We start from the raw sequence: 115,343 nt of genomic DNA, 5'->3' as shown, positions 1-115,343 counted from the left end.
GGATACCTGCGCGTGTTCTCCGACGCGGACTACCGCCAGGCGCCCGGCCGAGAGCGGGACATGGAGCGCTTCGCGCAGGAGCACGGACTGCGACTTGTCGCCGTCCAGCACGAGTTCGCCTACGGCAAGCTCGACGCCTTCACCGCGTTGGTCGACACCCTGCGGCGCACCGGCGCCCGCGACGTACTCGTGCCGTCCCTCGACCACCTCGGACAGAGCGGTGCCCTGCAACGCGTAATGCTCTCCCGGCTGGAATCCGGCCTCCACGCGACCGTGCACACCCTCGACGCCTCATAGCGCCGTGCCACTCCCGCGCGCCTGGGACCGACTGACCCTCGTCGCCCTGCCCACCGCCGTGAGCTGCGCCCGCGCGTTCGTCGGCCGCACCCTGCGCTGGTGGGGCGCCACCCACGTCATGGACGACGCGCTGCTCGTCGTCTCCGAACTGGTCGCCAACGCCGTCACAGCCACCGGCCCACGAACTCCCCATCCCACGTGGACAGATGTGACGGCTCAACACCTCATCGGCGTACAGCTCCGCCTCAACGGCATGTACCTGTACGTCGAGGTCTGGGACAGCGGTCGCGAAACCCCCACCGCCAAGAACCCCACCCCCGACGACGAAGGCGGACGCGGACTCCTCCTCGTACAGACACTCGCCACACGGTGGGGCACCTATTGGCCCCCGGCGGGCGGCAAAATCGTCTGGGCCGAGCTGCCCCTGCCTCACCCTCCCCACCTCACCACGGACGTCCCGCCCCTCCCCCACCGCATTCCGGAAGGCGTCCGCGTGGCCCCGGGCAAGGCAAAGCAACAGGTCGAGACCGCCCTCATGCAACGCGTGCTGGACGGACTGCGCGGGCTGCGTTGAGCACCCCGGACAGTGCGCGATGTTCGTTGCGAACATCGCGCACCAACCGGCGCGGGGCGGCGAGATCGACCATGGCTACGGCCTGTCAGGCAGTTGGCAGGCCCAAAGCCCGCAGAGTGCCAGGCGGCACTTCAAGACTTTCGAGTTCGCGGGCGAGGCGCAGCACCTGGTCCGCGACGGCGAGTTCGCGGGGTGTCTCGGGGACGGTGTCGCCGATACTCCGCAGAAACTCCGCGATCTTGCGCCAGGAGTAGGAAACCGTCGCTCCCGGCGGACCGGGCAGCGGCTCCGGAAATCCTGGCAGCGCCGCAAGTGACTCCTCGTTACGGTCGCAGCGCTGCGCCGCCTCCCCCAGCGTCACCGTGTCGTCGTGGCGGACACTGACGGCGTGCAGCCCTGGGACGAGCCGGATATCGCGGGCCACTTGGGCGACCGCGTCAAGAAACGACGGCGCCTCGATGTCGCAGGACAGCTCGCTCAGTTCGGCGGGGTCCGTGTGAACCGCAAACTGACTCGGGTGCTCAGGGCCGAGGACGTACGACACAGATCCGTCAGCGAAGGCGTCGCAGTGGTCGAAGGCGTTGGCCTGCTCAGCGGTCAGAGGCTGGTTGAGACGAAGGACGAAACTCCACTCGGACACAGAAAGCACTCCTCTCAGTGCTGATGGTCACGGACGAACCGGTCGATTCGCTTCGCCTCATTGCCGGGGTTCTTGGGCGTGCCGGGCACGGTGTGAGTATCTCCGCAGGTGCAGCACACCACCCATCCCCACCGATGACCATTCCTATCGGGCGTGATTTTGCAACCAGCCCTCTTCGCGCGTTCGAGGGGCAGCCGCGACGTCCCCGGCTTGGTGTCGCCCTTTTGCAATCGTGCGCAGATAATACCCAGAGCTACGAGCAGGGTACGTTCAGCGACAAAATGGCGGCCTGGCCACCCGCCACCCGCAGCTCCGTCACCGCCGCGTTCCGCAGGCTCGGGAACACCCGGCGGTAGTCGCTCAGCGGGATCGACAGCAGGTCGCAGAGCACCAGCCGCAGCAGGGTGTTGTGGGCGACGACCAGCACCCGGCCGCCCTCGTGGGACGACGCGATGCGGTGCAGGGCCGCCGTACCCCGGGCGGCGGCGGCACGCGGGTCCTCCGCGTCCGGGAAGGGGTTCAGCACCGGGTCGGCGCGGAAGGCCGCCGCGGCTGTCGGGTCCACCGTCTCGAACTCGGCCAGTGTGCGGCCCTCCATCACCCCGAAGTCGCATTCGCGCAGGTCGTGTTCGCGTTTCGGTACGAGGTCGAGTGCCCGGCAGGCCGGCTCCGCCGTGGCGATCGCGCGGGGCACCGTCGACGTCCACACGGCGTCGATCCCAACGCCCAACGCCGCCTGCTGTCCGGCCCACTCCCCCAGCCGCGCCGCCTGGGCCCGGCCCTCGTCGGTGAGGCCGATGTCGCTGACGCCCGCGTAGCGGTTCTCGGCGTGCCAGAGCGTCTGGCCGTGGCGGGCCAGCAGCAGGGTCGTACTCACGAGGTCTCCAAAGCGTCGGCGCGGGTGTGGGCGTGGGTGGCGACGGGTGACGGGAGCCAGCCGCGCCGTTCCAGTTCGTCGACCATGTTCAGGTACGGCTCAAGGAAGCGCGCGGTGCGCGCCGGGTCGGGGTGCAGGATGTGGCTGAGGCCGACCATGCGCTCGGCCGCGTCCGCGAGGGTGGGGGCGGCGCCGGCGCCGTACGCGGCGAGGACCGCCATCCCGAGCGCCGGTTCGCTCTGCCGGGGGATGTGTACGGTCCGGCCGAGGATGTCGGCGCGCAGCTGGTTCCAGTACGCGCTGCGCGAGCCGCCGCCGGTGAAGGTGAGCGGGCCGTGCTGCGGGGCGCCGAGGTGGTCGAGGTAGTCCAGGCAGAGCCGTTCGGTGTGGCCGACGCCCTGGAGGAGCGCCGCCCAGTGGTCGGCGTCGGAGCGGGGTTCGCCGAGCAGGAAGGGCGTGGCGTCGGGGGCGAGGAAGGGGAACCGTTCGCCGCGCGAGACCAGGGGGTAGGCGAGGGCGGTGGACGGTTCGTGCGCGGGGGCGAGGGTGTCGAGGTGTGCCGGGTCCGCGTCGGGGAAGGCCCTGCCCAGGGCGCCGGCTCCGACGCCGGAGGCGCCGCCGGGCAGCCAACTTCCGTCTGCGGAGCGGTGGTTGTAGACCACGCCGGCGCTGTCGTGGACGGGGTCGGCGGTGACGCCCTTGAGGACGAGCGTGGTGCCGAGCACCGAGTTCCAGGACCCGACGCTCAGCGCGCCCGAGGCGATCTGGGCCGCGCAGCCGTCGGTCATTCCGGCGATCACGGGCGTGCCGGCGGGGATGCCGGTGGCCGCCTCGCCCTCGGCGCCGACCTCGCCGAGCCGCGCGCCGGGGCGTACGACCTCCGGGAAGAGGTCGTCCCCCAGCCCCAGCTCGCGCAACGCGTCGCGCGGCCAGGTGTCCGTCGTCAGGTCGTAGCCCGTCTTCAGCGCGTGGCTGGAATCCGTCGCGGTACGGCGGCCGACCAGGCGGGAGACGACGAAGTCGCTCTGGTGGGTGAGGCGTACGCCCGCGCTCGACGGTTGTTGCTTCAGCAGCCACATCGCCTTCGGCAGCGCCCACGTCGGCTGGACGCCCAGTCCTCGCTCGCGCGCCAGCGCCGCCTCCGCCGTGGCGCGCCCGTCGTCGTACATCAGGGCGGGGGTGAGCGGGCGGCCCGCCGCGTCGGTGAGCAGGACCGTGCCGGACGTGCCGCACACGGCGAGCGCGCGGACCGGGCCGGGTGGCCTCTCCCGCAGGGCTTCGCCGGTCGCCGTGCGCACCGCCGCCCACCAGTCGTCCGGCGACTGCTCGTGCCGTACCCCGTCGCGGCTGCCGGCGAGTGGGGCCGCGCCGCTGCCGAGCATGGCCCCGTCGTCCCCGACGAGCACGGCACGGACACTCTGCGTGCCGAGATCAAGACCCATCCACATATCGGCTCCTTCTGTGAAGTTCTCACTCTGCACCGAGATTTTCCAATGCGCGAGGGATTGACGCACAACTTGCCGTGTTCCAAGCTCTGTTAACCACTCGCGGGAACACGTTATCTACGGGTGGGAACGTGGGAACATCGACTCCTGCCGGACCGTGGAGGTCACGGATGGACATGTACAGGCAGCTCGGTCACGACCGGCGGCGGTTCCTCGCGCTCACGGCGGCGGCGTCATCCGTCCCGCTGCTGAGTGCCTGCGGGGCCGGCTTCGGTGGTGGTGAGGACAGCAAGGGCGACGGGTCGGCGGCCGATGACGTCACCGGCTCGTTCGACTGGCAGCGGCACAAGGGCACGACCGTCAAGGCACTGCTCAACAAGCACCCCTACACGGACGCGCTGATAGCCAACCTCAAGGCGTTCACGGAGAAGACCGGTATCAAGGTCGAGTACGACGTGTTCCCCGAGGACAACTACTTCGACAAGCTGACCGTGGACCTCTCCAGCGGCCGGGCGTCGTACGACATCTTCATGCTCGGCGCGTACATGGTGTGGCAGTACGGCCCGCCCGGCTGGCTGGAAGACCTCGGGCCGTGGATGCGCAACGAGTCGGCCACCGGCGCCGAATGGGACCAGGACGACTTCCTGCCGAACCTCCTCGAAGGCACCCAGTGGTCCCTGAAGCCCGGCACGCCGCTCGGGCAGGGCGGGCAGTACGCGCTGCCGTGGGGCTGGGAGGCCAACGTCGTCGCGTACAACACGGAGGTCTTCGACAAGCTGGGGCTGCGGCCCGCCGAGTCCTTCGACGAGCTGCGGGAACTCGCCGGCACGATCAAGCGCAAGGCGCCGGGGGCCGGTTACGACGGGATGTACGGGATCGCGGTGCGCGGCTCGCGGAGCTGGGCGACGATCCATCCCGGTTTCATGACGATGTTCTCCCGCTACAAGCTCAAGGACTTCACAGTCGACGGGGAGAAGCTGAAGCCCGCCATGAACTCCCCCGAGGCCATCACGTTCACCCGGGACTGGGCGGACATGGTCAAGAAGGGCGGGCCGCCCTCGTGGACCTCGTACACCTGGTACCAGTGTTCGAGCGACCTGGGCGCGGAGAAGGCGGGCATGCTCTTCGACGCGGACACCGCCGCGTACTTCCAGGCGGTGAAGGGCGCCTCGCCCGCCGCCGGGAAGATCGCCTTCCATCCGGGGCCGAAGGGTCCCGACGGGTCGCTCGCGACCAACATGTGGATCTGGTCGCTCGGGATGAACGCCAAGAGCAAGAAGAAGAGCGCCGCCTGGCTGTTCCTCCAGTGGGCCACCGGCAAGGAGCACCTGCGCAAGGGCGCGATCGAGCACAACCACATCGATCCGGTGCGCAAGTCGGTGAGCGACGACCCCGCGTACCGGAACAAGATGAAGGAACTCCCCGGCTTCATCGAGACGTTCGAGGCCGTGCAGGACCAGACGCGGATCCAGTTCACGCCGCAGGAGCAGTTCTTCGACGCGACCACGAGCTGGGCGTCCGCGCTCCAGGAGATCTACGGAGGCAAGAGCGCGGGGCCGGTGCTGAACGGCCTGGCGGACGATCTGGCCTCGAAGGTCGGGTGACGCCTCATGTCCTCGTCGACTGAGGCCGGTCACGGGGCGGTCTCGTCCGACGACGCGGCCGTGGCCGGCGCCCCTGAGAAGGCGTCGGCCGCGGGACGGGGTTCGGGCGCCGCCCCACCCGCGGGCTCCGCGCGGCAGGACGGACCCGGCGCGGAACGGAGCATCCCGCGCTGGCGGCGCTCCCTGCGGCCGTATCTGCTCATCGTGCCCGCCCTGCTGCTCACCGGCGGCATCCTCTATCCCTTCGGACTCGGCCTGTACTACACGGTGTTCGACTTCGCGGCGAGCAAGCCGCAGCCGGACTTCGTGGGCCTGGAGAACTACCGGCGGATCTTCACCGACTCCTCCTTCTGGGACTCGGCGTGGGTGACGGTGCTCTACGCGGTCGGCGCCGCCGCAGTCGAGACGGTGCTCGGCGTCGCCGTGGCCCTGCTGCTGCACCGCTCGACCCTGGTCGGCCGGGTGCTGGAGAAGGTCCTGATCCTGCCGCTGATGATCGCGCCGGTGATCGCCGCGATCATCTGGAAGCTGATGCTCCAGCCGTCGGTGGGGGTGGTGAACCATCTGCTGCAACCGTTCGGTCTGGGCGGGGTGCAGTGGACGGACACCCCGACGGGCGCGCTGCTGTCGTCGATCGCCGTGGATGTGTGGGTCTACACCCCGTTCGTCGCGATCCTGGCGCTGGCCGGGCTGCGCTCGCTGCCCACGTCTCCCTTCGAGGCGGCGGCGGTTGACGGCGCGGGCTGGTGGTTCACCTTCCGCAAGCTGACGATGCCGATGCTGTGGCCGTACGTCCTGGTGGCCGTGATCTTCCGGTTCATGGACTCGCTGAAGGTCTTCGACATCATCTACGCCCTGACGGAGGGCGGCCCCGGCGACTCCACGGTGGTGCTCCAGATCCGCGCCTATCTGGAGGCGATCCGCTTCCAGCGCTACTCGTTCGGGCTGAGCTACATGATCGTGCTGTGGGCGGTGGTCTATCTGGCGGCGATGGTGCTGGTGCGCTATCTGGCCCGGGTTCAGAACCGGGCCGCGGAGGTGCCCAAATGACGAAGCGACAGACCGTTTCCAAGCCGAACGGCACAGTGAAGCGGCGGTTGCTGGGGTTCGCCGCCGACGGCGCGCTGATCCTCTACTTCCTCTTCGCGCTCTTCCCCATCGTGTGGATGGTGATCCTCTCCCTGAAGCCGACGAACGAACTGTTCAGCACCTACTTCTCCTTCACCCCGACGCTGGACTCCTACCGCACGGTGCTCGGCGCCGGCGAGGACGAGGGTGTGCCGTTCGTACGGTTCTTCGTCAACAGCCTGGTGGTGTCGATGGGGGCGGTCGGGCTCTCCCTGGTGATCGGGCTGCCCGCCGCGTACGCCGCCGCGCGCTGGAAGTTCCGCGGCTCGGAGAATCTGATGTTCACGCTGCTGTCGTTCCGGTTCGCACCCGAACTGACCGTGATCATCCCGCTGTTCGTGCTCTACCAGAAGCTCGGACTCTTCGACACGTACGTCGGCATGATCTGGGTCCTGCAACTGGTCACGCTGCCACTGATCGTGTGGATCATGCGGTCGTACTTCGCCGATCTGTCACCGGAGCTGGAGCAGGCGGCGCTGCTCGACGGCTACACCCGCAAGCAGGCGTTCCTGCGGATCGCGCTCCCGCTGGTGAAGCCGGGCATCGCCGCCGTGTCCCTGCTGGCCTTCATCTTCGCGTGGAACAACTTCGTCTTCCCGCTCATCCTCACCTCGTCGGAGGCACAGACCGTGACCGTGGGCGCGCTGTCGTTCCTCGGCGGCGACCGTCCCAAGTACAACCTGACGGCCGCCGCCGCGCTGGTGTCGGCGATCCCGCCGCTGCTGCTGGCTCTCACGATCCAGCGGTATCTGGTGCGGGGACTGTCGTTCGGGGCGGTGAAGTCATGACAGCGACCGCATCCGGCACCACGTCCGTCTCACTGCGCGGCGTCCATAAGTCGTACGGGCGCGCCACCGCGCTCGACGGGCTCGAACTGGACGTCGCCGAGGGCGAGTTCTTCTGTCTGCTCGGCCCGTCCGGCGCGGGTAAGACGACCACGCTCAAGACCGTCGCGGGGCTGGAGGAGCCGGACTCCGGCACCGTCGAGCTGGGCGGCCGGGACATGACCGGTGTCGAGCCGTACGACCGGGGCGTGGCGATGTGCTTCGAGTCGTACGCGCTGTATCCGCACCGCTCCGCCTACGACAACCTCGCCTCGCCGCTGCGCTCCCCCAAGTACCGGCTGCCGGCCGCCGAGGCCCGGGTCCGGATCCATGAGATCGCCGAACTCCTCGGTATCGAGAAGCTGTTGGAGCGCCCCGTCGGGGCACTGTCGAACGGGCAGCGGCAGCGGGTGGCGCTCGGCCGGGTACTCGTACGGCCCGCCCGCGCGTTCCTCCTGGACGAACCGCTCTCCCACCTCGACGCCAAACTCCGCCAGGCGATGCGCGCCGAACTGAAGGCCATCGGCGATGTCCGGCACACCACCACGCTGTACGTCACGCACGACTCGGTGGAGGCGCTGGCGCTCGGCGACCGGATCGGGGTGATCAGGGACGGGCGGATCGTCCAGACCGGGACCCGGGAGGACATCTGGCACCGGCCGCAGGACACGTTCGTCGCCCGCGCCTTCGGGCGCCCGCTGATCAATCTGCTGCCGGGGACGGTCACCGCGGACGGGCACTTCGGGTCGGCGGAGGGCGGCTTCGAACTGCCGGTGGACGTACCGGCGCCGCCGGGCACCGCCGTACAGCTGGGTGTACGGCCGAGGGACGTCACCCTCGGCGGCGAGACGCCCGGCGCGCTGGAGCTGACCGGCACCGTCTACGTCACCGAAGTCCTCGGCCGCGCCACCGAGGTCACCGTCCGGCTCGGCACCCAGCAGCTGTCGCTCGTCGCCCCGCGCGCCGCCGCGGCCGGCCTGCGCACGGACGATCCGGTGCGGCTGCACGTCCAGCCTGAGAGCCTGCTCCTGTTCGAGGCCGACCGGCCGGAACGTCCAGGACGAAGGATCAGCCCATGAGCAGCACCCAGCAGCAGCGCGGCCCCGCCCCGCGCCAGGCGGCGATAGCCGAGTACGTCCTCGCCCAGGGCGAGGGCACCGCCGCCGAGCTGGCCGAACGGTTCGACGTCAGCCTGATGACCATCCACCGGGACCTGGACGAGCTCGAACGCAAGGGAATCGTCAGGAAGTTCAGGGGTGGGGTGACCGCCCAGCCGTCCGGTGTCTTCGAGTCGAACGTCGCCTTCCGGCTCAAGGCGATGCGCGAGGAGAAGGCGGCGGTCGGCCGGCACGCGCTGAGCCTCATCGAGCCGGGCATGGCGGTGATGCTGGACGACTCGACCTCCGCCCTGGAGATCGCGCGCCGCCTCGGCGCCATCACCCCGCTCACCGTCGTCACCAACTTCCTGGAGGTGATCAACCTGCTGTCCGGTGAGCGCGGCATCCATCTGATGGGGCTCGGCGGCGACTACGACCCGCTGCACTCCTCGTTCCTCGGTGTCAGCTGTGTCGAGGCCGTGCAGTCCCTCCAGGTCGACATCTGCTTCACCTCCACCTCCGCCGTCTCCGGTGGGTTCGCCTACCACCAGGAACAGCACATCGTGTCCGTGAAGCGGGCGATGCTCGACTCGGCGGCCAGGAACGTACTGCTGCTCGACCACTCCAAACTCGGCCGGGTCGCCCTGCACCGGCTGGCCCCGCTCTCCGTCTTCGATCTGGTGCTCGTCGACTCCGGCGCCTCCACCGAGGCACTGCGCGACCTCGACGAGCACAAGGTCCCCTATCAAGTCTGTGAGGTGGGCGATGACTCAACTCGCCCTGCGTGAGCTGCGTAAGACGTATGTGTCACGCGGCCGTCCCCCCGTCGACGCGGTACGCGGCATCGACCTCGACCTGCGCTCCGGCGAACTGCTCGGTCTGCTCGGCCCGTCCGGCTGCGGCAAGTCCACCACGCTGCGGATGATCGCCGGCCTGGAGGAGGTCACCGGCGGCGACATACTGGTCGGCGGGGACTCCGTCGTCGGCCGGCCGGCGCGGGAGCGCAACATCGGGGTCGCCTTCGAGAACTACGCGCTCTACCCGCCGCTGACCGTCGCGGAGAATCTCGGCTTCGGGCTCGCGGCGCGCGGTCTGCACGGGCGCGCGGAACGGGCCCGGCGGGTCGCCGACATGGCGGAGCGGATCGGCGTCACCGAGCTGCTCGCCGCCCGGCCCGCCGGTCTGTCCAGCGGCCAGAAGCAGCGCGTGGCGCTGGCCAGGGCACTGATCCGGGAGCCGGACGTACTGCTGCTTGACGAGCCGCTGTCCCATCTGGACGCCGCGCAGCGGGACACGACCCGCCGCGAACTCAAGCGTATCCAGCGGGACTTGGGCCATACGACGATCCTCGTCACGCACGACCAGGAAGAGGCGCTGTCGCTCGCGGACCGGATCGCCGTGATGAAGGACGGCGTGATCCAGCAGCTCGGCACGCCGTACGAGATCTACGACGCCCCGGCGAATGTGTTCGTCGCCGACTTCGTGGGGGAGCCGGCGATCAATCTGCTGCCGGGCGTCGTGGAGGCCGGCGGGTGGGTACGGCTGGCGCCCGGGGTGGGGTTCGGGTGCCCGGCCGGTCCGTCCGCCGGCCGCGCGGTGGTGCTGGGCATCCGTCCGGAGGATCTGCGGCTGACCCGGGAGGGTGAGCCGGGACCCGGGACGGGGGACACCGGGCCGGGCGGGGCGGCGGACGACGCCGTACGGGCTACGGTCAGCGCCCATGAGCCGCTCCTGGAGTCCGGAATCGCCACGCTCACGCTCGACGGCGTCGCCGAACCCCTCGTCGTGGAGACCGGTCCGGAGATACGCCTCGACCGTGGCGACACCGTGCGCGTCACCGCCGACCCGCGCCACACGCATGTCTTCGACGCCGAGACGGGAGCAGCCCTGACATGAGTGACATGAAGATCCTCGCCGCCGGTGACCACTTCGTCCTCAACTCACTGATCACCGAGGCCCTGCGGAGCGTGGTCGCCGCACCGGCCGAGATCACGGAACTCGCCCTCCCCTGGCCGCTGACGCCCTTCGGCAAGGTCGCCGAGGTGGACGAGGCCAACGACTGTGAGGACGCGCTGATCGAGGCCCTGGACGGGGTCGAGGTCTGCGTGACCCAGATGGGTCCCTTCACCGAACGGGTACTGGCCGCCTCCCCCGCGCTGCGGATGATCGCCGTGTGCCGGGGCGGCCCGGTCAACGTCAACGTCGAGGCCGCCCGGGCGCGCGGCGTCAAGGTCTGCTTCGCGCCGGGGCGCAACGCCGCGGCCACCGCCGAGTTCACCGTCGGGATGCTGCTGGCGGCCCTGCGGCGGATCCCCGAGGCGCACAACTCCCTGGTCCTGGACGGGGAGTGGGACGCCACGCACTACACGTACGAGCGCAGCGGCCCGGAGCTGGAGGACGCCGCGGTGGGGCTGATCGGCTACGGCGCGGTCGGCAGCAGGGTCGCCAGGGTGCTGACGGCGTTCGGCGCCGAGGTGGAGGTGTACGACCCGTACGTACGCGGCGACGTGTACGGCATGCGCTCCCCGTCGCTCGAAGCGCTGCTGTCCCGGTCGAATGTCGTCACCCTGCACGCCCGGCTCACCCCGGAGACCCGTGGGCTGATCGGCGCGCCCGAACTCGCCCTGATGCCAAGGGGATCGGCCCTGGTGAACGTGGCGCGCGGCGGGCTGCTCGACACGGAAGCGCTGTGCGACGCGCTCGACAGCGGGCAGCTCGCGGCGGCGGCGCTCGACACGTACGAGCAGGAGCCGCTGCCGCCCGGCTCGCGGCTGCGCACCACCCCGAACGTGGTGCTGACCCCGCATCTGGGCGGGGCCAGCAAGGCCGTGGCGCACAAGGCGGCGCGGATCGCGGCGGCGGAGGTGGGGCGCTATGCCAAGGGCGAGCCGCTGGCGCACTGCCTGACGTAGTGGTTGACGTAGTGGTTGACGTAGTGGTTGACGTAGTGGTTGACGTAGTGGTTGACGTAGTGACGTAGTGACGCGGTGGTGAACCGACCGACCTGAGGAGAGCGTGATGTACGTCGGTATCGATGTCGGCACGTCCATGGTGAAGGCGGCGGCGTTCGACGAGGCGGGCCGCGCGCTGGCCGTCGAGTCCCGCCCGGTGCGCCTCGACATCCACGGCGGCCATGTCGAGCAGGACATGGAGGAGGTGTACGGCGCGGTCCTCGACGCCCTCGGTACGCTCACCGCCGCCCTGCCGGGACCGGTCGAGCTGGCCGGGCTCACCGGCCAGGGCGACGGGGTCTGGCTGGTCGACGCCGAGGGGCGCCCGGTGCGGCCGGCGATCTCCTGGATGGACGGCAGGGCGCACGAGTTCGTGGACGCGTGGCTGGCGTCCGGCGTCTTCGAGTCGGTGTTCCGCCGCAGCGGCAGCGCGATGTTCCCCGGCTGTCCGGGGCCGGTGCTGGCCTGGCTCGACCGCCACGAGCCGGCCGTGCTGGATGCCGCGACGACAGCCCTGTACTGCAAGGACATGGTCTTCCAGCGGCTGACCGGGGTGCGGGCGACGGATGTCTCGGACGCGTCGATGCCGTTCCTGGACCCGAGGACGCGGGCGTATTCGGGCGACGTACTCGCCGAGTTGGGTCTCGCGCACCGGGCGCGGCTGCTGGCCCCGGTGAGCGATCCGGTCGCGACCGGCGAGCTGCCCTCGGGCGTACGGATCGCGAACGGTCCTTACGACCTGCCGGCCAGCGCGCTGGGCGCGGGGGTCACCGAGCCGGGCGACGGGCTGCTGATCATCGGCACCTGTCTGGCCTCGCTGGTCGCGACGGACACGCTCGACCTGGACGGTGAGCCGGGCGGGCTGCACATCTCGACGGACCGGCCGGGGCACTGGCTGCGCGCCATGCCCGCGATGGTGGGCACCGCCGCGCTCGACTGGGTGCTGACGATGACCGGCACGGACCTCGCGGAGGTGGACGGGCTGCTGGACGCGGTGGAGCCGGGCGCGGGAGGGGTTCGGGTGCTGCCCTATTTCGCGCCGTCCGGCGAGCGAGCGCCGTTCGTCGACCCGGCGCTGCGGGCCGAACTGACCGGTGTCTCCCTGGAGTCGACGGCGGCCGATCTGATCCGGGCCACCTGCGAGGGCATCGCCTACGCCGCCCGCCACTGCCTTGAGGCGGCGGGCCTGACGGGCAGCCTGGCGGTGTGCGGCGGCGGCACCCGGAGCCCCGCGTGGATGCGGCTGTTCGCCGATGTGCTCGGCAGGCCGCTGCGGATCGTGGAGGGCGAGGTGGGCGCGCGTGGCGCGGTCATCGCGTCGGCCGCCCGGCACGGGGTGGCGCTGGACGTCGCCGCGTGGACTGCCCCGACGGCGGTGGTGGACCCGGATCCGGTGCGGGCGGCGTACTACGCGAAGGGGTACGAGGACCATCTGGCGCGGCTGGGGGCGGCGCGGGCGCGGCACGGTTCGTAACGGGCCGGTCCGGCCGGTACCCCGGCACGTGGTCCGCCTATACACCTATACACCGGTTCGTCACCGTATGTCACGCCCTCGGGCACCCGTGGTGAACCCCGCATGGCCGGCCGCCGCACAGCCGGTGAATCCCTCGCGCGTCGCGCCAACTCGCGCTGTCCGCCTGCCTATCGTGCTGGCGCCGCCCCCGGAATATGCCAACTGCCCACCGTTCACGAGCCTGACGAGGGAGACCCGTATGTCCGCACAGCCCAGACGCCGCTCGATACTGCTCGCGGCCGGCGCCGCCACCGCGGCGAGCGCACTGCCCGGCCCCGCGGCGGCGGCCGCGGCGACCCGGCGCCCCGGCGCCGGCCGTCCGGTGGTCATCGGCCACCGGGGCGCCGCCGGGTGGCGGCCCGAGCACACGGCGGCGGCCTACACCTACGCCGTACAGACCGGCGCCGACTGGATCGAGCCCGATCTGGTGCCCACCAAGGACCATGTCCTGGTCGTGCGGCACGAGAACGAGATCTCGGGGACGACGGACGTCGCGAAGCGCCCGGAGTTCGCGGACCGGCGTACGACGAAGACGATCGACGGAAAGCCGGTGACCGGCTGGTTCACCGAGGACTTCACGCTGGCCGAGCTGAAGACGCTGCGGGCGGTCGAACGGCTGCCGTCGATCCGTAACCGCAACACCGTCTTCGACGGCCGTGAGCCGGTGATGACCTTCGAGGAGGTCGTGAAGCTGGCCCGCGAGCTGTCCCGGCGCCACCGCCGCCGGGTCGCCGTCTTCCCGGAGACCAAGCACCCCACGTACTTCCGCTCCATCGGGCTGCCCCTGGAGCCGGCGCTGGCGCGGATCGTGCGCCGCTACCGGCTGGACGCCGACGAATGCGTGGTCCAGTCCTTCGAGCCCAGCAGTCTGGCCGCGTTCGCCGATGAGCGGCTGCGGCTGCCGCTCTGGCAGGCGCTGGGCACGACGGGCGCGCCGTACGACCACGTCGCGGCGGGTGACCCCACGACGTACAAGGACATGATGACGCCGGAGGGGCTGCGGAAGATCGCGCGGTACGCGGACTGGATCGGCCCGGACAAGTCGTCCGTGGTGGAGCCGTTCACTCTGCTGGCCGACGCGCACCGGGCCGGTCTGAAGGTGGGCGCGTACACCTTCCGCGCGGAGAACCAGTACCTGCCGGCGGCGTTCCGGCGGGGCACGGATCCCAACGCGTTCGGTGACGCCTTCGCCGAGTACGCCCTGCACTTCGGCCGTGGTGTGGACGCCGTCGTGACGGACTATCCGGACATCGCGGCGATGGCGCGGGACGCGGCGGACACCTAAGTCCTGCCCGAACCCTAGGGTCTGTCGCCCAACGCCTGATCAACACCGAGCCCTCTTGCTGTTAGCGTGCTGTTGCATAGGATGCGCAATAAGCAGCGAGAGGGCTCGGCCATGGCCATCTACACACTCCCCGAACTTCCCTACGACTACGCGGCGCTCGAACCGGTCATCAACCCGCAGATCGTCGAACTGCACCACGACAAGCACCACGCCGCGTACGTGAAGGGTGCGAACGACACCCTGGAGCAGCTGGACGAGGCGCGCGACAAGGAGTCCTGGGGCGCGATCAACGGCCTCCAGAAGAGCCTCGCCTTTCATCTCTCCGGCCACATCCTCCACTCGATCTACTGGCACAACATGACGGGTGACAACGGTGGCGGCGAGCCGCTGGCGGCCGACGGTGTCGGTGACCTCGCCGACGCGATCACCGAGTCGTTCGGCTCGTTCGCCGGCTTCAAGTCCCAGCTGACGAAGGCCGCGGCGACGACGCAGGGATCCGGCTGGGGCGTCCTGGCGTACGAGCCGGTCAGCGGCAAGCTGATCGTGGAGCAGGTCTACGACCACCAGGGCAACGTCGGGCAGGGATCGGTGCCGGTCCTGGTCTTCGACGCCTGGGAGCACGCCTTCTACCTCCAGTACAAGAACCAGAAGGTGGACTTCATCGAGGCGATGTGGCGCGTCGTCAACTGGCAGGACGTGGCGAAGCGTTACGCGGCGGCGAAGGAGCGGGACAACGTCCTGCTGCTGACCCCCTGACGCGGCACCGCCCGCCCGTACCGCCACCGCCGTACCGCCACCCCCACAGACGTCCTGCTCGTGATCGTCTTCTCAGCCTTCACTTGCGGACGGAATGACGAAGGACCCTCGCGAGGACATGACTCGCGGGGGTCCTTCCATCTGCCGCTACTCGCCCGGCGCCGCGAGCGTGGCCCGGCGCAGCGCCGGGAACGCGGCGGCCACCGCGAGCGTCGCCACGACGCACACCACTCCCCCGGTCACGACGGCGGCCGACGCGCTCGTGAGTTCGGCGAGAAACCCGACCGCCGCGTTGCCGAGCGTCGGCGAGACCGTCGCCTGGACCATCCACAGGCTGCTGACGCGCCCCCGCAGACCGTCCGGTGTGCCGTGCTGGAGGAGCGCCGAGCGCAGCGTCTCGGAGATGAGGTCGCCGAGCCCGGCGAGGGCGAGCAGGACCAGGGCGAGCGGCAGCAGCGAGGTGAGGCCGAAGCCGGTGAGGGAGACACCCCACAGCAGTACGGCTCCGATCAGCGCGTGACCGCCGGCGCGGGCGGTCCAGCCGCTGGTCGCGGCGCCGACGAGGGCGCCGAGCGCGGGCGCGGCGTACAGCAGGCCGACCAGGCCGGGGCCGCCGCCGAACTGCTCGTCGGCGAGCACCGGGTAGAGGGCCTGCGGCATCGTGAAGACCATCGCCGCCGCGTCGATGAGCAGCAGTCCGACGACGAGGCGGTGCCCCCGGATGTAGCGCAGGCCGTCGGCGACGGACGTGAACGCCTGCCGTACGCCCTTGTTCGGCGCGGCGTCCGGTGCCGTGTCCGGCGCGGCGGGCGGCAGCGGCCGTACGAACAGCAGCGCCGCCGAGAAGACCAGGAACCCCACCGCGTCGACGGCGTAGCAGACGGCGAGGCCGGGTCCCGCGATGAGCAGACCGCCGACAGCCGGTCCCAGCAGGGCCGCGAACTGGGTGGAGGCGGCCGTCAACGCGCCTGCCGCGGCGAGGCGCCGGCCGACCCACCGCAAGCGCGCCACCCTCACCCGTGAGTCGGTGGGGCGGGCGGCGCTGGACTTTCTCGGGGAGCACGGGGCCTCCGAGCTGACGATGCGGTCGCTGGCCGCCGAACTCGGGGTGTCACCAAAGGCGTTGTACAACTACATCGAGGACCGCCGCGATCTGATCACCGTCGCGGCCGAGATCTTCGAGGCCGAGTGGCGACCGCCGGAGCTGGACCCGGCGCCTGGCAGGTGGCGTACGTCGCTGCGCGCGTTCTGCCGGGATCTGCGGGCGCACCACCGGAGCCGTCCGGGCATGACCACACTGGCGTTGAGCGAGAACATCACCGCGGCCCGCCATCCGGTGATGCTGCGGAACGTGGACGCGCTGATCGGGTTCTTCGCGGCGACCGGGCTCACGCCCCGGGACGCCTACCGCGCGTGCATGGAGTCGATCAGACTCGTCGTGGGCTTCGTGGAGTTCACGGATTCGCCGCACGACCGGCCGCCCGCCCATCTCGACCCGGCGGATCTGGCACAGTCGCCGCCGCCGTGGCTGCGCGCGGAGCCGGGGAGTGCGGCGGCCGGGTTGGAGCTGCCCCACCTCGACGGGGCCGGCGGGTCGGCACCCGACCCGCCGGACACCCTCTTCGAGTTCTCCCTGGACGTGTTCGTCGAGGGGATCGCGGCCCGCGCCCAGCGGCGTGGGCCGTGAAGCCGCAGGACTGTGAGGCCGTAAAGCCGTGAGGCTGCGGCTCAGTCGAAGATCGGATCCTGCGTACGGGTGCGCTTGATCTCGTAGAAGCCGGGAATCGAGGCGACCATCAGCGTGCCGTCCCACAGCTTCGCGGCCTCCTCACCCTTGGGCGCGGGGGTGACGACCGGGCCGAAGAACGCGATCTGCTCGCCGTCCGAGCCGGGAACCGCGATCACCGGGGTGCCGACCTCCTGGCCGACCTTGTCGATGCCCTCCTTGTGGGAGGCGCGCAGCTCGGTGTCGTAGGTGTCCTTGTCCGCGTAGTCGATGAGGTCCGCGGGCAGGCCGACGTCCGCCAGCGCCGCGGCGATGGTGTCGACGCCGTTGCCCTCGCCGGCGTTGTGGAAGCGGGTGCCGAGCGCGGTGTAGAGCTTGCCGACGACCTCGTCGCCGTGCAGCTGCTGGGCGGCGATCACGACGCGGACCGGGGCCCACGCGGCCTTCATGCCCTCCCGGTACCGCTCGGGAAGCTCGTCGAGCTTGTCCTCGTTCAGCACGGCCAGGCTCATCACATGCCAGTTGACCTCGACGTTCCTGACCTTCTCGACCTCCAGCATCCAGCGGGAGGTCATCCAGGCCCACGGACAGAGCGGGTCGAACCAGAAGTCGACCGGTGTCTTCGCACTCGTTTCACTCATGGGCGTGTCTCTCCTAGAGAAATAGAGGGCCGCGGTCCAACGATGGGCACCGTACGGGGCAACGCCACCGGCCGCCGGAGTCATTCCCGGGAGCCGCCGGCCAGGTGCCCCGTGGGAGAATTCGAACCGTTGTAGGTGGAAACACGCACGAAGGAGTGCCCGTGCCCGGTGAGAACCTGTCCCGCGACGAGGCCCGTGAGCGGGCCGAGCTGCTGTCCGTCGAGCGGTACGAGGTCGCGCTCGACCTGCGTTCGGCGGTCGGTGAGCCGTCGGACGGCGCGGGTACGGCGGGTACGGCGCGTACCTTCCGTTCCGTCACGACGATCCACTTCCGGTCGGCGCGGCCGGGTGCGGACACCTTCGCCGATCTGGTGGCGCCGAGCGTGACGTCACTGACCCTGAACGGCCGCGCGCTGGACCCGTCCACCGTGTTCGACGGCGCGCGGATCGCGCTGCGCGGGCTGGCCGAGGAGAACGTGCTGGTCGTGGACGCGCGGTGCGCCTACAGCCGTACGGGCGAGGGCATGCACCGCTTCGTCGACCCGGAGGACGGCGAGGTCTATCTCTACACGCAGTACGAGCCGGCCGACGCGCGCCGCGTCTTCGCCAACTTCGAACAGCCCGATCTGAAGGCGCCGTTCAGCTTCGAGGTGACCGCGCCGCGGGGCTGGACGGTCTGGAGCAACGGCGCGGCCACCGGGTCCGGCGCCGAGACCGGTGTGTGGACGTTCGCCGAGACCGAGCCGATCTCGACGTACATCACGGCCGTCGTGGCGGGGCCGTACCACCACGTCACCGATGTGTACCGGCGCGCGCTGCCCGACGGCTCCACGCTTGAGATCCCGCTCGGCGCGCTCTGCCGCAAGGGCCTCGCCCGGCACTTCGACGCCGACGACATCTTCCTGGTGACCAAGCAGGGGCTGGACTTCTTCCACGACAACTTCGACTACCCGTACCCCTTCGGGAAGTACGACCAGGCGTTCGTGCCGGAGTACAACATCGGCGCGATGGAGAATCCCGGCTGTGTGACCTTCCGCGAGGACTACGTCTTCCGGGGCAAGGTCACCCGGGCCTCGTACGAGCGCCGCGCGAACGTCATCCTGCACGAGATGGCGCACATGTGGTTCGGCGACCTCGTGACGATGAGCTGGTGGGACGACCTGTGGCTGAAGGAGTCGTTCGCCGACTTCATGGGCACGCTGTCGCTGGCGGAGGCGACGCGCTTCACCAACGCGTGGGTCACCTTCGCCAACAACCGCAAGGCGTGGGCGTACCGCGCCGACCAGCTGCCGTCCACGCATCCGGTCACGGCCGACATCCGCGACCTGGAGGACGCCAAGCTGAACTTCGACGGCATCACGTACGCCAAGGGCGCGTCGGTGCTGAAGCAACTCGTCGCGTACGTCGGACGCGAGGCGTTCCTGGAAGGCGCGCGGCGCTACTTCAAGCGGCACGCGTACGGGAACACCCGGCTCGGTGATCTGCTGGCCGTCCTGGAGGAGACGTCGGGGCGCGACATGGTGTCGTGGTCGCGCTCCTGGCTGGAGACGGCGGGCGTCAACTCCCTCACCCCGGTGGTCACTTACGACGCCTCCGGGCATGTGACGGAGCTGGCCGTGCTCCAGGAGGCCGCCGCGTCGCACCCCGAACTGCGCCCGCACCGGGTGGCCGTGGGGCTCTACCGGCGCGCGAGCGTGGACGCCGAGCTGGTCAGGTACGCCCGCGCCGAGGTCGACGTCGACGGGCCGCGCACGGTCGTCGCGGAGCTGGCCGGGGCCGAGCGGCCGGACCTGATCCTGGTCAACGACGACGATCTGACGTACTGCAAGATCCGGTTCGACGAGAGCTCGCTTCAGACGCTGCGCGAACACCTCGGCGAACTCACCGACCCGCTGGCGCGGGCACTGTGCTGGTCGGCGCTGTGGAATCTGACCCGGGACGGGCTGATGCCCGCGCGGGACTTCATCGCTCTGGTGCTGAGGTTCGCCGGGCGCGAGTCGGACATCGGCGTACTCCAGCGGCTGCACGCCTGGGCGCAGGGCGCGTTGGTCCACTACGCGGCGCCGGGGTGGCGCGAGGAGGGCGCGCGGGCGCTGGCCGAGGGCGCGCTCCGCGAGCTGCGGCTGGCCGAGCCGGGCAGCCAGCACCAGTTGACGTGGGCGCGGTTCTTCGCGTCGACGGCCGCCTCGGACGCCGATTTCCAGCTGCTGAAGGGCCTGTTGGGGAACACGGCGAAGATCGACGGCCTCGATGTCGACCAGGAACTGCGCTGGAGCTTCCTGCGTCCGCTGGCCGAGCACGGCCTGGCCGACGAGTCCGTGATCGAGGCGGAACTGGCCCGCGACGACACGGCGTCCGGCAAGCGGCACCAGGTCCGCTGTCTGGCCGCGCGCCCCTCGGAGGAGGTCAAGGCGACCGCGTGGGCGGACCTCGTGGACTCCGACGCCCTGTCGAACGCGCTGGTGGAGGCGACGATCGCGGGCTTCGCGCAGCCGGGGCAGCGGGAGTTGACCGCGCCGTACACGGAGAAGTACTTCGAGGTGATCGAACGGGTGTGGGCCGAGCGGTCGATCCAGATCGGCATGGATCTGGTGGAGGGCCTGTATCCGAGCCTCCAGGACCGGGAAGAGACGGTACGCGACACGGACACCTGGCTCGCCGCGCGTCCGGACGCGCCACCGGCCCTGCGCCGCTTGGTACTTGAGGCGCGGGACGATCTGGCGCGGGCGCTGGCGGCGCAGGCGTGCGACGCGGCGTCGGCTCCGGCGTCCGTGACATCGGATTGAGCGGTGCGGGCGGTCGCGGGCGGGGCGGGTCCGAAAGCGCCCCGCCTGATCGGCAATCGAACGTCCGTACTTTAGGACGAGCTTGTCCGGATTTGTCGACGGGCTCGTAACAGCGGTTAGCGGGTGGGCCGTTCGCGGGGAAGCCCCGGACATGAACAACTCCTCCACCTCCTGCGGCGGCGAAACCCCCTCCCCGCTCTCCCCCCGCCCGCTCAGCCACCTCGTCGGCGCGCGGCGGCGCGTACTGTCCGCCGCGCAGTTGCGCGAGCACGGTGTCAGCGCGGCCCGCGCCGCCGCGCGCTGCGGTCCCGGGGGTCCCTGGCAGCAGTTGCTGCCAGGGGTGTTCCTGCTCCACCAGGGACCGCCCACCAGCGAAGAGCGCCTGCACGGCGCCCTGTTGTACGCGGGCCGCCGCCCGGCCGGCGCCGCCCGCGGGGACGTCCCCGCGCAGCCCACCGGCACCGGCGCCCCCCGCGACACCGCCATGATCACCGGCCTGGCCGCCCTCACCCTGCACGGTCTGTCGTCGTCCCCCTCGCTGACCGCACTGCCCCATATCGACGTACTGGTCCCCCGCACCCGCCGGCTGCGCTCCACGGGCTGCGTCCGCATCGTGCGCGCCCACGCGCTGCCCGGCGCGGAGCGGGTCACCGGCCTCCCCGTCGCCCCGGTGGCACGCGCCCTCGCCGACGCGGTCGCCGGACTCACCGACCCGGCTGCCGTACGCCGGCTGCTCACCGAGGCCGTGCGCCACGGGCACTGCGAACCGGCCGCCGTCGTCAGGGAGTTGAGCCAGGCCCGGCTGCTGTCCCGGCCGCATGTGGTGGACGCCGTCGACTCGCTGCTCGCCGCCGGACGGGCCATCGCCGAGGGCCGGCTCTACGAGATGGTGCGGACGTACGGGCTCCCCGAGCCGGTCTGGAACGTCGACCTGCGCCTGCCGGGCGGCCCGCACCTCGGCGGGCTCGACGCCTACTGGCCGGACCACGCGGTCGCGGTGGAACTGGACACCCGCGCGCCGCGCCACGGCAAGACACCGCAGGACGAGGTCGTGTGGTCCGCCGGCGCCCGCAAGCGCGAACACCTGGAGCGCCTGGGCATCACGGTCGTCCATCTGACGCCCGGGAAGCTGCGGGACTCGCTGGAGTTGCAGGCGACGGTCGTGCGTACGGCCCTGCTCGCGGCGGCCGACCGGGAGCCCCCGGCCCGGGTGGTCGTGCTGCCGAGTTGACGGCCGCCCAGCGACTCGACCCGGACGGGTCGGTCCGAGGCGGCGGTCTCGGCGGTCACGACCGCGATATGTCGCCGCCCACCGACGGCGCCGGTCCGAAGAAGGCCCGGATATCGGGTGGTTGGTCCTCGATGGCGGGTGCCGCGTGGTGGCGGATGTACGCCAGCGCCACTTCCCTGTACCGACAGCTCTCCACAAACCCTGGTCATTTACGCAAAGCTGAGCGGTCATCCGGTACCGAATTCCGGACTGTCTCTTTCACAACCAGGGATGCTGATGACCTCCGAATCCGAGCGCTCCATATCCGGGCCGAGACGCGTGGCTCGGGTCGCCGCCGCCACGGGCCTGGCCGCCGCGCTGATAGCCTCCGGCGCACTGCCTGCCTTCGCTGCTCCGGCAGCCGACGACCCGGCCGCCTCCGCACCTGTGAAACCCGCCAAGTCGGCCTCCGAGAAGCTCGGTTCGGCCGATGTCGACCTGCTCGACAAGGCCGTCGCCGAGGGCGACAAGAACGTCACCGTCATGGTGGCCACCGCTCCGGGACAGACCGAGCAGGTCTCCGACCAGTTCGACGCCGTGTCCGGCGCGGTGGTCGGCAAGACGTACGACAAGCTCGGTTACGTACGGGCCACCCTGCCCACCGGCAAGGCCGAGGCCGTGCTCAAGGCGGCTCAGAAGCTGTCCTCCGTCCATGGCATCGACCTCAAGCACGAGATCGAACTGGACGACCCGACGCCCGCCGCCGACACGGTCAAGGGCGCCGCGAAGGCCAAGGGTGCGGTGGCCGCGACGGCCCCCGGAAAGAACACCCCGGCGAAGAACCCGTACAACCCGTCCTTCGAGACCGGCGCGGTGGACTTCGTCAAGCAGAACCCGAAGGCGGACGGCCGCGGGGTCACCATCGGCATCCTCGACTCGGGCATCGACCTGGGCCACCCGTCGCTCCAGAAGACCAGCACCGGCGAGCGAAAGATCGTCGACTGGGTCACGGCGACCGACCCGGTCAACGACGGTGACGGCACCTGGCGTCCGATGCAACTCGACGTCAAGGGGCCGTCGTTCACGGTCAACAACCGGACCTACTCGGCCCCGGCCGGGAACTACAAGTTCAACCTGTTCGCCGAATCCGCCACGCGCGGCGGCGACATGGCCGGTGACCTGAACCGGGACGGCGACACCACCGACGTCTGGGCGATGCTGTACGACCCGGGCACCCGCACCGTCCGTGTCGACCTCAACAACGACGCCAAGTTCGGCAACGACACGATCATGAAACCGTACCGCAACGGCTTCCAGATCGGCTACTTCGGCGAGGACAACCCGAAGACCGAGATCGTCGAGCGCATCCCGTTCGTCGTCGAGGTCCGCGAGGACGTCGTCAACAACGCGGGCGTCAAGTCCGACTACGTCAACATCGGTGTCATCGAGGGCTCGCACGGCACCCACGTCGCCGGCATCACCGCGGCCAACAGCCTCTTCGGCGGCAAGATGAACGGCGCGGCGCCCGGCGCCCAGCTGGTCTCCTCGCGCGCCTGCACCTGGAGCGGCGGCTGCACCAACATCGCCCTCACCGAGGGCATGGCCGACCTCGTCATCGAGCGCGGTGTGGACATCGTCAACATGTCCATCGGCGGACTGCCCGGCCTCAACGACGGCAACAACGCGCGGGCCGAGCTGTACAACCGGCTCATCGACACCTACGGCGTCCAGCTCGTGATCTCCGCGGGCAACGACGGCCCCGGCACCAACACCATCAGCGACCCCGCCGTCGCGGACAAGGTCATCTCGGTCGGCGCCTCCATCTCCAAGGACACCTGGGCGGCGAACTACGGCTCGGTCGTCACGACCGACTACGACATGATGCCGTTCTCCGCCCGCGGTCCGCGTGAGGACGGTGGCTTCGCGCCGATCATCTCGGCCCCCGGCGCCGCCATCAACACCACGCAGACCTGGTACCCCGGCGGCCCCGTCGCCGAGGCCGGCTACCAGCTGCCGCCCGGCTACTCGATGCTCCAGGGCACCTCGATGGCCTCGCCGCAGGCGACCGGCGCGAGCGCGCTGCTGCTCTCGGCGGCCAAGCGGAAGGGGATCGAACTGACCCCCGCGAAGCTGCGCACCGCCCTCACCTCCACCGCCACCAAGATCGCCGGCAAGAAGGCGCACGAGCAGGGCGCGGGCCTCATCGACGTCGTCGGCGCGTGGGACGCGATCACGGACGGCGCGAAGGCCAACGAGTACGCCGTCAAGGCCCCGGTCGACACCTCGATCGACTTCGCGCTGAAGACCCCGGGCTTCGGCACCGGTGTCTACGACCGCGAGGGCGGCCTCCAGGCCGGCAAGAGCCGGACGTACGACGTCACCATCACCCGCACCACCGGCCCCAGCCGCCTGGTGGAGCACCAGCTCAACTGGAAGTACAACGACGGCACCTTCAAGCTGCTGAGCGGCAAGAAGGTCAAGCTGCCGAAGAACAAGGCGGTCACCGTCACCGTGCAGGCCAAGCCCGACCAGGCCGGCACGCACAGCGCCATCCTCGAACTGGACGACCGCTCCAGCACGGGCGTGGACAAGCAGATCCTCACCACGGTGGTCGTCGCCAAGAAGCTGGCGAAGCCGTCGTTCACGTACTCGTCGCTGGGCTCGGTCGAGCGCAACGGCACCGAGTCGTACTTCGTCACCGTCCCCGAGGGCGCCAAGACCCTTGAGGTCGCGCTCGGCGGACTCGCGGACGGCAGCCAGACCCGCTTCATCAGCCTGCACCCGCAGGGTGTGCAGATGGAGGACAGCTCGACGATCTTCTGCTACCCGAACTACCCGAATCCGGCCAACACCTGCCGTCCGGACCTGCGTTCGTACGCGGACCCGACACCGGGCGTCTGGGAGATCGAGGTCGAGTCGCGCCGTACGTCGCCGCTGCTGAACAACCCGTACAAGCTGGACGTCACCGTGCTCGGCGCGTCCTTCGACCCGGCGGTGACCACGCTCCCCGAGGCCAAGATCGGTACGCCGACCCCGGTCGAGTGGACCGTCACCAACAAGTTCGCCGCCATCGACGGCAAGCTCGCGGGCGGCTCGCTCGGCTCGGCGAAGGTCGACCGGCCTTCGATCGCGCAGGGCGAGAACAAGGAGACGACCGTCACCCTCGGTGCGGGCGTCGAGCGGCTCGACGTGGCCATCGGCGGAGTCTCCGACCAGTCGGCGGACCTGGACCTCGCGGTCTACCGGGACGGCGTGCTCGTCGGACAGGCCGCCGACGGCGACTCCGAGGAGGCCGTCAGCCTGATCAAGCCGGCGGCCGGTGAGTACACCTTCGTGGTGGCCGGCTACTCGGTCCCGGCCGGGACCACCGCGTACGACTACCGCGACGTCTTCTACTCGGCGACGCTCGGCGAGGTCACGGTCGGCGACGCTCCGGTGAAGCTCGCCAACGGCGCGTCGGCGGAGGTCTCCGCCGAGGTGACGGTGGCCGGCGCGGCTCCGGAGGGCCGGCAGTTCTTCGGCGAGGTCCAGCTGCTGAACGCACGCGGTACGGCCGCGGGCACCGGCAGTGTGGTGATCGAGAAGGTCCTGCCGTAACGGTCCGTACTACCTCCGTACGTAGGGCGTAGGGACACGTGACACGAGGGGCGGGCGTCCGCACGGGCGCCCGCCCCTTACGCGCGTCCGCTGCCTGTGACCGACGCCGCACCGTCCCGACCAGCGGAACGGATTGGACAAGGCAGGCGCGGAAAGACGCATCATGGACGCGGCACCCGGGCCGCATGTACGTACGCAAGGAGTCCCCGTGAAGGTCGGAATCGTCGGAGCCACCGGTCAGGTCGGCACAGTCATGCGCACCATCCTGGCCGAGCGGCACTTCCCCGCCGACGAGCTGCGGCTGTTCGCCTCCGCCCGCTCCGCGGGCTCCACCATCGAGTGGCGGGGCGAGCCGATCACCGTCGAGGACGCGTCCACCGCCGACTACAGCGGCCTGGACATCGTGCTCTTCTCCGCGGGCGGCGCCACGTCCCGGGCGCTCGCCGAGAAGGTGGCGTCCCAGGGCCCCGTCGTGATCGACAACTCGTCCGCCTGGCGCGGCCACCCCGAGGTTCCGCTGGTGGTCTCCGAGGTCAACCCGCACGCGATCGCCGACCGGCCCAAGGGCATCATCGCCAACCCGAACTGCACCACGATGGCCGCGATGCCCGTGCTGCGCCCCCTGCACGACGAGGCGGGTCTCGTGGCGCTCGTCGCCACCACCTACCAGGCCGTGTCCGGCTCCGGTCTCGCGGGCGTCGCCGAACTGCACGACCAGGCCCGCAAGGTCGTGGAGAACGCCGACCGGCTGACCTTCGACGGGGACGCCGTCGAGTTCCCCGAGCCGGCCGTCTACAAGCGTCCGATCGCCTTCAACGTGCTGCCGCTCGCGGGCTCGATCGTGGACGACGGGTCCTTCGAGACGGACGAGGAGCAGAAGCTCCGCAACGAGTCCCGCAAGATCCTTGAGATCCCGGAGCTGAAGGTCTCCGGGACCTGTGTGCGGGTGCCGGTCTTCTCCGGGCACTCCCTCCAGGTCAATGCCCGCTTCGAGCGCCCGATCAGCGTGGAGCGGGCGTACGAGCTGCTGAAGGACGCCCCCGGCGTCGAGCTGTCCGAGATCCCGACGCCGCTCCAGGCCGCGGGCAAGGACGCCTCCTATGTAGGACGCGTCCGCGCCGACGAGACGGTGGACAACGGCCTGGCGCTGTTCGTCTCGAACGACAACCTGCGCAAGGGCGCGGCGCTGAACGCGGTGCAGATCGCGGAACTGGTCGCGGCGGAGCCGCGCGGCGACAACTGACACCACTGGTGCCGCCACCAGCCCGTCGGGGTGGGTGGCGCAGTCGGCGGGGAACTGTTCCCCCAGCTTCGTCAGGGCCCGGCGCAGTGCGATCCGCACGGCGAAGTACACGCTTTCGGGAGGGGATTGCGACACCGCATCGTGCCCGCCGCCGGTGATATCTTCGAGGGCATGGCGGTCCGTGGCGGTTCCCGCCGGGGACCGGGGGTGCCACCATGACGCCATATCTGCCGCGCTCGGCCACCGGGACGGGGATGCCGCTCTTCTGCCTGCCCTGCGCGGGCGGCGGCGCATCCGCCTACCGTGGGTGGCAGCAGGCATTGGACAAGCTCGGCTCCGGGCTGCAAGTGCTTCCGGTGCAGTTGCCGGGCCGCGAGGAGCGGGCTCACGAGCGCCGGTTCACCGAGGTCGCGGCCCTGGTCGAGGAGATGGACGAGCACCTCGACGCCGCCCTCGCCCGGCCTCACCTCCTGTACGGGCACAGCATGGGCGCATTCGTCGCCCACGCCCTGGTCCTGCGGCGGCAGCGGCGCGGTGCGCTCCTGCCGCGGGCACTCGTGCTCAGCTCCCACCGCGCCCCGCACGTGCCTCCCAACCGCGTCCTGGATCCCGGCGCCGACGACCGGATGCTGGCCACGCGGCTCGCCCAACTGGGCGGCATCCCGCCCGAGTTGGCCGACCGACGCGGATTCCGGTCCCGGCTTCTGCCGCTGATCCGGGACGATCTGCGGCTGTGCTCCACAACCCTGCCCATGACGGAGACGGAGCCTCTGCGCGTGCCGCTGCACCTGTTGGTCGGCGCCCACGATCAGCTGGTGCCGGTGGCCGCGATGGAGGCATGGTCCGCGCACTGCGGCCTGGACAGCGAGCTGCGCACGATGCCCGGCGGACACTTCTTCGTCCGCACCCACGAGAACGCCCTGCTGCGCCACCTGGCCGCGGTGGCGGACCGGTACCGCGCTGTTCCTGCCCGGCGACCCCGTCACTCGGCAGGACACCGGACGCGCAAGACACCTGGTTCAGGGCAGGAGACCGAATCGTGCGCGGGGTGATCGCCCTGCGGGGAACGACGGTACGGCGCGAGGTGGCCATCATGGTCGGCGAGGGAACGACGAACCGCCGGATCAGCTCCGAGCTGGGCATCTCGCGGTGGACTGTGACCAACCACCCGCGTGCCGTCATGCGGAAGCCGGGTTGTGGTGACCGGGTGCACGTGGTGGGTCCCCTCGGGCAGGCCCGGCGGTGAGCGTGCGGACACACGGAGGCGTGCGCCTGTGGACGGGCCGCGCACCGGACACCGCCGCGGCCGAGGACGTGGCCCTGCTGGACGAGCTGGAAAGACGCCGCTTCGAGAAGTACCGGGACCCGGTCACGGCCGCCCACTACGCGGGCGCCCGGGCCGCGATCCGGCGTACGGTCGCGCGCCGGCACGGCGTCCGGCCGGCCGAGGTGGTGTGGGGCACCGGACCATGCCCGGGCTGCGGCAGCGACCGGCACGGCCCGCCGCTCATCCGCGCGCCCCGCACCGACTGGCGGGTGAGCATGTCACGCTCCGGCGCGTGGTGGATGCTCGCCCTCTCCCACTCGGTACCTGTCGGTGTGGACATCGAGTACCGCCGCCCGCTCGCGGTGCCCGCTGTGGTGCGCCGCTGCCTCGGCGCCCAGGAACGCGCCTACGTCGCCGCGGCGCCGGAGGGCTCGGCGCGGGACGAGGCGCTGATGCGCTGCTGGGTACGGAAAGAGGCCGTGGTCAAGGGCTGGGGCATCGGGCTGGGTACCGACCTGACCCGCCTGGCGGTCCGTCCGGACCGGCCCGACGCGGTTCTGGAGCGTACGCGGGCGCAGGGCGCAGCCGCGAGGGAGCTGTGGGCGGTCCAGGACGTGCCGGCCGGAGCGGACTGCTTGGCCGCGCTCGCCCGCCCCGCCGGGGAGTCCGCGCCGCTGGTGGTACAGCCGCCGGAGTCCGGGGTGTGGCGCGGGGGTGACACCGCGGGCTCACCGCGGCCCGGGGCAGGCTGAAAGGGCACGGAAAGGAGCCGCCGGCTCCGGGGGGCGCTCCGGGGCCGGCGGCACGAAGAGACCAGTCCTCAGAAGACCAGCGGTCCAGGCGTCTGCTTGGAGACGGCCTTGCACGTGTTCGGCACGCCGAGAATGCTGAGGCTGAGCGACACGTCGCTGGAACCGGCGGCGGGGATGTAGGAATCGAGGCTGTCACCGGCGACGATCGCCCCGGGCAGCGGGCCGATGGTCAGCGGCTGGCCGGCGGGCGCTGCCTCGTTGGCGGTACCGGTGAAGTCCACCGTTCCACCGGAGGCCCTCTCCAGGCGCAGGGTGGCGGTGACGGAGTCAGCCGGAATGTCGGCCGGAGCGAGACCGCCGCTGGTGGACACCTTGACGGAGCCGACGCTGCCCGAGGCCGAAGCCTCGATCTTCAGGTCGGTGACCCCGAAGGCGCCGCAGTCGTACGTCGCTGTCACGGTCTGCGCCGCGCCGGGGACCGCGGAGGCCGGGGAGGCAAGGGCCATCCCGCCGAGCAGCGCGGCAGCGGCGGCAATGGTACGTGCCTGGACGATCCGACTCATGTCTTTTCCTCTTCTCACTCGTGACAGGGGGTGCTGAGGCCTGGTGGGATCGGCCACCCATGCGTGCGATCGCAAGGCGGCCAAATGCCCTCGTAGCGGGACTGCTCGGGGGTGGACACGGTGCGCTCGGGCCGGTGGACGTGGCGGAGCCCGTCCGGGCCGACCGCTCGGTCACTCGCGCACACCCCCCGCCCGCCAGTGCACGGCCGCCGCTCCGGCGAAGTCCCCGGCATGGGCGAAGCCGGCCAGCATCAGCAGGCTGCCGTCCGCGACCCGCCCCTCGCGGATACCGTGGTCAAGCGTGATGGGGACGCCCGCGCCGAAAAGATTCCCAAATCGGTCGAAGGTGTCCAGATGACGCTCCGAAGGGATGGAGAGCCGCTCCTGCCACTGCTTCAAGAACATCCGGTTGGGCTGGTTGGTGATCAGCAGGTCGATGTCGCTGGTCTTGAGGTCGAGTTCCTCGCACACCCGGCCCACCACCTCGGGGACGAGCCGGTTGCCTCGCTCGACGATGTCCGACACCTTGTCGGGGGTGAATCCGACGTGCATCTGGCTCTCCCCCGCCTCCCAATACTTGCGGCCGTCGTGGAGTGTGAGGCCGCAGTCACGGGTGTAGTCGCCGCGGTTGGTCACCGCGACACCGAGCACCGGCGACTCGTCAGAGGCAGCCAGGTAAGCGGCAGCGCAGCCGTCCCCCGGGATGACGGCCTCCGGGAGCTTGCGCACCTCGGACTGGGTCATCACCGGACCCGCGCTGTTCTGGACGTTGAACAGCAGCGCGGAGGTCGCCTGGCCCGAGCCGATCAGGGCTCTGGCGAGCCGGAGCATATGCACGAAGGAAGCGCAGCCGCCGTTGTGGGCGTCCAGCACCCAGTCGGCCCTGACTCCGAGCCGGTGGGCGACCTCGGCGCCCGGCCCGGTGAACGGCACCTCCGGCAGCAGCGTGTTGGTGATCACCACATCGGCACCCCGGAGCGCGTCCTTGCCGATCCGTTCCGCGAGGAGCGCGCCGGCCTTCTCCATCATGTCCGCGGGAGTCTCGTCGCGGGACACCTGGTGCCGGTGGCTCGGCGCCTTGAACATGGTGTTACCGGTCAGCTCACCGTCGTTGACCTGGTACGGGAGGAAGTAGTCCGTACTCACCGGATCCCCCGGCAGGTAGGAGGCGAGTTCGAGCAGACTCACCGTCCTCATGCTGCGGTTCCGTGGCGGAGTTCAAGGATCTTCTTGAGGTTGTCGATCTCTATCTTGTGCCCGGCGTAGAAGAGGCCCCAGGTGTCACCGACCCAGGGGCGATCGGGGCTGGAGGCCAGCTCGGGGTGCGGGTTCTTGTCGTAGTTCGGGTGGTGGCAGTTGGTCCAGATGACCACTGAGCCGCGCTTGCCCAGCACGGTCTCGGCCGAGATGATCCGGTGGATGTAGATCATCCACAGTTCCTCGCCCTGGTCCCAGGCGCACTTCATGTCCACGGTGAGCGCGTCCGGGTTGCCGTCGATGCGCAGGAAGATCTTGGTCTCGTCGTCGAGCAGGGTGTCGCGGCCCTGGTAGAGGCCGGGGGCGCTGGTAGGCGCGAAGTCACGGGTGCTGTAGGTGTATTCGTTGAGGTTGCGCTCGTCGGTCAGGTAGTCGTAGACGGCCTGCGGCGGTGCGTCGATGTACTGGTGGACGGTCACGAACTCGCCGTACACCTCGTCGTAGGTGAAGGCGTCCTTGGTCAGCTTCGCCGCGTTCGCGAACGCCTCCTCCCGGGGCGTGGTCTCCCAGCGCAGCAGCCCGGGAACATCCTTGAGGTCGTCGGGGACCGCGGGCGGCGGGGTGTAGCCGACGGTGGGGTCGTTGTGCGTCGGGGCGGTGGTCATCCTGGTACAACTCCTAGGTTGGCGGGCCGGTTGGAGCCGGCGGCGATGGCCTGCTGAAAGGGGCGGAAGGGGGGCACCTCGGCCGGATCGACATCGACGCAGATCAGTGCGGGCGCGCGGGTGGCATGGACCCGTTCGAGCGCCGCGCGCAATTCGTGGGCGCTACGGGGCGTCACCGCGTCCAGACCGGGGAACATGGCCGCCATGCCGTCGCCGATCCGGGCCGGGCGGAAGAGGTTGTACGAGTAGTCGCCCGCGTAGAACAGCCGCTCACGGGTGTAGCACATGCCGTGGGACTGGTTGTTGAAGATGATGAAGGTGACAGGTAGTTGGTGCTCGATCGCGGTGTGCACCTCCATGCCGTGCATGAAGAACGCCCCGTCGCCGGCCACCACGCAGGTGCGCCGCCCGGTGGCGAACGCGGCACCGACCGCGGCACCGAAACTGTGACCCATGCCGCCCATGCCCAGGGCGGTGATGAACCGGCCGCCCGGGGGCAGGCCCACATAGTTGAGCGCGACCGCGCCGGTGTTGCCCGCGTCGCTGACCACGATGGAGCGCTCGGGGAGGACCGCGCCGATCACCCGGGCCGCTGTCGCCATGTCCAGCACCGCCGTCGAGGTGTCCGGCACCGCCGCGGCCCTGTCCAGCACCGCCGTCGAGGTGTCCGGCACCGCCGCGGCCCTGTCCCCCGCCGCCGTCACGTCCATCGGTGCGAGCTCAGGCCGACGCGGGTTGTCCACCAGAGCCCGTGCGGCGCCGCCGCGCTCCTGGAGCCCCGCTCTGGGCGCGAGCAGTTCCCCGGTCAGCATCGTCATCTCCTCGGCCAGGTCCCCGGTGAGCCGCACCAGGTCCTCGTGCGGCTCCAGGAACGGGGCCCTGGGGTCGAGGCAGACGACTGGTACGCCCTTGAGGTGATCGTGCAGCCCGGCCCCCGCCATCTGCGGCAGCCGGGTGCCGACCAGCAGGACGGCGGAAGACTGCTCCACCGCGGCCTGCACCTGTGCGCTGCCGATCACTCCGGCGATGCCGAGGTGACGGGGGTCCCGGTCGTCGAAGACGTCCTTGGCGTCCGGTGCCACCGCGACGCGCGCCTCCAACGCCTCGGCCAGAGCGGCCAGTTGCGGCCGGGCATCCGCTCTCGCCACGCCCTCGCCCGCGATCACCGCGACGCCCTGCCGTGCCACGGCCGAGCGCAGCAGGGCCACCGCCCGCCCGCGCTCCGCGTCCGCGGAGCGCGGGCGGGCGGTGCGGGTCAGCGCCCCGGGTGTGCCCCACGGTTCGAGTACGGACTGCTGGACGTCCTTGGGCAGCAGCAGGACGGCGGGGCCGGGCGCGGCCAGCGCGGCGGCGAAGGCCCGTAGCAGCTCCTGCGTGATCGCCTCCGGGTCGGTCACCCGTACGCAGTGCACGGCGATCTCCGCGAACAGCCGGGTCGCGTCGATCGAGCCCGCGAGGCCGCTGGTCTCCTGGAAGGAACCGCGACCGTCCAGTGACAGGGGCGGCTGGCCGATGAGCGCGACGGCGGGTACGTAGGAGGCCCGCAGTTCAGCCAGTCCGGGAACCAGATTCATGGCACCGGCACCGGAGGTGGAAGCGATCACGGGCATCCGCTGGGAGGCACGGTGGTAGCCGTCCGCCATCGTGGCGGCCGAGAACTCGTGTTTCGCGAGCACGCCGAGCGGGCCGTCCGCCGAGAGGTGGAGTGCGTCGTAGAGGTCCTCGATATTGGCGCCGCCGACTCCGAAGACATGCCGAACTCCCTGGCACCTCAAGAAATCGACGATGAAGTCGACCACACGGGATTCGCTTCTCATATACCGTTCTTTTCTCAGGCGGTGGTCCAATTATTGAATTCCAGCGGCACAGCATCGGCAAGTGACACCTCTCTGTCACCCGTCAAAGAAATGCACATAGCAGGGATCTGTCATGCGTCGCGCTGTGGACCGGGTTAGCTTCCTTCAATCGCGATCAATCGAGAGGAAATATCCGTGATCACCGTCGAAACCGTGTGCACCCTCATAGCGAAGAAGCTCGGCAACAAGGCCGGCCAACTTACTCTCGACGCTGACACCGCCTTCGACTCGGTTGGCCTCTCCAGCCTCCAGATCGCCGACATCGTCTACACGATCGAAGACGACGCCGAGGTCGAACTGGACCCGAGCCAGGCAGCCGGCGTCAAGACGGTCGGCGATCTGGTCGACCTGATCGAGACGACCCGGGCCGCCGGTGCGACAACATGAACCCGGCCGCCTACCGAGGTGCCACCGCCGAGGCCATCCGGCACCACTACGACGTCTCCAACGACTTCTACGCGCTGTGGCTGGACCGGTCCCTCACCTACACCTGCGCCCTGTGGGCCGAGCCCGCACCCGGCACGGAGGCTGTGCCGGACGACCTGGAAACGGCGCAGGCACGCAAGCTGGACTACCTCATCGAAGGGGCGCGCGCCGGTGGCACGCGGCGCGTCCTCGACGTGGGATGCGGATGGGGCAGCGCGCTGAGCCGGCTGACGCAGGTGCACGGCGTCCAGCACGCGGTGGGCCTCACGCTCAGCGAGAGTCAGGCCGCTCTTGCCGAGTCGGCCCGCATCCCCGGGGCCGAGATCCGGGTGGAGAACTGGCGTGACCATCAGCCGGCCGAGCCTTACGACGCCATAATCTCGATCGGCGCCTTCGAGCACTTCGCCCGTACCGGGCTCTCGCGCGCCGAACGCGTGGCGGCCTACCGGGAGTTCTTCGAGCGCTGCTTCGAGTGGCTGCCGCCGCGCGGTCGCCTTGCCCTCCAGACGAATGTCAAGGGCAACAACACGGTGATGGACAAGGCAACCGTGCGCGAGTTGATGTTCATCATCGAGACCATCTTTCCGGAATCCGAAATTCCGGCACTCTCGGAGGTTGTCGAGGGAGGAGAGGGGCTCTTCGACGTCGTCTCCCTGCGCAACGACCCGGACCACTACAGTCGGACCTGTGTGGAATGGCTGCGTCAGCTGAGGAAGAACCGAGAGGCGGCCGTCCGGTTCTCCAGCGAGGAGAACGTTGCCAACTACGAGAATTATCTGGAGGCGAGTGTCAGGCATTTCCAGAATCGCCATCTGGGACTGTCGAGAATTATTTTCCAGAAGGGGCGCTGAGTGATTAGCGGAAAGCATGTCGTCTACTGGCACGAGACGGAGCCGGTCGTCCCCGAGCCGCCGCTGCGCGAGAACGCGGACTGCGACATCGCCATCGTCGGCGGCGGTTACACCGGGCTGTGGGCCGCGCACTTCCTCAAGGAAGCCGAGCCCGCGCTCGACATCCGCGTCGTCGAGGCCGAGTACGCCGGGTACGGGGCGTCCGGCCGGGCGGACGGCTTTGTCACGCCGACCATCGGCAAGGACATCCAGGGCCTGGTCAGAACATTCGGGACGCGCCGCAGCCTGGAAGCATCGCAGGCGGTAGGGCGCTCCGTGCTGGAGATCGGCCGCTTCGCCCGCCGCAACAAGATCGACGTCGAGTACGAGGCCAACGACTACCTGATGGTGGCCACCACCCAGGCGCAGTTGCACCGCCTGCGCGCGGACCGCGAGCTCGCCGGCGCGATCGCCGGCCGGGATCAGCCGCCCCTCCTCTCGGCGGCCCAGGCGCGGGAGGTGATCGGCTCCCCGGCCGTGCTGGGAGCCGCCCGCACCGGCGGCGCACTGGTCAATCCGTTCAAACTGGCCCGCGGACTGGCCCGCGTGGTCAAGAAACGGGGGGTGGTGATCCACGAGAACACCCCGGTCCTGGAAGTGCGGCCCGGGGTACGGCCGCAGGTGGTCACTCCCGGGGGCACGATCACCGCCGACAAGGTGATCGTCGCCGCCAACGCGCTCCAGTTCACCTTCCGGCAGTTCCGCAACAAGACGGTGCCGCTGTGGAGTTACGCGATGGTGAGCGAACCGCTCACCGAGGAGCAGCTCGGCCGCGTCGCCTGGGCGGGCCGCGAGGGCATGGTCGAGGCCAAGACGTTCCTGACCTGCGCCCGCTTCACCGCCGACAATCGCCTGCTGTGGGCGGGCGGCCCCGCCTTCTACTTCTGGGGCCGGGACACCCGTCGCCGCCGCATGAACGACCAGCGCGCCTACCGCGCTCTCTTCGAGGAGTTCGGCCGGTTCTTCCCCATGTGGCGGGACCTGCGATTCACCTACACCTACGGCGGCGTCATGGACATCACCCGCGACTACGCGCCGCACTTCGGCTCGCTGCCGGGCGGCAACATCTTCTACGGCTACGGATTCAACGGCAACGGCATCGCCGCCACCCACACCGGCGGCAAGGTGTTGCGGGACCTGGTACTGGGCAAGGACTCGGAATTCTCCCGTTTGCTCTACGTGGACGACGCACAGCGCTCGGCACGCGCCTTCCCACCGGAGCCCCTGCTGTACATCGGGGCCCGCGCCACCGCACGCCTGATGGAGTGGAAGGAGTCCCGGGCATGAGCACGAGCCGCACCGTACTGCTGACGGGGGCCGCCGGCGTCGTCGGCCGGGCGATCCTGCGAGAGGCCCCGGGCCGCAACCTCCGGCTGGTCTCGATGGTCCGGTCCGGGGGCAGCGCACTGCCCGCCGACGCGGACGAACAGCTCACCGCCGACCTGGCCGAACCGCGCTTCGGGCTGGACGAGGACAGCTATCGGGCGCTGGTCCGCGACGTGGACACCGTCATCCACTCGGCCGGGCTGACCGAGTGGGGTCTGCCGGACGAGCGCTACCGGCCGGTCAACGTGGAGGGCACCCGCCGGGTGATGGAGTTCGCCGAAACGGCCGGCGCGACGGTGCACTTCATGAGCACCGCGTTCGTCGCCGCGCTGTCGGCGGGCGCGCCGCACCGGCTCAGTGAGACCAACGTCACCACCAACTACGTTCGCTCCAAGCTCCGTTCCGAACAGCTGCTGCGCGACAGCGGTCTGCCGCACACCGTCTTCCGGCCGACCAACCTGATCGGCGACTCCCTGACCGGCTGGACATCCCGGGGGCAGATCGTCCAGCTCATGTCGGACTGGATCTGTCGCGGGCGGGCGCCGTTCCTCCCGGTGCACCGCGGCAACCGGATCGATGTCGTACCCCAGGACCTGCTCGCCAAGGCGGTACTCCGCTGCGTCGAACTGGACGAGAACAGCGGGGAGTTCTGGGTGACCTACGGCCAGGAGGCGATGGACATGGAGACCGCCGTCGAGGTGTGCGCCAAGCACGCCTCCTCACTCGGGCGCCCCCTCACCCCGCCGCCGATCACCGACCCCGACACCCTCGACCCCGAGGAGCTGCGCCGGCTGCCCCCGCTCGCCCGCTCCTACCTCTCGGTGTTGCGAGACGTCAGCGAGGTCACCCGGTGCGGCGGCGGCGTACTGCCCACCTCCATGTCCGAGTTGCGCGAGCGCTACGGCCTGCCGCACATCGCGGACACGGAGGCCTATGCGCGGACCCTCGCCTACGCTTCCGCCCACCTCAGCTAGCGAGCCGGAAAGGACACGCTGTGGACCAGGACATGCACGAGGAGTGGCAGCCGCCCCGACTGGAGAAGACCGTCGCCGTGGTCACCGGAGCCAGCCGGGGGGTAGGACGCGGCATCGCCCTCGCTCTGGGCAGCGCCGGGGCGACGGTGTACGTGACCGGGCGCAGCACGCGCACCGCCGGGCGCACCGAGGACCTGCCGGGAACGGTGGACGACACGGCCGAGGAGGTCACCGCCCGCGGCGGCACCGGCATCGCGGTGCGCTGCGACCACCGCTCCACCGACGACAACCAGGCGCTGGCCGACCGCGTCGCGGCCGAGCACGGCTCCCTCAACCTGCTGGTGAACAACGCCTGGGCCGGCTACGAGCGCTCCGCCGACGTCCGCTTCGACGCCCCTTACTGGAAGCAGCCGATGTGGCGGTACGAGCTGTGCGAGGGCTCGCTGCGCGCCCAGTACGACGTGACCAGGCTGCTCACCCCCCTGATGACGGGGCAGCCCGGCGGGCTGATCGTCGGCATCGGCTTCACCGACGGTGACACCTACCTGGGCCAAGCCGCCTACGACGTGTTCAAGTCGGCGAGTGACCGGATGAGCAAGGCGTTCGCCGCGGACCTGCGCAAGCAGCGGGTCGCGGCCCTGTCGGTGCACCCCGGCTTCGTACGCACCGAGCGGGTGGAGGCAGCCTGGGAGGCGCTCGGCGACGGGCCCGCCGCAGTCGTCCACTCCCCCGAGTACGTGGGCCGCGCGATCGCCCACCTGGCCGCCGACCCACAGGTGTTGGACCGCTCCGGCCAGGTGCTCTCGACCGGTGACCTGGCCGAGGAGTACGGGTTCGACGACATCGACGGCCGGCGACTGCCCGCCTTTCGCCTGGAGGGCCGGATGAGCCTCGCCACCCGCATGGACCGGCTGAACCGGGTCATCAGCCGTACCGGTGCCTCCTGACCTCCTCGGCACCATCCCGCTGTCCCGCGGCACGGCACAACGCACCCGACGTGAAGGAATCTCAATGAGCAGGGGAACAGACCGGTCCACCAAGGGCTCCTCGATCGGCGCGGTACCCAGAGCGGCCGGACTCGCGCTCGCGGTCACCTGCGGCGCGCAGTTCATGGTCATCATCGACGACACCGTCGTCGCCATGGCGCTGCCGACCATCCGCGAAGAGCTCGGCTTCGAGCGGGCCTCGCTGGCCTGGGTCGTCGATGCCTACATGCTGCTGTTCGGCGGCTTCCTGGTGCTTGGTGGCCGCTGCGCCGACCTGTTCGGCCCCCGTCGGGTGTTCCTCACCGGGCTGGGGATCTTCACCCTCGCCTCGCTCGGGTGCGGGCTGGCCGACTCACCTGAAACGCTGATCGTGGGCCGCGGGGCCCAGGGGTTCGGGGCGGCGCTGCTGAGTCCGGCCGCCCTGACCATCCTCATCACCGTCTTCACAGAGGCCAAAGAGCGGCGCAGGGCGCTGGGTATCTGGGGCGGGCTCACCGGCATCTCCGGTGTCTCCGGGGTGCTGCTGGGCGGCGTCATCACCGATCTGATCGACTGGCGATGGGTGTTCTTCGTCAACATCCCCATCGGCGTCCTGCTGTTCGCCCTCACGCTGCGGCCCGCGCTCGCCGACCGCGCCGAGCGGCCCGCCAAGCGGCCCTCCATCGACGGCACCGGGGCTGTGCTCATCACCGGCGCGCTGCTGCTCCTCGTCTACACCGTCATCAGCACCAACCACCGCCCGTGGGGATCCGCCGCGACGGTGGGCGGTCTGATCGGCTCCGCAGTGCTGCTGGCCGCGTTCGTGGTGCGGGAGCAGCGCGCCGACGAACCGCTGATTCGGCTCGGCCTCTTCGCCAACCGGCAGATCGCCACCGCCAACGTCATGATGCTGCTCGCGGCCTCGGGACTGTACGGGATCTTCTTCTTCCTGACCCAGTACATGCAGAACCTGCTGCACTGGTCGCCGCTGAAGGCGGGCGTCTCCTGGGCACCGTTCGGCGTCACCATGGCGGTCTTCTCCGGGATAGCGATCCAGCTTCTGCCGAAGGTGGGCAGCCGTGTGCTGTGCCTTGTCGGCCTCGGTTCGGCGACCCTCGGGCTCGGGCTGCTGCTCAGGGCACCGCTGGAGGCGTCGTACCCGGCAGATCTGCTGCCGACCCTGCTGCTGTGCGCGGCGGGTTACGGGCTGGCCATGGTGCCGCTGGTGGTGGCGGCCGTCAGCGGAGTGCCCAAGGCGGACTCCGGGGCGGCCTCCGGGGTGCTCAACACCGGCCAGCAGATCGGCGGCGCGATCGGACTCGCCGTCCTGGCCACCCTGGCGAGCAGCCGGCTGGAGGACGAGGTCTCCTCCGGCGCCGCTCTACCGGAGGCGCTGCTGACCAGCTTCCACTCGGCGTTCCTGCTCGGAACGGTGCTCACCGGGTGCGCCGCGCTGCTGTCGCTGGCACTGCCCGCGCTGCGCACCGAGTTCGACCCGGAGACCACCTCGGGCGTCTGAACCCCGCAAGCCCGCGCCCCTGGCAGGACGACAGGACGACAGGACGACAGGACGACAGGACGACCACGCGCAACAGAACCAGACACGGCAGGAACGAGAGAAGAGGACAGCAAGGATATGGACGGCAGGGAACACCGCTGGTACATGCTCGTCGCGTCACTGCTACCACTGCTCGCACTCGGCGCAGCCATGGTGCTGGCCTGGAATCACATCTTCGGCTGGACCGATGTGCTGGTCACCCTGATCATGTACGCGATATCGGGCCTCGGCATCTCCGCCGGGTACCACCGGATGCTGACACACCGCGCGTTCGAGACGTACAAGCCGATACGCGTCGCGCTCGCCACGGCAGGCGTGTTGGCGGGCCAAGGGCCGCCGATCATCTGGGCGGCCCACCACCGCAAGCACCACCGGGTCGCCGACAAGGAGGGCGACCCGCACAGCCCCCATCTCGGCTTCGAGCCCGGATTCAGGGGTGCGATGGCCGGCATCTGGCACGCGCACCTGGGCTGGCTCTTCAACGAGGGGCTCAAGTCCGAGCCCATCCGCTACTGCCCGGACCTGGTCCGCGAGAAGCCGCTGCGTTGGCTGAGCGAGAACTTCATCGCCGTCGTCGCCGCCGGCATTCTGCTGCCCGGCCTGCTGGCCTTCGCCATCACCGGGGGCTCCGTCGAGGCGCTGCTGACCGGCACCCTGTGGGGCGGCCTGGTGCGGATCTTCCTGATCAATCACATGACGTACGCGGTGAACTCCATCGGCCACTACTTCGGCAGCCGGCGGTTCGATACCACTGACGAGTCCCGCAACGTCGCCTGGCTCGCCCTGCCGTCCTTCGGTGAGGCGTGGCACAACAACCACCACGCCTTCCCCCGCTCCGCGCGGCATGGGATGAAGTGGTACGAGGTCGATCTCTCGGCCGTCTTCATCTGGAGTCTGGAGCGGACTCGGCTGGCCTGGAAGGTCATCCGGATCGACTCCGAGCGGATGACGATGCGCGAGGCCGGAGTCAGCCGGGTCCAGGGCAGCAAGCTCAGCCGAGAGGAGCTGCTGACCGGGCAGCAGCACATCGTCCCCATGGCGCACCGGTCGCGCGACGGTTCCGACATCTCCCTCGTGGACGTGGAATAGCCATGGCAGCCACCGGCACCGAACTGTGGAACCTGCTGCTGCGCGGCCGGTCCCGGGGAGTCCTGCACCACTGGGACGGGGAGGGCTTCGGGCACACCCCGTGGCGCGAGGTCGTCCGGGAGGCGCATGGCATGGCGGCCACGCTCCGTGCGGCCGGTGTGCGACCCGGGACCCGGGTCGCCACCGTCCTGACCAACTCGGTGCACACCGTGCGCGGCCTGCTGGCGGTCTGGCTGGCCGGCGGCACCGTCGCGTCCTTCCCCCTGCCGGCCCGCGGCCAGACCCCCGAGGAGTACGGGAGTCAGCTCACGCGGCTGACCGAGCGGCTCGATGCCACAGTGCTGCTGACGGACGAAACCATCGCGCCGATGGTGCCGGCCGAACTGGCCGCGCGGCTCCCGGTCCGCAGCTGGACCTCGCTGTACGGCGGCGGGCACATCGACCCGTCGCCGCCCGGCCCGCAGGAGACCGCCTTCGTCCAGTATTCGTCCGGCAGCACCAGCGTGCCCAAGGGCTGCGCGCTCACCTCCCGCGCCATCGCGACGCACTTGCACATGCTCTACGACCTGGCGGACGGGCGCGTCGGCGCCGAGACGATCGTCTCCTGGCTGCCGCTCTCCCACGACATGGGCATCTTCGGAACCCTGCTGAACGCCTGGGCGTTCGACTACGACTTCGTCCTCTCCTCCCCCGAACGCTTCGGGATGGCGCCGCGCACCTGGTTCCGGGACATCTCGGAGTTCGGCGCCACCATGTCCGCCGGCACCAACACCGCCCTGTACCTGGCCGCCAGGGCGCAGGGCCGCACGCCGCTGCCCAAGCCGCTCGCCCTCAAGGTCTTCGTGGTGGGCGCCGAGCGGGTGGACGCGGCGACCTTGGAGGCCACCATGGCCGCGTTCGGGCCCTCGGGCCTGTCCCGGGCGGCGTTCATGCCCGCCTACGGCATGGCCGAGGCGACCCTGGCGGTCTCCAGCAGCCCGACGTGGCAGGAACCGTCCACCCTCAGCTTCGATGGGGCGGGGCTGATGGCCGGCGAGATCGTCGAAGTCTCCGACGACACTCCGGGCGCCACGCGGTTGGTGTCCAACGGCCCGCCGCTGCCCGGGGTCACGGTGACCACCCAGGAGCCGGGCCGGGTCTCGCAGCTCCTGGTCTCCTCCCCCAGTCTGGCCTCCGGCTACCTCGGGGACCCCGTGCAGACGGCCGAGCGGTTCCGGGACGGCGTGCTGCACACCGGCGATCTGGGCTTCGTCCACAAGGGCGAGGTGTACTTCGTCGGCCGGGCCGACGACCTGATCTCGGTAGGGGGGCGCAACGTCTACACCAGCGAGATCGAGTCGGCGGTCGAGGCGCTCGGCTCGGTCCGCACGGGGTGCTCGGCGCTGGTGGACGTGGCCGACCGCGGCGTCTCCCGGCTGGTCCTGCTGCTGGAGCCCAAGCGGCGGAGCGACGACTTCCACCTGATCGCCGACCGGGCCGCCGCCGTCGCGCGTGAGAAGTCGGGCATCGCGCTCGCGGAGTGCGTCTTCGTCGAGCGCGGCCACCTGCCCCGGACCCCCAGCGGGAAGGTCCAGCGCTTCCGCTGCCGGGCCGCCCTGAGGCCGGACGGGGTCGCGTTCAAGACCCTGGCCCGGGTCGTCCTCGGCTGACCCGTCGACACTGTTCGAGAGAGGGATTCCCATGCCGCAAGACCGCTCGGCTCTGTCGTACTTCTTCACCAACACAGAGATCACCGGCCGGGAGGACTGGCTGCGCCTGCACCTCAACGAGAACCCGTACGGCCCCCCGCCCGGCACGGTCGAGGACGTGTGCGCGGAGGCCTCGGACCACCTCAATCGCTACCCGGACAGCGAGTGCGCAGCGGTGCGGGAGCGTCTGGCCGAGCACCTCCGGGTCGCCCCCGAGATGATCGCGCTCGGCAATGGCACCGACGAGCTGGTGCTGCTCGCCTCGCTGACGTTCCCGCGCGGGACCGACGACTTCGTCGCCACCACCAGCAGCACCTTTCCCGGCTACGTGACCTCGGCCGCGGCCGTGGGCGCGCGGACGCGCACCGTCCCGTTGACGGGCGCGGCGATCCCGGTCGCCGGCCTCACGGCCACCATGCGGCAGGGTGCCGCCCTCGCGTTCGTCTGCAACCCGCTCAACCCCACCGGGGCGCTGCTGGACCGCGACGAGGTCCTGGAGCTGATCGACACCGCCGAGAGCACCGGAACCGTGCTGGTCTTCGACGAGGCGTACATCGACTTCGCCGGCCCCGCCCACGAGTTCGCGCTGGAGGCGGTACGGGAGGGGCGGCGGGTGTTGGTGACCCGCACCTTCTCCAAGGCGTGGGGCCTGGCCTCGGTACGCGTGGGCTTCGCCGTCGGCCCTCCGGAGCTGATCGGGCAGCTCAACACCACCGCCATGGCGCTGCCCTTCAACGTCAACCGCCAGGCCCAGCGGGCCGTGCGGCGCGCCCTGGAGGTACCCGAGTACCTGGACCGGGTACGCGCGGACAACGCCAGAGTCAGGGAGCTGCTGTGCAAGACCCTCGACTCGCTGGGTCTCGGCTACTTTCCCTCGGCGGCGAACTTCGTGATGGCCCAGGTTCCGGGGAAGGGCGCGGAACCTGGCGACAGCACCCGCCTCGCTGCCCGTCTCGCCGAGGAGCACCACATCCTCGTCCGCGATCTGACCGCCCTCGGGCTGCCGGGCCTGCTGCGTATCTCGGTCGGTACGGAGGCGGAGGTCGAGCGCCTCGCCACAGCTCTGACCCAGCTGCTCGGCCGCCCGTGACCCGGTTCCGTGCCGAGGGCCGCCCCGCACGGAGCCGCATTCCGACGCCGGATCGGCACATCTCAGCAATGGAGCGGAGCAACCGGCCATGAGCCACTACAAGTCGAACCTGCGGGACCTGGAGTTCGTCCTCTTCGAGGTGCTGGGCCGCGCCGAGGCATACGGCCGGGGGGCGTTCGCCGCAACCGACCAGGAGACCGCGCGGGCCATGCTGGCCGAGGTCGAGCGCCTGGCGGTGCACCAGCTGGCGGACGCCTCAGTGGCGGCGGACCGCACCCCGCCTGTCTACGACCTCGCAGCTCGCTCGGTCACGCTGCCCGACTCCTTCAAGCGCGCCTATCGGGCCTGGCTACAGGGTGGCTGGCACCTGCTCGACCTGCCGGCGTCGCTGGGCGGGGCCGAGGTGCCGCCGTCGCTGCGCTGGGCGGTGGCGGAGTTGGCTCTGGGCGCCAACCCCGCGCTCTACCTCTATCAGGGGTTCGTCGGCTTCGCGCGAGTCCTCGACCGGCTCGGCAACCAGGAGCAACGGCAGCTCGCCCGGGTGATGGTCGAACGGCAATGGGGCGCCACCATGGTGCTGACCGAACCTGAGGCGGGCAGTGACGTGGGCGCCTGCCGGACCAGAGCGCGGCGGCAACCCGACGGGAGCTGGCACCTGGAGGGGGTCAAGCGGTTCATCACCTCCGGCGAGCACGATCTGGCCGAGAACATCGTCCACTTCGTACTCGCCCGGCCGGACGGCCACGGTCCCGGAACCAAGGGGCTGTCACTGTTCCTGGTGCCCAAGTTCCGGATCGCCGAGCCGGCGACCGGCCGGTTGGGGGCCCGCAACGGGGTCTACGCCACCGCGCTGGAGGACAAGATGGGCCTCAAGGCCTCGGCCACCTGTGAACTCACCTTCGGGGCCGAGGATCCGGCGGTCGGCATGCTGCTCGGCGAGGAGCACAACGGCATCCGGCAGATGTTCCAGCTCATCGAGCAGGCCCGGATGATCGTCGGAACCAAATCGGCGGCCACCTTGTCCACCGGGTACCTCAACGCCGCCGCGTACGCGAAGGAGCGGGTGCAGGGCTCGGATCTGGCCGCCCTCGGCGACCGCTCCGCCCCCAAGGTGCCCATCATCCGGCACCCGGAGGTACGGCGCTCCCTGCTGCTCCAGAAGGGCTTCGCGGAGGGGCTGCGCGCCCTGGTCCTCTACACGGCGACCGTGCAGGACCGGATCGCGGCGGCGCTCGCCGAGGGGCGCACCGACGAGGAGGCGACGGCGCTCAACGACCTGCTCCTGCCCATCGTCAAGGGCTACAGCTCCGAGCGCGCCTGCGAGCAGCTCAACCACGCCCTACAGATCCTGGGCGGGGCCGGCTACATGAAGGACTTTCCGCTGGAGCAGTACATCCGGGACACCAAGATCGACACCCTGTACGAGGGAACCACCGCCATCCAGGGGATGGACTTCTTCTTCCGCAAGGTCGCCCGGGACCAGGGCTCGGCCCTGCACGCGCTGCTCGCCGAGGTGGAGAAGGAGGCGCGCGGCGAGACGGGCGGCGGCCTGGCGGCCGAGCGCGCTCTGCTCTCGGAAGCGGTGGCCCAACTGCGCGCGATGGCAGACGCCATGGGCACGCGCCTGCTCAGTTCGCTGGAGGAGCCGACGGCCGTCCACCAGGTGGGGCGGAACACCACACGGCTGCTGATGGCAACCGGCGACGTGCTGCTCGGCTGGCTACTGCTACGTCAGGCGACGGTGGCCGAGGAGAAGCTGGCGACGTACCAGGATGACCGGAACAGCGCCGAGCATGCCTTCTGTCTGGGCAAGATAGCGACGGCCAGGTTTTTCGCACAGGAGGTGCTTCCGCCGCTCGCCGCCCAACGCGCCCTCGCCGAGCGTCAGGACAGCGTCCTGATGGAGCTGCCGGACGACGCCTGGTGACCACCTGCCGGGCCCGCGATCCGTCGGCTCGCCACCCGTGAAGCGCCCGCCCCCTCCAGGGCGTGTTTCAGAAGTCCCGTCATCGTTGCGCATGTAAGGAGCCGCTCGTGACCGAGTCCGACACCACCACCCTCGCCCCGGGCCACCAGACGATGCTGCTGGCTCACCGCGCCATGGTGCGCGACCTTGAGCGCATCGCCCGCGCCACCCGTGAACTGCCTGCGGTCAACGCCGAGCGCACCACCGCTCTGCGCGACTACGTGGAACGAATCTTCAAGCTGATCGAGCACCACCACGAGGGCGAGGACGACTTCCTCTGGCCGAAGCTACGCGAACGCGGCGCCGACGAGGAGGCGCTGGCGCTGATGACCGCCGAGCACGAGGAGCTCACCAAGGTCCTGCACGCCTGGCACACGACGAGTCGGCGGCTCGGTACCGACGAGGCGGCCCCGGCTGAACTGGCCACCCGGACGGACGAGTTGCGCGAGCAGCTTGCCGAGCACGCCGCCGACGAGGAACGCGAGCTGACGGGACGACTGGCCCCCGCCCTGGACGGCAGAGTCTGGAGGGGCTTCGCGAAGCACATGCGCACGACGGCACCGGTCTGGACACTACGGTTCATGCCGGCCTGGCTGCTGTCCGTGGCGGGTCCCGGAGAGCACGGTGGTGTGCCCGCCGCACCGGTCGGGCGGCTGTTCAGCGGCTGGTTGGAGAAGAACCGGCTCGCCGCCTTCGGTGAGCACTACCGAACACACCGGCCGGGGGACTGATCCACCAGCGCCCACCGTCGGCGCTCCTCAAAGCGGAACGCCGTTGACCATCCGCCGGACAGGTCTAGGGCATGTTTCGAAAGTCCCGCCTGGCCGACGACGCCTGGCACGCGCACTCGCCGCGTTGTCGGAATCATCCAAGTACGTCCAGTACGAGAACGATCCTCCGCCTTGCGATCGCACGCACCAGACGCCGTCGGCCCCGCCCTTCGGTCGGACGGCGCTACTTTCGCAACACGCCCTAGGGCCTCTCGTTTGGATCTTGCCGGGCTCGCGGGGTCTGGCACCGCGCCTCGCCGCGTTGACGGCGGAAGGGCAGGCACGGCTCCCGCCATGCCTCCCTCCTCCGCCTCGCGATCCACGGCACCAGACCCCGCTCCCTGATCCGGCCCGATCCAAACGAAAGACCCTAGCGGCGTACCTCGAAGAGGAAGCAGCCGTACTCCGCCGCCCGTACGTGCACGAGCGCGACCTCCGGGTCCGCGAACGCCTCGGCGAACGCCGCGTCGAAGCCCTCGTCCGCCGCCTCGGGGATCTCCAGCAGCCGGCCGCCGGCGATGCGGCCCTCGGAGTCGTAGCGGCGTACGGTGCGCAGCGCTCCGGGCCTGGCGAACGGGTAGCCCGTCGCGTCCCCGGCCGGACCGTCACACTCGTCGGCGTGGATGAAGACGGGTCCCTGCTCGTCGTACGCGCCGGGCTTGGCCCAGTTCTCGGCGGCCCAGCGGCGCAGAGGGGCGTACGTGACGAGCGTGATCCGCTCGCCCGCGCGGCTGCGCCGCAGACAGCAGCGCAGGGGGGCGCCGCCCTCGGGGTCGGTGTATGGGGTCCGGGTGGCGCCGGAGTCGTCCGTGTCGCGGAGCTGCTTGAGGGCGGCGGGCTCGATGGGCCGTGCGACATGCCGTGCGGTGTGCTGCGTCATGTACCCGAGCATCACCCCGCCGGGCTCCGCTGACCGGCGGTTTCCGGACGTCGCGGTGCGGGCCGGGGGCGCCGTGACTACTCCCGGCGGCGGACCGGGTCCGCATGGAAGGATGGGCGAAAACGTACCGATCCGAGGAGATGACCGGGTGCCTGGCACAAATCTGACCCGTGAAGAGGCGCAGCAGCGGGCGCGCCTCCTCACCGTTGACTCGTACGAGATCGACCTCGATCTCAGCGGCGCGCAGGAGGGTGGGACCTACCGGTCCGTCACGACCGTGCGCTTCGAGAGCACGGAGGCCGGGGCGGAGACCTTCATCGACCTGGTCGCGCCCGCCGTGCACGAGGTGGTGCTGAACGGCAAGCCCCTGAACGTGGCCGCGGTCTTCCGGGACTCGCGCATCGCGCTGCGTCATCTGCGGCAGGGCGCGAACGAGCTGACGGTGTCCGCGGACTGCGAGTACACCAACACCGGTGAGGGTCTGCACCGGTTCGTCGACCCGGTCGACCAGCAGGCGTATCTGTACACGCAGTTCGAGGTGCCGGACGCGCGGCGCGTGTTCGCCTCGTTCGAGCAGCCGGACCTCAAGGCGACGTTCCGCTTCACCGTGACGGCGCCCGAGGGCTGGACCGTCGTCTCGAACTCCCCCACGCCGGAGCCCGAGTCGAACGTGTGGCGCTTCGAGCCGACGCCGCGCATCTCGACGTACATCACCGCGCTGATCGTCGGCCCGTACCACTCGGTGCACAGCACGTACGAGAAGGACGGCCAGTCGGTGCCGCTCGGCGTCTACTGCCGGCCCTCGCTCGCCGAGTATCTGGACGCGGACGCGATCTTCGAGGTCACGCGCCTGGGCTTCGACTGGTTCCAGGAGAAGTTCGACTACGCGTATCCGTTCGCCAAGTACGACCAGCTCTTCGTGCCGGAGTTCAACGCGGGCGCGATGGAGAACGCGGGCGCCGTCACCATCCGCGACCAGTACGTCTTCCGCTCGAAGGTGACGGACGCGGCGTACGAGACGCGTGCCGAGACGATCCTGCACGAGCTGGCGCACATGTGGTTCGGCGACCTGGTCACCATGGAGTGGTGGAACGACCTCTGGCTGAACGAGTCGTTCGCGACGTACACCTCGATCGCGTGCCTCGCGTACGCGCCGGACTCGCGGTGGCCGCATTCGTGGACGACGTTCGCCAACTCCATGAAGACCTGGGCGTACCGGCAGGACCAGCTGCCGTCGACGCACCCGATCATGGCGGACATCACCGACCTGGACGACGTGCTCGTCAACTTCGACGGGATCACGTACGCGAAGGGCGCCTCCGTACTGAAGCAGCTCGTCGCGTATGTCGGGCAGGACGAGTTCTTCCGTGGCGTACAGGCGTACTTCAAGGCGCACGCCTTCGGCAATACCCGTCTGTCCGATCTCCTCGGCGCGCTGGAGGAGACCTCCGGGCGTGATCTGAAGACCTGGTCGACGGCGTGGCTGGAGACGGCCGGCATCAACATCCTGCGGCCGGAGATCGAGCTGGACGAGGCGGGGCACGTTCTCTCCCTCGCCGTACGGCAGGAGGCGCCCGCGCTGCCCCCGGGCGCGAAGGGCACGCCCGTGCTGCGCCCGCACCGCATCGCGATCGGCTGCTACGACCTGGCCGCGGACGGCAAGCTGGTCCGCACCAGCCGCATCGAGCTGGACGTCGAGGGCGAGCTGACCGAGGTGCCGTTCCCGGCGAACACGCCGCGGCCCGCGGTGATCCTGCTGAACGACGACGACCTGTCGTACGCCAAGGTCCGCCTGGACGAGGAGTCGCTGCGGGTCGTCACCGCGCATCTCGGGGACTTCACGGAGTCGCTGCCGCGCGCACTGAGCTGGGCGTCGGCGTGGGACATGACGCGCGACGGCGAGCTGGCCACCCGCGACTATCTGGCGCTGGTGCTTTCGGGCATCGCCAAGGAGACGGACATCGGCGTCGTGCAGTCGCTGCACCGCCAGGTGAAGCTCGCGCTGAACCTGTACGCGGCGCCCCAGTGGCGCGAGGCGGGGCTCGCGCGGTGGACGGAGGCGACGCTGGCGCATCTGCGGACGGCGGAGCCGGGCAGCGACCACCAGTTGGCGTGGGCGCGCGCCTTCGCGGCGACGGCCCGCACCCCGCAGCAACTGGATCTGCTCCAGGGGCTGTTGGACGGTACGGAGTCGGTCGAGGGGCTGGCTGTGGACACCGAGCTGCGCTGGGCGTTCGTCCAGCGGCTGGCGGCCGTCGGTCTGCACGACGAGGAGGAGATCGCCGCGGAGTACGAGCGCGACCGTACTGCGGCGGGTGAGCGGCACGCCGCCGCGGCCCGCGCGGCGCGGCCGACCGAGGAGGCGAAGGCCGAGGCGTGGGCGTCGGTCGTGGAGTCCGACAAGCTCCCGAACGCGCTCCAGGAAGCGGTCATCGGCGGCTTCGTCCAGACGGACCAGCTCGAACTGCTGGCACCGTACACGGAGAAGTACTTCGCGGTGGTCAAGGACGTGTGGGACGCGCGCAGCCACGAGATGGCCCAGCAGATCGCGCTGGGGCTGTACCCCGCGCTCCAGGTCGGGCAGCCGACCCTGGACGCGACGGACGCGTGGCTGGCCTCGGCCTCCCCGAACGCGGCGCTGCGCCGCCTGATGTCGGAGTCCCGGTCGGGCTTGGACCGCGCGCTGCGGGCGCAGGCGGCGGACGCGGCGGCATAACAACTGGGGGCGCGCGCCTCGACGGCGCGCGCCCCGCAGGTCCTTCTTCGCGGGCCGCCCTCCGCATGCGGATCTCCCGCCTCGCCGTGTCGCACGGCGAGGTGCCGCCGGAACAACACCCGGCAGTCGGCCGCCTCGCTCAACTCGCCCGCGTCTGTGGCAAGTCGCTCGGCCCACCGCCAGTCAACGCACTCATCGCACCCGTCGACCGGCTCGGGGTCCGGCTCGGGGTCCGGGTGGGGGACGGATGGGGGACGGGTGGGGGACGGATCCGCCGCGCGGGAGTCCGAGCGGTTCTGTCAGCCACACATCCTCGGGCCGCACCTCCCACCCGGCCCCGCCAAGCACGGGGCGCAGACGCCAGCGATCGGCCGTCCCGCCACCGAACTCGGCGAGTCTGCCCGTTGTCATGTCAAGGACCGGCGAACCCACATCGGGCGACGCCTTGTCGACCATGGCTTGCTCCTCTGCTCGCACACCCATGGCGATACGCAACTGGCTTGGGGAGCAGCCCCCTTGTGCGCCTGCCAGCCGCACCATGGCGTTGGGTGGACCCTAGAGCACACCATCGCGTTTCCTCAACAGTGAGGAACTGCATCAGGCTCGATCGAGTGGTCCCGCTGTGGCAGAGTGATGCCTGAGCATCAAGGCTGGGGAAAGGAGCGCGATGACATCCGCAAGGCGGCCGACCTCGCGTCAGGCACGACTGGGTTCCGAGTTGCGCAAGCTACGGGAAGCTGTGCCCATGTCCGGCGCGATGGCGGCTTCGCACCTCGGCGGCGAACGGTCTCTGATCAGCCACGTGGAGGCCGGTCGATGGGGAATCAAGCCCGAACGGGTCCAGTTCCTTGCTTCACACTATGGCGCGACCGACAAAGACTTCGTTGACGCACTCGTCGCGATGGCACGAGAACGAGGCGACGGGTGGTGGGAGAAGTTCCACGGATTGCTCCCTCCAGTACTGCTGGAGCTGTCGGAGGTCGAACATCACGCCACGTTTCTGCGCACCGCCCAAGCACTCATCGTTCCGGGGATCTTCCAGACCGAGGAATATGCGCATGCGGTCTTCTCAACAGCCAATCGCGGCATTTCGGATGACGAACTGAGCGCACGGGTCCAGCATCGGCTGGCACGGCGCGAAATTTTTGACCGAGAGCACCCGACGCCGTACGAGGCGGTCATTCATGAGGCCGCGCTGCGGATCAACTACGGCAGCCGCCAAGTCTCACGCGATCAGTTGGCTTTCCTACTCGAAGCCACCGACCGGCCGGGCGTCTCCATCCACGTGATCCCGTTCACCGCGGAATCCTACATCGGATTTGTGCCACAGATGTTTTATGCGGGCGGGTCCGTGCCCCAACTGGACACCATCATCGTTGAAAGTGTTCTTGGACTTGTGTTCATGAGCGAAGAGGATCAGTTGAAGAAATATCGGTCGCTGTTTGATGAGTTCAAAGATCTCTCGCTCGACACGGAGAAGTCGAAGGTCATGATCGACCAGATCCTTAAGGAAAAGTGAGGGTGGTATTCGTGGGCAGAGAAACCGGTTGGCAGAAATCATCGTTCTCCCAGGGGGCCGGGGAGTGCGTAGAGATTTCCGCCACTTCTGGAAGAATCTTCATACGTGAGAGCGACAGCCCGGAAAATATCGTGACCACAAACCGTAAAAAACTCGGAGCGCTCATTCTGGGCATCAAGGCCGGGGAGTTCGACCACCTGCTCTGACGCGTGCGGCACGGGCAGAACACACAGAAGCGTCGCCCGGCACCTGATGAGGTGTCGGGCGACGCCCAGTCGGTCCCGGTAGGTCAGACCCGGTGTTCCTTCTTCGACTTGTCGAGGACCATCACCAGTCCGGCGATCACCGCGAACAGCGCCAGCGGCGCCGCCACGTACAGGCCGAGGGTCTCCACGACCGTCAGGCCCGGTCCCGGGTCGTCACCGTCGTCAGGGGTGAGGGCGAACACGGGAGACGACATGAGCAGCATCATCAGCGTCGTTCCGGCCACGACAGCGCCGGCGCGCAGGGCGTTCTTCTTGTCCACGGTGCCAACGTAGCGAACGCGTGGGGCGGGTGCGCGGCCGGGGGTCCCGTACAAGGTGTCAAGTCGCCACAGAGGGCCGCAATACGCCCATCAGGGCGTGCAACCGGGGTGAGGCGGCCAGCTCCTCCAGCGTCAGCGGCCGGCCCTGCGCGTCGGCGACCGGAAGCCGCCAGTTCGGATACTGGTCCCAGGTGCCGGGCAGATTCTGCGGTCTGCGGTCACCCACCGCGTCGGGCAGCCAGACGCCGACCATGCGCGCCGGTGTGCGCAGCAGGAAGCGGTGGAACGCGCGGATCTGCTCCTCCTCGTCGCCGCCGTCCGGCGCCAGCAGCCCGAGCCGGGTGAGCGTGCCCAGCCAGTCGGCGACCTCGGCGGACTCCTCGCGCCGCTCCTGCTCCAGCGGACGGCCGAGCAGCCCCAGCCGGTGCCGCAGCTCCACGTGCTCGCCGGTGAGGCGCGCGGCGGTGGAGGGCAGGTCGTGGGTCGTGGCGGTGGCGACGCAATCCTCGCGCCAGCTCTCCGGGGCCAGCGGACGGCCGGTCCCCGCCCAGTCGCGCTCGAACCAGAGCACGGACGTGCCGAGCACCCCGCGCCGGTGCAGCGCCTCCCGTACGCCGGGCTCGACCGTGCCCAGGTCCTCCCCTATGACGACGGCGCCCGCGCGGTGCGCCTCCAGGACGAGGACGGCGAGCATCGCCTCGGCGTCGTAGCGCACATATGTGCCCCGCGTCGGGTCCGCGCCCGCCGGGACCCACCAGAGCCGGAACAGGCCCATCACATGGTCGATGCGCAGGGCGCCCGCGTGCCTCAGCAGGCCGCGGAGCAGTCCTCGGTACGGCGCGTAGCCGGAGGCGGCGAGGACGTCGGGGCGCCAGGGCGGCAGCCCCCAGTCCTGGCCGTGGGCGTTGAAGGCGTCCGGCGGGGCGCCGACCGACATGCCTTCGGCGAACGCGTCGCGCTGCGCCCAGGCGTCGGCGCCGCCGGGATGCACGCCCACCGCGAGGTCGTGGACGATGCCGACGGCCATGCCGGCGTCCCGCGCCGCGCGGCCGGCCGCCGCGAGCTGTTCGTCGGTGAGCCAGGCCAGCCAGCAGTGGAAGTCGACGCGGTCGATCAGTTCGTGCCGGGCGCGGCTCGTCTCGGCGGAGCGCGGGTCGCGCAGCCCCTGCGGCCAGTCGTGCCACTCGGAGCCGTACACCTCGGCGAGGGCGCACCAGGTGGCGTGGTCCTCCAGGGCCTGGCCCTGCTCGGCCAGGTAGTGGTGGTAGGCGGCGCGGCGGCCGGGGCCGAACGGGACCTCGCGCACGGTGTCCAGGGCCGCGCGCTTGAGCCGCCACACGGCGTCGCGGTCGATCAGCTCGCCCTTGTCGAGGACGGCGGCGCGCAGGCCGGCGGCCCGCTCCAGCAGCCCGTCGAGCCGCTCCGCGCCCCGGCCGGTGACGTACGCGTACTCGGGGACGGCCTCGACCCGCAGATGGACGGGGTCGGGGAAGCGGCGCGAGGAGGGGCGGTACGGCGAGGGGTCGGTCGGGTCGCCGGGGACGGCGGCGTGCAGCGGGTTGATCTGTACGAAGCCGGCGCCCAGCGCGCGGCCGGACCAGGTGGCGAGTTCGGCGAGGTCGCCGAGGTCGCCCATGCCCCAGGAGCGGGTGGACAGCAGGGAGTAGAGCTGGACGAGGAAGCCGTGCGTACGGGGCGGCGGCTGCGGCACCTCGCGCGGCGCGACGACGAGCACGGCGCCCGCCGTACGGCCGTCGGCGGCGACGGCGGCGAGCCGGTGCACCCCGAGGGGCAGATCGGGCCAGGAACGGCTCACGGGGGCGGAGCCGGGGGCAAGGACAGCGGCGGAGCCGGGGGCCGGACCGGCGGCGGCGTCGAGCGACGGCCACTCGACCGTGTCGCCCTCCTCGGTCTCCACCCGCAGGGCCGTGCCGGGCGGCAGATCGGCCAGCGCCCGCGGAAGCGCGGGCGGCAGTACCGCTCCGTCCGATTCGGCGGGGGTGGTCCACACGACCACGGTGGGTGGCAGCAGGCGGTTCGCGGCGGCGGATTCGGCGCGGGTCAGCGCGGTCCGGACGGCCTCGTCCGTGGACGCGTCGACGCCCAGCGCGGCGAGCACCGCGACGACCGTCTCGTCGGGGACCGGGACGGTGACGTCGGGGCCGGGTGAGTGGACGGTGGCGACACCGTGCAGCGCCGCGAGCCTGGCCAGGCCCATTCAGACTCCTGAGAACTCCGTGCCACCGGCCGTACCGGGCGCGGTCGGCTCGCTGGTGAGGGGTGCCGCGTCGGCGAGCGGGGGCTCGCTGGTGAGCGGTGCGGCGTCGGCGAGGGGCGGTTCGCTGGTGAGCGGGCCGCCCGGGATGTCGCTGGTCAGCGGTCCGGGCAGGGTGACGGCGAGGGGTTCTTCGCCGGCCGGGTCACCAGGAACCACCTGTTTGGAAAGGGCGGAGAGAAGCAACTGTGCGGATGCGGCCATGGCGGCGCCTCCAAAATGGCTCGGAACAACTCGAATTCAACGGGACACAGCAGCCCTACCCAGTCGGCACGGCCGCAGACGTACTGCTCCGGTAAACGTGCCCCGGGTCACGATGCGTTCCCCGAGCGGGAGTTGATCCCCCCTACCTATCACAACGGGCAAAACAGACACAACGGCCACGCGCATTGACACCTTCACGCCGGGGTGGTGGGCTCGACGCCCATCGAAGGAGACCGGCGAGCCACAAGGGGAGCAGGGACGTGCAACTCGGGCGCAGGAAGCGGACGGCGACGGCGGTCGCGGTCGCCGTGATCGGCGGACTCCTCGGTACGGCACCCGGCGCGACGGCGGCCCCCGCCGATCCGGGCTCCCCCGCGGCCACCACGCCCGACGGCGAGGGCGAGTCGGCGCTGCCCGCCGTCTGGCCCCGTCCCCAGTCGCTCAAGGCGGGCGGCCGAACCGTCGCCCTCGGTGACGAGGTCACCGTCGTCGCGCCCGCCGACGCGGATCCGTACGCCGTGGCGGCCCTGACGGAGACGCTGCGCGAGGCCGGGGTCCGTACGGTGCGTACGGCCGCCCCGCCCGCCTCCGGCCGCCCCGCGGCCACTCTCCCGCCCGGCGGCGGCCCGGTCGTGCTCGCGGGCGGCAGCGGCGCCCAGGACGCCCTGAGGACCCTGCGGGCACGGGAGCGGACCGATCTCCCCTCCGGGGGCTACCGGATCGCCGTGGGCACCGTCGCGGGCCGCGGGACGGTCGCGCTCGACGGCGTCGGCGACGACGGTCTCTTCCACGCCGCGCAGACCCTGCGCCAGCTGATCGGCGGCAAGCCGGGCCGGGCAACGGTCCCCGGTGTCCTGGTGCGCGACTGGCCGGGCACGGCCGTACGCGGAATGACGGAGGGCTTCTACGGGGAGCCCTGGGGCCATCAGGAGCGGCTGGCGCAGCTGGACTTCATGGGGCGCACCAAGCAGAACCGCTACCTCTACGCGCCGGGCGACGACGCCTTCCGCCAGGCGCGCTGGCGCGAGCCGTACCCCGCCGCGCGGCGGGCCGAGTTCCGCGATCTGGCCGAGCGCGCGGGACGCAACCATGTGACGCTCGCGTGGGCCGTGGCACCGGCCCAGGCGATGTGCATGACGTCGCAGGACGACGTGAAGGCGCTCAACCGCAAGGTCGACGCGATGTGGGCGCTGGGCGTGCGCGCCTTCCAGCTCCAGTTCCAGGACGTCAGCTACAGCGAGTGGCACTGCGACGCGGACCGGGACACCTTCGGTTCGGGTCCCGGCGCCGCCGCGAAGGCGCAGGCGCGCGTGGCGAACGCGATGGCCGGGCACCTCGCGCGGCGGCACGCGGGCGCCGAGCCGCTGACCGTGATGCCGACGGAGTACTTCCAGGACGGCGCCACCGAGTACCGCACGGCGCTCGCCGCCGACCTCGACGGGCGGGTCCAGGTCGCGTGGACGGGCGTCGGGGTGGTGCCGCGCACCATCACCGGCACCGAACTGGCCGGTGCGCGCGAGGCGTTCAAGCACCCGCTGGTGACGATGGACAACTACCCGGTCAACGACTACGAGCGCGGGCGTATCTTCCTCGGCCCCTACACGGGCCGTGAGCCGGCCGTCGCCGCCGGTTCGGCCGCGCTCCTCGCCAACGCGAGTGAGCAGCCGTCCGCGTCCCGTATCCCGCTGTTCACGGCCGCCGACTACGCCTGGAACCCGCGCGGCTACCGGCCGCAGGAGTCCTGGCAGGCGGCCATGGACGATCTCGCGGACGGCGACCCCAAGGCCCGTGAGGCCATCGGCGCGCTCGCCGGGAACGACTCCTCGTCGATCCTGAACCCGACCGAGTCGGCGTATCTGCGCCCTCTGTTGAAGGAGTTCTGGAGCACCCGTACGGGTGCGGCGTCCGCGAAGAACCCGAAGGCCAGGGACGCGGCGGCGGGGCGGCTGCGGGCGGCCTTCACCGTGATGCGGCAGACACCGGAGCGGCTGTCCGGCACGGCGGACGGCCGACTGGACGACGAAGTACGGCCGTGGAGCGAGCAGTTGGCGCGCTACGGCCGGGCCGGGGAGCTGTCGGTCGACATGCTCCAGGCGCAGGCCCGGGGCGACGGCGACGCCGCCTGGCAGGCGTCGCTCGACCTCGAACCGCTGCGGGAGGCGGCGGGCGGCAGCGCGGTCACGGTCGGCGAGGGCGTACTCGACCCGTTCCTCGACCGCGCGGCCAAGGAGTCGGCGGTTTGGACGGGCGCCGACCGCTCCGCCGGACCGGAGGCCCGCGCCACCCGGAGCACCGACGCGTACACCGTCGGTGTCGGCCGCACCCGCCCCGTCGGCGTGATCACGACCATGACGGAGCCCGGGACGGGCGACGGCGCCTCGGTGGAGGCGCACGTTCACGGTGAGGGCTGGCGGCGGCTGGGCCCGGTGTCGACGACCGGCTGGACCCAGACGGACGCCAAGGGGCTGCGCGCCGACGCCGTACGGATCACCTGGCCGGGCGGGACGGCGCCGTCGGTACGGCGTGTCGTGCCGTGGTTCACCGACGAGCCGCGGGTGCGGCTCGATCTCGCCCGGAGCGTCGCGGACGCCGAGATCGGCGGGAAGGCGGAGACGGTCGACGCGGAACTGGAGGCGCGGCGCCCCGGCCCGATCAGCGGCGCGCTGACGGCGAAGGCCCCGGACGGCGTCAAGGTGACGGTGCCCGAGCGGGTGACGGTGCCACGCGGCGTCGTCACGACCGTGCCGGTCCGGGTCAGCGTCCCCGAGGGCACCGCGGCGGGGACCTACCGGGTCCCGCTGACGTTCGGCGGTGAGGAGCGCGTCCTGACGGTGCGGGCCTCGCCGCGTACGGGCGGCCCCGACCTCCTTAGGACGCCGGCCGTCACGGTCTCGTCGTCCGGCGACGAGACGCCCGACTTCCCGGCCGCCGCGGCGGCCGACGGCGACCCGGCCACCCGCTGGTCGTCACCCGTCGAGGACGGCGCGTGGTGGCAGGCGGAGCTGGCGGAGCCGGTGAGGCTGGGCCGGACCGTACTGAACTGGCAGGACGCCTACGCGAGCGACTACCGGGTCCAGGTGTCGGCCGACGGGCGCGTGTGGCGGGACGCGGCGCGCGTGTCGGAGGGCAAGGGCGGGCGCGAGTCGGTCCGGATGGACGCGAAGGACACCCGCTTCATCCGGATCCAGGGCGAGCGGCGCGCGACGGAGTTCGGATACTCGCTGTGGTCCGTGGAGGCGTACGCGGTGGCGGAGGACACAGAACGCGGTCCGTCCGGCGACTGAGGACACAGTGACGGGCCGGGAGCGGCCCGGGAGCGGCCCGAACACGCACCGGGCACGGACCGGGCACGCACCGGGCACGACAAAGGCCCGGATCCTAGGCGGAAATGCCGTCGATCCGGGCCACCGCGTCCTCCGCGCCGAAGGGTTGCAGATACGGCATCCAGCGCGGATCCCGGTGCCCGGTCCCGATGATCCGCCACGCGAGCCCGGACGGCGGCGCGGGCTGGTGGCGCAGTCTCCACCCCAGCTCCCGCAGGTGCCGGTCGGCCTTCACGTGGTTGCAGCGGCGGCAGGCGGCCACCACGTTGTCCCACACGTGCTTTCCGCCCCGGCTGCGCGGGATGACGTGGTCGACGCTGGTGGCGACGCTGCCGCAGTACATGCAGCGTCCGCCGTCCCTGGCGAAGAGCGCGCGGCGGGTCAGTGGTACGGGCCCCCGGTAGGGGACCCGTACGAACCGCTTCAGGCGTACGACGCTGGGCGCGGGCAGGACGCGGGTCTCGCTGTGCAGAAAGGCGCCGGATTCCTCCAGGCAGATGGCCTTGTTCTCCAGAACGAGGACGAGCGCGCGGCGGAGCGGTACGACGCCGAGCGGCTCGTACGACGCGTTGAGGACCAGGACATGTGGCACGGTGCCTCCAGTTACGCCGGCGGCGCGTGGCTCGCGCCGGGACGATCTGTCTCAGTCTCTCCTCATGGCTGGTCGAAACGCCACCACGTCTTGGTAACGGGCTCGGAGTGTTTTCGCCCACACCCGCCCCGCACCCCCTGACCTGCCGTGTCCGCGCCCCCGCGCCTTCCTGGGACTTCGTCCCGGTACCGGCGGGTGAGGAGTGTCTCTCCCCCGCGCACGGCGCCGGCGCACGCGCGATGCCCCGTTAGTGTGGTTGGTCCCGCCCGTATTTCCAGGAGGTTCCCGCCGTGTCCCTGTCCGCCGCGCCGGCCCCGGACCCGTCGTCAGGGCCCGCCACGTTCGAGGAGGCGGCGGAGCGCGCCAACGACGCCGCCGGCTGGGTGGAGCAGAACTGGTCCACCTGGCTGAGCGTCGGCCTGCGCATCCTGCTGATCATGGTGATCGCGCTCGTCCTGCGCCATGTCCTGCGGCGCACCATCACCAAGCTGATAGCCCGGATGAACCGCAGCGCGACGGCGGTCGAGGGCACGGCGCTCGGCGGCCTGCTGGTGAACGCCGAACGGCGCAGGCAGCGTTCGGAGGCCATCGGGTCGGTGCTCCGGTCGGTGACGTCGTTCACGATCCTGGGCACGGCCGCGCTGATGGCGCTCGGGGCGCTGAACATCAATCTGGCGCCGTTGCTCGCGTCGGCGGGTGTCGCCGGTGTGGCCCTGGGCTTCGGTGCGCGCAATCTCGTCACCGACTTCCTCTCCGGCGTCTTCATGATCCTGGAGGACCAGTACGGCGTGGGCGACACCATCGACGCGGGCGTCGCGTCCGGCGAGGTCATCGAGGTCGGGCTGCGGGTGACGAAGCTGCGCGGCGACGACGGCGAGATCTGGTACGTCCGCAACGGCGAGGTGAAGCGGATCGGCAACCTCAGCCAGGGCTGGGCCACGGCCGGTGTCGATGTGACGGTCCGGCCGACCGAGGATCTGGACCGGGTGCGCGACGTCATCACCGCGGTCGCGGAGAAGATGGCGAAGGAGGACCCGTGGGCCGAGCGCCTGTGGGGCCCGGTCGAGATCCTGGGCCTGGACTCCGTCCTGCTCGAATCGATGACGGTGCGGGTGAGCGCGAAGACGATGCCGGGCAAGGCGCTGGGCGTGGAGCGCGAGCTGCGCTGGCGGATCAAGCAAGCGTTCGACGCGGCGGGGATCCAGATCGTCGGCGGGCTGCCCCTGGCGGGCACGGAGGCGGCGGCGGCCGACCCGACGGCCGGTGTGTCCGCGCCGTCGGCCCTGGCGAGCCCCACGTCGCCGCAGTCGCTCGCGGCGTCGCCGATACCGCCGCAGGCCCCGAACCCCAATCTGGCGAAGTAGGGCCGGGAGGATCGTCCGTCCGTCCGTCTCCGATCGCCGGACGGGCTCGACGCGAAGCGTGTGAACCGCGCCCCCGCAGGTAACGCTTTGGTTGCCTCGGGGGCGTCGTACGTGAACGGGTATTGACTGCTCCCCGACCTGCGGCCTACTTTCCTCCCATCAAATAGGAAACTTTCCTAACAGTGTTGTGAAACTACGACACGGGGGAGAGCAGTCGCCGAAAGGCAGGTGCACACGTCGTGAGCGACCCGTCCACGCCGTCCCCGGGCACACCCCGCGTCCTGCGCGCGATGAACGACCGTGCCGCGCTGGATCTGCTGCTGGCGCACGGCACCCTCTCCCGTACCCGGATCGGCAAACTGACCGGTCTCTCCAAGCCGACGGCCTCCCAGCTGCTGGCCCGTCTGGAGGCGGCCCGTCTCGTCGTCGCCACCGGCACCACCGAGGGGCGCCCGGGGCCCAACGCGCAGCTGTACGCGGTGAACGCGGGCGCCGCCCACGCCGCCGGTCTCGACGTCAACCCGGAGCGCATCCTCGCCGCCGTCGCGGACATCACCGGCGCCACCGTCGGCCGGTTCGAACTGCCCACGCCGGGGCGCCGGGCGGCCGACGGCGTCGTGACCCGGGTGACCGACGCGCTGGAGGGGGCCGTGAAGGCCGCCGGGCTGGCGCGCGGCGACGTGCACCGCGTCGTCATCGGTACGCCGGGCGCCTTCGACCCGTCCACCGGGCGGCTGCGGTACGCCTCGCACCTGCCCGGCTGGCACTCCCCCACGCTGCTCGACGAACTGGCCGGCGCGCTGGCGATGCCCGTCGAGTACGAGAACGACGTGAATCTCGCGGCCGTCGCCGAGCAGCGGCTGGGCGCGGCCCGCGGCCACGACGACTTCGTCCTGCTGTGGAACCAGGAAGGTCTCGGCGCCTCCCTCGTCATCGGCGGCCGGCTGCACCGCGGCTTCACCGGCGGCGCCGGCGAGGTCGGCTTCCTGCCGGTGCCGGGCACTCCCCTCGTACGCCAGGTGGTCAGGGCCAACAGCGGCGGCTTCCAGGAACTGGCGGGCGCCCAGTGCGTACCGCGCCTCGCCCGCGGCCTCGGCATCGAGACGCCGGAGCAGCCGTACGCGGATGTCGCCGCCGCCCTCCTTACGAAGGCCGCCGCCGGACACGAGGAGGACCCGCGCCTGGCCGAGCTGCTGCGGCTGTTCGCACAGCGGCTGGCCACCGGTCTCGCGTCCGTGACGGCGGTGCTCGACCCCGAACTCATCGTCCTCGCCGGCGGGGTGACCACCGCCGGCGGCGAACCGCTGCGCGCGCTGGTCCAGGCGGAGCTGGCCGAACTGGCCGCGTCCAGACCCCGGTTGGTCATCGGAGAGGTACAGGACAACCCCGTGCTGCGCGGCGCGCTGGAGAGCGCCCTGGTGACCACCCGCGACGAGGTCTTCGACACCTCCCGCTGATCCGCCCCCGCGCCCGACCGGCCCCGCAAGCGCGCACAAGCCCCCGCAAGCCCTCCCAAGCCCCCTCGAAGCCCCGCCACACCCCTTTCAGGTCCCGACCGACACCCACCGACACCGGGAGTTCCGTCATGCCCAGAAACCGCCGTCTGACCGCCTCCGCCGTCGCGGTCGCCGCGCTGTCCGTCCTCACCGCCGCCTGTACGGGGCAGTCCGGCAACTCCGCGACGGACGACCCGAACGCCAAGACCACGATCACCTTCTGGCACGGCTGGAGCGCGCCCGGCGAGGTGAAGGCGATCAAGGACAACATCGGCCGCTTCGAGGACGCCCACCCGAACATCAAGGTCGACGTCGTCGGCAACATCAACGACGACAAGCTCAACCAGGCGCTGCGCGCGGGCGGTTCGAAGGGCCCGGACGTCGTGTCGTCCTTCACCACCTCCAACGTGGGCAAGTTCTGCTCGTCCGGCGCCTTCGCCGATCTTGAGCCCTTCATAAAGAAGGACAAGATCGATCTGGCGAAGACGTTCCCGAAGGTGCTGCTCCAGTACACCGAGTTCGAGGGCGACCGCTGCGCGCTGCCGCTGCTCGGCGACGCGTACGGGCTGTACTACAACAAGGACGCCTTCAAGGAGGCGGGCGTCACGGCCCCGCCGAAGACGATGTCCGAGCTGGCCGACGTCGCCAAGAAGCTCACGAAGCCCAAGGGCGACAGCTACGAGCGGGTCGGCATGATGCCGACGTACCACGGCTACGAGACGGTCGTCGAGCACTACATGTCGAGCTGGGACCACGCGTACTTCGACAAGGACGGCAAGTCGAACATCGCCAAGGACCCGGCGTTCGCCGAGATGTTCACCTACCAGAAGAAGCTCGTCGAGGACCTGGGCGGCTACCGGAAGCTGGAGAAGTTCCGCAGCACCTTCGGTGACGAGTGGGGCGCCAAGCACCCCTTCCACACCGGTCAGGTCGCGATGCAGCTGGACGGCGAGTGGCGGCTCGGCATGGCCAAGGAGGCGGGCGCCGGCTTCGAGATCGGCGTGGCGCCGATGCCCGTCGCCGACGACGAGGCCGACAGCTACGGCAAGGGCTTCCTCGCCGGCACGATCATGGGCATCGCGCCGCAGAGCAAGAAGCAGAACGCCGCGTGGGAGCTGGTGAAGTACATGACCACCGACACGAAGGCGGTCGTGGAGTTCGCCAACGGCATCCGCAACGTGCCCTCCACGTACGCCGCGCTCAAGTCGCCCGACCTGAAGTTCGACCCGCGCTTCAAGACGTTCCTCGACATCGCCCAGCACCCGGAGTCCAGCACCCCCGCGGGCGCGATCAACGGCGCGACGTACCAGCAGACGCTCCAGGACTTCGGCTACCAGTACGAGAAGGGCTCCGTGAAGGATCTCCAGGAGGGCCTGGAGAAGACCGCGCGGCAGATCGACCGCGACATCGAGCAGGCCAAGTAGCGGGCCGGGAAGTCTGCTGATGGCCGGCAACACGCTCCGTTCGAAGCGGCGCGGGGGCGCGCTGCGGACGGTGGCGTTCATGTCGCCCTGGTTGATCGGGTTCACGGTCTTCTTCGCGTATCCGCTCGTGTCGACCGTGTACTTCTCCTTCATGAAGTACGACGGCTTCAACTCCCCCGTCTGGAACGGGCTCGGGAACTGGTCGTACGTCTTCACCGACTACCCGATGTTCTGGCCGTCGCTGCGCAACACCCTGTGGCTGGTCGTGGTCATGGTCGCCTGCCGGGTGCTGTTCGGTCTCGGCGTCGGCATGCTGATCACCAAGATCAAGACGGGCACCGGGGTCTTCCGGACCCTGTTCTATCTGCCGTACCTGGCCCCGCCCGTCGCGGCCACGCTGGCCTTCGTGTTCCTCCTCAACCCCGGTACGGGGCCGGTCAACACCATCCTCGGCGACCTCGGGCTGCCCACCCCCGGCTGGTTCAACGACGCCTCCTGGTCCAAGCCGGCGCTCACGGCGCTGGCCGTCTGGGGCATCGGCGACCTGATGGTGATCTTCATGGCCGCGCTGCTGGACGTACCGAAGGAGCAGTACGAGGCGGCCGAGCTGGACGGCGCGTCGTCGTGGCAGCGCTTCCGCTTCGTGACGCTGCCGAACATCTCGCCGATCGTGCTGTTCGCCGTGGTCACCGGTGTGATCCAGGCGATGCAGTACTACACACAGCCGCTGGTCGCGGGCAAGGTCGCCTCCGGTGTCATCGGCGGCTCGGGCCAGCAGTTCGAGCCCGGCTACCCCGACAAGTCGACGCTGACCCTGCCGCAGCTCGTCTACAACCTCGGCTTCCAGCGCTTCGACTACGGCGCCGCCTGCGTCGTCGCGCTCGTCCTGTTCGCCCTGGCCATGCTCTTCACCGCGTTCCTGATGCGGCGTCGCGGCGGACTGATCGGAACGGGTGACTGACCATGTCCCAGCAACTCCTGGACGCACCCGACCGGCCCGTGAGACCGGCGGACGGGGCGCTCACACCGGCGGCCCGCACCGCGCGCCGCAAGGCGGTCCTGCGCTGGATCGGCGTGCACGCGCTCGGTGTCGCGGCGGCCCTGTTCTTCGTGCTGCCGTTCGTCTTCCTCTTCCTCACCTCGGTGATGAGCGACCAGCAGGCGCTCACCCGCGACCTCACCCCCAACAGCTGGGAGTGGGGCAACTACACCCAGGTCTTCGACACACCGGGCTTTCCGACCTGGTGGAGGAACACCCTGCTCTACGCGGGTCTGGGGACGCTGCTGTCGGTGGCCTCCTCGATCCCGGTGGCGTACGCGCTGGCCAAGTTCCGCTTCCGCGGCCGGCGGTTGTCGCTGATGCTCGTCATCTCGATGATGATGCTGCCGCCCCAGGTGATCATCATCCCGATGTATCTCTTCTGGGCGAAGCAGTTCGACCTGTCGGGCACGCTCTGGCCGCTGATCATCCCGATGGCGTTCGGCGACGCGTTCTCCATTTTCCTACTGAGGCAGTTCCTGCTCACCATCCCCAACGAGTATCTGGACGCGGCCCGCGTCGACGGCTGCGGCGAGTTCCGGACGCTCATCAGGGTCGTCCTGCCGATGGCGAAGCCGGGCATCGCCGCCGTGGCGCTGTTCCAGTTCTTCTACGCCTGGAACGACTACTTCGGCCCACAGATCTACGCGTCGGAGAACCCGGCCGCCTGGACGCTCAGTTACGGACTGGAGTCCTTCAAGGGCGCGCACCACACCGACTGGAACCTGACCATGGCCGCGACCGTTCTGGTCATGGCCCCCGTGATCGTCGTCTTCTTCTTCGCACAGAAGGCATTTGTCGAGGGCGTCACACTGACCGGAGTGAAGGGCTAAAACAATGAAGCTCGCAGTAGTGGGTGGCGGGTCCACCTATACACCTGAGTTGATCGACGGCTTCGCCCGGCTGCGGGACACGCTGCCGATCAGTGAACTGGTGCTCGTCGACCCGGCGGCCGACCGGCTGGAGCTGGTCGGCGGTCTCGCGCGGCGGATCTTCGCCAAGCAGGGGCACCCCGGAAAGATCGTCACGACGTCCGATCTGGACGCGGGCGTGGCCGGCGCCGACGCCGTACTGCTCCAACTGCGCGTCGGCGGGCAGGCCGCGCGGCGGCAGGACGAGACATGGCCGCTGGAGTGCGGCTGCGTGGGCCAGGAGACGACGGGCGCGGGCGGTCTCGCCAAGGCGCTGCGTACGGTCCCGGTCGTGCTGGACATCGCCGAGCGGGTACGGCGCGCCAACCCGGACGCGTGGATCATCGACTTCACCAACCCGGTGGGAATCGTGACGCGCGCCCTGCTCCAGGCCGGGCACAAGGCGATCGGGCTGTGCAACGTCGCGATCGGCTTCCAGAGGAAGTTCGCGAAACTGCTGGACGTCGCGCCCTCGGACGTCCACCTGGAGCACATCGGGCTGAACCATCTGACCTGGGAGCGCAGCGTACGGCTCGGCGGTCCCGACGGCGAGAACGTGCTGCCCAAGCTGATCGCCGAGCACGGCGACGCGATCGCGGCCGATCTGCGGCTGCCGCGCCGGGTGCTGGACACCCTCGGCGTGGTGCCCTCGTACTACCTGCGCTACTTCTACGCGCACGACGAGGCCGTCCGGGAGCTGGGCACCAAGCCGTCGCGGGCCGCCGAAGTGGCCGAGATGGAGGCGCAGTTGCTCGCCATGTACGGGGACCCGGCGCTGGACGAGAAGCCCGAGCTGCTGGCCAAGCGCGGCGGCGCCTTCTACAGCGAGGCCGCCGTCGATCTGGCCGCCGCGCTGCTGGGCGACGCGGAAAGCGGCGGCAGCCCCATCCAGGTCGTCAACACCTACAACAACGGCACGCTGCCGTTCCTCGCCGACGACGCGGTGATCGAGGTCCAGGCCAGGGTCGACGCCTCGGGGGCGACGCCACTGGCCGTGCCCGAGGTCGACCCGCTGTACGCGGGGCTGATCGCGAACGTCACCGCGTACGAGGATCTGGCGCTCCACGCGGCGCTGCACGGTGGGCGCGACCGCGTCTACAAGGCGCTGCTGGCCCACCCGTTGATCGGCCAGTACGAGTACGCCGAGGGCCTGACCGACCGTCTGATCGCACACAACCGGGAGCACCTCGCGTGGGCATGAGCCGGACCGGACCGGCGGCGGGACGCGGGAGCGTCCTGGCCGTCGACGCCGGGAACAGCAAGACCGACGTGGCCGTGATCGGTGCCGACGGGCAGGTGCTCGGCGCGGCGCGCGGCGGCGGCTTCCAGCCGCCGGTCGTGGGCGTGGAGCCGGCGATCGACCGGCTCGCCGCGATCGTCGCCGACGCGGCGGCCGACGCGGGCCTGCCTACGGAGGGGATCGCCGGGCATGTCTCCGCGTGTCTGGCCAACGCGGATCTCCCGGTCGAGGAGCGGGAGTTGGCGGCGGCGGTGCAGCGGCGCGGCTGGGGCGGCAGCACCGAGGTGCGCAACGACACCTTCGCGATTCTGCGTGCCGGGCTGCCCGGCGGCGCCGAACCGCGCGGAGTCGCCGTCGTGTGCGGCGCGGGCATCAACTGCGTGGGCATGCTGCCGGACGGCCGTACGGCGCGGTTCCCCGCCATCGGCCGGATCTCCGGCGACTGGGGCGGCGGCTCCGGGCTCTCCGAGGAGGCGCTGTGGTTCGCGGCGCGCGCCGAGGACGGGCGGGGCGAGCCGACAGAGCTGATGCGTACGGTGCCGGGGCACTTCGGCCTCGACTCGGTGTACGCGCTGATCGAGGCGCTGCATCTGGGGCACATCCCGTTCGCGCGCAGGCACGAGCTGGCGCCGGTCCTCTTCGCCACCGGCGCGGCGGGCGACGCGGTGGCCCGGTCGCTGGTAGACCGGCTCGCCGCCGAGGTCGTGGCGCTGGCGGGGGTGGCGCTGGAGCGGCTGGGGCTGCTGGACGAGGAGGTCCCGGTGCTGCTGGGCGGCAGTGTGCTGGCGGCCCGGCATCCGCGACTGGACGACGGGATCCGGGAGTTGCTGGCGGCCCGCGCGCCGAAGGCCGTGGTGGGGGTGGTGACGGAGCCTCCGGTGCTGGGCGCCGGACTGCTGGGGCTGGACCACATCGGGGCCGGGCCGGAGTCGTACGCGAGGCTGCGGGCGCACTACGCCTGACGCGGGCACGAGCGGGCGCGGGCCGGGCGCGGGCTCGGCGCGCGCCCGGCGCGGACGGGTCAGCGCCCCGTGATCGAACCCTCACGAATGGGAACCGATCACAGGTTCCTGACGTATTCAATGGGGGGAGCATGGCGGGGAGATCGGGCCCCGGCAGGATCCGTCCGCGCAAGATCCAGTCAGATCCTGTGCGGATACCGATCCGTGCGGCCATACTGCTGGCCGGGAGTGGCCCCTGAAGTCCGCCGAGGGGCGCGACGCCGTCAGTGACCGAGGGGGAGGCCGAGTGACATACCCGCCGAATGTGCGCACAGCGCCTGTTCCGGCACCGACGCACACGCCCGCGCCGTCGGCTCCACCGTCCGCGCCGCCACCAGCGGGGCGTGGTGCGTGGGCCGAGGGCAGGGAGCGGCTGCGCGCGGCGGCGACGACGGAGCCGGGCCGGCTCCAGATCATCGGGGCCGTACTGGCTCTGCTGGTGGTGGTGTTCGGAGCGGTGACGGCCTTCGAGGTCGGCGACCGGTCCGCCGCCGCCCACGACGTCGTCGACCGCAGCCAGCCGCTGAGCGCGGACGCGGCGAACATCTACCGCTCGCTGGCGGACGCCGACACGGCCGCCGCGAGCGGCTTCCTGGCCGGCGCGCAGGAGCCGGCGAAGGTGCGGAAGCGCTACAAGGACGACATCAAGACCGCGTCCCTGCTGCTGGTCAGAGCCGCGGCGAACACCGAGGGTTCCAGCGAGTCCCGCCGCCAGATCGCCACGCTCAACAGGCAACTCCCGCTCTACACGGGCCTGATCGAGCGGGCGAGGGCCAACAACCGGCAGGGACTCCCGCTGGGCGGCGCCTATCTGCGCTACGCCAACCAGCAGATGACGAAGGAGATCCTGCCGGCGGCCGAGAAGCTGTACGCGTCGGAGACGGCGCGACTCGATCAGGACCAGCGGGACGCGCGGGTGTGGCCGTTCCTGGCCCTCGCCGCCGGGGTCGTGGCGCTGGGCGTCCTGGTCTGGGCGCAGCGGCGCAACTACCACCGGACGAACAGGGTGTTCAACCACGGCCTGCTGGCCGCGACAGCCGCCGCCACGGTCGTGCTGCTCTGGCTGGCGGTGGGCCACACAGTGGCGCGTACGCAGCTGAACGAGGCGAACGCGCAGGGCCAGAAGTCGCTGGCGGTCCTCAACGACGCCCGGATCAGCTCGCTGAAGGCACGCGCGAACGAGAACCTGACGCTGGTCGCCCGTGGCGCCGTCCTGACGAAGGACGGCAAGAGCGACCAGTACGAGACGGACCACCAGGCCGACATGAAGCAGCTCGACGCCGCGCTGGAGAAGGCGCGGAAGCTCGCCGGCGGCGACAGCGAGGGTTCCCTGCCGGTCGGCCAGGCCCGCGCGGCGGCCACCGAGTGGCAGAAACTGCACAAGTCGGCGAACGACACCGACAAGGCCGGTGACTACGACGGCGCGCTGGAGAAGGTCATCGGCGAAGAGGGTTCGACGGGCGAGTCGTTCGACCGGGTGGACAACGCGCTGGACAAGGCGATCGCCCACGAACAGGTGGAGTTCACCGACGCGGCCGAGGCCGGCCGGGACGCGCTGACCGGGCTGTGGATCGGGGCACTCGTGCTGGCTGTGCTGGGCGCGGTGGGCGCGATCCTGGGTATCAACCGCAGGCTTTCGGAGTACCGGTGACAGGGGGAGGAATGACAGCCGACACCACGGACCCGACCGGCACGGACGGGCCGCGCGAGCCGTACCGCCGGGAGGGCGACCGCCGCCCCGCCGCCCGCCGTACGGGAGTCACGGTCGCCGCCGCCGTCGCGCTGGCGGCGACGCTCACCCTGCTGCCGCTGTCGCGCGACGACCGGGTCGGCGGGGGCCAGGAGCCGCAGAAGATCGCGGCCGAGGCCGCGCCCGGGGCCGCCGCCGCACCGGACTGCGAGGAGCCGGAGCGCAGTCTGCGGCCCAACGCGGTGGACGGACCGACCATCGACCGCATCAAGGCCCGTGGCGACCTGATCGTCGGCATCGACCAGAACAGCTTCCGGTGGGGCTACCGCGACCCCGCCACCAAAACCATCGAGGGCTTCGACATCGACCTCGCGCGGGCGATCGCCAAGGACATCCTCGGCTCCCCCGACGACATCATCTTCCGCGCCATCCCCACCAACCAGCGCGTCGGCGCCCTGGAGAACGACACGGTGGACCTGGTCGTACGGACGATGACGATCAACTGCGCGCGGATCGAGCAGGTCGCCTTCTCCTCCGCCTACTTCGAGGCCGGCCAACAGGTGCTCGCGCCCAAGGACCCGGACTCGGACATCACGGGGTACGACGAGTCGCTGTCCGGCAAGCGCGTCTGCTCGGCGGAGGGCTCGACGGCGTACGACGCGCTGGCCGAGGAGTCGTACGGCGCGACCTTCGAGGACAAGGACGACGGCAGCGACCGGGACGAGGACAAACTGACGGTGCCGAACCAACTGGACTGCCTGGTGCGGCTCCAGATGGGCGAGGTCGACGCGGTGGTCACGGACAACGCGCTGGCGGCCGGCCAGGCGGCGCAGGACCCGGCAGTCGTGCTGGTGGGCAAGCCGTTCACCAAGGAGTTCTACGGTGTCGCGGCCAAACTGGGCAACGACGACCTGGTGCGCCGGGTCAACAAGGTCCTGGAGGACTACCGCGCGGGCGGTGACAGGAGCCCCTGGATGGTGTCGTACAACAAGTGGCTGAAGGCCGGTCTGCCCGGCATCACCGCACCACCCAAGCCGAAGTACAAGGACTGAGGACACAGGAACCGAGGCACCGAGGCACCGAGGCACCGAGGCACCGAAGAGTCGGAACCAGGACCGAAGATCGCGCAACGACGCCGGCACCGGCGCCGGAAGCGGTCAGGGCAGAGCGGAGAGGTGATCGATGGGCGACGCGGGCTCCTTCCCCGGCTCGACAGGGAAGTCGGCCGGTCCCGCCATGGACCGGGACGAGGCGGACCGTGCCCTCGCGCGCCTCGGCGCGGAGCACGAGGCGATCGAGACGTCCCTGCTCGCCCTCCAGGACCACGCGGGCCGCCGGCTGCTCGAAGGAGCGGGCCTCACCGGAGTCACCAAGGACCGCTGGGCCACCACCGAGCAGACGATCACCCTGCTGTGGAGCTACTTCGACGCCTACGCCGCCGCCCTGCGCGGCGCCCGCGAGGCCCGCGCCCGGCTGCGGTGGCTCAACCAGCAGGATCTGGTGGACCTGACCGAGAAGCTGCGGGGCCGCAGCGTCACGGTCGCCGGCTCCGCCACCGCCACCCCGTCCGTCGCGGGACCGGCCAAACTCTCCGAGCAGTTCACGCTCGCCGAGCTGGTCGCGCGGATGAACGAGCTGTACGCGCAGTCGCTCGACATGGTCGTCGCGTCGGACTCCGTCTGGTCGGCGCTGCCGGCCCGGATAGACCTGCTCGCCGCCGAGCTGAACCGCACCCGTTCGCTGGCGCACTCGGCGGGGGTCCGGCCCGGGGAGCACCCGGCGGGTGACGACCTGGAGGAGATCACCGACGAGCTGGGCACGCTGCGCGCGCAGGTGATCTCCGATCCGCTGGCCTTCTGGCAGCCGGTGCACGGCAGTTCGGCGCCCGGCGGCGGCAGGCCCGACACCGAGCGCTACGACCGGGCGGCCCGCGCGCTGGAGGACGTACGCCGGGAGATCGACGCGGTCCTGACGGTGCGCCAGGATTCCGAGACGCGGCTGCTGCGGCTGCGGGACGTGCTGTCGCGGGCCGACCGTACGCTCACCGAGGCCCGGTCGGCCCGCGGCGAGGTGCTGGCGAAGATCGCCGCCTCCGAGGTGCCCGCGGTGAGCGGTCCCTCCACGGCGCTCCAGGAGCGGCTGTCGACGGCCGCCGAATACCGCAGACACGCGCAGTGGCACCGCCTCTCCCCGCTGCTGGAGTCCCTGGAGCGCGAGGCCGAGGACGAACTGCACCGGGCCCGCGAGTCGTTGACGGCTGTCACGGCCCCGCTCGCGGTCCGGGCCGAGCTGCGCGGCAGGCTCGACGCGTACAAGGCGAAGGTCGCCAGGCACGGGCTCGCCGAGGACACGGTGCTGACCGAGCGCTACGACGCGGCCCGCCGGATGCTGTGGAGCGCGCCCTGCGATCTGCGCGTCGCCGAGCAGGCGGTGCTGCGCTACCAGCGGGCGGCGGCCGACGCGATGGCCCAGCGGCAGTCCGGGCCCACCGACCGCGGGGGGAACGCGTGAGCATCGACGGACGGGCAGGCGCCGGCCGGACAGTGGGCGGCGATCCGAACAGACTCAACAGCGTGAGCGAGCGGGGGGAACGATGAGCGGGACGAGGAGATGCCAGCGCCCCGGTTGCGAGGGGTCGTACGAGGACATGGGCGGCGGTGAGCTGTACTGCGACAACTGCGGTCTGGCCCCGGTCGTCTCGCCGACCGGCATGGTGTCGTCCCCGCCCACCGGGATCACCGGCGGCGGCAGGGACAGCAAGTCGAGCGGCAAGGGCAGTGGCCGGGGCAGCGGTTCGTCCCGCGCGTCCTCGCGGGCCTCGTCGCGTTCGTCGACGTCGCGTTCTTCGACGTCGCGGCGTTCGGTCTCGGGGCGGCTGTCGCGGTCGCTGTCCGGCCGGCTCTCCAGCCGGTCGGTCTCGGTCCGCAGCTCCGGCGCCGCCAGCGGCGTCTCGGGGCGCAACCGGCTGGGCGCGGGCCTCGTCTCCGTACCGGACGTGCCGAGGCCCGATCCGCACTCGGCGGTGATGGCGAGCGCGGAGGTCCCGGAGCGCAAGCGGTACTGCTCGCGCTCCGACTGCGGCGCGCCGGTGGGCCGTTCGCGCGGGGAGCGGCCGGGGCGTACGGAAGGGTTCTGCACCAAGTGCGGCCATCCGTACTCATTCATGCCGAAGCTGCGCGAGGGTGACATCGTCCACGGGCAGTACGAGGTCGCGGGCTGTCTGGCGCACGGCGGTCTGGGCTGGATCTACCTCGCCGTCGACCGCGCGGTCTCCAACCGGTGGGTGGTCCTCAAGGGCCTGCTCGACACGGGTGACCAGGACGCTATGGAGGCGGCGATCTCCGAGCGGCGCTTCCTCGCGGAGATCGAGCACTCCAACATCGTCCGCATCTACAACTTCGTGGAACATCTCGACCAGCGGACCGGCTCCATGGACGGCTACATCGTCATGGAGTACGTGGGCGGCAAGGCGCTCAAGGAGATCGCCAACGAGCGGCGCGGGTCCGACGGCAAGCGCGACCCGCTGCCGGTCGAGCAGGCGTGCGCGTACGGCATCGAGGCGCTGGAGGCCCTGGGGCATCTGCACAGCCGCAATCTGCTCTACTGCGACTTCAAGGTCGACAACGCGATCCAGTCCGAGGACCAGCTCAAGCTCATCGACATGGGCGCGGTCCGCAGGATGGACGACGACGAGTCGGCGATCTACGGCACCGTCGGCTACCAGGCGCCGGAAGTCGCCGAGGTGGGCCCGTCGGTGGCCTCCGACCTGTACACGGTGGCGCGCACCCTCGCGGTGCTGACGTTCGACTTCCAGGGGTACACGAACGTGTTCGTGGACTCGCTGCCGGACCCGGACAACATCGAGGTGTTCCGGACGTACGAGTCGTTCTACCGGCTGCTGGTGCGGGCGACGGACCCCGATCCGGCGCGGCGGTTCGCCTCGGCGCAGGAGATGGCCGAGCAGTTGACCGGTGTGCTGCGGGAGGTCGTGGCGTTGCAGACGGGGCGGCCGCGGCCGGCGCTCTCGACGCAGTTCGGTACGGAACTGCGCGTCACGGACACGCGGTTGTTCGCCGACACCTCGCAGGAGGTGTCACGGCTGGGGCTCCGCCCCGAGCCGGAGCGCACGGGTCTGCTCGGGCGCCGCGACAAGGCCGCGGGGAGCGCGAACGGCGCCGCGAACCGTGGCGCGATCGGTGGCGGGATCGGCGCCGCGAACGCTGGCGGGATCGGAGGCGTGGCGAACGCTGGCGGGATCGGAGGCGTGGCGAACGCTGGCGGGATCGGAGGCGTGGCGAACGCTGGCGGGATCGGAGGCGTGGCGAACAGGCCCGCGATCGGCGCCGCCGGCGGCGGCACCACGCCGCCGCCCGGCCACCCGGCGATCCAGCCGCCCCCGCCACCGTCCGCCTTCGGGGCGCAGCCCCAACTCCCTTCCGGAAACGGCGGTCAGGGCGCGACCCTGGGCGCGACTCAGGGCGCTGTCCCGGCGCCTCGCACCGCACCGGGCGCCGCACCCGCCACCCCCGCCGCACCCGCCGGCGAATCCCTGGAGACCGGCGCCCGGCTCGCGCACATCGACGCCCGCGCCACCGCGCTGGCGCTGCCGGTGCCCCGGGTCGACGCGAACGACCCCAACGCCGGCTTCCTGGCCGGCCTGATGACGTCCGCCCCCGCCGAGCTGATCTCCGCGCTCGCGGCGGCGCCCGCCGACTCCGTCGAGCGCCGGCTGCGCGAGCTGCGCGCCCGGCTGGAGATGGGTGAACTGACCACGGCGGCCAAGGCGTTGTCCGAACTGGAAGCGCGCCACGCCGACGACTGGCGGGTCGTCTGGTACCGGGGCATCGCCTCGCTCGCGACCGGTGAGCACGAGATCGCCGCGCTCTCCTTCGACGCGATCTACGACGCCTTCCCCGGCGAGGCGGCGCCCAAGCTGGCGCTCGGCGTCTGCGCCGAGGTGCTGGGCCAGTTGGACAACGCGGCGGAGTACTACCGCCTCGTATGGATGACGGACCCGAGCTATGTCAGCGCCGCCTTCGGCCTCGCCCGGGTGCAGAACGCGGCGGGTGACCGGACCGGAGCCGTACGGACGCTGGAGTCGGTCCCCGAGGCGTCGATCCACTACACGGCGGCCAGGATCGCGGCCGTACGGTCGCGGCTGCGCGGCCGTGACCTGCGCGAGCGGTCGCCCCTCACCCCGCCGGAAGCCGCTGCGGACACGCCGCTGATCGACGACTTGAGGGCGGCGGCCGACCAGATTTCGCGGCTGGGCCACTTCGGTCTGGACGCGATGCGGCGCGAGCAGTTGTCGACAGAGGTTCTGGGCACGGCTCTGGACTGGGTACTCTCCGGTGGTCCAGGGAATCGACCCGGACAGACCACGCTGCTCGGCAGTGAACTGGACGAGCGCGGTCTGCGCTTGGGACTGGAACGCTCGTACCGGGTGCTTGCCCGGCTCGCTCAGCGTGGCGAGGAGAGGATCGACCTGGTGGAGCGGGCCAACCGCTTCCGCCCCCGGACGTGGGTGTGAATTGATGTCGCAGAAGCACCAGCTGCCAGCCCTTTCGCGGTGTCCCAGTTGCGAAGAGCCACTGGAGTCGGGCGACCTGTTCTGCGGGGCGTGCGGGTACGACCTGTGGACCGTGCCCCCGCCCCCGGACGACCACCCCACGATCTTCATGAACGGCGCACCGGCGCAGGCAGGGGCCGCCCCGGGGGCGGCGCCGCCGGGCGCCGTCGACTGGCCCTCCGCCGCCGAGGGGGGCAGCGCGGGCACGCCCGCCCCGGTCCAGCGGCCCGGCGAGCTGCCGGGCCTCGACTCGGCCGGGGTGCCGCTGTCCGGGCACACCGCCGGCGGGCACCGGCCCGCGCCGACCACCTCGCCGACCGCGGCGCCAACCGCGTCACCGACACCCGCTGGTGACTTCGAACTGCCCGCGCCCGCGCCGGCGTCGGTACCGGCGGGCTCCGCCGGGGCCGCGCCCTCGGTGCCCCATGTCACCGACCTCCCCTCGGCCGAACCGGCCGACCCGCGCACGGCGCCGCCCGCCGCCCCGGCCGGTACGAAGCTCTGCGTGGCCTGTCGCGCGGGCCGTGTCGACACCGACGGCTACTGCGAGAACTGCGGTCACGCCCAGCCGCGCGAGCGTGACCATCTGGAGCAGGAGCTGGACGCCGTGGCGGCGGTCAGCGACCGCGGGCTGCGCCATCACCGCAACGAGGACGCGTTCGCCGTGTCGTCGGCCGCCCTGCCGGACGGTTCGCCGGCCGTCATCGCGATCGTCTGCGACGGGGTGTCGTCGGCGACCCGCCCCGACGAGGCGTCGGCGGTGGCCTCGGTCGCCGCCAACGAGGTGCTGCTGGCGGCGTTGCCGCGCGGCACGCACCCGCAGCAGGCGATGCACGAGGCGATCGTGGCCGCCGCCGAGGCGGTCAACCTCCTTGCCACCCGGCCGGGTCGGGCCGGCGAGCCCGAGTCCGCGCACCGCGCGCAGAACGCGCCGGCGTGCACGATCGTCGGCGCGGTCGTGGCGAGCGGGCTGCTGGTCATCGGCTGGGTCGGCGACAGCCGCGCCTACTGGGTGCCCGACGACCGCACCGGGCCACCCGCCCGGCTCACCGAGGACGACTCCTGGGCCGCCCAGATGGTCGCCGCGGGCCTGATGAACGAGGCGGAGGCGTACGCGGACGAGCGGGCCCACGCCATCACCGGCTGGCTCGGCGCCGACGCCTACGAACTCGAACCGCACACGGCGTCGTTCAAACCGGACCGCCCCGGTGTCGTGGTGGTGTGCACGGACGGCCTGTGGAACTACGCGGAGAGTCCACAGGAGATGGCCCGGGTCCTGCCGCCCGACGCCGCCCGACGGCCGCTGCGCGGCGCCCAGGTGCTGGTCGGCCACGCGCTCGACGGTGGGGGCCACGACAACGTAACAGTGGCCCTGCTGCCGTTCGCCGTACCGCAGCAAGGGGCAGGATCGAACCGGGCCTGAACCCTTTGGCCCGGCCTGAGCACCCCACTGCCAGGACCGCAAGGCCGGAGCGGCGGTGCGGACCGGCACCCGGTTCAAACCCGGGAGCACACCCGCCCGTTGCCCCGCTGTCCTTCTCAACGTCTTTTGATTTTTCTGCCAGTGGAGCGTCAAGGAGCCGATACAGATGGCGAACTTCTCCAAGTCGACCGTGCCGCAGTTCTCCGTCGAGGTGTACCAGAACGAGTACCTGCCGGAGGGCGGGCGCGAGGTCAACGCGATCGTGACGGTCACGTCCACCGGGGGTGGTACGACCGGCCGGGGACCGCTCGCGGCGGCGCCCCCCACCCCGACAACACCGCCGGCGCCGGGCCAGGGCGGCCCGAACGCGGCCGTGGTGATCATGGTCGACTGCTCGGGATCGATGGACTACCCGCCGACGAAGATGCGCAACGCGCGTGATGCCACGTCCGCCGCCGTCGACACCCTGCGCGACGGTGTCGCCTTCGCGGTGGTGGCCGGCACACATGTGGCCAAGGAGGTCTATCCGGGCGGCGGCGGACTCGCGGTCGCGGACGCCGGCACCCGAGCGGAGGCCAAGAACGCCCTGCGCAGACTGAGCGCCGGCGGCGGTACGGCCATCGGCACCTGGCTGCGGCTCACGGACCGGCTGCTGGCCTCGGCCGATGTGTCGATCAGGCACGGCATCCTGCTCACCGACGGCCGTAACGAGCACGAGACCCCGGAGGATCTGCGTGCCTCGCTCGACGCCGTCGCGGGCCGGTTCACCTGTGACGCCCGCGGTGTCGGCACGGACTGGGTGGTGAAAGAAGTCACAGGCATCGCCTCGGCGATGCTCGGCACGGCGGACATCGTCGCCGATCCCTCGGGCCTGGCCGCCGACTTCACCGAGATGATGGAGAACGCGATGGGCAAGGAGGTCGCGGACGTCGCCCTGCGGCTCTGGACACCCGTCGGCGTGGAGATCAAATTCGTCAAGCAGGTGGCGCCGACGGTCGAGGAGCTGACCGAGCGGCGTACGGACGCCAACCCCCGTGCCGGGGACTACCCGACCGGCTCCTGGGGCGACGAGTCGCGTGACTACCACGTATGTGTCCAGGTCCCGGAGGCGGGCGTCGGCCAGGAGATGCTGGCGGCCAGGGTCTCGCTGATCCTCCCCGCCGCCGACGGCACGTCGCAGGTGCTGTCCCAAGGGCTGGTACGGGCGGTGTGGACCGACGACATGGTGGCGTCGACGTCCATCAATCCGCAGGTCGCGCACTACACCGGCCAGGCCGAACTGGCGCAGGTGATCCAACAGGGCCTGGAGGCCCGTAAGTCGGGGGACTTCGACGGCGCGACCGCCAAACTGGGCCGCGCGGTACAGCTCGCGTCGGACTCGGGGAACGCGGATACGGCGAAACTGCTTTCGAAGGTGGTGGACGTGGTCGACGCGGCGACGGGTACTGTGCGACTGAAAGCGAAGGTCGCGGACGCGGACGAGATGACACTGGAAACTCGCTCGACGAAAACCGTTCGCGTCAAGAAGTAGCGATCAGCGCCACACAGCGATCAACAGCGGCCTGCGGGCCGGACGAGGAGAGGGGGAAGCGCCGACATGCCGACTTGCCCGAACGGACACCAGTCGGGTTCCGACGACTGGTGCGAGGTCTGCGGCCATCGCATGGCCGGAGCCGGCGCACCCGCCGGCTCGATGCCGCCTCCCCCACCACCGCCCGCGCCCGGTTACGGCTATCCGCAGGACCCGAACGTGACGGCTCAGGCGGAGCTGTGCCCGCAGTGCCGCACTCCGCGCGAGGGCAACGCCCTGTTCTGCGAGGAGTGCCGGTGGAACTTCCTCACGAACACGGCGACCTCGTACACGCCGCTGGCACCGCAGCACCAGCAGCCCGGTGGGCCTGGTGGTCCCGGTGGGCCTGGTGGGCCTGGTGGGCCGCCGCCTCCCGGGCTGAACCTGCCGCCGGGCTTCCAGGCCCAGCAGGGGCCGCCCCGGCCGCCGGATCCGTACGACTACCAGGGCTCGCGCCCCTCGCAGCTGAACCGGCCCGCCGAGCCGCTGTCTCCCGAGCAGCAGGGACCGCCCGGACCCCCCGGACCACTCGGCGGACCCCCCGGACCGCCCGGCGGACCGCCCGGACCCCCCGGCCCTCCCGCGCCTCCTGGACCTCTCGGCCAGCAGGGACCGCCGCCGCCCCCGCCGTACCAGCAGCAGCAAGGCCCGCCGTCGCCCCCCTCGTTCCAGCAGTCGGGGCCGCCGGCCCCGCCGCAGCAGACCGGTGGCGACGACTGGGTGCTGCCGCCGCCCTCGCACGCGCAGGCTCCGGCGCCCCCGCAGCAGTTCCAGCAGGGACCGCCGCCGCCTCAGCAGCAGCACGACCCGATGCAGCAGCACCAGCAGCCGCCGCCGCACCAGTACCAGCCGCCGGGCAACTGGACGGCGGTCGTCGCACCGGACCGTGACTACTTCATGGCGATGATGCAGCGCAGCGGCCCCGAGGCGACGGGCCTCAACCTGCCCGCGTACTCACCGGAACAGCACCTTCCGATGACCGGGAACCAGATCACCATCGGCCGCCGGCGCCACTCCACCGGCGAGTCCCCCGATGTCGACCTGTCCGTCCCGCCGGAGGACCCGGGCGTTTCGCACCAGCACGCGGTCCTGGTTCAGCAGCCGGACGGCAGCTGGGCGGTGGTCGATCAGAATTCCACCAACGGCACGACGATGAACGGCGGCGAGGACCCGATCCAGCCGTATGTCCCCGTCCCGCTCAAGGACGGCGACCGCGTGCACGTCGGTGCCTGGACGACGATCACGATCCGCCGGGGCTGACAGAGAACACCGGAAGTCGGTCAGGTCGTCAGCGACCAGGCGTACGGCCCCGAGGGGTCGTCCAGCCAGGCCCACTGCCGGTCCGGGCCGACCGTGATGCCGAACCTCTCCCGCTGCGGGCGCCCCTCGCGCTCCCAGAGGGAGAGGGCCTCGTGCGGATCCAGGCTGCCCGCCGTCAGCGAGAGCATGAAGCGGAAGAGATCGTTCTCCAGCGCCCGCCTGGGCAGCCCGCCGATCCGCTGGAGAACGGGCAGCCCCGGCTCCCGCGAGCCGCCCCGCAGCGGGACGAAGAAGGCGGACGTGTGCAGGAAGTGCCCCTCCGCGTAACGGCCGTGCGGGTCGTCGGCGACGTCCAGCGCGATCAGCCCGGTGGCCAGCGGCGCCAGGATCCGCGCCCCGTCCGCGCACTGCGCCAGCCAGCCGGACGGCACCGCGGGCAGCGTGCACGTCGCGATGATCCGGTCGAAGGGCGCCCGCCGCCGGCAGCCGGTCGCGCCGTCGCCCGTGACGACCGCGGGCCGGTATCCGGCGGTGGCGAGATGGGTACGGGCGGACTCGGTGATCTCCGGATCCAGATCGACGGTCGTCACGCGCTCGTCGCCCAGCCGGTGCGCGAGGAGCCCCGCGTTGTAGCCGGTGCCCGCGCCGATCTCCAGGACGCTCTGCCCGTCGCGTACGTCCAGCTCCGCGAGCATCCGGGCCATCAGGGAGGGCTGGCTGCTGGAGGAGATCAGTTCACCGTCCCGTACGCGGGTGGCCAGCGCCGCGTCCGCGTACGCGCCGCGCAGCCAGCGCAGCCGTCCGACCGGGTCGGGGTCGTCGCACCACAGCCGGTCGTGGCCGCCGGGTCTGCCGACGAAGTAGTACGGGACGAACAGATGGCGCGGCACCTCGTCGAACGCCGCGCGCCAGGCCGGGTCGTCGAGCACCCCGTCGTCCGCCATGCCCCGCACCATGGCGGCACGCGCCTCGGCGGCGGCGGTGCTTGTGGCATCGTCGCCCGGCCCGTACGCCTCGCGGTGCTCGCGGTGAACGCCCATGACTCCACTGTCCTGTGTCACGGGCGCGGAAGCGAGCAGTACCCGCACCCGGACCCCCGGAGATCCGCCGGCCAGGTCGTAGGGTCTTTCGTTTGGATCAGGCCGGATGAGGGAGCGGGGTCTGGTGCCGTGGATCGCGAGCCGGACAAGGGAGCCATGGCGGGAGCCGTGCCTGCCCTTCCGCCGTCAACGCGGCGAGGCGCGGTGCCAGGGACCGCGAGCCCGGCAAGATCCAAACGAGAGGCCCTAGACCTCAAGTACTCGGCCGGTGGGTCTGAGACCATGGAAGGGTGAACGAGATTCCGCGCGGCACGCTTTCGGAGCAGACCTTCTACGAGCAGGTCGGCGGCGAGGAGACCTTCCGGCGCCTGGTCCACCGCTTCTACCAGGGGGTCGCCGAGGATCCGCTGCTCCGGCCGATGTATCCGGAGGAGGATCTGGGTCCCGCCGAGGAGCGGTTCACGCTGTTCCTGATCCAGTACTGGGGCGGTCCGCGCACGTACAGCGACAACCGGGGCCATCCCCGGCTGCGGATGCGTCACGCGCCGTTCACCGTCGACCGGGCCGCGCACGACGCGTGGCTGCGGCACATGCGGGTGGCCATCGACGAGCTGGGGCTCTCCGAGGAGCACGAGCATCAGCTCTGGAACTACATGACGTACGCCGCCGCCTCGATGATCAACAGCTGAGCGCCGTCCGCCGACCCTCCGAGGGCGTGGCGACCGGTCGCCACGCCCCGTCACGCACCCCGTCACCCGCCCCGGAATGCGGAACTCCTGTTCCGGACAACGGTCACGATCAGATCAAAGTACGCCCGTAAGCGGTTTCCACGGGCGGCTCCCCTCTGAAAGTATCCGAGACTCCGGGGGATTTCGGGGGAGGACGACGGATCGGCGGGGGACGCGTGACCGGATTCGTGTTGCTGCGCGTGCGGGCGCATCGGCTGCTGCTCGCCGCGGCCTTCCTCGCCGTACTGCTGACGACCTCCGTGCTGTCCGCCCTCACCGCGTTCTCCGGCTCCATCGGGGACGCCGCGCTCCGTCACACGCTCCAGGGCCGGGAGGCCACCGCGGCGGCGCTCGTGATCACCGCGCAGGTCCCGCCGAGCGACCGGGAAGCCGCGAACGAGGCCGCGTCCAAGGTCGCGCGGGAGTCGTTCGACGGGCTGCCGGTCACCGTACGGAAGCTGGAGCGCTCGGGGTCGTACGCGCTCCCCCGCGGTCTTCAGCCGCCCGCCGCCCGCGAGGGAGATCCCGACCTCACGCACTTCGCGGCGCTCGACCGCTCGCGCGTGCGGCTGGTGGCCGGGGAGTGGCCCGCGGACTCCTCCGGCGCGGACCCGGTGCAGGCGGCGTTCCCCGAAGGGGCGGCGAACCAGCTCGGGCTCAAGGCGGGGACGCGGCTCACCCTGGCCGACCGGCTGGACGACAAACCCCTCACGATCCGCGTCACGGGTATCTACCGGCCGGCCGATCTCACCGATCCGTACTGGCAGTTGGACACCCTCGGCGGCCACGGCGTCCAGACGGTCACCTTCACCACCTACGGCCCGCTGCTCACCGACCCCGCCCTCTTCGACTCCGGGCGCCTCCGGGCGGGCGACCTGTCCTGGCTGGCCGCCGCCGACTTCCGGGACATCACCACCGGCCGGATCGACTCGCTGCGCGCGAGCGCCGAGCGCGGGCCCAAGTCCCTCGCCGCGCAGCCGGTCTTCGCCGACGGTGTGACCGGGCGGACCGCGCTGCCGGGTGTGCTCGACCGGACCGAACGCGCGCTGCTCGTGTCCCGCTCCACGCTGCTGATCGTCACCGTCCAGCTCGTGCTGCTCGCGGGTTACGCCCTGCTGCTGGTCGCCCGGCTGCTGAGCACCGAGCGGACCGGCGAGAGTGATCTTCTGCGGGCGCGCGGCGGCTCACGGCGCCGGATCGTCTGGCTCGCCACCGTCGAGGCGCTGCTGCTGGCGCTGCCCGCCGCGCTGTGCGCGCCGCTGCTCGCGGGGCCGCTGACCCGGCTGCTCGCCGACAGCGACGCGCTCACCGGGATCGGGCTGCGGCTCGGCGACACCTCCACCGCCCAGGTGTGGCTGACCGGCGGCGGGGTCGCGCTGGCGTGCGCCGCCGCCGTCGTGGCGCCCGCCCTCGCCTCGGCCGGTGTGACCCGGCTGCGGCGCGGCAGGGCGGGACCGCTGCCCGGCCCGGTGCGCGCGGGCGCCGACGTGGGGCTGCTGGTGGTCGCCGCCGTGGCGTACTGGCAGCTGGACCGGCAGACGGCCACCTCGGGCAGTGGTGCGCTCAGCGGTGACACCCGGGGCGAGCTGGGGGTCGATCCGCTGCTGGTCGCCGCTCCCGCGCTGGCGCTGCTCGCGGGCACCGTACTGACCCTGCGCCTGCTGCCGCCCGTGGCGCGCCTGGCCGAACGGCGGGCGGCGAGCGGGGCGGGGCTGTCGTCGGCGCTGGCCGGCTGGCAGTTCAGCCGCCGGCCGCTGCGCGGCGCGGGTCCGGTGCTGCTGCTGGTGCTGGCCGTGGCGATGGGGATGCTGGCGATCGGGCAGAGCGCGTCGTGGGACCGTTCGCAGGAGGACCAGGCGGACTTCAGGACCGGCGCCTCGCTGCGGGTGTCGGCGAACCGGCCCGGGGATCCCGGGCAGGCGGGGATCTACGCCGCGCTGCCGGGGGTACGCGCGGCGGCCCCCGCGCACCGTGCCAGTGCCGAGCTGTCGGCGGACCGGACGGCGACCGTCCTGGCGCTGGACACCACGCAGGCCGACGAGCGGATGCTGCTGCGTGACGACATGTCCGGGCTGTCCGGCGACGGGGGCGCCGCCCGGCTGCTGGAGGCGGTGAAGCCGCCGAGTGCGGGGCGGCCGGGCGTCCCGCTGCCCGACGGCACCCGGCAGTTGCGGATGACGCTGCGGCTGACCGACACCGGGGCGGACGGCGGGGTGTCGCCGTCCGGAGACGCCCCGTTCACCACGGTGATCGTGGAGGACCGTTACGGCATCGCCTACCGCGTGCTCGCGGGCGAGGTGCCCGTCGACGGCCGCCCGCACACCGTCACGCTCGATCTGACCGGCGCGGCGAACACCGTGCCCGGCCCCGAGGCCGCGAACACGCCGCTCACCCCGGCGCAGCCGCTCGCCCTGACCGGCCTGGAGCTCGAATCGACCGCCCCGCAGGGCAGGAGCGAGACCCACCGGCTCAGTGTCGACGCGCTCCAGTCACTGGACGCCGAAGGCACCACGCGTCCGGTCGACGTCGCGGCCGACTTCGACTGGCGGGCGGCGCTCCTCGGGTCGCTGGACGGCGAGGTGGACCCGGACGTGCCGCTGAAGCCGACCGTGTCGGCGGCGGCGCCGCTGTCCCTGTCGTACGAGACGGGGGTCGGCCCGCAGCCCGGGAACCACATCGACGCGATGCGGAACATCAACGTCCATGTGGGGGTGCCGCGCGCCGAGCCGCCCGCCGTGCTGCCGGCCATCGCCACCGACGGCTTCCTGCGCGCCGCCGGGGCGAAGACCGGGCAGAGCGTGGACGTGCAGATCTCGGGCGAACGGCTCCGGGTGAAGATCGTGCGCGCGATCGGCCAACTGCCCACCACCGGGCCCGGCGCCCTGAGCGCGCGGGCCGCGGCCGAGACCGCGGACGGCGGGCGTACCGGCGACGGCGGCGGGCTGCTGGTCGATCTGCGCGCCGTCAACCAGGTGCTGGCCGACCGGCGGGACGCGTCGCTGCCCCCCACGGAGTGGTGGTTGAGCGCGGCACCGGGCGACACGCCGGGGATCGCCGAGGCGCTGCGGAACCGGTCCGACGTCGACCCGGCGCAGGTCCTGGTACGCGACGAGACCGCGGACGAGCTGCTGGGCGATCCGCTGGGGGTGGGTCCGCAGTCCGCGCTGATGGCGGCGGCCGTCGCGGCGGCGGCGCTCGCGGCGGTCGGCTTCGCGGTGAGCACGGTGGGGTCGCGGCGTGAACGGGCCGCTGAATTCGCCCTGTTGAGGGCGTTGGGCACACCACGCCGGCAACTCGCCCGGCTGATAGCCACCGAACAGGGCCTGCTGCTCACGGTCGCGCTCCTGATCGGCCTCGCCCTCGGCGCCGTACTCACCAGGGCGGTCGTGCCCCTGGTCGTCCTGACGGGCCAGGCGACGCAGCCGGTGCCGGGCGTCCTGGTCGACCTGCCGACCGGGCAGGTCGCGGCGCTGCTGGCGGGGGTGTCCGCGCTGCCCCTGCTGATGGTCGCGTCCCTCGCCCTGCACCGCACGGACCCGGCGTTCACGCTGCGCGAACGGGGAGGCAACTGAGATGCGGACTCCCGCACGGGGTGATGGTGGCGGGGAGCCGGCGGACGGGGGCGAGCCGGGCGACGGCAGCCGGTCCGACGGCAGTACGCCGCCCTACGGCGGCCACAACAGCGCGCCGACCGACAACGGCGAGCGCGGCCCGGCCGGTTCCGGCGGCCCGCCGGGACGCACCGGCCCCCGTGCGCGCCGCCCCGCGCGGACCGTCGCGCCATGGGTGCGGACGCGGCTGCGTACCGCGCCCGGTGCCGCCGCCGCGATGGCCGTGCTCGTCGTGCTCACCGCGTACCTCGCCGCCGCGTTCCCCCGTTCCGTCGAGACCTACGAGACGAACGGCCTGCGCCACGACATCCGTACCGCCACGGCCGGCGAGAGGGTCCTGGCGGTCACCACGGCGGCGTCCGGCCCCGGCGTGCCGCAGGCGAAGCGGGAGGAGGGCCTGCGCGGTACGTGGGTGGCGCAGACGCAGCGGAGGATCATCCGGAATCTGCCGGCGCCGGTACGGGCCGACGAGGGCAGTTCGGCGTACGGCGTACGGAACTCCGAGGCGGTCGAGGGCACCGATCCCTGGCTGCCCGCGCCGGACAATCTGCCGCCGAGGTTCACCCTCGCCGCCCAGGCGGGCCTCGACCGCCACTCCACGCTCCGTGAGGGCCGGTTCCCCCGCGCCGACGGCGCCGTGACGGCGCGCACGGGAGAGGTGGAGGCCGCGGTCACCGCCGAGACCGCCGAGTCGCTGCGGATCAAGGTCGGTTCGGTGGTGCACGTGCCGGGCGTGGACCGGGACGACGTCGGCGTACGGATCACCGGAATCGTCGCGCCACGGGACCCGGACAACAGTTACTGGTCCTTCGAGCCCACGCTCGGCTCCCCCGCCCTGGTCGCCGACCAGACCGTCCCCCTCATTCCGCCGCCCCGCTACTGGCGCGCCTCGATCCTGCTGGCACCCGACGCCGCGCCCGTACTGCTCGGCACCACGGGTGAGCCCGAGGTGTACTGGCGGATCGCGCCCGACACCACGTCGCTCACCGCGCACGACGCGCCGCGACTCGCCTCGCGCATCGCCTCGTTGGAGAACGGCCCCGAGCTGGCCGAACTGCGCACGGACGTCGTCGGTCCCGCGGCCGTGGTCGCGACGAGACTTGACGAGGTCGTCGCCGCGCACCGCTCGATGCGTACGGCCATCGCTCCGGTCGTCGCCGTCGCCGCGCTGGGGATCGGGGCCGTGGCCGCCGTCGTCCTGGTGATGGCGGGCGGCCTGACCGCCGCACGGCGGCAGGCCGAACTCGCCCTGCTGCGCTCGCGCGGCGGATCGCTGCGCGGGATCGGCGGCCGGCTCCTGGCCGAGACGGCGGTGATCGCCGTACCGGCGGCGGGCGTCGGTCTGCTGCTGGCCGTCCTGACCGTCCCGCAGACCCGGCTGCTGCCCGCCGTGGCCGCCGCGAGCGGCGCCGCCCTGCTGGCGTGCGCCGCGCTGCCGGTGCGGGCCGTCGTACGGCACCGCAGGCCGCTGCCGCACGGGGGCCGCGAGGATCTTGTACGAGCCCGGCCCTCGCGCCGTCGCACGATGGCCGAACTGACCCTGCTCGCCCTGGCGGTCGGCGCGGTGGTCGCGCTGCGCCGACGCGGCACGGGCGGGCCGGCCGACGCCGGCTCCGCTACCGGCGCCAACCCCGGCTCCGGCGGGGTGGGCGACGTGGACTATCTCGTCAGCGCGGCGCCGGTGCTGGTGGGGCTGATCGCCGCGCTCGTTCTCGTACGCCTGTATCCGCTGCCGCTGCGTCTCGCCGGCCGCCCCGCCGGACGGCTGCGCGGAGCAGTCGGCTTCCTCTCGCTGGCCCGCGCGGGGCGCGCGTCGTCGTCGGGCGCCCTGCCGCTGCTCGCCCTGCTCGTCGCGCTGACGACGGCGGCGTTCGGCGGATCGGTGCTCGCCGGGATCGACGGTGCCAGGGAGCGGGCCGCCGTGCTGGCGACGGGCGCCGACGCCCGGATCAGCCTCGTCGGCCAGGCGCCGGTCCTGCCCGAAGGGCTGGCGGCGGCCGTGCGGGACAGCACCACGGTCGATGAGGTGGCCGCGGTGCGGATCGAGTACGGCGTATCGCTCCCGTCCGACAGCAAGGGCTTCCGGACGTCGCTGGGCGTGACCATGATCGGCGTGGAGCCGCAGGCGTACGCGCGGCTGGCCCGGCAGACCGGCCTCGGGGAGTTCTCGGCCGACACCCTCAAGTCCGTGGGCGGGGGCGGTGTGCGCGACGGCGGGTCGGACCGGAACCGGGTACTGCCCGCGCTCGCCTCACCCGCCGTCGCCGAACGGCTCGGCGACCGGCCGCGCGACATCCAGTCGACGGCCGGGGACTTCAAGGTGCGGGTGGCGGAGATACGCCGGACCACCCCGGCGTCCCCCGGCAACGACTACCTCGTGGTGAACGCCGCCGACCTGACGCAGCGGGCGCCGACCACGCTGCTGGTCACCGGCGCGAAGCTGGACGGCGCGGCGCTGCGCCGTACGGTCGCCGGATTCGACGGGACGTCGGGGGAGAGATCCGCCGGCGGCTTCACCGTGAAGTTGCGCACCGAGGAGCGGAAGGCGTTCGTCAACACGCCCATGCAGGAGGGCGCCGAGCGGATCTACGCGGCGGCGATCGCGGCGGGCGCGGGCTACGCCCTGCTGGCCCTGCTGCTCTCGCTGTCACAGACGGCCCCGGAGCGCGTCGCGCTGCTGGCGCGGCTGCGCACCATGGGCCTGACGACCCGTCAGGGACGCCAACTCCTGGGCCTGGAGGTCCTTCCGCAGGCGCTGCTCGCCGCCGTGGGCGGGGCGCTGGTCGGCTGGGCGACCGTCGTACTGCTGGCGCCCGGAGTCGATCTCGTACGGCTGGCGCTCACCGCGACGTCCGACGTGTCGCTGGACGGGGCGCCGCTCCGGGCCGACGCGTGGTCGCTGGTGCTGCCCGCCGTGGGGGTGCTGGCGCTGGCCGGCGCGGTGTCGGTCGTGCAGGCGTGGTGGGCGGGACGGCAGGGATCGATCAACGAACTCAGGGCAGGAGAAAGCCGATGACGTCAGCGGGAACGACGCTGGAGCAGTTGGAGCGGCGCGCCGGCACCCACCGCGACCGGCCCTCGTACGGGCACGACGCCCTCATCGCCTGCGACCGGCTGGTGCGGATCTTCACCGCCGACGGCGTGGAGGTGCAGGCCCTTCAGGGGCTCGATCTGCTGGTGGCCGAGGGCGAGTTGATGGCTCTGGTGGGCGCGTCGGGAAGCGGCAAGTCGACGCTGATGAACATCCTGGCGGGCCTGGACGTCCCGACCGCCGGTGCCGCGAAGGTGGCGGGCCGCGATCTGCTGGGCATGGACGCGAAGGCGCGGCTGCGCTACCGGCGGGAGGCGGTGGGCTTCGTCTGGCAGGAGACCGGACGGAACCTGCTGCCTTATATGACGGCCGGTCAGAATGTGGCGCTGCCCATGCAGTTGAGCGGCGGGGGTGGCCGAGGTGGCCGCCGCCGCCGTACGGAGCGCGCCGCGCGGGCCCAGTCGCTGCTGGCGATGCTGGACGTCGCGGACTGCCGCGACCGCCGCCCGCACCAGATGTCCGGCGGCCAGCAGCAGCGCGTCGCGATAGCCGTCGCGCTCGCCAACTCGCCTTCCGTACTGCTGGCCGACGAACCGACCGGCGAGCTGGACTCGGCGACCGGCGAGCAGGTGTTCGCCGCGTTCCGGCGGGCCAACGAGGAGTTGGGCACGACGATCGTGATCGTCACCCACGACCAGGAGGTCGCGGGCGAGGTACGCCGGACGGTCGCCATCCGGGACGGCCGTACCTCGTCGGAGGTCCTGCGCCGCACGGAGGTCGACGCGACGACGGGCCAGGAGTCGGTGGTGGCCCGGGAGTACGCGATGCTCGACCGCGCGGGACGCCTCCAACTGCCCGCCGAATACACGAAGGCGCTGGGTATGGAACACCGCGTGATGCTGGAACTGGAACAGGACCACATAGGAATCTGGCCGGACACCCCACCCGAGTGACGGCCCTTCCAAGCCATGCCCGTCCGGCGATTGAGGACATCACCCACCGGTCCGGACCGATCCGGACCCACCCGCAGACGGCCTTTCAAGCCCGTCCGGCGATGGAGGACACCACCGCCCACCGGCGGGACCCGGTGCACAAACCGCGCCCCGGTGAACAACGCCTCGTCGGCGACAAACCTACGTCGGGGTGACGCTCAACCCGCCGATGCCACCCGCTCCGCCCGCCCGTACGGCGATCGACCCGTACGGCGTCCGCAGCCGCAGCCACGTACCGGTCCCGAGCAGCGCCACGGGCGCGTCCTCGGGCATCGGGCGCAGGAAGCCAACCGACTGCGCGGCGTGTACGGCGCGCAGCGGCAGACCCGTGTCGCCGACCGGCCGCGACCAGATCTCGTGGCCGATCCGGTCCCTTTCGGCGCGGTCGCGGTGCGCGGCGGGCAACGCCTCGTCGCGCGCCCGGAATTCGGCGACCGCGGTGGCGACCGCGGCGCGCAGCCCGGCGGGTCCCGGCAGGCCGGGGACCTGCCGCCAGCCGCCGCGTGGTGGCAGCACCCCGGTCCACGGCGGGCCGGTGACGGCGGCGGGCAGCGCGAAGCCGCCCGTCAACTCGTCGATCGATTCGAGGAGTTCACCGGCGGAGACGGTGACGTCCAGCTCGGGCGACCGCGCCCCCAACCGCGCCGTGCGGATCGCCAGAACTTCGAACGCCGGTGGCCGCCCGAACACGGCCACCGCCCCGCCGCCCGCCTGGAGGCGCACCGCGGCGGCCCGGTCGTAGCGGATCAGCCGACCGAGGAAGGCGGCGAGATCCGCCGCCTCCGCCGTGTCGGCGAGCCGCAGAACCCGCGCGGTCGTCGCCGTCATGCCGCGAGAGCCTCCGCGTCGTCCAGGTACTTCAGGAGGAAGGACTTCTCCTCGGCGGTGATCCGCCGCGGCCGGCCCGCCTGGAGGTCGTAGGGCACGACGACCGTCGAGGCCCGCACGTACACCTGGTCCTCGTCCTTGATCTCGTACGCGATCGTGAGCGTCGCCGCGCCGATCTTCGTCACCCACAGCTCGACGGTCACCGGCTCGTGCCGGTGGACCAGCGGCAGCTTGTAGTCGATCTCGTGCCGGGCCACGACGGACCCGCCGGAGAAGGACGGCGAGCCGTCCCCGGGCGCCAGCCGGAACATGAAGTCGATGCGCGCTTCCTCCAGATAGCGGATGAAGACGACGTTGTTGACGTGCCCGAAGGCGTCCATGTCCGACCAGCGCATGGGGCAGCTGTAGTGGTGGCGGGCCATGTCAGCCTCGGGTCAGCTTCTTGTACGTGGCGCGGTGCGGCCGGGCGGCGTCGGCACCGAGCCGCTCCACCTTGTTCTTCTCGTACGACTCGAAGTTACCCTCGAACCAGAACCACTTGGACTCGCCCTCGTACGCCAGGATGTGCGTGGCGACGCGGTCGAGGAACCACCGGTCGTGGGAGATGATCACGGCCGCGCCGGAGAACTCCAGCAGCGCGTTCTCCAGCGACGACAGGGTCTCGACGTCGAGGTCGTTGGTCGGTTCGTCGAGGAGCAGCAGGTTGCCGCCCTGCTTGAGCGTCAGCGCCAGGTTGAGGCGGTTGCGCTCACCACCGGACAGGACCCCGGCCGGCTTCTGCTGGTCCGGGCCCTTGAAGCCGAACGCGGAGACGTACGCCCGCGAGGGCATCTCGACATGGCCGACGTTGATGTAGTCCAATTCGTCGGAGACGACGGCCCACAGCGACTTCTTCGGGTCGATGTTGCCGCGGTTCTGGTCGACGTAGCTGATGTTGACGGTGTCGCCGACCTTGATGCTGCCGGAGTCCGGCTCCTCGAAGCCCTGGATCATCTTGAAGAGCGTGGTCTTGCCGGCGCCGTTGGGGCCGATGACCCCGACGATGCCGTTGCGCGGCAGCGTGAAGGAGAGGTTGTCGATGAGGACCTTGTCGCCGAACGCCTTGCTCAGGTTCTCGACCTGGACCACGACGTTGCCGAGCCGCGGGCCCGGCGGGATCTGGATCTCCTCGAAGTCCAGCTTCCGCATCTTGTCCGCCTCGGCGGCCATCTCCTCGTAACGGGCCAGCCTGGCCTTGGACTTGGCCTGGCGCCCCTTCGCGTTGGAGCGGACCCACTCAAGTTCTTCCTTGAGCCGCTTGGCGCGCTTGACGTCCTTCTGGCCCTCGACCTTGAGACGTGCCTGCTTGGTCTCCAGGTACTTGGAGTAGTTGCCCTCGTAGCCGTGCAGACGGCCGCGGTCGACCTCGCAGATCCACTCGGCGACGTTGTCGAGGAAGTACCGGTCGTGGGTCACGGCGACGACGGCGCCGGGGTACTTGGCGAGGTGCTGCTCCAGCCACTGCACGGACTCGGCGTCCAGGTGGTTGGTGGGCTCGTCCAGCAGCAGCAGGTCGGGCGCTTCGAGCAGCAGCTTGCAGAGCGCGACACGGCGGCGCTCGCCGCCGGAGAGCGTGGTGACGGCCCAGTCGCCGGGCGGGCAGCCCAGCGCGTCCATGGCCTGCTCCAACTGGGTGTCCAGGTCCCACGCGTTGGCGTGGTCCAGGTCCTCCTGGAGCTTGCCCATCTCGTCCATCAGGGCGTCGGAGTAGTCGGTCGCCATCAGCTCGGCGACCTCGTTGAACCTCTTCAGCTTGCCCATGATCTCGGCGGCGCCGTCCTGGACGTTCTCCAGAACCGTCTTGGTCTCGTCCAGCGGCGGCTCCTGGAGGAGCATGCCGACCGAGTATCCGGGCGACAGGAACGCCTCGCCGTTGGACGGCTGCTCCAGCCCGGCCATGATCTTCAGCACGGTGGACTTACCGGCGCCGTTGGGGCCGACCACACCGATCTTCGCGCCGGGCAGGAAGCTCTGCGTCACGTCATCGAGGATGACCTTGTCGCCGTGCGCCTTGCGCGTCTTGCGCATCGTGTAGATGTACTCAGCCAAGAGAAACCGTCCGGCAGATCGAGAAGGGCCAATGTGCGGCTCCACCGCGTGAGGGCAGATAAACCCATCTTGCCGCACGTCCCCGCCCAGGGAGAAACCGCCTGTCCAGGCCTCGGACATACCGTCCCGGCCTTCGGTCCCCGCGGAACGCGCGTGCCGATGCCGTACGGGGTACGGCGCCGGCACGCGGCCCCGGCGCGCGACCGGATTCGTCTGCGCGTCGGGGCCGCTGTCAGTGGCGACCGTGTGCCGTACCGGTCAGCGGATGGTGCGGGTCGGTGGGGCAGTGGGGCGGTGGGTCGGTGGGTCGTACGGGTCGGTGGGTCGGTGGGGCGTGGTGCTCGGCGGGTCGTGCGGTGCGCCGGGTCGGTCATTCCTCGGCGGAGGGCTCGTTCTTCTTGCGGAGGAAGAAGACCGCCGCGCCGCCCAGCAGGACCAGCCCGATCGCGACGCCCGCGATCATCGGGGTGGCGTTGGAGGTGCCCGTCTCGGCCAGGTCGAGCCCGTCCGTACCGGCGGTGCCGCCCGCCGTGGCCGGGGCCAGCTGGGTGGTGGTCCCGTCGGCCGGCGGGCCGGGGTTCCCGGTGGTCCGGCAGTCGAGGACGCCCTGGAAGCTCTTGGTGAAGCCACCGGGCCCGGTGACCGCGAAGTCGTACGCCTGGTCCTCGGCGACCGGCACGGTGACGGTCCTGGACTTGCCGGCCTCGACCTCGTACTGCGCACCGGCGAGCTCGAAGGTGAACGGCGCGTCGCCCTTGTTGGCCGCCGTGACGTCCACGCCGCCCTTCGCGCAGTTCTTCTCGGCGGTGATCGCCGGTATCGCGCCCTTCGCGGCCCAGGTGGCGGTGGCCGTCGCCGACACCGTGGACTCGCTGGAGCCGGCCAGGATCTGGGTCTGGCTCTTGGTGACCCCGGCAAACGCCCTGCCCACCGGCACCGACGTGGTCGCCTGCACGCTCAGCGCGGCCGTGCCGTCGGCCGTGTCCTCGGGGACGTCGAAGTAGAGCTGCGCGCCGTCGGTTACTTCGGTGACGGGCTCGCCGGCCTTGTCGGTGACCTTGATGCCCATGGCGGCGGCGTCGGCGGGCGGGGACACCGCGACACTGTCCGCGTCGGTACGGACGGCGACCGGCCCGATGCGTTCGCCGCTCCTGCCGGAGACCGCGCCGGGCTCCAGGGTGAGCGACGCCTTGGGCTCACCGAGATGGTCGGCGCCGCGCTCCAGCCAGTCGGCCAGCTTCTCGGCCTGCGGGTCCACGGCGTCGACATCGACGTTGTCGGAGTGGCGCCAGATGGCGACCTGCGTACCGGCGGCGGCGGTCCGCGCGGTGAGCGGCCCGGTGCCCGCGTCCTCGGCGAGCGCGGCGAGGTCGTCGACCTGGGGGTAGGAGTTCTGGAGGATCCAGCGGATCTTCCCGGCGTTCTTGTTCGCGCCGAGCGAGGTCTGGGTCCAAGGGGTCTCCAGATACTTCGCCTGGTCCTGGGTGGGGTTGTGGATGTCGATGCAGTACGTCTTGAGCGTGCCGCCCCCGTCGACGGTCATCTCGAAGAGCCCGGCGGGCAGTTCACGCTTCTCGCCGTCCGTGTGGAGCACGGCCTTGTCGAACGTCATGAGGCCGTCGAGCGTGGCGGCGGCACCGCCGCGGTGCTGGAGTGCGTCGTCGGCCACGGCCGCACCCGCGCCGGCTATGGAGCCCGCGACGACAAGACCCGAGACGGCCATCGAGGCGGCGAGGCGGGCGGCGCCCCGCCTCCGAGCGGTTGGAACCAGGTACGCGGACAACACGGACAGCGCAGACAACACAGATCTTTCCCTCCGGGCGAAGTCCTCCGCGTGGGACGCGTGGGGGGATTGCCTCGCCAGCAGACTCAAGTGCCCCATGAGTACTCGGGAATCCTATGGATGGCGGAGACCGCCGATGCCCGTTCGTACGTTCCGATAACCGTTCCGAATCGGAATCGTTATCGCTCGCACCTTCGAACCCATTCGACTATCGACAAATCTCCACAACTCCCCGGTCAGAGCGGTCCGGTCGGTGCCACGGCCGCCCCGGCCGGCTCCGACAACTCGTCATGTTCGGACAACCACGGTTGCGTATGCACCGGTTTGCGGACCGCACCACCACCCGCACCGCCAACCCCAACGCCACCCGCACCCGCACCCGAAGCGGCGTTCGCTGCCGACGCATCCGCCGGACGCCCCGTCAGCGCCGGATTCGCCCGCGTCACCCGCTTGAACGCCGAGGTCCCCCACGTCAGATCGTGTCCGATCGACACCGCGTCGATGTCCACGAACGTCCTGCGCTGACCGTCCTTCGCCTCGTCCCGCACCCGCAGCCTGCCGTGCACGACCAGCGGGTCACCGACATTGACCGACGCGGTGAGATTCGCCCCGAGATTCCGCCACGCACAGACGGTGTAGAAGCTCGTACTCCCGTCCGCCCAGCCCGAATTCCGGCGGTCCCAGCGGCGCGGCGTCACCGCGAACCTGAACCGCGCCACCCCGCCCGTCGACGTTTCCCGATACTCCACCCCTGTCGCGGCGTTCCCCACCAGCGTCACCACGGTGTCGTTCATGACAGCCCCCTCCTCCTTCTCCGGTGCCGGCGCTCACCGACCACTTCATGCTGACCCGGATGGGAAGTTCCCGCCGATGCCTGTGGACTACTCGCCAGTTGTGGATATCTCCGTCACCCGTACGTGGTCGCGCACCCGACCGCCGGCGGGGGCGACGCTGCTACCTCGTCACCCCGGACACGGTCGAGTACTGCTCCCGCACCTCCCGGTACCGCATCAGCTCCGCCGCGATCGGATCGAGCACCTTGGCCCGCCCGCAGCCCGCCGCCGCCTCGCGCAGCCGGCGTTCGGCGTCCTGCCCGTACCGCCTCGCCGGTCCCCGCGCCGCCGCCGCGCACGCCCACTCCACCAGCGGCCCGCCGATGATCCCGGCCAGCATCACCAGCACGGGCGGGACGATGCCGGGCTGGAGCACCCCGACGATCTGACCGACCAGCCACAGCGCGCCGTAGATCTGAAGCAGCGTCATGGACGCCTGCGCGAGCACCGCGGCCGGCCACCAGGCGGGGCGCGCGGGGCGACCGCTCGGCGGCCCCGCCGTCACGGCCAGCTCGTCCAGGGCCTCCGGCAGCCCGACAGCACCCCGCACCGCCGCTTCCCGCACCGCCTGCGCCCACGGCCCCGGCAGCCCGGCCGCCGCGTCGTCCGCGACGGTACGGACGGCCTGCTCGACCCGCTGTCGGGCGGTGAGTTCGTCCTCCACGATCACCTCGGCGCGCGGCACGCCGCCGCCGGGCGTCCGGGTGCGTTCGTACCAGCGCCACAGCCGCAGCCACGGCGTCCCGCACGCGCGCCCCGCGTTCCTGCGCCACTCGCGCTCGGCCGCCTCTCCCGTGGCCACCGCGCCCACCGCTCCCGCGAGCCGTTCGGCGAACTCCTCGCGGGAGCGCTCACCGAGGCCGGTGCGCCCGTCGGCGACGTACACCGAGCGCAGCCGCGCAGCCGCGGCGTCCACATCGGCCGACAGCCGCCTTGCGGCGGCGCTGCGCTCCTGGACGAAACGGCCCACCAACTCGCGCAGTTCACCCACACCCTGACCGGTGAGCGCGGAGATCGGCAGCACGGTGGCCCCCGGTTCGCCGTGCTCGCCGAGCGCCATGCCGTCCTCGTCCAGCAGCCTGCGCAGATCGTCCAGAACCTGGTCGGCCGCCTCTCCGGGCAGCCGGTCGATCTGGTTGAGCACGACGAAGGTGATCTCCGCGTGGCCGGCGAGCGGTCGCAGATAGCGCTCGTGGAGCGCGGCGTCCGCGTACTTCTCGGGGTCGACCACCCAGATGACGGCGTCGACCAGGGCCAGTACACGGTCGACCTGGTCCCGGTGCGCCACGACGGCGGAGTCGTGGTCGGGCAGGTCGACGAGGACGAGACCCTGTAGTTCCTCGTCCCCGTCACCGCCCGCGAGCGGCCTGCGACGCAGCCTCCCAGGGATGGCGAGCCGGTCCAGCAGCCCGGCGGCGCCTTCGGACCAGACGCAGGCGATGGGCGCGGACGTGGTGGGCCTGCGCAGCCCCGTCTCCGAGATCGGCACTTCGGCGAGCGCGTTGAACAGCGTCGACTTGCCGCTGCCGGTGGCACCCGCGATGGCGACGACCGTGTGCCGCGACGAGAGCCGCTGCCGCGTGGACGCCTCGTCCAGCACGCGCCCCGCCTCGGCGAGCGTGGTCCCCTCGATACGGGTCCGGGACAGCCCCACCAGTTCGCGCAGGGCGTCGAGCCGTACCCGCAACGGCCCTTCGTAGGCGCCTCCGATGGGCTGGTGCGCGGCGGCCGGGGCCGCCGTACCGCCGTCCCCGTCGACCCCCTCCACACCGACGGTGGCGCCCGCGCCGCCCGCGCGCTTGCGCCCGGCCGCGTGCCGGGCGATCAGCCCGTCGTCCCAGCGCCGCGCGGCATCGCCGTCCGCGCCGCCGTCCGTAGCGGCTTCCGCGCCGGCATCGCCCGCAGCGACCCGCCCCGTCCGCCCCGTCCGCCCGGCCCGCAGCTCGCCGGGGTCGGCCCCGTCCGTCAGCGTCGTCACGTCCGTCACATCCGCCATTTCGGTCACATCTCCTTCTGGAGTACGGAGAGCGCGGCGATGAGTTCCGCCTGCGGCTCCGGTGCCACTTCGAGCGCGTCGAGGGGAGCCAGCCGCCGGTCCCGTTCCCCGTTCAGTACGTCGTCGATGTACGTCGCCACCAGGTCACCGCCCTTGTCGCGCAGCCGTAGCGCGCCCTGTGCCCCGATCCGCTCGGCGAGCCGCTCCCCCGCCACGCGCGTGCGGTGCCCGCCCAGGAGGGCGGCGGCCAGGAGCGCGGCGACCGTCTCGGCGTCAGGCGCGGCGTTGCGTTCGAGGAGCCGTACCTCGTCCTCCGCCAGCTCCTCGACGACCCGGCGCCAGCGCCGTACGGCCATCCCGATCCGCTCCGACACCTCCCCGTCCGGCCCCGGTGTCAGGACCGCCGCCGAGGCCGGCTCGCGCCGCCACGCCTCGGTGACCTGCTCGTCGGCGGCGGCGACGGCGCACTGGAGCAGCGCGGCCAGGCTCTCGACCAGCGAATCGAGCAGTTCGCGCGCCGAACTGTCCCTCGGATAGCCGCGCCAGCGGGTCCGCGCGTCCCCGGCGAGCACGGCCCCCGCCTTGAGCCGCCTGCGCACCCGCTCACGCTCGGACGCGTACGCTTCCTCGACCACGCCTGTAAGGCGTACGGCGGCGGCGTACTGCGCCGCGACGGCGCCCGCCAGCTCCGGCATCCGCACATTGAGCGAGCCGATGACTCCGGCGGCCGTACGGACGACGGCCTGCTGACGCGCCGCCGGATCCCGCACCCGGTGCGCCAGCCAGGCGAGCAGGGGCGCGACGGCGGTGGTGGGCAGCAGCCCGCTGCCGCCGCCGGCCGACTCGGGCAGTTCGGGGATGGTGAAGCGGGGTACGTCGCCCAGGCCCGCCTTGGTGAGCAGCGCCGCGTACTGACGTGACACTTCGTCAATCACCTGGTGCGGCACCCGGTCCAGGACGGTCACGAGCGAGGCGTCGTACTCCTTCGCCGTACGCAGGATGTGCCAGGGCACGGCGTCGGCGTACCGGGACGCGGTGGTCACCATCACCCACACGTCGGCCGCGCAGATCAACTCGGCGGCGAGAACACGGTTCCTGACGACGAGCGAGTCGATGTCGGGCGCGTCCAGCAGGGCGAGGCCGCGGGGCAGCGCCACGGCGGTGTCGATACGCAGCGCGTGCTCGTCGTCGGCGCTCCAGGCCCCGGCGCCGCCGTCCTCCTCCTGCTGGGTCAGCCAGACGCGCGTCAACTGCGGGAGGACCCGTACGCCGTCGAACCAGTGGCAGTCGTCGGGGTGGCACACCAGTACGGGTGTACGCGTCGTGGGCCGCAGCACGCCCGCCTCGCTGACCCGCCGCCCCACAAGGGAGTTGACGAGCGTCGACTTCCCGGCCCCGGTGGATCCCCCCACCACGGCGAGCAGCGGCGCTTCGGGGTCCCGCAGCCGCGGCACCAGATAGTCGTCGAGCTGCGCGAGCAGTTCCTCCCTGGTCTGCCGGGCACGCGGAGCCCCGGCGAGAGGGAGTGGAAGACGCACGGCGGCGACACGGTCGCGCAGCGCGGAAAGTGCGTCGATCAGCTGAGGCCGTACGTCCAAGGTCACCACATGCGAAGAATGCCCAACTTTGGCGGCTTTTTGAAGCGTATAGACATCTCCTGCGCGCCGGTCAGCCCCGGGGGACAGACGGGACGAGTGGGGCGCAGGCATAACGAGTGCACAACACCCGCTGCTTCAGGCGCGAAAAGCACTGCAGGAATCGCACCTGCCTGCGATTATCGGTTCGCTTCACCGAACCTCCACATCGTGCCACGCAGGTGAAGCAACCGGGACAGGGTGAACGGAGCCCTATCCTTGTCCCGGCACAGGTCACGGACCACTCGGACTGCCCACCGGCACTCCGGACCCCGGGACCAGATTCCGGCCCCCGTAGCTCAGTGGATAGAGCAGGCGCCTTCTAAGCGCTTGGCCGCAGGTTCGAGTCCTGCCGGGGGCGCTCATTCATGCAGGTCAGAGCCTGCTCCAGGCCCTTCGCGAGATCGCTCGCGGAGGGCTTTTTCGTTGCCCGCGAGGGCGTTCTGTCGGTTGACGCGCCCTCGGTCGGAACGCTGTGTCCCACATACGTCCCCCGGTCGGGGCAACAAGCGTGGCGATCGCCGGCTGGGAGGAGGTCGGCGATGCGAGTGGCCGCGCGTCGATCGCCGATGTGGGCGATCGTCCGGCGCGGGCGTATCCGGATGAGCTGCCCGGCAGGGTGGACAACTGGAAGCATCAGCCGTGGCGCTTCATCACGATGGAGACCGGAGACCTGGCCGCGATGCCCCGCAAGTTCCTGGGAGTTGTCGCCATCGGGCGGCTGACCGGCGGGTACGAGTACCGGAGCGAGGCACAGCCCCCGGCCTCAGGCACACGCGCAAGGTGGAGTGGGTGCGCACCCGGGTCGAGCGGGCCGCGATCGGTGGCGACCTACGCGACAGCAGAGGACGACGCCTGCTGGGCAAGGCCGGGACGGCCGTACGAGCAGGACGATCTCGTCCGCCAGATCACCCTCCGGCCCACCGGCCAGGACGACATCCCGATACAGCGGTTCCATTGCCTCCTTGGCCTCCGCCGTCCGCCCTTGCGCAAGCAGCAACATGCCGATGTCGTGCCGCAGTTCCACTGCCTCTTCGCTCGCGTCGCCGTCAACAGCGCGTACGACGTCCAGCACTTCTCTCAGCTGCGCCAGCGCGTCGGTGACCCACGGGAGCGTCGAGCGTGGTCGAGTGCCTTCCGCCCGCAAGCGCGGATACGAGCGGGAAGTCATGCCGGCCAATGTCAACACGGTCGGTTAAGCGCATGGCCTGATCCGCGAGGCGTTCAAGATCTACCTCGGGAAGACCGCTCCTCCCACAGTGATCTGATCCAAGCGCACCCGCTCGACTTAATGACACGATTGTCATGTCGTGGAGACATGCTGTACGCGACTCCCTCTCCGGACACCGATGACCGGCGGACCCTCGACGAGATCGAGAGCATGCGCCGATCGCTGCGCCACATGGTCCGGGCCACCCCGCGCTGGACCCGCCAGCTGCGCCGCAACCTCACCGCCCGTGCGATCGCCGGATCGAACACCATCGAGGGGTACGCCGCGACGGTCGACGACGTGGAAGCCCTCATGTCCGGCGAGGAACCGCTTAGAGACCGGGGAGAAGACACGTGCCGAGTTGGAGGGCTACCAGCGCGGTGTGACCTACATCCAGGCTCTCGCCGACGCCGGGGAGGACATGGCCCACCTCAATCTCGTCAGGATCCACCCGTGGAAGGACGGGAACGGACAAATGTCCCGCGCCCTGTCCACCCTCGTGTTTCTCCCGCGAGGCCCTGATGCCGCCCGAGTTCTCCTCCATCGAGGAGTGGCTCGGCCGGGGACAGAACACGTACGCGTAGTACCAGATCCTGGAGGACGTGGGCGGCCCGCGCTGGAGTCCGGAGCGGGACACCCGGCCCTGGATCCGGTTCTGCCCGACCGCACACCACCGCCAGGCCCAGCAGGCCCAGCGTCGCTTCGATGTGATGTCGCGGGCCTGGACCCGTCTGGTCGAAGGCGCCGACGCAGCCGGGCTGGACGAGCGGGTCGTCTACGCCCCGCTGCCCGCGTTCTCGCACGCGAAGGTCCGCCGCACCGTCTACCAACAGGACGCCGGCCTCAGCGATCAGCAAGCCATCCGCGACATCCGGGAACTCGTCGCCCGCGGCTGGCTCGTTCCCCACGGCAAGGCCCGAGCCCGTTACTACGCCCCCGGTCCCCTCATGGACCCGGTACGGGACGAGATCCGCCAGTCCATGGAGCCGTACACGGATCCCTACCGACGTACTCGATGACCTTGCGTGCCGCCGGCTCCACCGAGTCGTACTACGCCGCTGCGGCTTCCAGCGCCGTTCCCTGGTCTGGCCACGACGCAGCGGGCGTAAGCGGCGTAGAGCATGGCCACTCCGCTACCTGTGCTGGAGGAACACCGTTGTTCGGCCAGCTGGTCAGGCAGGTGTGCCGCAGGTCGTAGACGCGCTTGCCGGTCGGGGAGTCCAACTCCGCGCGGTACACGGCAGAGCGGCCCCGGACCCCGTCTTCGTGGGATTCCGAGGCCGCTCTGCACGCTGCCGACAGCGGGAGATTCCGCGCGCTTTCAACGCGTCTCAGGCGGTCGTCCCGCCGGCCGGCGACGCGGCGTGCGCCGATCCCCACGCCGCGACTCACTGGCCGAAGCCCGAAGCCCGAAGGCCTGTCGGGCAGTTGGCCGGAGCCTCGGCGCCGGATACCACCGGACAGCGGCGGCCGTACGCCCCCGCTGCGGCCCCGGCGCATACGCCTCACCCCAGGTCGTGCCCCAGCCCCGCCCCCGTCGGCACCCGCACCCGCCCCGTGTCCGCCGACGCGAACGATGTCGGTGCCAGCGGCTCCTCGCGCACCATCAGCGGCCCGACCAGGTCCGCCGCCACCGTCGCGTGCGGCAGCGCCGCCGCCAGATGGACCGCCGCGAGCGTCGCCACCCCCAGCTCCGGCATCGAACCGATCTTCACCGCGAGCCCCGCCGCCTCCGCGATCGCCGCGATCTGCCGCGCCCGGTGCAGTCCGCCCACCTTGAGGATCTTGATGTTCAGTACGTCGGCGGCCCCACGGCGGACGATCTCCAGCGCGTCGTGCGGCGAGTGCACGCTCTCGTCCGCCATCACCCGTACCCCGACCTTGCTGCGCAGGGCGGCCATCCCGTCCAGATCCCAGCGCGGCAGCGGCTGTTCGACGAGGTCGAGCCCTGCCTCCGCCATCCGGGTCAGGGTCCGGGCGGCGACGGTGGGGCCGTAGCCCTCGTTGGCGTCCAGGGAGAGTTCGGTGCCGGGCGGCAGCACGGCGCGTACGGCGCGTATCAACTCGATGTCGGCCGCCGGGTCCACGCCGCCTTTCACCTTGATGTGCGCGAAGCCCTTGGCCGCGTACGTGGCGGCCTCCGCCGTCATCTCGTCCAGGGTGCCGAGGCCGACGACCCAGGTGGTCGGCACATACTCGCGGACCTGGCCGCCGAGCAGGAAGTGCACCGGCCAGCCGGCGGCCAGTCCGGCGAGGTCGTGCAGGGCGATGTCGAGGGCGCCCTTGGCGAGGCGCTGGCCGCGGATGGCGGTGTCCATGGCGGCGTGCGCGCCGGCCATGTCGCGCGGGTCGCGGCCGAGCAGCGCGGGGCCGACATGCTCGGTGACGGCGGCGCGGACGCCGGCGAGGGTGTCGCCGGTGTACGCGGTCATGGGGGCGGCCTCGCCGTAGCCGGTGAGGCCGTCGTCGGTGGTCACCTCCACGACGAGGCTGACCAGGTCGGAGCTGGTGCCGCTGCTGATGACGAAGGGGCGTACATACGGTGCGCTGACCACACGAGTGCGGACCGAGGTGATTCTCAAGCGCGGCTCCTCATCCAAGTTCCGGCCTAGAAGTTCCGGCCTAGACCGTAATTCGCGGAAGCGCCTGTGGCAAGAAGTGCGGACCGCCGGGCTCCTGCACCGACACCGGCACCGGCACCGGCCTCCCGGCGCCGGGAGGAGCCTCGCCGTCGGTTCGTACGGCGCTACGCGGCCGGGGCCTCAGAGCCGTACCCGGTACACGATCGGCGGCCGGCCCGTCTGCCCGTGCTGCTCGCTGCCGATCGGCACCGCCACCCCCGCCCGCTCCAGCCGCTTCAACACACGTCTGGCGGTGCGCTGTTGGACGTCTAGATGCTCCGCCACCGCGTGCGCGGTCAGGCCCTCGCCGTCGCCCGCGTCGACCAGCTCGCGCAGCTTGTCGAGCGTCTGCGGGTTGAGCCCCACGCGCCGCGCGAGCAGCACGCTGTTCTCCGGCCCGGTCGGCGCGGACGCCCGGCCGGAGTCGGTGTCGATCACCATGTCCACGTCGTCCCGCATGGACACGACCCCGGCCACGGATCCCACCGCGCCGGCCCGGTTGACCGCCCGCCGCGCCAGCGACTCGGCCTCCGCCGCCGTACGGCCCAGACCGAAACCCACATGCACCGAGGTGTGCCGGGAGGCGAGCGCGTCGAGCAGCGGGAGCCGGGTGAAGTGTTCGCTGGCCTTCTCCAGCGCGCCGCGTGTGGTCACCACCAGCCGCCGCCCGTCCGGCAGATAGGCCAGGCTGCCGCCGAGCGCGGCGAGGTCGGCGGCCAGTTCGGAGTCGTCGGAGCCGGGCGGGATGTCGACGATGCCCATCGCCACCTGTGTGTCGCCGCTCTGCGCGGCGGAGGCGGCGAGCACCAGCGACTGCACCGTGGCGCGGATGGAGTGCCGGGAGGGCGCGAGGCGTACGGCGTGCATCTCGTTGTCGAGCGTGTGGAAGGTGGAGCCGAGGCAGGTGAGTGCCACCCGGGTGCGCTTCTTGTCGCGGGCGCCGAGATGGAAGGAGACGAGGTCGTCGCCGGTCAGCCCGGGGCGGTACGGCAGCACGTGCACGTGCTCGGTCGGCAGCTTGGCCTCGGTCATGGTCTCGACGACCTCGGCGCGCTGGAGCGTGTCGATGGAGATCCGCGACACGTCGTGGCCGAGGCGCAGCAGTTCGACGAGCGCCCGCAGCAACGTCGCCCCGTTGTACGGCACATACATCGCCGGCCGGTCCAGCAGCCCGGCCTCCGCCGCGCGGGCGTGTGGCACGACCCCGGTGAACAGCAGGGCGTCGGCGCCGGACGCCGCCGCCTCGCGGACGACGTCGAGGGTCTCGTCCTCGTGCCGGTAGTGCAGGCCGAGCAGCCGTGTGGTGCCGGGGGCGCCGACCGCCCGCACCTTCTGCACCAGGTCCTCGGGGCCGATCACCCCGATGGTGAACGCCATGCGCCCCGTCTCCTTCATCCATGCCGCCTGTTCTGGCCGGGTCCCAAACATCGTGGGTAAGTCTAGGCATTTACGGACCGCACCGGCTCCACGGCTACCGGGGTTGACGCACCGCAAAGAGCGATTTACCTTTCGGTCCAGGCCATAAACGCGTTGCGTCGAGAGGATCACGCCGTCATGTCCCGACAGGACGGACCGCTGCCCACCGTGCTCGAACCGCGCGGCCGCACGATCGGCGAAGAGGAGCGCGCAGCGGTGCTGCGGGTGCTCGACTCCGCCGTGCTGTGCGGCACGTTCGGCGGCGAAGTACCGGCGCTCCAGCGGGAGATGGCCGAGCTGTACGGACGGGCCCACGCCGTCGCGTGCAGTTCCGGCACCGCCTCGCTGCATCTGGCGGTCGCGGCGGCCGGCATCGGGCCGGGCGACGAGGTGATCACCACGCCCATCTCCGACTTCGGCACCGTGGCCCCCATCCTGGCAGAGGGCGGGCGGCCGGTCTTCGCCGACGTACTGCCCGACGACGGCAACCTCGACCCGGCGGCGGTCGCCGCGGCGATCACCCCGCGCACGAAGGCTGTCCTGGCCGTCCACCTCTTCGGCGCCGCGGCCCAGGTCGCGGCGCTGCGCGAACTGTGCGACCGGCACGGGCTGGTGCTCATCGAGGACTGCGCGCAGGCGTGGCTGGGCGAGGACGGCGCGGGGCGGCTGCTGGGCACGTACGGCGACATCGCCTGCTTCAGCCTCCAGCAGTACAAGCACATCACGGCCGGCGACGGCGGCCTGGCGCTCACCGACGACCCCGAACTCGCCCGCCGGATGCGGCTCTTCGCCGACAAGGGCTGGGACCGGACGGAGGGGCGGATCCACCGCGTACCGGGGCTCAACTACCGCATGCCGGAGCTGACGGCGGCGGTCGCGCGGGCGCAGTTGGGGAAGGTGGCGGAGGTCGTACGGGTACGTCGCGCACGGGCGGCCCGGCTGGCCGACGCGCTCGCCGGGGCGGCGACCGTACGGACCGCGCCGCGGCCCGCCGGGCACGCCTGGTGGGTGTACCCGCTGCTGGTGGACGACAACGCCCGCTGGGCGAAGGCGCTGACGGCCGCGGGCGTCCCGGCCGCCGCCGGCTATCTGGAGCGCCCGCTGTACGCGAACCCGGTGTTCACCGGCTACCCCGAGGGGCTGTGCCCCCGGGCGGAGCGGCTGATCGGGCGCACGCTGCTGGTGCTGGACTGGAACGAGGGGTACACGCCGGCCGACGTGGACCACATCGCGCGGGCGGTCCTGGCGGCATCCGTATGACGTACGAGTGGCTGACCCCGACCCCCGCCGAGCGCGTGCGCTGGGACGTGGACGTGCTCTACGGCCCGTGGCCCCGGCACCACCGCGACACGGACCTCGCCGAGGTCCGCGAGCGGCTGGCGCGCTCCCCCGTCGAGCGGGCGCTCGCCCTGTCGACGCGCGGCGCCCTCTTCGACGCGGAGTCCGGCAACGCGCAGACGCTGCGCGAACTGGCGGACTGCCCGGAGCTGTTGCCGGTGGGTACGGTGGACCTGCGGGACGCGTGGGGCGCGCAGGAGCGGATCAAGGGGCTGCACGCGGCGGGGGTGCGGTTCCTGCGGCTGTTCACCGTCGAGCAGGGGGCGGAGCCGGGCTTCCCGGGCTATCGGCATGTGGTGGACGCGGCGCTGGCGCGCGGGATGGTCCTGCTCCAGGACGGCGACCCGCGTCGCTTCGGCCCGGCGCTGGCGGGCCGGGGGGCGCGCGTGATCTTCCTCGACCTGCATACGTACCTGCTGGGCGACTTCCTGCTGCTGGCCCGCCACGAGCCGGGGTTCATGGCGACGACGCGGCTGCTGTCGGCGCCGGACTCGGTCGAGCGGGTGGTGGCGGCGGTGGGGGCGGGCCGGCTGGTCTTCGGCTCCCGTACGCCGTTCACGGACATCTCGCCGCAGACGCTGCGGCTGCGGTACGCGCGAATCGGCGCGGCCGACCGGGACGCGATCGCGGGCGGGAACGTCGAGGGGTTGCTGGAGATGCTGGAGTTGCCGAGCTGATGCCGATCATCGACGTACACGCACACTGGGGCCCGTGGCCGTACCACCGCGACGACGCGGCGGGCGCGGAGAGCGCGGAAAGCGCGGAAAGCGCGGAGACGAATCTGCGCCTGATGGACCGCTACGGGATCGACACGCAGATCGTCTCGGCGGCGGAGGCGGTGACGTACGACGCGGTGGCGGGGAACGCGGCGCTGGCGCGGGTGCTCGCACGGACCCCGAGGCTGTACGGCTACGCGGTGGTAAACCCGAACCGCGTCGAGGACAGCGCGGCCGACCTGCGCCGCCTCCTGGACACGGGCCGCTTCGTGGGTGCCAAGATCCACACCCACTACCCGGGCCGCGCGATCAACTCCCCCCAGATGCGCGAGGCGTTCGCCCTCCTCGACGAACTGGCCCTCCCGCTGCTCCTGCACACCTGGGACCCGGACGTCGCCCTCCTGCCCGGTCTCCTGGCGGACCTCCCCCGCCTGCGGGTGATCGTCGGTCACGCGGGCGGCGACGCGTGGCGCGAGGCGGCCCACGCGGCGGCGGAGTGCGACCGGCTGTACCTGGAGCACTGCCGCACGGCGACGGACGCGGGCCGTATCCCGTACGCCCGCGAGGCGGGCGTACCGGTGGACCGCCTGCTGTTCGGCACGGACTCCACCCTGGTTGACCCGAGCGTGTCCCTGGGCGTGCTCCGCGACGCGGACTTCACACCGCCGGAACTGGACCAGGTCCTGTGGCGCAACGCGGCGGACCTGTTCGGCCTGCCCCGACCGGGCTGAGCCGGCCGCCCCTGTCCGCCGACCGCCTGTCCGCTACCCCGCCCCGTCCCCCGCCAGCCCCTCCAAGCACCTCACCACTCGATCCCGCTCCGCCCGCGGCAGCGGCGGGCCGAACGGGTCGTGGGCCGCCGCCTCCGGCAGCAGGCCCTCCCACACCGCCGCCCAGTGCATCCGCTGCACATAGCCCTCGATCGGGGAGTAGAAGGTGGCCTCCGCGAAGCGGTCCAGACGGGCCGACGCTCCCACGAACGCCGTGTGGTCCGCCGCGCGCCAGGCGTCGAGGACCGCCGTCGTCAACTCCGCGCGGGCCGCCGCGATGCCGACGAGAGCCGTGTCGGCGCCCCACATCAGGCTGGGGCCGAACATACGGTCCTCGCCGGTGACGACCAGTCGGTCCGTGGCCTCGGCCGTGCGGATCGCGTCCTGGCAGGCCATCGCGCGGTCCAGGGTGGCCAGTTTGAGGCCCAGCGCCCCCGGCAGGGCCAGCAGGTCGCGGACGAGCGCCGGCGGGTACTCGTATCCGCCCGCCTCACCGTGCAGGAAGAACCCCAGCACCGGCAGCCCGCTCGCCTCCGCCACGCGCTCGTGCAGCCGGACGGCGCGGGCGTGGCCGTCCGGGTGGGCGGCCAGGGCGTGCAGCGGGTACACCATCACCGCGTCGGCGCCCAGTTCGGCCGCCGTCACCGCCATCGCCTCGACCGCGGCCTCCGCCTCCTCCACCGTCGCCGGCGCGAGGTCGCGGGGGACGCCCGCGCCGACGACGAGGGGCTTGTCCGTCGCCGCGCGCCAGGTGCGCAGCACCCGAGCGCGGTCGGCCGCCGAGAGGTACAGGCCACGACCGGTGTGTGCCCACACCGCGAAGCCGCCGACCGGTGCGGCGTCGAGCTTCGCCGCGTACGCGCGCAGGGCGCCGTGGTCGACGGTGCCCCGCTCGTCCATCGGTGTCAGTACCGCCGGGAGTACCGTCCCCCGCAGCCGCCGGCGCAACTCGCCTGTTATGTCCACCACTTGTTCCTCAAACCCTTTGGTATCCACAGACCACACGCTAACCTTTACGGTCCAGACCGTAAAGGGATAGGAGTCCGGCCATGCGCCTCGGCCTCTACGTCAACCTGTTCGCCGGCAAGGACGACCGCCCCGCACTCGCGGACGCCGTCGAACAGGCCCGGCTCGCCGAACAGGCGGGCTTCGACTGGGTGGTGCTCGGCGAGCGCCACCTGCACCGCCCCGGCTACCACGAGGCGCTGACCTCGCTGACCTGGCTGGCCGCGCACACCGAGCGTATCGGCCTGGCAACCGCCGGGCTGATCGCGCCCGTCTACCAGCCGGTGTGGCTCGCCGAGACCCTTGCCCATATCGACGTGCTCTCCGGCGGCCGGCTCACCGCGGGTCTCGTACTCGGCTACCGGCCCGAGGAGTTCGCCCTGTACGGCGTCCCGCCGCGCGAGAAGGTCGCGCGCTTCGAGGAGTGTCTGGAGCTGATCACCCGGCTGTGGACCGAGGAGTCGGTGACGTACGAGGGGCGCTTCACCTCCGTGACCGACGCGTTCCTCTCCCCCCGCCCCGCGCAGCGGCCCCGCCCGCGCCTGTGGAACGGCGGCCGGGTGCCCGCCGCGCTGGCGCGCACGGCACGGATGTGCGACGGCTGGACGACCTCCTTCAACGAGACCGACGCCGAACTCCCCGCGAAGATCGCCGAATACCTCTCCTACGAACGCGGCCCCGACACCCTCGGCGCCGACGTGCTCGTCTGCCGCGAGGGGTACTGCGCCCCCACCTCGCAGCAGGCCCGCACGGCGCTGGAGGACCCGCTGCGCGGGCTGTACGACGCGTACGGGTCCTGGAAGCGCACGTCGATGGACGCGGCCCGGTACGCGCAGGAGTGGGACGACATCGCCGCGCGCAGCGTCGTCGGATCCCCGGAGCAGTGCGTGGACGGCCTCGGCCGCTACGCCGCGATGGGCGCGGACGGCGTGATCCTGCGCGTCCAGCCACCGGGGATGCCCCAGGCGGACGCCCTACGGGCCATCGAGGGCTTCGGCGAGGTGCTGGGGCGGCTGAGGGGCTGAGCCCCAGAGGTCCGCGAAATCCGGGGCGCACGGCGTATTGCCGCCACCTCCCACTCCATTTACGGTCAGGACCGTAAATCACTCCCGTTGGAGGTCCCATGCGTCGTGCCCTTACGGCCGCGTGCCTGCTCGTCGTGACCCTCGCCGTACCGGCCCAGGCCGAAACCGCCCCCGATACGTCCACGTCCACGTCCACATCCACCACGCCGCCCGCCCCCGCCCAGTGCGGCTTCGCCGACCTCGGCAGCCTCCCCCTCACCGGCGCCACCACCGCCGGCACCGCCATGGACCGCGGCCGCGTCTACTCCGTCACCTCCTCCGCCTCCGGACCCGCCCTCCTCGGCATCCGCGACGCCGACGACGGCACTCTCATCGCCGAACACCCGCTCCCCCAGGCCCTCGGCTCCTGGGCCGTCGACGTCGGCCCCGACCACAGCGTCTACGTCGGCAGCTACGGCAGCGCCGAGCAGAAGGGCCGGATCTTCCGCTACGACCCCGACGACGACAAGGTCACCGAACTCGGCGTCCCCGTCCCCACCGAGACCTTCGTCTGGACCGTCGCCGCCACCAAGGACTACGTCTACGGAGGCACCTCCCCCAACGGCCGCCTCTTCCGCCACGACCTCGCCACCGGCGAGACGAAAGACCTCGGCTCGCCCGTACCCGGCCAGACCTACATCCGCGACCTCGCCATCGGCGACGACGGCACCGTCTACGCCGGCATGGGTCCTTCGAGTATGAAAGTCGCCGTGCTCTCCCCCGACGGCGACGTCCGCCGCGTCATCGAGCCACCGCTCGACGCCACCGGCTGGTCGTACGACGTGGATGTCGTCGGCCGCTACCTCCTCGTCCGCTACGAGACCTCCGCCGCCAAGAAGCCGCTGGGCGTGTACGACCTCAAGCGCCGCGAGTGGCTGCGTGTCGTCGACGACATCGAGAGCCTCACCGTCGCCGGCGGCGCCCGCGGCAAGTCCGTCCACCTCGTCCGGAAGGGCGAGTTGATCCGGCTCGACCTGCGCTCCGGCAGGATCACCGGGCTCGGCATGACGGAGTTCGGTGAAGGCGCCGTCCGGCCCCTGGGCTGGCGCGGCAACACCCTCGTCGGGACGTCGTCCACCGGCGGCATGTGGCACTACGACCGCAAGGCGGGCACCGGCAAGCTTCTCGACGGCTCCCTCACCGGGCTGCCCGTGTCCATCCGGTCCCTGGCCGAAGGACCGGACGGGCGCGTGTACGCGGGCGGGTTCTTCACCGGCGGCCTCGCCGCGTACGACCCTGCCACCGGCGCGTCGCAGTTCTGGCCCGGCGTCGGCCAGAGCGAGGGCATGGTCACCCACCAGGGGAAGCTGTATCTCGGCGTCTACCCGGGCGCGCGCATCTACGAGTTCGACGGCGAAGCGCCCAAGCTGCTGCTCAACCTCCACGAGCAGGAGCAGGACCGGCCGTTCAGCATGGTCTCGGCCGGCGACTGGCTCGCCTTCGGCACCGTGCCGAAGGTGGGCACCGTGGGCGGCGCGCTGGGTCTGATCAACCCCGCGACCGGTGAGTCCCGCGTGAAGCGGAACATCATCCCCGGGCACTCGGTCGTCGGCGTGACCTACCGCGACGGCGTCGTCTACGGCGCCACCTCCGTCTTCGGTGGCGTCGGCACACCGCAGGACACGGTCGCGAAGGTCTTCGCGTACGACATCGCCACCGACAAGCTGCTCTGGCAGAGCGCCCCGGTGCCCGGCGACCTGGCGCTCGGGGAACTGGCCTTCGACGAGGGCGGCAAGCTCTGGGGGCTGACCCCGGACGCCCTGTTCGAGATGGACCCGGCCACCGGCGAGACCCTGCGTACGGCCAAACACCAGACGTACCCCTGGGAGAGCGCCACGCAGGTCTGGCACGACACCAACCTCGTGTTCCACGCCGGTTATCTGTGGGGCAAGACCCAGGGCAAGGCGTACCGGATCGACCCGGCGACGATGGAGCTGACGCTGATCGCCCGGCCGATCTCGAATCTCGCGAAGGGCGCCGACGGCAACCTGTACCTGTCGCGCAACGAGAGGTTCTACACCTACCGGGTCTGCTGACCCGGGCACGGGCACGGGCACGGGCACGGGCACGAAGAATGGCACGGAAAGGCGGTGGGGACCGGCCCGAAAGGCCGGTCCCCACCGCCGGATTCCGCCGCCGGTTTCCGCCGCCGGTTTCCGCCGCCGGTCCGCTCACGCCGGGCGCGTGAACGCCTCCCGCACCTTCCGCGCCGCCCGCGCGATGTCCGCCATCGCGTCGTCGTCGGCCATCAGCAGGTGCTGCCGCACCCACACCGTGGCATCCGCCTCCGCCTCCGCCACCGGGCACGGCCGGGCGTACGCGGCGAGCGAAGGCTCCACCGACAGCGAGCGGTAGCCGGCGTCGAGCGGGATCCCCTCGGCCGCCATCGCGGCGATGAAGTCGTCCTTCGTACGGCCCCCGAACGCCTTCGCGTCGTACCGCAGCAGCGCCAGGTGCCAGGTGTGCCGCTCCGTGTCCGGGGGCGCCGGGCGTACCGACAGGCCCTCGACGTCCGCCAGCGCCTCGGCGAGCACCGCCGCGGAGCGCGTCCGCCGGTCGATCTGCGCGGGCAACCGCGCGAGCTGCGGCCGCAGTACGGCCGCCTGGAAGCCGGTCATCCGCAAATTCCAGCCCAGCGTGGGGTGTTCGTACCAGCCGCCGTCCAGTCTCCGCCCGACGTTGTGCAGGGACCACAGCCGCTCGTACGTGCCGCGGTCGGCGGTGACGACGGCACCGCCCTCCCCCGCCGTCATGGCCTTGCTCGCCTGGAAGCTGAAGCAGCCCGCGTCCCCCAGCGTCCCCGCCGCCCGCCCGCCGCGCACCGCGCCGTGCGCCTGCGCCGCGTCCTCCACGACCGGCACCCCGGGCGCGCCGGCGTCGGCCACCGCCCCCGAGATGTGGACCGTCATGACGGCGCCGGTCCGCGGTCCGACGAGGGCGGCGACCGCCTCGGGGTCGACGAGCAGCGTGTCGGGGTGTACGTCCGCGAGCACCGGCCGGGCGCCCGCCAGTACCACCGCGGAGGCGCTGGCGACGAACGTGTACGCCGGGACGATCACCTCGTCGCCGGGCTCGACGCCCACCGCGCGCAGGGCGAGGAACAGCCCCACGGTGTTGTTGACGGTGCACACCCCGTACGGCGCGCCCACCGTCTTCGCGAACGCCGCGGCGAAGTCCTCGACCTCCGGCCCGTTGGTCGCGCCCCACCGCCCGCTGTCGAGCACGGCCAGCAGCGCCGCGCGCTGCTCGTCGGTGGCGGGCGGTGGCCACTGGGGCCAGGGTGCGGTGCGTACGGGCGACGACGTCACTGGATTCCTCCGAGGATGCCCCGGCCTTCAGGCCGGGGAGGAACCGGACTCCCGCGCCCGTCTCCGATCTGGCGTGAGGTCGCCAAGTCGCCGTAGACCGCCCACCCAGCCGGGTAAGCTGACTGCCGTACGTTGCGAGAACCAAACGCGTACGCCGTGCTGGTCGAGAACCAAGACAGCACTTGCACCTCCGAGCTATGCCGTATCGAACCGGGCTGGTTTCAACCCGGCTGGTGCTGATCGTGGAAGACCTGTCGGGTCGCTGACCCGCAGGCAGCGTGAGCCAGGAATCCCCCTGCTCCAGCTGGGGGAGGATTCAAAAAAGGCCCTTCATGGTTCCGTAGAGAATTTGTGCGCGCTCCGCCTCGGAAAGCTCCGCCAGCGCTACGCGGCCGAGCCCGACCCGCAGGTCGAGGAAGACGGCGTCCGAGCCGAACGCGATCCGCTCGGCGCCCACTTCCCGTACCAGCCGGACGAGGTGCCGCGCCGTCATCCGCGAACCGCATGTCTCCAGCACGAGGTTCGGGGCCGCAGCCGCCGCACGCGCCGCCGCGGCGAACCCCTCGGGCCACAGCCCGGCGTGCCCCATGAGGAGGGGCAGTGCCGGGTAGCGCGGGCCGACCGCCGCGAAGCGCGCGGGGTCGGACCAGGGCGAGCCGTACTGGCCGTGGGAGAGCACGGGCACGCCGCGCTCCGCCGCGATCTCGAAGGCCTCGGCGTACGCGGGCGAGTCCAACTCGGCTTCGTGCACATCCGGGTGGAGCTTGACACCGACCATGCCGGGTGCGTCCAGCAGGTCGCGCAGCCGGGCGCCGGCTTGCGGGTCGTGCGGCTGGTAGACGGCGTAGCCGAGGAGGCGCCCCGGGTGCCGGGCCAGGTCGGCCACGAGCAGCGCGTTGCCGGCGCGGGCGTCGGGGCCGACGGCCAGCAGGTGGGAGACGCACGCCTGGGCGACGCCGCAGCGGTCCATCACGGCGAGCAGGCTCCGGGCGGAGCCGTCGGGGATCGCGAAGTTGAACCAGCGGCCCAGGTGCGCGTGCGCGTCGATGACGTTCATCCGGCCTCCCCTCGTCCGGTCCCGCGCCCACCGGCCCCGCGCCCACCGGCCCCGCGCCCACCGGCCTCCCGGCTCGCCTCCCGCAGCAGCCGGTCGGCGTTGCCCGCGGCGATCCGCGCGACGTCCGCCTCCGGCAGGTCGAGGTGGTCGAGCTGGAAGCGCGGCCCGGCGTCGTCGGTCAGGGGCGAGCCGGTGCCGAACAGCACGCGGTGCGCCCCGAAGTGCTCGGCGACCCACTCGACCTGCCGGTGGCCGCAGAGCGTGGAGGTGTCGACGTACAGGTGCTCGCAGCGGCCCATGAGTTCGGCCAGCTCGCGCAGGACGCGGTACCCGGTGCCGAGAAGGACGAGCGGCGGCATGCCCGTACGGCGGGAGAGGTGGCGCCGGCCGGCGGCGTCGAGCTGTTCCCAGTCGATCAAGGTCACGGTGCGCCGCTCGCCCAGCAGTTGGAGCAGCCGGGAGCCGGCGTCGGCTCCGTCGCTCGCGTCGTCCCCGAGCGAGAAGCGGTGCGCCGCCGGGTAGAGCCGTACCACCGGCGCCGGCGGCGGCTCCCCCGTGCCGAGCGGGCCGGGGATCACCACCGGCACGGCCAACAGCCGGTCCTCCTCGACCGGCGGTGGCACGGTCAGCGGGTCGCCGTAGACGGCGTGCGAGTGCACCACCCACGCCTCGTCGACGCGCAGCCTGTCCAGCTCCGCGCGCATCGAGTCCGCGTCACGGCCGGGCACGTCATCGTGCGGTACGGGCCCGAGGATCCGGTTGACGTCGACGACCCTCATGACTTCAGCCCTGTCGTCGCGATGCTGTCCGTCAGATACCGCTGGAGCAGCCCGAAGACGAGCAGGCACGGCACCACGGTGATGGTCGCCCCCGCCATGACCTGGTTGATCGTCACATTCTCGCCGTCGAGCGTGGCCAGCCCCACTGTCAGCGTGTGCATGTCCCCGGACTGGGCGATGACCAGGGGCCACAGGAAGTCGTTCCAGTGCCACAGGAAGACGAACACGCCGAGCGTCGCCATGATCGGCCGGATCAGCGGGAGGACGATCGTGGTGTAGATCCGCCACTCCGAGGCGCCGTCGATCTTCGCGGCCTCGAACAGCTCGTCCGGCAGCTGCATGATGAACTGCCGCATCAGGAAGACGGCTTGGGAGTTGGCCAGGGTGGGGACGATCATCCCCCAGTACGTGTCCACGCCGCCCATCTCGGAGATGAGTATGTAGTACGGGATGAGCGTGGCCTGGAACGGCACCATCAGGGTCGCCAGGAACGACCAGAACATGATCTCCCGGCCGGGGAAGCGTTTCTTCGCGAAGGCGTAGCCGGCCATGGAGGCGAACAACAGGATGAACACGACGGAGACCACGGAGTAGATCGTCGAGTTCAGCGCCCAGCGCAGGATGTCGGAACTGCCCAGGACCTCCTGGAAGTTCGCCAGCGTGGCCCGGGTGATGTCGAAGGCACCCGGCAGGGTCTTGCCGCTGTGCGGGGCGAAGGCGACCAGCACCATCACCGCGAACGGGGCGACGGTCACGAACGCCACCAGCACCAGCAGCGTCGGCAGCCCGAGCCGTGCCGGGCCGCGGTCCGCCCGCGGCGCCTTCCGCGTACGGCCTCCGCCGCTGCCCTTTCCGGTGCCCTTGCCTCTGCCTTTGCCGCCGCCCGTGTCCGGGGGCGTGTTGTCGCGGGTGAGCAGAGCCATCAGTCATCCCTCCCGATCAACCACCGCTGGATCAGCGAGAAGACCAGTACGACCACGAAGAGCACCAGTCCCAGCGCGCTGGCGTAGCCGAAGTCGAAGTACTTGAAGCCGGTGTCGTAGAGGAAGTAGACGAGGCTGTAGCTGGAGCGGACCGGGCCGCCGGCCGTCATGACGTACATCTGGTCGAAGACCTGGAACGCCTGGATGGCCTCGATGACCAGCACGAAGAACAGCACCGGCCGCAGCATCGGCAGCGTGATGTGGCGAAAGCGCTGCCAGCCGCCGGCACCGTCGATCGTCGCGGCCTCCGTGACGGCCTTCGGTATCGACTGGAGGCCGGCGAGCAGGATGAGCATCGAGTAGCCGAAGCCCTTCCAGGCCGACGTCGCCGCGATCGAGGGCAGCACGAGCGAGTCGCTGCCGAGGAAGTCGACGGAGCCGAGAGACAGGGCGCCGAGGGCGGAGTTGAGCAGGCCGTCCTCGACCTCGTAGATCCACTTCCAGACGACGGCGGCCAGCACGATGCTGGTGACGTACGGCAGGAAGAACACCCCGCGGAAGAAGCCGCGCAGCCAGATCGTGCGGTGCAGCAGCATGGCGGTGCCGAGGGCGAGGCCGACCGTCAGCGGGACGTAGACGGCGGTGTACAGGGTGGTGACGCCGAGGCTCTCCCAGAACAGATCGTCGTCGATCAGCCGGGAGTAGTTCTCGGCCCCGATGAACTCCCATTCGCCGCTGAGCCGGTAGTCGGTCAGCGAGAGGAACCCCGCCCCGAGCACCGGGCCGAAGCGGAACATCAGGAACAGGAGGAGCATCGGGGCCACGAACAGCAGCCCCGCGCGTGCGTCGTGCCGGCGCAGCGGCGCAATCTTCCGCATCCGGCCGCTACCGCTGCCTGGCCAGCAGGTCGTCGGCCTGCCCGGCCGCCGAGTCGAGGGCCTCCCGCGGAGACTTCTTGCCGGTCATGGCCGCCTGGATCTCCGGGGCGAGGATGCCCATGAGCTGGCGGGCGACGGGGCTGGACTCGCCGGGGACGACGACGGACAGGGCGTCCTGGAGCTGCTTGGCGTACGGGTTGTCGGAGGGCACGGTGACGTCCGTACGCGGCGAGAGGAAGCCGGTCTCCTTGTTGAGGCTGACGATCTGGTCCGGCTGGGTCATGAACGTGATGAACTGCTCCGCGCCCTTGATATTGCCCTTGGCGTTGATACCGAGGGCGCCGGGGACGCCGAAGGCGGCCTGCTTCTCACCGGTGAGGGGGGCGCCGACCAGGACGTTCTCCTTGCCCCACGCCTCCCCGGCGACGCCGAAGTCGATGCCGGAGTTGGTGAAGCCCATCGCGACCTGCTGTTTGCCGAGCGCCTGGTCGGCCACGACGTTGGTGTTCGTCAGCGTCGACTTGGGGACGGCGCCCTGCTCGTAGAGGTCGGTGAGGAAGGTCAGGGCCTCGACGCCCTTGTCGTCGTTGAACGCGACGCTCTTGCCGTCCTCGCTGAAGATCTTGCCACCGGCCTGCCAGAGCAGCGGGTAGAAGTTCAGGTTCAAGGTGGCTTCGTTGCTGGCGGAGTAGTCCAGTGTGGCCAGGCCCTCGGCCTTCAGCTTCGGCGCGGCGGCCTTGACGTCGTCCCAGGTGGCCGGGGGTTCCTTGATGCCGGCCTGGTCGAGGAGCTTCTTGTTGTAGAGCGTCGTCGTGATGGTGTGGTAGATCGGGGCCGCGTACACCTTGCCGTCGTGGGTGAGGGAATCGAGGGCGCTCGGCAGGAACGTGTCCGCGTCCGCCTTGATCGCGCCGTCCACGGGGGCGAGGGCGTCGTTCGCGAGGTACTGGGGTATCTGGTCGGGCTGGAGGACCACGACGTCGGGGCCCTTGCCGCCGCTGAAGGCGGTGGCGAGCTTCTCGTCGCGGTTGTCCCAGGGCTGCTGCTCGATGGTGAGCCGCGCGTCCGGGTGCTTGTTCTCGTACGCCTTCTCCAGGCCGTCCCAGTAGGCCGCGTTGGCCTTGGGATCGCCGATCACCGGGTACATCCAGACGGTCACCTCCTCCGAGACCGAGCCGGACCCGCCGTCGGAGCCGCCGCAGGCGGCGGTGAGGGCGGTGAGGCTGAGCAGGGCGAGGGGGATACGGACGCGCTTGAGCGATGAGTTCATAAGGGCCTCCGAGGGCCTCGGGTTGCAGTGGAGCCCGTCTAGTTTCGGCCTTGACCGAAACTAACCATCTACTTTGGGACTGTCAATGGCTTTGCGGCGAGGGGGATTGAGGCCGGCCCGGATCAGTCGTCCTGGTCGCCGGGGACGCTGTCCCGCGGGTCGACGCGGTACAACTCGGCGCCGCTGCTGAAGTAGAGCCGGCCGTCGGGGTGGGCGATGAGCCGCCGGTGCGCGTGCTCGACGACCAGCACCGGAGGCTTCCGCGACCAGGGATCGACGCGGTAGATCCGGTTGCCGTCGATGCTCGCGTACAGATACCGGCCCAGTACGGCGAGATCGCCGCCGCCCCGGCCGGCGCCCACCGTGAAGCGCCGGACGACCTTGGGGGCGGGCGGGCTGACGCGCGGGCTGGCGTGCGGGCTGATCGCGAAAACCGTGTTTCCGGCGATGCCCCAGAGCTTGCGGTCAGGGCCGATGGCCACGGCGGTGACGGTGCCCGCCCCCGGCACCGGGACCAGCTCCCAGAGCTTGCGCTTCCTTCGGACGTGCCAGGCGAAGACGGCGCCCGACTCGCGCGTGGGCGGGGTGGTGCCGAGGCCGCCGGTGATCGAGCAGCCGCCGTAGACCACTCCGTCCGCGGTGGCGAGGGCGAAGACCGACTCGTCCCGCACGACGTGCCGGGTGACCTCCAACTCGCCGCTGTCCGGGTCGTACACGGCGAGCGCCCCGCCGAGCCGGTCGCCGTCCGGGACGGTGCCCATGACGACCTTCCCGCCCACCTCCACCAGGGCCTTGGCCCGCATCTGGACATCGTCCTTGAGCGTGTAGGCCCGCTCGGGATTGTCCGGGGTGCCGTCCGGCCCCGGGGAGTACTCGGGGGAGCTCCAGGTCTTCCCCGGCTCGTAGCGGTAGAGGCGCGCCTCCGGGTACGTACCGACCCACAGGGAGCCGTCGCCGCCCCGCAGCAGCGACTCGATCTGCGAGAAGCGGTGGAACTCCGGCTTGCCGGTGCGGGTGTCGACCGAGGCGAGGCCGCCGTTGAGGAACCCGCCCGCGTAGACCGTGCCGGGGCCGCCGGCGCCGAGGGCCAGGATCTCGATCGGCTCGTCGCGGCGGACCTTCGACTCCAGGGTGGCGTACGCGCCGGTCCGCGGGTTGTAGCGGAA

General features: G+C 71.3%; 91 protein-coding genes and 1 tRNA gene (2 of these 92 only partly in view). 60 read left to right on the top strand and 32 right to left on the bottom strand.

Annotation, left to right across the window (positions count from 1 at the left end; all coding sequences use genetic code 11):
* Together OG700_RS27310 and OG700_RS27305 are read left to right on the top strand one after the other, a co-directional pair.
* Positions 1–297 carry the 3' portion of a recombinase family protein gene (locus OG700_RS27310; protein WP_405618008.1) on the top strand. It extends 36 nt beyond the left edge of the window, so the window shows 297 of its 333 coding nt (coding positions 37–333); its start codon lies beyond the left edge, outside the window; the stop codon is at positions 295–297.
* Positions 298–301: 4 nt separating this feature from the next.
* A complete protein-coding gene (locus OG700_RS27305; protein ID WP_405618006.1) occupies positions 302–871 on the top strand; it encodes an ATP-binding protein in 570 nt (189 codons plus the stop codon).
* A gap of 85 nt (positions 872–956) precedes the next feature.
* Here OG700_RS27305 and OG700_RS27300 read toward each other — a convergent pair whose 3' ends face one another.
* The 3 genes from OG700_RS27300 to OG700_RS27290 all read right to left on the bottom strand — a co-directional run bounded on the left by OG700_RS27300 (position 957) and on the right by OG700_RS27290 (position 3,830).
* Positions 957–1,511 carry a hypothetical protein gene (locus tag OG700_RS27300; RefSeq protein WP_405618004.1) on the bottom strand — a complete coding sequence of 185 codons (555 nt, stop codon included), beginning with the start codon at positions 1,509–1,511 and terminating at the stop codon, positions 957–959.
* A 253-nt stretch (positions 1,512–1,764) separates the two neighbouring features.
* Positions 1,765–2,388 (bottom strand): histidine phosphatase family protein, encoded by a 624-nt coding sequence (locus tag OG700_RS27295; RefSeq protein ID WP_405618002.1) that lies wholly within the window; start codon positions 2,386–2,388, stop codon positions 1,765–1,767.
* Complete coding sequence (locus tag OG700_RS27290) at positions 2,385–3,830, bottom strand: FGGY-family carbohydrate kinase (protein ID WP_405618000.1); 1,446 nt, start codon at positions 3,828–3,830, stop codon at positions 2,385–2,387. The genes OG700_RS27295 and OG700_RS27290 overlap by 4 nt, the downstream gene beginning before the upstream one ends.
* A gap of 173 nt (positions 3,831–4,003) precedes the next feature.
* Between OG700_RS27290 and OG700_RS27285 the strand changes: the two genes are divergently transcribed.
* From OG700_RS27285 to OG700_RS27240, 10 genes are all read left to right on the top strand, one after another.
* Positions 4,004–5,437 carry an ABC transporter substrate-binding protein gene (locus OG700_RS27285; protein WP_405617998.1) on the top strand — a complete coding sequence of 478 codons (1,434 nt, stop codon included), beginning with the start codon at positions 4,004–4,006 and terminating at the stop codon, positions 5,435–5,437.
* 6 nt (positions 5,438–5,443) lie between these two features.
* Positions 5,444–6,487 (top strand): carbohydrate ABC transporter permease, encoded by a 1,044-nt coding sequence (locus OG700_RS27280; RefSeq protein ID WP_405617996.1) that lies wholly within the window; start codon positions 5,444–5,446, stop codon positions 6,485–6,487.
* The gene (locus OG700_RS27275; RefSeq protein WP_405617994.1) at positions 6,484–7,353 is read left to right on the top strand and encodes a carbohydrate ABC transporter permease; all 870 of its coding nucleotides are present in this window, start codon (positions 6,484–6,486) and stop codon (positions 7,351–7,353) included. The genes OG700_RS27280 and OG700_RS27275 overlap by 4 nt, the downstream gene beginning before the upstream one ends.
* Positions 7,350–8,468, top strand: coding sequence for an ABC transporter ATP-binding protein (locus tag OG700_RS27270; RefSeq protein WP_405617992.1), 1,119 nt, complete (start codon positions 7,350–7,352; stop codon positions 8,466–8,468). The genes OG700_RS27275 and OG700_RS27270 overlap by 4 nt, the downstream gene beginning before the upstream one ends.
* Complete coding sequence (locus OG700_RS27265; protein WP_405617990.1) at positions 8,465–9,274, top strand: DeoR/GlpR family DNA-binding transcription regulator; 810 nt, start codon at positions 8,465–8,467, stop codon at positions 9,272–9,274. Before OG700_RS27270 ends, OG700_RS27265 begins: the two co-directional genes overlap by 4 nt.
* Positions 9,252–10,382, top strand: a complete 1,131-nt coding sequence (locus OG700_RS27260; protein ID WP_405617988.1) for an ABC transporter ATP-binding protein — start codon at positions 9,252–9,254, stop codon at positions 10,380–10,382. The genes OG700_RS27265 and OG700_RS27260 overlap by 23 nt, the downstream gene beginning before the upstream one ends.
* A gap of 5 nt (positions 10,383–10,387) precedes the next feature.
* Positions 10,388–11,398 carry a 2-hydroxyacid dehydrogenase gene (locus tag OG700_RS27255; protein ID WP_405622003.1) on the top strand — a complete coding sequence of 337 codons (1,011 nt, stop codon included), beginning with the start codon at positions 10,388–10,390 and terminating at the stop codon, positions 11,396–11,398.
* Positions 11,399–11,504: 106 nt separating this feature from the next.
* A complete protein-coding gene (locus tag OG700_RS27250; protein WP_405617986.1) occupies positions 11,505–12,911 on the top strand; it encodes an FGGY family carbohydrate kinase in 1,407 nt (468 codons plus the stop codon).
* 238 nt (positions 12,912–13,149) lie between these two features.
* Positions 13,150–14,235 carry a glycerophosphodiester phosphodiesterase family protein gene (locus tag OG700_RS27245; RefSeq protein WP_405617984.1) on the top strand — a complete coding sequence of 362 codons (1,086 nt, stop codon included), beginning with the start codon at positions 13,150–13,152 and terminating at the stop codon, positions 14,233–14,235.
* Between the two features lie 111 nt (positions 14,236–14,346).
* On the top strand, positions 14,347–14,991 hold the full coding sequence (locus tag OG700_RS27240) for a superoxide dismutase (protein ID WP_405617982.1): 645 nt from the start codon (positions 14,347–14,349) through the stop codon (positions 14,989–14,991).
* Between the two features lie 147 nt (positions 14,992–15,138).
* On the opposite strand, the gene OG700_RS27235 is transcribed toward OG700_RS27240, so the two are convergent.
* Positions 15,139–15,954 (bottom strand): MFS transporter, encoded by an 816-nt coding sequence (locus OG700_RS27235; RefSeq protein WP_405617980.1) that lies wholly within the window; start codon positions 15,952–15,954, stop codon positions 15,139–15,141.
* Between OG700_RS27235 and OG700_RS27230 the strand changes: the two genes are divergently transcribed.
* On the top strand, positions 15,938–16,678 hold the full coding sequence (locus OG700_RS27230; RefSeq protein ID WP_405617978.1) for a TetR/AcrR family transcriptional regulator: 741 nt from the start codon (positions 15,938–15,940) through the stop codon (positions 16,676–16,678). The genes OG700_RS27235 and OG700_RS27230 overlap by 17 nt on opposite strands.
* A 41-nt stretch (positions 16,679–16,719) precedes the next feature.
* Here OG700_RS27230 and OG700_RS27225 read toward each other — a convergent pair whose 3' ends face one another.
* Complete coding sequence (locus OG700_RS27225) at positions 16,720–17,358, bottom strand: DsbA family protein (RefSeq protein ID WP_405617975.1); 639 nt, start codon at positions 17,356–17,358, stop codon at positions 16,720–16,722.
* Positions 17,359–17,519: 161 nt separating this feature from the next.
* On the opposite strand from OG700_RS27225, the gene pepN (OG700_RS27220) reads away from it, so the two are divergent.
* The 7 genes from pepN (OG700_RS27220) (at position 17,520) to OG700_RS27190 (ending at position 28,213) form a co-directional block, all read left to right on the top strand.
* Positions 17,520–20,144, top strand: coding sequence for an aminopeptidase N (pepN, locus tag OG700_RS27220; protein WP_405617973.1), 2,625 nt, complete (start codon positions 17,520–17,522; stop codon positions 20,142–20,144).
* 151 nt (positions 20,145–20,295) lie between these two features.
* Positions 20,296–21,375 carry a hypothetical protein gene (locus OG700_RS27215; RefSeq protein ID WP_405617971.1) on the top strand — a complete coding sequence of 360 codons (1,080 nt, stop codon included), beginning with the start codon at positions 20,296–20,298 and terminating at the stop codon, positions 21,373–21,375.
* 270 nt (positions 21,376–21,645) lie between these two features.
* A complete protein-coding gene (locus OG700_RS27210) occupies positions 21,646–24,951 on the top strand; it encodes a S8 family serine peptidase (RefSeq protein WP_405617969.1) in 3,306 nt (1,101 codons plus the stop codon).
* 208 nt (positions 24,952–25,159) lie between these two features.
* Complete coding sequence (locus OG700_RS27205; protein ID WP_405617967.1) at positions 25,160–26,194, top strand: aspartate-semialdehyde dehydrogenase; 1,035 nt, start codon at positions 25,160–25,162, stop codon at positions 26,192–26,194.
* A gap of 215 nt (positions 26,195–26,409) precedes the next feature.
* A complete protein-coding gene (locus OG700_RS27200; RefSeq protein WP_405617965.1) occupies positions 26,410–27,246 on the top strand; it encodes a thioesterase II family protein in 837 nt (278 codons plus the stop codon).
* Entirely contained in the window at positions 27,234–27,440 is a 207-nt protein-coding gene (locus tag OG700_RS27195; protein WP_405617963.1) for a LuxR C-terminal-related transcriptional regulator, read from the top strand. The genes OG700_RS27200 and OG700_RS27195 overlap by 13 nt, the downstream gene beginning before the upstream one ends.
* Positions 27,441–27,460: 20 nt before the next feature.
* The gene (locus tag OG700_RS27190; RefSeq protein WP_405617961.1) at positions 27,461–28,213 is read left to right on the top strand and encodes a 4'-phosphopantetheinyl transferase family protein; all 753 of its coding nucleotides are present in this window, start codon (positions 27,461–27,463) and stop codon (positions 28,211–28,213) included.
* Positions 28,214–28,281: 68 nt separating this feature from the next.
* On the opposite strand, the gene OG700_RS27185 is transcribed toward OG700_RS27190, so the two are convergent.
* The 4 genes from OG700_RS27185 to OG700_RS27170 all read right to left on the bottom strand — a co-directional run bounded on the left by OG700_RS27185 (position 28,282) and on the right by OG700_RS27170 (position 32,455).
* The gene (locus OG700_RS27185) at positions 28,282–28,776 is read right to left on the bottom strand and encodes a hypothetical protein (protein WP_405617958.1); all 495 of its coding nucleotides are present in this window, start codon (positions 28,774–28,776) and stop codon (positions 28,282–28,284) included.
* Positions 28,777–28,947: 171 nt separating this feature from the next.
* Positions 28,948–29,973 carry a 3-oxoacyl-ACP synthase III family protein gene (locus tag OG700_RS27180; protein ID WP_405617956.1) on the bottom strand — a complete coding sequence of 342 codons (1,026 nt, stop codon included), beginning with the start codon at positions 29,971–29,973 and terminating at the stop codon, positions 28,948–28,950.
* On the bottom strand, positions 29,970–30,638 hold the full coding sequence (locus OG700_RS27175) for an SRPBCC family protein (protein ID WP_405617954.1): 669 nt from the start codon (positions 30,636–30,638) through the stop codon (positions 29,970–29,972). Before OG700_RS27175 ends, OG700_RS27180 begins: the two co-directional genes overlap by 4 nt.
* On the bottom strand, positions 30,635–32,455 hold the full coding sequence (locus tag OG700_RS27170) for a thiamine pyrophosphate-binding protein (RefSeq protein WP_405617952.1): 1,821 nt from the start codon (positions 32,453–32,455) through the stop codon (positions 30,635–30,637). Before OG700_RS27170 ends, OG700_RS27175 begins: the two co-directional genes overlap by 4 nt.
* Positions 32,456–32,629: 174 nt before the next feature.
* Here OG700_RS27170 and OG700_RS27165 point away from each other — a divergent pair, with 174 nt between their 5' ends.
* The 11 genes from OG700_RS27165 to OG700_RS27115 all read left to right on the top strand — a co-directional run bounded on the left by OG700_RS27165 (position 32,630) and on the right by OG700_RS27115 (position 45,197).
* The gene (locus OG700_RS27165) at positions 32,630–32,881 is read left to right on the top strand and encodes an acyl carrier protein (RefSeq protein ID WP_405617950.1); all 252 of its coding nucleotides are present in this window, start codon (positions 32,630–32,632) and stop codon (positions 32,879–32,881) included.
* Entirely contained in the window at positions 32,878–33,771 is an 894-nt protein-coding gene (locus OG700_RS27160) for a class I SAM-dependent methyltransferase (RefSeq protein ID WP_405617948.1), read from the top strand. Before OG700_RS27165 ends, OG700_RS27160 begins: the two co-directional genes overlap by 4 nt.
* Positions 33,772–35,097, top strand: coding sequence for an NAD(P)/FAD-dependent oxidoreductase (locus OG700_RS27155; RefSeq protein ID WP_405617946.1), 1,326 nt, complete (start codon positions 33,772–33,774; stop codon positions 35,095–35,097). It abuts the gene before it with no gap.
* Positions 35,094–36,110 (top strand): SDR family oxidoreductase, encoded by a 1,017-nt coding sequence (locus OG700_RS27150; protein ID WP_405617944.1) that lies wholly within the window; start codon positions 35,094–35,096, stop codon positions 36,108–36,110. The genes OG700_RS27155 and OG700_RS27150 overlap by 4 nt, the downstream gene beginning before the upstream one ends.
* A gap of 20 nt (positions 36,111–36,130) precedes the next feature.
* Entirely contained in the window at positions 36,131–37,057 is a 927-nt protein-coding gene (locus OG700_RS27145; RefSeq protein WP_405617942.1) for an SDR family NAD(P)-dependent oxidoreductase, read from the top strand.
* 64 nt (positions 37,058–37,121) lie between these two features.
* Entirely contained in the window at positions 37,122–38,594 is a 1,473-nt protein-coding gene (locus OG700_RS27140; protein WP_405617940.1) for an MFS transporter, read from the top strand.
* A gap of 117 nt (positions 38,595–38,711) precedes the next feature.
* Positions 38,712–39,722: an acyl-CoA desaturase gene (locus OG700_RS27135; RefSeq protein WP_405617939.1), complete on the top strand. Its 1,011-nt coding sequence runs from the start codon at positions 38,712–38,714 to the stop codon at positions 39,720–39,722.
* Positions 39,723–39,724: 2 nt separating this feature from the next.
* Positions 39,725–41,371: an AMP-binding protein gene (locus tag OG700_RS27130; RefSeq protein ID WP_405617937.1), complete on the top strand. Its 1,647-nt coding sequence runs from the start codon at positions 39,725–39,727 to the stop codon at positions 41,369–41,371.
* Between the two features lie 31 nt (positions 41,372–41,402).
* Complete coding sequence (locus OG700_RS27125) at positions 41,403–42,500, top strand: pyridoxal phosphate-dependent aminotransferase (protein WP_405617935.1); 1,098 nt, start codon at positions 41,403–41,405, stop codon at positions 42,498–42,500.
* 88 nt (positions 42,501–42,588) lie between these two features.
* Positions 42,589–44,427, top strand: a complete 1,839-nt coding sequence (locus OG700_RS27120) for an acyl-CoA dehydrogenase (RefSeq protein ID WP_405617933.1) — start codon at positions 42,589–42,591, stop codon at positions 44,425–44,427.
* Positions 44,428–44,534: 107 nt separating this feature from the next.
* The gene (locus OG700_RS27115) at positions 44,535–45,197 is read left to right on the top strand and encodes a hemerythrin domain-containing protein (RefSeq protein WP_405617931.1); all 663 of its coding nucleotides are present in this window, start codon (positions 44,535–44,537) and stop codon (positions 45,195–45,197) included.
* A 409-nt stretch (positions 45,198–45,606) separates the two neighbouring features.
* Here the strand turns inward: OG700_RS27115 and OG700_RS27110 are convergent, their stop codons facing one another.
* Positions 45,607–46,116, bottom strand: coding sequence for a DUF1203 domain-containing protein (locus OG700_RS27110; RefSeq protein ID WP_405617929.1), 510 nt, complete (start codon positions 46,114–46,116; stop codon positions 45,607–45,609).
* A 148-nt stretch (positions 46,117–46,264) separates the two neighbouring features.
* On the opposite strand from OG700_RS27110, the gene pepN (OG700_RS27105) reads away from it, so the two are divergent.
* The 3 genes from pepN (OG700_RS27105) (at position 46,265) to OG700_RS27095 (ending at position 50,557) form a co-directional block, all read left to right on the top strand.
* The gene (gene pepN, locus OG700_RS27105; protein WP_405617928.1) at positions 46,265–48,832 is read left to right on the top strand and encodes an aminopeptidase N; all 2,568 of its coding nucleotides are present in this window, start codon (positions 46,265–46,267) and stop codon (positions 48,830–48,832) included.
* Between the two features lie 667 nt (positions 48,833–49,499).
* The gene (locus OG700_RS27100; RefSeq protein WP_405617926.1) at positions 49,500–50,351 is read left to right on the top strand and encodes a helix-turn-helix domain-containing protein; all 852 of its coding nucleotides are present in this window, start codon (positions 49,500–49,502) and stop codon (positions 50,349–50,351) included.
* A gap of 11 nt (positions 50,352–50,362) precedes the next feature.
* Positions 50,363–50,557, top strand: a complete 195-nt coding sequence (locus tag OG700_RS27095) for a DUF397 domain-containing protein (RefSeq protein ID WP_405617925.1) — start codon at positions 50,363–50,365, stop codon at positions 50,555–50,557.
* 83 nt (positions 50,558–50,640) lie between these two features.
* Here OG700_RS27095 and OG700_RS27090 read toward each other — a convergent pair whose 3' ends face one another.
* From OG700_RS27090 to OG700_RS27080, 3 genes are read right to left on the bottom strand one after another with little or no spacing between them, the layout of a single operon-like run.
* Positions 50,641–50,877: a hypothetical protein gene (locus OG700_RS27090; RefSeq protein WP_405617924.1), complete on the bottom strand. Its 237-nt coding sequence runs from the start codon at positions 50,875–50,877 to the stop codon at positions 50,641–50,643.
* A gap of 58 nt (positions 50,878–50,935) precedes the next feature.
* Positions 50,936–53,095 carry a 4-alpha-glucanotransferase gene (gene malQ, locus OG700_RS27085; protein ID WP_405617923.1) on the bottom strand — a complete coding sequence of 720 codons (2,160 nt, stop codon included), beginning with the start codon at positions 53,093–53,095 and terminating at the stop codon, positions 50,936–50,938.
* Positions 53,096–53,356, bottom strand: coding sequence for a hypothetical protein (locus OG700_RS27080; protein WP_405617921.1), 261 nt, complete (start codon positions 53,354–53,356; stop codon positions 53,096–53,098). It abuts the gene before it with no gap.
* 260 nt (positions 53,357–53,616) lie between these two features.
* Here OG700_RS27080 and OG700_RS27075 point away from each other — a divergent pair, with 260 nt between their 5' ends.
* The gene (locus OG700_RS27075) at positions 53,617–56,640 is read left to right on the top strand and encodes a beta-N-acetylglucosaminidase domain-containing protein (RefSeq protein WP_405617919.1); all 3,024 of its coding nucleotides are present in this window, start codon (positions 53,617–53,619) and stop codon (positions 56,638–56,640) included.
* Positions 56,641–56,734: 94 nt separating this feature from the next.
* On the opposite strand, the gene OG700_RS27070 is transcribed toward OG700_RS27075, so the two are convergent.
* Entirely contained in the window at positions 56,735–57,271 is a 537-nt protein-coding gene (locus OG700_RS27070) for an HNH endonuclease (RefSeq protein WP_189107091.1), read from the bottom strand.
* Positions 57,272–57,561: 290 nt separating this feature from the next.
* Here OG700_RS27070 and OG700_RS27065 point away from each other — a divergent pair, with 290 nt between their 5' ends.
* From OG700_RS27065 to OG700_RS27000, 14 genes are all read left to right on the top strand, one after another.
* Complete coding sequence (locus tag OG700_RS27065) at positions 57,562–58,635, top strand: mechanosensitive ion channel family protein (RefSeq protein ID WP_405617917.1); 1,074 nt, start codon at positions 57,562–57,564, stop codon at positions 58,633–58,635.
* A 290-nt stretch (positions 58,636–58,925) separates the two neighbouring features.
* On the top strand, positions 58,926–60,092 hold the full coding sequence (locus OG700_RS27060) for an ROK family transcriptional regulator (RefSeq protein ID WP_405622001.1): 1,167 nt from the start codon (positions 58,926–58,928) through the stop codon (positions 60,090–60,092).
* 128 nt (positions 60,093–60,220) lie between these two features.
* Complete coding sequence (locus tag OG700_RS27055) at positions 60,221–61,555, top strand: ABC transporter substrate-binding protein (RefSeq protein ID WP_405617915.1); 1,335 nt, start codon at positions 60,221–60,223, stop codon at positions 61,553–61,555.
* Between the two features lie 19 nt (positions 61,556–61,574).
* Positions 61,575–62,516 carry a carbohydrate ABC transporter permease gene (locus OG700_RS27050; RefSeq protein ID WP_405617913.1) on the top strand — a complete coding sequence of 314 codons (942 nt, stop codon included), beginning with the start codon at positions 61,575–61,577 and terminating at the stop codon, positions 62,514–62,516.
* A gap of 2 nt (positions 62,517–62,518) precedes the next feature.
* Complete coding sequence (locus tag OG700_RS27045) at positions 62,519–63,427, top strand: carbohydrate ABC transporter permease (RefSeq protein WP_405617911.1); 909 nt, start codon at positions 62,519–62,521, stop codon at positions 63,425–63,427.
* Positions 63,428–63,431: 4 nt separating this feature from the next.
* Positions 63,432–64,706 carry a 6-phospho-beta-glucosidase gene (locus OG700_RS27040; protein ID WP_405617909.1) on the top strand — a complete coding sequence of 425 codons (1,275 nt, stop codon included), beginning with the start codon at positions 63,432–63,434 and terminating at the stop codon, positions 64,704–64,706.
* On the top strand, positions 64,703–65,707 hold the full coding sequence (locus OG700_RS27035; RefSeq protein ID WP_405617907.1) for an N-acetylglucosamine kinase: 1,005 nt from the start codon (positions 64,703–64,705) through the stop codon (positions 65,705–65,707). Before OG700_RS27040 ends, OG700_RS27035 begins: the two co-directional genes overlap by 4 nt.
* Before the next feature lie 286 nt (positions 65,708–65,993).
* Positions 65,994–67,397 (top strand): hypothetical protein, encoded by a 1,404-nt coding sequence (locus OG700_RS27030; RefSeq protein ID WP_405617905.1) that lies wholly within the window; start codon positions 65,994–65,996, stop codon positions 67,395–67,397.
* Between the two features lie 11 nt (positions 67,398–67,408).
* Positions 67,409–68,488, top strand: a complete 1,080-nt coding sequence (locus tag OG700_RS27025) for a glutamate ABC transporter substrate-binding protein (protein ID WP_405617902.1) — start codon at positions 67,409–67,411, stop codon at positions 68,486–68,488.
* Positions 68,489–68,618: 130 nt separating this feature from the next.
* On the top strand, positions 68,619–69,947 hold the full coding sequence (locus OG700_RS27020; protein WP_405617900.1) for a hypothetical protein: 1,329 nt from the start codon (positions 68,619–68,621) through the stop codon (positions 69,945–69,947).
* An 82-nt stretch (positions 69,948–70,029) separates the two neighbouring features.
* Positions 70,030–72,966: a tetratricopeptide repeat protein gene (locus tag OG700_RS27015; protein ID WP_405617898.1), complete on the top strand. Its 2,937-nt coding sequence runs from the start codon at positions 70,030–70,032 to the stop codon at positions 72,964–72,966.
* A gap of 4 nt (positions 72,967–72,970) precedes the next feature.
* The gene (locus tag OG700_RS27010) at positions 72,971–74,428 is read left to right on the top strand and encodes a PP2C family serine/threonine-protein phosphatase (RefSeq protein WP_405617896.1); all 1,458 of its coding nucleotides are present in this window, start codon (positions 72,971–72,973) and stop codon (positions 74,426–74,428) included.
* 166 nt (positions 74,429–74,594) lie between these two features.
* A complete protein-coding gene (locus tag OG700_RS27005; RefSeq protein WP_405617893.1) occupies positions 74,595–75,959 on the top strand; it encodes a vWA domain-containing protein in 1,365 nt (454 codons plus the stop codon).
* A 66-nt stretch (positions 75,960–76,025) separates the two neighbouring features.
* The gene (locus OG700_RS27000; RefSeq protein WP_405617891.1) at positions 76,026–77,258 is read left to right on the top strand and encodes an FHA domain-containing protein; all 1,233 of its coding nucleotides are present in this window, start codon (positions 76,026–76,028) and stop codon (positions 77,256–77,258) included.
* Positions 77,259–77,278: 20 nt separating this feature from the next.
* Here the strand turns inward: OG700_RS27000 and OG700_RS26995 are convergent, their stop codons facing one another.
* Positions 77,279–78,298 (bottom strand): methyltransferase domain-containing protein, encoded by a 1,020-nt coding sequence (locus tag OG700_RS26995; RefSeq protein WP_405617888.1) that lies wholly within the window; start codon positions 78,296–78,298, stop codon positions 77,279–77,281.
* A 290-nt stretch (positions 78,299–78,588) separates the two neighbouring features.
* Here OG700_RS26995 and OG700_RS26990 point away from each other — a divergent pair, with 290 nt between their 5' ends.
* The 4 genes from OG700_RS26990 to OG700_RS26975 all read left to right on the top strand — a co-directional run bounded on the left by OG700_RS26990 (position 78,589) and on the right by OG700_RS26975 (position 86,621).
* Positions 78,589–78,987, top strand: a complete 399-nt coding sequence (locus OG700_RS26990) for a globin (protein ID WP_405617886.1) — start codon at positions 78,589–78,591, stop codon at positions 78,985–78,987.
* Between the two features lie 215 nt (positions 78,988–79,202).
* Positions 79,203–82,598 carry an FtsX-like permease family protein gene (locus OG700_RS26985; RefSeq protein WP_405617884.1) on the top strand — a complete coding sequence of 1,132 codons (3,396 nt, stop codon included), beginning with the start codon at positions 79,203–79,205 and terminating at the stop codon, positions 82,596–82,598.
* 1 nt (position 82,599) lies between these two features.
* Positions 82,600–85,653, top strand: coding sequence for an ABC transporter permease (locus tag OG700_RS26980; protein WP_405617882.1), 3,054 nt, complete (start codon positions 82,600–82,602; stop codon positions 85,651–85,653).
* Positions 85,650–86,621, top strand: a complete 972-nt coding sequence (locus OG700_RS26975) for an ABC transporter ATP-binding protein (protein ID WP_405617880.1) — start codon at positions 85,650–85,652, stop codon at positions 86,619–86,621. Before OG700_RS26980 ends, OG700_RS26975 begins: the two co-directional genes overlap by 4 nt.
* Positions 86,622–86,801: 180 nt before the next feature.
* Here the strand turns inward: OG700_RS26975 and OG700_RS26970 are convergent, their stop codons facing one another.
* The 7 genes from OG700_RS26970 to OG700_RS26940 all read right to left on the bottom strand — a co-directional run bounded on the left by OG700_RS26970 (position 86,802) and on the right by OG700_RS26940 (position 95,786).
* Entirely contained in the window at positions 86,802–87,488 is a 687-nt protein-coding gene (locus OG700_RS26970) for a hypothetical protein (protein WP_405617878.1), read from the bottom strand.
* The gene (locus OG700_RS26965; RefSeq protein ID WP_405617876.1) at positions 87,485–87,910 is read right to left on the bottom strand and encodes an acyl-CoA thioesterase; all 426 of its coding nucleotides are present in this window, start codon (positions 87,908–87,910) and stop codon (positions 87,485–87,487) included. The genes OG700_RS26970 and OG700_RS26965 overlap by 4 nt, the downstream gene beginning before the upstream one ends.
* 1 nt (position 87,911) lies before the next feature.
* A complete protein-coding gene (gene ettA / locus OG700_RS26960) occupies positions 87,912–89,576 on the bottom strand; it encodes an energy-dependent translational throttle protein EttA (RefSeq protein ID WP_405617873.1) in 1,665 nt (554 codons plus the stop codon).
* Positions 89,577–89,946: 370 nt separating this feature from the next.
* Positions 89,947–91,377, bottom strand: a complete 1,431-nt coding sequence (locus tag OG700_RS26955) for a Cys-Gln thioester bond-forming surface protein (RefSeq protein ID WP_405617871.1) — start codon at positions 91,375–91,377, stop codon at positions 89,947–89,949.
* A gap of 218 nt (positions 91,378–91,595) precedes the next feature.
* A complete protein-coding gene (locus OG700_RS26950; RefSeq protein WP_405617869.1) occupies positions 91,596–92,153 on the bottom strand; it encodes a single-stranded DNA-binding protein in 558 nt (185 codons plus the stop codon).
* Positions 92,154–92,313: 160 nt separating this feature from the next.
* Positions 92,314–94,188, bottom strand: a complete 1,875-nt coding sequence (locus tag OG700_RS26945) for a GTPase (RefSeq protein WP_405617867.1) — start codon at positions 94,186–94,188, stop codon at positions 92,314–92,316.
* 5 nt (positions 94,189–94,193) lie between these two features.
* Positions 94,194–95,786 (bottom strand): dynamin family protein, encoded by a 1,593-nt coding sequence (locus tag OG700_RS26940; protein ID WP_405621999.1) that lies wholly within the window; start codon positions 95,784–95,786, stop codon positions 94,194–94,196.
* 324 nt (positions 95,787–96,110) lie between these two features.
* On the opposite strand from OG700_RS26940, the gene OG700_RS26935 reads away from it, so the two are divergent.
* A tRNA-Arg gene (locus OG700_RS26935) sits at positions 96,111–96,183 on the top strand.
* 1,451 nt (positions 96,184–97,634) lie between these two features.
* A complete protein-coding gene (locus OG700_RS26930; protein WP_405617865.1) occupies positions 97,635–98,051 on the top strand; it encodes a hypothetical protein in 417 nt (138 codons plus the stop codon).
* A 486-nt stretch (positions 98,052–98,537) separates the two neighbouring features.
* On the opposite strand, the gene OG700_RS26925 is transcribed toward OG700_RS26930, so the two are convergent.
* Both OG700_RS26925 and OG700_RS26920 read right to left on the bottom strand, forming a co-directional pair.
* A complete protein-coding gene (locus tag OG700_RS26925; RefSeq protein ID WP_405617862.1) occupies positions 98,538–99,614 on the bottom strand; it encodes a mandelate racemase/muconate lactonizing enzyme family protein in 1,077 nt (358 codons plus the stop codon).
* 180 nt (positions 99,615–99,794) lie between these two features.
* Positions 99,795–101,030 (bottom strand): hypothetical protein, encoded by a 1,236-nt coding sequence (locus OG700_RS26920; RefSeq protein ID WP_405617859.1) that lies wholly within the window; start codon positions 101,028–101,030, stop codon positions 99,795–99,797.
* Positions 101,031–101,207: 177 nt separating this feature from the next.
* Here OG700_RS26920 and OG700_RS26915 point away from each other — a divergent pair, with 177 nt between their 5' ends.
* The 3 genes from OG700_RS26915 to OG700_RS26905 are packed head-to-tail and all read left to right on the top strand — an operon-like array spanning position 101,208 to position 103,854.
* A complete protein-coding gene (locus OG700_RS26915; protein ID WP_405617857.1) occupies positions 101,208–102,329 on the top strand; it encodes a DegT/DnrJ/EryC1/StrS family aminotransferase in 1,122 nt (373 codons plus the stop codon).
* Positions 102,326–103,084 (top strand): hypothetical protein, encoded by a 759-nt coding sequence (locus OG700_RS26910; protein ID WP_405617855.1) that lies wholly within the window; start codon positions 102,326–102,328, stop codon positions 103,082–103,084. Before OG700_RS26915 ends, OG700_RS26910 begins: the two co-directional genes overlap by 4 nt.
* On the top strand, positions 103,084–103,854 hold the full coding sequence (locus OG700_RS26905) for an amidohydrolase family protein (RefSeq protein ID WP_405617853.1): 771 nt from the start codon (positions 103,084–103,086) through the stop codon (positions 103,852–103,854). Before OG700_RS26910 ends, OG700_RS26905 begins: the two co-directional genes overlap by 1 nt.
* Positions 103,855–103,887: 33 nt before the next feature.
* On the opposite strand, the gene OG700_RS26900 is transcribed toward OG700_RS26905, so the two are convergent.
* Positions 103,888–104,859 carry a dihydrodipicolinate synthase family protein gene (locus OG700_RS26900; RefSeq protein WP_405617850.1) on the bottom strand — a complete coding sequence of 324 codons (972 nt, stop codon included), beginning with the start codon at positions 104,857–104,859 and terminating at the stop codon, positions 103,888–103,890.
* 83 nt (positions 104,860–104,942) lie between these two features.
* Between OG700_RS26900 and OG700_RS26895 the strand changes: the two genes are divergently transcribed.
* Together OG700_RS26895 and OG700_RS26890 are read left to right on the top strand one after the other, a co-directional pair.
* Positions 104,943–105,923, top strand: coding sequence for an LLM class flavin-dependent oxidoreductase (locus OG700_RS26895; protein ID WP_405617848.1), 981 nt, complete (start codon positions 104,943–104,945; stop codon positions 105,921–105,923).
* 98 nt (positions 105,924–106,021) lie between these two features.
* Complete coding sequence (locus OG700_RS26890; RefSeq protein ID WP_405617846.1) at positions 106,022–107,998, top strand: hypothetical protein; 1,977 nt, start codon at positions 106,022–106,024, stop codon at positions 107,996–107,998.
* Positions 107,999–108,133: 135 nt separating this feature from the next.
* Here OG700_RS26890 and OG700_RS26885 read toward each other — a convergent pair whose 3' ends face one another.
* The 7 genes from OG700_RS26885 to OG700_RS26855 form a co-directional block, all read right to left on the bottom strand.
* Positions 108,134–109,270, bottom strand: a complete 1,137-nt coding sequence (locus OG700_RS26885; RefSeq protein WP_405617844.1) for a DegT/DnrJ/EryC1/StrS family aminotransferase — start codon at positions 109,268–109,270, stop codon at positions 108,134–108,136.
* Between the two features lie 316 nt (positions 109,271–109,586).
* Positions 109,587–110,327 (bottom strand): amidohydrolase family protein, encoded by a 741-nt coding sequence (locus tag OG700_RS26880; RefSeq protein ID WP_405617841.1) that lies wholly within the window; start codon positions 110,325–110,327, stop codon positions 109,587–109,589.
* Positions 110,324–111,106 carry an amidohydrolase family protein gene (locus OG700_RS26875; RefSeq protein ID WP_405617839.1) on the bottom strand — a complete coding sequence of 261 codons (783 nt, stop codon included), beginning with the start codon at positions 111,104–111,106 and terminating at the stop codon, positions 110,324–110,326. Before OG700_RS26875 ends, OG700_RS26880 begins: the two co-directional genes overlap by 4 nt.
* Entirely contained in the window at positions 111,103–112,029 is a 927-nt protein-coding gene (locus OG700_RS26870) for a carbohydrate ABC transporter permease (RefSeq protein WP_405617837.1), read from the bottom strand. The genes OG700_RS26875 and OG700_RS26870 overlap by 4 nt, the downstream gene beginning before the upstream one ends.
* Positions 112,029–112,907 (bottom strand): carbohydrate ABC transporter permease, encoded by an 879-nt coding sequence (locus OG700_RS26865; protein WP_405617835.1) that lies wholly within the window; start codon positions 112,905–112,907, stop codon positions 112,029–112,031. Before OG700_RS26865 ends, OG700_RS26870 begins: the two co-directional genes overlap by 1 nt.
* 7 nt (positions 112,908–112,914) lie before the next feature.
* Positions 112,915–114,177 carry an ABC transporter substrate-binding protein gene (locus tag OG700_RS26860; protein ID WP_405617833.1) on the bottom strand — a complete coding sequence of 421 codons (1,263 nt, stop codon included), beginning with the start codon at positions 114,175–114,177 and terminating at the stop codon, positions 112,915–112,917.
* A 122-nt stretch (positions 114,178–114,299) separates the two neighbouring features.
* Positions 114,300–115,343 carry the 3' portion of a hypothetical protein gene (locus OG700_RS26855; protein ID WP_405617831.1) on the bottom strand. 1,059 nt of this gene lie beyond the right edge of the window, so 1,044 of the gene's 2,103 nt are visible here — the last part of the coding sequence; the start codon falls outside the window, past its right edge; the stop codon is at positions 114,300–114,302.

The sequence above is a fragment of the Streptomyces sp. NBC_01508 genome (assembly GCF_045040315.1).
In the GTDB taxonomy this organism is placed as follows: domain Bacteria; phylum Actinomycetota; class Actinomycetes; order Streptomycetales; family Streptomycetaceae; genus Streptomyces.
The sequence above is the reverse complement of the archived record's forward strand: the minus strand, read 5'-3'. Positions and strand labels throughout refer to the sequence as shown.

Bases quoted from the DNA above. Each gene is read 5' to 3' on its own strand.
- OG700_RS27290 (WP_405618000.1), bottom strand. From the start codon at position 3,830: ATGGGTCTTGATCTCGGCACGCAGAGTGTCCGTGCCGTGCTCGTCGGG.
- OG700_RS27285 (WP_405617998.1), top strand. From the start codon at position 4,004: ATGGACATGTACAGGCAGCTCGGTCACGACCGGCGGCGGTTCCTCGCG.
- OG700_RS27280 (WP_405617996.1), top strand. From the start codon at position 5,444: ATGTCCTCGTCGACTGAGGCCGGTCACGGGGCGGTCTCGTCCGACGAC.
- OG700_RS27275 (WP_405617994.1), top strand. From the start codon at position 6,484: ATGACGAAGCGACAGACCGTTTCCAAGCCGAACGGCACAGTGAAGCGG.
- OG700_RS27270 (WP_405617992.1), top strand. From the start codon at position 7,350: ATGACAGCGACCGCATCCGGCACCACGTCCGTCTCACTGCGCGGCGTC.
- OG700_RS27265 (WP_405617990.1), top strand. From the start codon at position 8,465: ATGAGCAGCACCCAGCAGCAGCGCGGCCCCGCCCCGCGCCAGGCGGCG.
- OG700_RS27260 (WP_405617988.1), top strand. From the start codon at position 9,252: ATGACTCAACTCGCCCTGCGTGAGCTGCGTAAGACGTATGTGTCACGC.
- OG700_RS27255 (WP_405622003.1), top strand. From the start codon at position 10,388: ATGAAGATCCTCGCCGCCGGTGACCACTTCGTCCTCAACTCACTGATC.
- OG700_RS27250 (WP_405617986.1), top strand. From the start codon at position 11,505: ATGTACGTCGGTATCGATGTCGGCACGTCCATGGTGAAGGCGGCGGCG.
- OG700_RS27245 (WP_405617984.1), top strand. From the start codon at position 13,150: ATGTCCGCACAGCCCAGACGCCGCTCGATACTGCTCGCGGCCGGCGCC.
- OG700_RS27240 (WP_405617982.1), top strand. From the start codon at position 14,347: ATGGCCATCTACACACTCCCCGAACTTCCCTACGACTACGCGGCGCTC.
- OG700_RS27225 (WP_405617975.1), bottom strand. From the start codon at position 17,358: ATGAGTGAAACGAGTGCGAAGACACCGGTCGACTTCTGGTTCGACCCG.
- OG700_RS27215 (WP_405617971.1), top strand. From the start codon at position 20,296: ATGAACAACTCCTCCACCTCCTGCGGCGGCGAAACCCCCTCCCCGCTC.
- OG700_RS27210 (WP_405617969.1), top strand. From the start codon at position 21,646: ATGCTGATGACCTCCGAATCCGAGCGCTCCATATCCGGGCCGAGACGC.
- OG700_RS27200 (WP_405617965.1), top strand. From the start codon at position 26,410: ATGACGCCATATCTGCCGCGCTCGGCCACCGGGACGGGGATGCCGCTC.
- OG700_RS27185 (WP_405617958.1), bottom strand. From the start codon at position 28,776: ATGAGTCGGATCGTCCAGGCACGTACCATTGCCGCCGCTGCCGCGCTG.
- OG700_RS27180 (WP_405617956.1), bottom strand. From the start codon at position 29,973: ATGAGGACGGTGAGTCTGCTCGAACTCGCCTCCTACCTGCCGGGGGAT.
- OG700_RS27175 (WP_405617954.1), bottom strand. From the start codon at position 30,638: ATGACCACCGCCCCGACGCACAACGACCCCACCGTCGGCTACACCCCG.
- OG700_RS27170 (WP_405617952.1), bottom strand. From the start codon at position 32,455: ATGAGAAGCGAATCCCGTGTGGTCGACTTCATCGTCGATTTCTTGAGG.
- OG700_RS27160 (WP_405617948.1), top strand. From the start codon at position 32,878: ATGAACCCGGCCGCCTACCGAGGTGCCACCGCCGAGGCCATCCGGCAC.
- OG700_RS27150 (WP_405617944.1), top strand. From the start codon at position 35,094: ATGAGCACGAGCCGCACCGTACTGCTGACGGGGGCCGCCGGCGTCGTC.
- OG700_RS27140 (WP_405617940.1), top strand. From the start codon at position 37,122: ATGAGCAGGGGAACAGACCGGTCCACCAAGGGCTCCTCGATCGGCGCG.
- OG700_RS27135 (WP_405617939.1), top strand. From the start codon at position 38,712: ATGGACGGCAGGGAACACCGCTGGTACATGCTCGTCGCGTCACTGCTA.
- OG700_RS27130 (WP_405617937.1), top strand. From the start codon at position 39,725: ATGGCAGCCACCGGCACCGAACTGTGGAACCTGCTGCTGCGCGGCCGG.
- OG700_RS27125 (WP_405617935.1), top strand. From the start codon at position 41,403: ATGCCGCAAGACCGCTCGGCTCTGTCGTACTTCTTCACCAACACAGAG.
- OG700_RS27120 (WP_405617933.1), top strand. From the start codon at position 42,589: ATGAGCCACTACAAGTCGAACCTGCGGGACCTGGAGTTCGTCCTCTTC.
- OG700_RS27110 (WP_405617929.1), bottom strand. From the start codon at position 46,116: ATGACGCAGCACACCGCACGGCATGTCGCACGGCCCATCGAGCCCGCC.
- OG700_RS27100 (WP_405617926.1), top strand. From the start codon at position 49,500: ATGACATCCGCAAGGCGGCCGACCTCGCGTCAGGCACGACTGGGTTCC.
- malQ (WP_405617923.1), bottom strand. From the start codon at position 53,095: ATGGGCCTGGCCAGGCTCGCGGCGCTGCACGGTGTCGCCACCGTCCAC.
- OG700_RS27080 (WP_405617921.1), bottom strand. From the start codon at position 53,356: ATGGCCGCATCCGCACAGTTGCTTCTCTCCGCCCTTTCCAAACAGGTG.
- OG700_RS27060 (WP_405622001.1), top strand. From the start codon at position 58,926: ATGAACGACCGTGCCGCGCTGGATCTGCTGCTGGCGCACGGCACCCTC.
- OG700_RS27055 (WP_405617915.1), top strand. From the start codon at position 60,221: ATGCCCAGAAACCGCCGTCTGACCGCCTCCGCCGTCGCGGTCGCCGCG.
- OG700_RS27050 (WP_405617913.1), top strand. From the start codon at position 61,575: ATGGCCGGCAACACGCTCCGTTCGAAGCGGCGCGGGGGCGCGCTGCGG.
- OG700_RS27045 (WP_405617911.1), top strand. From the start codon at position 62,519: ATGTCCCAGCAACTCCTGGACGCACCCGACCGGCCCGTGAGACCGGCG.
- OG700_RS27040 (WP_405617909.1), top strand. From the start codon at position 63,432: ATGAAGCTCGCAGTAGTGGGTGGCGGGTCCACCTATACACCTGAGTTG.
- OG700_RS27035 (WP_405617907.1), top strand. From the start codon at position 64,703: ATGAGCCGGACCGGACCGGCGGCGGGACGCGGGAGCGTCCTGGCCGTC.
- OG700_RS27025 (WP_405617902.1), top strand. From the start codon at position 67,409: ATGACAGCCGACACCACGGACCCGACCGGCACGGACGGGCCGCGCGAG.
- OG700_RS27020 (WP_405617900.1), top strand. From the start codon at position 68,619: ATGGGCGACGCGGGCTCCTTCCCCGGCTCGACAGGGAAGTCGGCCGGT.
- OG700_RS27015 (WP_405617898.1), top strand. From the start codon at position 70,030: ATGAGCGGGACGAGGAGATGCCAGCGCCCCGGTTGCGAGGGGTCGTAC.
- OG700_RS27010 (WP_405617896.1), top strand. From the start codon at position 72,971: ATGTCGCAGAAGCACCAGCTGCCAGCCCTTTCGCGGTGTCCCAGTTGC.
- OG700_RS27005 (WP_405617893.1), top strand. From the start codon at position 74,595: ATGGCGAACTTCTCCAAGTCGACCGTGCCGCAGTTCTCCGTCGAGGTG.
- OG700_RS27000 (WP_405617891.1), top strand. From the start codon at position 76,026: ATGCCGACTTGCCCGAACGGACACCAGTCGGGTTCCGACGACTGGTGC.
- OG700_RS26995 (WP_405617888.1), bottom strand. From the start codon at position 78,298: ATGGGCGTTCACCGCGAGCACCGCGAGGCGTACGGGCCGGGCGACGAT.
- OG700_RS26980 (WP_405617882.1), top strand. From the start codon at position 82,600: ATGCGGACTCCCGCACGGGGTGATGGTGGCGGGGAGCCGGCGGACGGG.
- OG700_RS26975 (WP_405617880.1), top strand. From the start codon at position 85,650: ATGACGTCAGCGGGAACGACGCTGGAGCAGTTGGAGCGGCGCGCCGGC.
- OG700_RS26970 (WP_405617878.1), bottom strand. From the start codon at position 87,488: ATGACGGCGACGACCGCGCGGGTTCTGCGGCTCGCCGACACGGCGGAG.
- OG700_RS26965 (WP_405617876.1), bottom strand. From the start codon at position 87,910: ATGGCCCGCCACCACTACAGCTGCCCCATGCGCTGGTCGGACATGGAC.
- OG700_RS26950 (WP_405617869.1), bottom strand. From the start codon at position 92,153: ATGAACGACACCGTGGTGACGCTGGTGGGGAACGCCGCGACAGGGGTG.
- OG700_RS26945 (WP_405617867.1), bottom strand. From the start codon at position 94,188: ATGGCGGATGTGACGGACGTGACGACGCTGACGGACGGGGCCGACCCC.
- OG700_RS26920 (WP_405617859.1), bottom strand. From the start codon at position 101,030: ATGGCGTTCACCATCGGGGTGATCGGCCCCGAGGACCTGGTGCAGAAG.
- OG700_RS26915 (WP_405617857.1), top strand. From the start codon at position 101,208: ATGTCCCGACAGGACGGACCGCTGCCCACCGTGCTCGAACCGCGCGGC.
- OG700_RS26910 (WP_405617855.1), top strand. From the start codon at position 102,326: ATGACGTACGAGTGGCTGACCCCGACCCCCGCCGAGCGCGTGCGCTGG.
- OG700_RS26905 (WP_405617853.1), top strand. From the start codon at position 103,084: ATGCCGATCATCGACGTACACGCACACTGGGGCCCGTGGCCGTACCAC.
- OG700_RS26895 (WP_405617848.1), top strand. From the start codon at position 104,943: ATGCGCCTCGGCCTCTACGTCAACCTGTTCGCCGGCAAGGACGACCGC.
- OG700_RS26890 (WP_405617846.1), top strand. From the start codon at position 106,022: ATGCGTCGTGCCCTTACGGCCGCGTGCCTGCTCGTCGTGACCCTCGCC.
- OG700_RS26880 (WP_405617841.1), bottom strand. From the start codon at position 110,327: ATGAACGTCATCGACGCGCACGCGCACCTGGGCCGCTGGTTCAACTTC.
- OG700_RS26875 (WP_405617839.1), bottom strand. From the start codon at position 111,106: ATGAGGGTCGTCGACGTCAACCGGATCCTCGGGCCCGTACCGCACGAT.
- OG700_RS26870 (WP_405617837.1), bottom strand. From the start codon at position 112,029: ATGGCTCTGCTCACCCGCGACAACACGCCCCCGGACACGGGCGGCGGC.
- OG700_RS26865 (WP_405617835.1), bottom strand. From the start codon at position 112,907: ATGCGGAAGATTGCGCCGCTGCGCCGGCACGACGCACGCGCGGGGCTG.
- OG700_RS26860 (WP_405617833.1), bottom strand. From the start codon at position 114,177: ATGAACTCATCGCTCAAGCGCGTCCGTATCCCCCTCGCCCTGCTCAGC.